92 protein-coding genes and 7 tRNA genes (1 of these 99 running past the window's edge) are annotated in these 115,343 nt (G+C 68.5%); 66 read left to right on the top strand and 33 right to left on the bottom strand.

Annotation, left to right across the window (positions count from 1 at the left end; genetic code table 11):
• Both J7520_RS12530 and J7520_RS12525 read right to left on the bottom strand, forming a co-directional pair.
• On the bottom strand, positions 1–57 hold the beginning of the coding sequence (locus tag J7520_RS12530) for a hypothetical protein (protein ID WP_291188732.1). Its footprint begins 1,419 nt before the window's first position; 57 of the gene's 1,476 nt are visible here — the first part of the coding sequence; the start codon lies at positions 55–57; its stop codon lies beyond the left edge, outside the window.
• Between the two features lie 191 nt (positions 58–248).
• Positions 249–1,769 carry a delta-60 repeat domain-containing protein gene (locus J7520_RS12525; RefSeq protein WP_291188730.1) on the bottom strand — a complete coding sequence of 507 codons (1,521 nt, stop codon included), beginning with the start codon at positions 1,767–1,769 and terminating at the stop codon, positions 249–251.
• On the opposite strand from J7520_RS12525, the gene J7520_RS12520 reads away from it, so the two are divergent.
• Complete coding sequence (locus J7520_RS12520) at positions 1,768–3,711, top strand: hypothetical protein (RefSeq protein WP_291189076.1); 1,944 nt, start codon at positions 1,768–1,770, stop codon at positions 3,709–3,711. The genes J7520_RS12525 and J7520_RS12520 overlap by 2 nt on opposite strands.
• A gap of 130 nt (positions 3,712–3,841) precedes the next feature.
• Here the strand turns inward: J7520_RS12520 and J7520_RS12515 are convergent, their stop codons facing one another.
• Positions 3,842–4,750 (bottom strand): hypothetical protein, encoded by a 909-nt coding sequence (locus J7520_RS12515; RefSeq protein ID WP_291188728.1) that lies wholly within the window; start codon positions 4,748–4,750, stop codon positions 3,842–3,844.
• Between the two features lie 186 nt (positions 4,751–4,936).
• Between J7520_RS12515 and J7520_RS12510 the strand changes: the two genes are divergently transcribed.
• A complete protein-coding gene (locus J7520_RS12510) occupies positions 4,937–7,813 on the top strand; it encodes a serine/threonine-protein kinase (RefSeq protein WP_291188726.1) in 2,877 nt (958 codons plus the stop codon).
• A gap of 9 nt (positions 7,814–7,822) precedes the next feature.
• Here the strand turns inward: J7520_RS12510 and J7520_RS12505 are convergent, their stop codons facing one another.
• Complete coding sequence (locus J7520_RS12505) at positions 7,823–8,485, bottom strand: ECF-type sigma factor (protein WP_291188724.1); 663 nt, start codon at positions 8,483–8,485, stop codon at positions 7,823–7,825.
• Positions 8,486–8,743: 258 nt separating this feature from the next.
• On the opposite strand from J7520_RS12505, the gene J7520_RS12500 reads away from it, so the two are divergent.
• From J7520_RS12500 to J7520_RS12490, 3 genes are all read left to right on the top strand, one after another.
• A complete protein-coding gene (locus tag J7520_RS12500; protein WP_291188723.1) occupies positions 8,744–10,060 on the top strand; it encodes a LysM peptidoglycan-binding domain-containing protein in 1,317 nt (438 codons plus the stop codon).
• Positions 10,061–10,153: 93 nt separating this feature from the next.
• Positions 10,154–10,558: a LysM domain-containing protein gene (locus tag J7520_RS12495; RefSeq protein WP_291188721.1), complete on the top strand. Its 405-nt coding sequence runs from the start codon at positions 10,154–10,156 to the stop codon at positions 10,556–10,558.
• Positions 10,559–10,775: 217 nt separating this feature from the next.
• Complete coding sequence (locus J7520_RS12490; RefSeq protein WP_291188719.1) at positions 10,776–12,869, top strand: N-acetylmuramoyl-L-alanine amidase; 2,094 nt, start codon at positions 10,776–10,778, stop codon at positions 12,867–12,869.
• Between the two features lie 24 nt (positions 12,870–12,893).
• Here J7520_RS12490 and corA read toward each other — a convergent pair whose 3' ends face one another.
• The 8 genes from corA to miaB form a co-directional block, all read right to left on the bottom strand.
• Positions 12,894–13,862, bottom strand: coding sequence for a magnesium/cobalt transporter CorA (gene corA, locus J7520_RS12485; RefSeq protein WP_291189073.1), 969 nt, complete (start codon positions 13,860–13,862; stop codon positions 12,894–12,896).
• A 238-nt stretch (positions 13,863–14,100) separates the two neighbouring features.
• The gene (locus J7520_RS12480; protein WP_291188717.1) at positions 14,101–15,351 is read right to left on the bottom strand and encodes a DUF4105 domain-containing protein; all 1,251 of its coding nucleotides are present in this window, start codon (positions 15,349–15,351) and stop codon (positions 14,101–14,103) included.
• A 61-nt stretch (positions 15,352–15,412) separates the two neighbouring features.
• Positions 15,413–16,255, bottom strand: coding sequence for a transporter associated domain-containing protein (locus tag J7520_RS12475; protein WP_291188714.1), 843 nt, complete (start codon positions 16,253–16,255; stop codon positions 15,413–15,415).
• A gap of 105 nt (positions 16,256–16,360) precedes the next feature.
• Positions 16,361–16,891 (bottom strand): rRNA maturation RNase YbeY, encoded by a 531-nt coding sequence (gene ybeY, locus J7520_RS12470; RefSeq protein WP_291188712.1) that lies wholly within the window; start codon positions 16,889–16,891, stop codon positions 16,361–16,363.
• An 8-nt stretch (positions 16,892–16,899) separates the two neighbouring features.
• The gene (locus J7520_RS12465; protein ID WP_291188710.1) at positions 16,900–17,748 is read right to left on the bottom strand and encodes an SMP-30/gluconolactonase/LRE family protein; all 849 of its coding nucleotides are present in this window, start codon (positions 17,746–17,748) and stop codon (positions 16,900–16,902) included.
• Complete coding sequence (locus tag J7520_RS12460; RefSeq protein ID WP_291188708.1) at positions 17,745–18,719, bottom strand: PhoH family protein; 975 nt, start codon at positions 18,717–18,719, stop codon at positions 17,745–17,747. Before J7520_RS12460 ends, J7520_RS12465 begins: the two co-directional genes overlap by 4 nt.
• Positions 18,720–18,801: 82 nt before the next feature.
• Positions 18,802–19,296, bottom strand: coding sequence for a GNAT family N-acetyltransferase (locus J7520_RS12455; protein ID WP_291188706.1), 495 nt, complete (start codon positions 19,294–19,296; stop codon positions 18,802–18,804).
• Positions 19,293–20,636: a tRNA (N6-isopentenyl adenosine(37)-C2)-methylthiotransferase MiaB gene (miaB, locus tag J7520_RS12450; RefSeq protein ID WP_291188704.1), complete on the bottom strand. Its 1,344-nt coding sequence runs from the start codon at positions 20,634–20,636 to the stop codon at positions 19,293–19,295. The genes J7520_RS12455 and miaB overlap by 4 nt, the downstream gene beginning before the upstream one ends.
• Positions 20,637–20,773: 137 nt before the next feature.
• On the opposite strand from miaB, the gene J7520_RS12445 reads away from it, so the two are divergent.
• Entirely contained in the window at positions 20,774–21,877 is a 1,104-nt protein-coding gene (locus J7520_RS12445; RefSeq protein WP_291188702.1) for a lytic transglycosylase domain-containing protein, read from the top strand.
• A gap of 126 nt (positions 21,878–22,003) precedes the next feature.
• On the opposite strand, the gene J7520_RS12440 is transcribed toward J7520_RS12445, so the two are convergent.
• Positions 22,004–23,197, bottom strand: coding sequence for a trypsin-like peptidase domain-containing protein (locus J7520_RS12440; RefSeq protein WP_291188700.1), 1,194 nt, complete (start codon positions 23,195–23,197; stop codon positions 22,004–22,006).
• Positions 23,198–23,496: 299 nt separating this feature from the next.
• Between J7520_RS12440 and petA the strand changes: the two genes are divergently transcribed.
• The 6 genes from petA to J7520_RS12410 all read left to right on the top strand — a co-directional run bounded on the left by petA (position 23,497) and on the right by J7520_RS12410 (position 27,929).
• The gene (gene petA, locus J7520_RS12435) at positions 23,497–24,102 is read left to right on the top strand and encodes a ubiquinol-cytochrome c reductase iron-sulfur subunit (RefSeq protein WP_291188698.1); all 606 of its coding nucleotides are present in this window, start codon (positions 23,497–23,499) and stop codon (positions 24,100–24,102) included.
• The gene (locus J7520_RS12430; RefSeq protein ID WP_291188697.1) at positions 24,102–25,430 is read left to right on the top strand and encodes a cytochrome bc complex cytochrome b subunit; all 1,329 of its coding nucleotides are present in this window, start codon (positions 24,102–24,104) and stop codon (positions 25,428–25,430) included. Before petA ends, J7520_RS12430 begins: the two co-directional genes overlap by 1 nt.
• 19 nt (positions 25,431–25,449) lie before the next feature.
• Positions 25,450–26,196: a cytochrome c1 gene (locus tag J7520_RS12425; RefSeq protein ID WP_291188695.1), complete on the top strand. Its 747-nt coding sequence runs from the start codon at positions 25,450–25,452 to the stop codon at positions 26,194–26,196.
• Positions 26,197–26,540: 344 nt separating this feature from the next.
• On the top strand, positions 26,541–27,164 hold the full coding sequence (locus J7520_RS12420) for a glutathione S-transferase N-terminal domain-containing protein (RefSeq protein ID WP_291188693.1): 624 nt from the start codon (positions 26,541–26,543) through the stop codon (positions 27,162–27,164).
• 46 nt (positions 27,165–27,210) lie between these two features.
• Positions 27,211–27,612 (top strand): ClpXP protease specificity-enhancing factor, encoded by a 402-nt coding sequence (locus J7520_RS12415; RefSeq protein WP_291188691.1) that lies wholly within the window; start codon positions 27,211–27,213, stop codon positions 27,610–27,612.
• Positions 27,613–27,620: 8 nt separating this feature from the next.
• Positions 27,621–27,929, top strand: a complete 309-nt coding sequence (locus J7520_RS12410) for a hypothetical protein (RefSeq protein ID WP_291188689.1) — start codon at positions 27,621–27,623, stop codon at positions 27,927–27,929.
• A gap of 22 nt (positions 27,930–27,951) precedes the next feature.
• Here the strand turns inward: J7520_RS12410 and J7520_RS12405 are convergent, their stop codons facing one another.
• Positions 27,952–28,302 (bottom strand): DUF3301 domain-containing protein, encoded by a 351-nt coding sequence (locus J7520_RS12405; protein WP_291188687.1) that lies wholly within the window; start codon positions 28,300–28,302, stop codon positions 27,952–27,954.
• A 174-nt stretch (positions 28,303–28,476) separates the two neighbouring features.
• Here J7520_RS12405 and J7520_RS12400 point away from each other — a divergent pair, with 174 nt between their 5' ends.
• The 4 genes from J7520_RS12400 (at position 28,477) to J7520_RS12385 (ending at position 37,552) form a co-directional block, all read left to right on the top strand.
• A complete protein-coding gene (locus J7520_RS12400; protein ID WP_291188685.1) occupies positions 28,477–30,810 on the top strand; it encodes a winged helix-turn-helix domain-containing protein in 2,334 nt (777 codons plus the stop codon).
• Between the two features lie 353 nt (positions 30,811–31,163).
• Positions 31,164–34,103: a choice-of-anchor J domain-containing protein gene (locus J7520_RS12395; RefSeq protein ID WP_291188683.1), complete on the top strand. Its 2,940-nt coding sequence runs from the start codon at positions 31,164–31,166 to the stop codon at positions 34,101–34,103.
• 118 nt (positions 34,104–34,221) lie between these two features.
• Positions 34,222–36,387, top strand: a complete 2,166-nt coding sequence (locus J7520_RS12390; protein ID WP_291188681.1) for a choice-of-anchor Q domain-containing protein — start codon at positions 34,222–34,224, stop codon at positions 36,385–36,387.
• A 166-nt stretch (positions 36,388–36,553) separates the two neighbouring features.
• Entirely contained in the window at positions 36,554–37,552 is a 999-nt protein-coding gene (locus J7520_RS12385; protein WP_291188679.1) for a hypothetical protein, read from the top strand.
• Between the two features lie 69 nt (positions 37,553–37,621).
• Here the strand turns inward: J7520_RS12385 and nadC are convergent, their stop codons facing one another.
• From nadC to J7520_RS12370, 3 genes are all read right to left on the bottom strand, one after another.
• Positions 37,622–38,479 carry a carboxylating nicotinate-nucleotide diphosphorylase gene (gene nadC, locus J7520_RS12380; RefSeq protein WP_291188677.1) on the bottom strand — a complete coding sequence of 286 codons (858 nt, stop codon included), beginning with the start codon at positions 38,477–38,479 and terminating at the stop codon, positions 37,622–37,624.
• A gap of 91 nt (positions 38,480–38,570) precedes the next feature.
• Positions 38,571–40,952 carry a DUF1631 domain-containing protein gene (locus J7520_RS12375; RefSeq protein ID WP_291188675.1) on the bottom strand — a complete coding sequence of 794 codons (2,382 nt, stop codon included), beginning with the start codon at positions 40,950–40,952 and terminating at the stop codon, positions 38,571–38,573.
• 106 nt (positions 40,953–41,058) lie between these two features.
• On the bottom strand, positions 41,059–41,328 hold the full coding sequence (locus tag J7520_RS12370) for a Trm112 family protein (protein ID WP_291188673.1): 270 nt from the start codon (positions 41,326–41,328) through the stop codon (positions 41,059–41,061).
• A 104-nt stretch (positions 41,329–41,432) separates the two neighbouring features.
• Between J7520_RS12370 and purE the strand changes: the two genes are divergently transcribed.
• Both purE and J7520_RS12360 read left to right on the top strand, forming a co-directional pair.
• Positions 41,433–41,903, top strand: a complete 471-nt coding sequence (gene purE, locus J7520_RS12365; RefSeq protein ID WP_291188671.1) for a 5-(carboxyamino)imidazole ribonucleotide mutase — start codon at positions 41,433–41,435, stop codon at positions 41,901–41,903.
• On the top strand, positions 41,900–43,033 hold the full coding sequence (locus J7520_RS12360) for a 5-(carboxyamino)imidazole ribonucleotide synthase (RefSeq protein WP_291188669.1): 1,134 nt from the start codon (positions 41,900–41,902) through the stop codon (positions 43,031–43,033). The genes purE and J7520_RS12360 overlap by 4 nt, the downstream gene beginning before the upstream one ends.
• A gap of 119 nt (positions 43,034–43,152) precedes the next feature.
• On the opposite strand, the gene J7520_RS12355 is transcribed toward J7520_RS12360, so the two are convergent.
• Positions 43,153–43,731 (bottom strand): Fe-Mn family superoxide dismutase, encoded by a 579-nt coding sequence (locus J7520_RS12355; RefSeq protein WP_291188668.1) that lies wholly within the window; start codon positions 43,729–43,731, stop codon positions 43,153–43,155.
• Between the two features lie 155 nt (positions 43,732–43,886).
• Here J7520_RS12355 and grxD point away from each other — a divergent pair, with 155 nt between their 5' ends.
• The 6 genes from grxD to ppnN all read left to right on the top strand — a co-directional run bounded on the left by grxD (position 43,887) and on the right by ppnN (position 52,534).
• On the top strand, positions 43,887–44,204 hold the full coding sequence (gene grxD, locus J7520_RS12350; RefSeq protein ID WP_291188667.1) for a Grx4 family monothiol glutaredoxin: 318 nt from the start codon (positions 43,887–43,889) through the stop codon (positions 44,202–44,204).
• A gap of 2 nt (positions 44,205–44,206) precedes the next feature.
• The gene (locus J7520_RS12345; protein WP_345776915.1) at positions 44,207–44,977 is read left to right on the top strand and encodes an SDR family NAD(P)-dependent oxidoreductase; all 771 of its coding nucleotides are present in this window, start codon (positions 44,207–44,209) and stop codon (positions 44,975–44,977) included.
• 126 nt (positions 44,978–45,103) lie between these two features.
• Entirely contained in the window at positions 45,104–45,703 is a 600-nt protein-coding gene (locus J7520_RS12340; RefSeq protein WP_291188666.1) for a MarC family protein, read from the top strand.
• Between the two features lie 144 nt (positions 45,704–45,847).
• The gene (locus J7520_RS12335) at positions 45,848–47,599 is read left to right on the top strand and encodes a lysophospholipid acyltransferase family protein (RefSeq protein ID WP_291188664.1); all 1,752 of its coding nucleotides are present in this window, start codon (positions 45,848–45,850) and stop codon (positions 47,597–47,599) included.
• A gap of 175 nt (positions 47,600–47,774) precedes the next feature.
• Positions 47,775–50,984: a TonB-dependent receptor gene (locus J7520_RS12330; protein WP_291188662.1), complete on the top strand. Its 3,210-nt coding sequence runs from the start codon at positions 47,775–47,777 to the stop codon at positions 50,982–50,984.
• A 143-nt stretch (positions 50,985–51,127) separates the two neighbouring features.
• On the top strand, positions 51,128–52,534 hold the full coding sequence (gene ppnN / locus J7520_RS12325) for a nucleotide 5'-monophosphate nucleosidase PpnN (RefSeq protein ID WP_291188660.1): 1,407 nt from the start codon (positions 51,128–51,130) through the stop codon (positions 52,532–52,534).
• 598 nt (positions 52,535–53,132) lie between these two features.
• Here the strand turns inward: ppnN and J7520_RS12320 are convergent.
• A tRNA-Asn gene (locus J7520_RS12320) sits at positions 53,133–53,209 on the bottom strand.
• 61 nt (positions 53,210–53,270) lie between these two features.
• Positions 53,271–53,828 (bottom strand): GspH/FimT family pseudopilin, encoded by a 558-nt coding sequence (locus J7520_RS12315; protein WP_291188658.1) that lies wholly within the window; start codon positions 53,826–53,828, stop codon positions 53,271–53,273.
• A 146-nt stretch (positions 53,829–53,974) separates the two neighbouring features.
• On the opposite strand from J7520_RS12315, the gene uvrB reads away from it, so the two are divergent.
• The 3 genes from uvrB (at position 53,975) to J7520_RS12300 (ending at position 58,393) form a co-directional block, all read left to right on the top strand.
• Positions 53,975–56,002, top strand: coding sequence for an excinuclease ABC subunit UvrB (gene uvrB / locus J7520_RS12310; RefSeq protein WP_291188656.1), 2,028 nt, complete (start codon positions 53,975–53,977; stop codon positions 56,000–56,002).
• Positions 56,003–56,129: 127 nt separating this feature from the next.
• Entirely contained in the window at positions 56,130–57,464 is a 1,335-nt protein-coding gene (locus tag J7520_RS12305) for an ATP-binding protein (RefSeq protein WP_291188654.1), read from the top strand.
• Positions 57,461–58,393 (top strand): response regulator, encoded by a 933-nt coding sequence (locus J7520_RS12300; RefSeq protein WP_291188653.1) that lies wholly within the window; start codon positions 57,461–57,463, stop codon positions 58,391–58,393. The genes J7520_RS12305 and J7520_RS12300 overlap by 4 nt, the downstream gene beginning before the upstream one ends.
• A gap of 4 nt (positions 58,394–58,397) precedes the next feature.
• On the opposite strand, the gene J7520_RS12295 is transcribed toward J7520_RS12300, so the two are convergent.
• Positions 58,398–59,432, bottom strand: a complete 1,035-nt coding sequence (locus J7520_RS12295) for a hypothetical protein (RefSeq protein ID WP_291188652.1) — start codon at positions 59,430–59,432, stop codon at positions 58,398–58,400.
• The gene (locus J7520_RS12290) at positions 59,407–60,828 is read right to left on the bottom strand and encodes an MBOAT family protein (protein WP_291188650.1); all 1,422 of its coding nucleotides are present in this window, start codon (positions 60,826–60,828) and stop codon (positions 59,407–59,409) included. Before J7520_RS12290 ends, J7520_RS12295 begins: the two co-directional genes overlap by 26 nt.
• 171 nt (positions 60,829–60,999) lie before the next feature.
• Between J7520_RS12290 and J7520_RS12285 the strand changes: the two genes are divergently transcribed.
• The 13 genes from J7520_RS12285 (at position 61,000) to J7520_RS12225 (ending at position 72,827) form a co-directional block, all read left to right on the top strand.
• Positions 61,000–61,074: transfer RNA gene (locus J7520_RS12285), tRNA-Val, on the top strand.
• A gap of 214 nt (positions 61,075–61,288) precedes the next feature.
• On the top strand, positions 61,289–63,400 hold the full coding sequence (locus tag J7520_RS12280) for a TonB-dependent receptor (protein WP_291188648.1): 2,112 nt from the start codon (positions 61,289–61,291) through the stop codon (positions 63,398–63,400).
• Positions 63,401–63,674: 274 nt separating this feature from the next.
• Positions 63,675–65,585 carry a threonine--tRNA ligase gene (gene thrS / locus J7520_RS12275; protein WP_291188646.1) on the top strand — a complete coding sequence of 637 codons (1,911 nt, stop codon included), beginning with the start codon at positions 63,675–63,677 and terminating at the stop codon, positions 65,583–65,585.
• Positions 65,586–65,619: 34 nt separating this feature from the next.
• A complete protein-coding gene (infC, locus tag J7520_RS12270; RefSeq protein ID WP_291188644.1) occupies positions 65,620–66,156 on the top strand; it encodes a translation initiation factor IF-3 in 537 nt (178 codons plus the stop codon).
• Between the two features lie 146 nt (positions 66,157–66,302).
• Positions 66,303–66,500: a 50S ribosomal protein L35 gene (gene rpmI, locus J7520_RS12265; protein ID WP_291188642.1), complete on the top strand. Its 198-nt coding sequence runs from the start codon at positions 66,303–66,305 to the stop codon at positions 66,498–66,500.
• A 12-nt stretch (positions 66,501–66,512) separates the two neighbouring features.
• Positions 66,513–66,869 (top strand): 50S ribosomal protein L20, encoded by a 357-nt coding sequence (gene rplT, locus J7520_RS12260; protein WP_291188640.1) that lies wholly within the window; start codon positions 66,513–66,515, stop codon positions 66,867–66,869.
• 262 nt (positions 66,870–67,131) lie between these two features.
• Positions 67,132–68,139 (top strand): phenylalanine--tRNA ligase subunit alpha, encoded by a 1,008-nt coding sequence (gene pheS, locus J7520_RS12255; RefSeq protein WP_291188638.1) that lies wholly within the window; start codon positions 67,132–67,134, stop codon positions 68,137–68,139.
• Between the two features lie 119 nt (positions 68,140–68,258).
• Positions 68,259–70,631, top strand: coding sequence for a phenylalanine--tRNA ligase subunit beta (pheT, locus tag J7520_RS12250; protein WP_291188636.1), 2,373 nt, complete (start codon positions 68,259–68,261; stop codon positions 70,629–70,631).
• A gap of 1 nt (position 70,632) precedes the next feature.
• Positions 70,633–70,932 carry an integration host factor subunit alpha gene (gene ihfA, locus J7520_RS12245; RefSeq protein WP_291188634.1) on the top strand — a complete coding sequence of 100 codons (300 nt, stop codon included), beginning with the start codon at positions 70,633–70,635 and terminating at the stop codon, positions 70,930–70,932.
• Entirely contained in the window at positions 70,913–71,269 is a 357-nt protein-coding gene (locus tag J7520_RS12240) for a MerR family transcriptional regulator (protein WP_291188632.1), read from the top strand. Before ihfA ends, J7520_RS12240 begins: the two co-directional genes overlap by 20 nt.
• Before the next feature lie 108 nt (positions 71,270–71,377).
• Positions 71,378–71,454: transfer RNA gene (locus J7520_RS12235), tRNA-Pro, on the top strand.
• Between the two features lie 163 nt (positions 71,455–71,617).
• On the top strand, positions 71,618–72,580 hold the full coding sequence (gene pip / locus J7520_RS12230) for a prolyl aminopeptidase (RefSeq protein ID WP_291188631.1): 963 nt from the start codon (positions 71,618–71,620) through the stop codon (positions 72,578–72,580).
• Between the two features lie 34 nt (positions 72,581–72,614).
• On the top strand, positions 72,615–72,827 hold the full coding sequence (locus J7520_RS12225) for a GDCCVxC domain-containing (seleno)protein (protein WP_291188630.1): 213 nt from the start codon (positions 72,615–72,617) through the stop codon (positions 72,825–72,827).
• Between the two features lie 61 nt (positions 72,828–72,888).
• On the opposite strand, the gene J7520_RS12220 is transcribed toward J7520_RS12225, so the two are convergent.
• Together J7520_RS12220 and J7520_RS12215 are read right to left on the bottom strand one after the other, a co-directional pair.
• Positions 72,889–73,242, bottom strand: a complete 354-nt coding sequence (locus tag J7520_RS12220) for a PsiF family protein (protein ID WP_345776914.1) — start codon at positions 73,240–73,242, stop codon at positions 72,889–72,891.
• Positions 73,243–73,523: 281 nt separating this feature from the next.
• Positions 73,524–75,023, bottom strand: coding sequence for an aminotransferase class III-fold pyridoxal phosphate-dependent enzyme (locus J7520_RS12215; RefSeq protein WP_291189067.1), 1,500 nt, complete (start codon positions 75,021–75,023; stop codon positions 73,524–73,526).
• 261 nt (positions 75,024–75,284) lie between these two features.
• On the opposite strand from J7520_RS12215, the gene J7520_RS12210 reads away from it, so the two are divergent.
• The 3 genes from J7520_RS12210 (at position 75,285) to J7520_RS12200 (ending at position 78,316) form a co-directional block, all read left to right on the top strand.
• Positions 75,285–76,184 (top strand): ABC transporter ATP-binding protein, encoded by a 900-nt coding sequence (locus J7520_RS12210; protein ID WP_291188628.1) that lies wholly within the window; start codon positions 75,285–75,287, stop codon positions 76,182–76,184.
• 43 nt (positions 76,185–76,227) lie between these two features.
• Entirely contained in the window at positions 76,228–77,019 is a 792-nt protein-coding gene (locus tag J7520_RS12205; RefSeq protein ID WP_291188627.1) for an ABC transporter permease, read from the top strand.
• A 136-nt stretch (positions 77,020–77,155) separates the two neighbouring features.
• Complete coding sequence (locus J7520_RS12200) at positions 77,156–78,316, top strand: sensor histidine kinase (protein ID WP_291188625.1); 1,161 nt, start codon at positions 77,156–77,158, stop codon at positions 78,314–78,316.
• A gap of 241 nt (positions 78,317–78,557) precedes the next feature.
• On the opposite strand, the gene J7520_RS12195 is transcribed toward J7520_RS12200, so the two are convergent.
• Entirely contained in the window at positions 78,558–79,616 is a 1,059-nt protein-coding gene (locus J7520_RS12195) for a glycosyltransferase (RefSeq protein ID WP_291188623.1), read from the bottom strand.
• Here J7520_RS12195 and J7520_RS12190 point away from each other — a divergent pair.
• The 7 genes from J7520_RS12190 (at position 79,606) to secF (ending at position 86,629) form a co-directional block, all read left to right on the top strand.
• Positions 79,606–80,127 carry a hypothetical protein gene (locus J7520_RS12190; RefSeq protein ID WP_291188622.1) on the top strand — a complete coding sequence of 174 codons (522 nt, stop codon included), beginning with the start codon at positions 79,606–79,608 and terminating at the stop codon, positions 80,125–80,127. The genes J7520_RS12195 and J7520_RS12190 overlap by 11 nt on opposite strands.
• A 141-nt stretch (positions 80,128–80,268) precedes the next feature.
• Positions 80,269–80,871, top strand: coding sequence for a response regulator transcription factor (locus tag J7520_RS12185; RefSeq protein ID WP_291188620.1), 603 nt, complete (start codon positions 80,269–80,271; stop codon positions 80,869–80,871).
• A 163-nt stretch (positions 80,872–81,034) separates the two neighbouring features.
• Positions 81,035–82,093, top strand: a complete 1,059-nt coding sequence (queA, locus tag J7520_RS12180) for a tRNA preQ1(34) S-adenosylmethionine ribosyltransferase-isomerase QueA (RefSeq protein WP_291188618.1) — start codon at positions 81,035–81,037, stop codon at positions 82,091–82,093.
• Positions 82,094–82,150: 57 nt separating this feature from the next.
• Positions 82,151–83,263: a tRNA guanosine(34) transglycosylase Tgt gene (gene tgt, locus J7520_RS12175; RefSeq protein ID WP_291188616.1), complete on the top strand. Its 1,113-nt coding sequence runs from the start codon at positions 82,151–82,153 to the stop codon at positions 83,261–83,263.
• A gap of 114 nt (positions 83,264–83,377) precedes the next feature.
• Positions 83,378–83,710, top strand: coding sequence for a preprotein translocase subunit YajC (yajC, locus tag J7520_RS12170; protein WP_291188614.1), 333 nt, complete (start codon positions 83,378–83,380; stop codon positions 83,708–83,710).
• A 64-nt stretch (positions 83,711–83,774) separates the two neighbouring features.
• Positions 83,775–85,688 carry a protein translocase subunit SecD gene (secD, locus tag J7520_RS12165; RefSeq protein WP_291188612.1) on the top strand — a complete coding sequence of 638 codons (1,914 nt, stop codon included), beginning with the start codon at positions 83,775–83,777 and terminating at the stop codon, positions 85,686–85,688.
• The gene (gene secF, locus J7520_RS12160; RefSeq protein WP_291188610.1) at positions 85,688–86,629 is read left to right on the top strand and encodes a protein translocase subunit SecF; all 942 of its coding nucleotides are present in this window, start codon (positions 85,688–85,690) and stop codon (positions 86,627–86,629) included. Before secD ends, secF begins: the two co-directional genes overlap by 1 nt.
• A gap of 7 nt (positions 86,630–86,636) precedes the next feature.
• Here secF and J7520_RS12155 read toward each other — a convergent pair whose 3' ends face one another.
• The 4 genes from J7520_RS12155 to J7520_RS12140 all read right to left on the bottom strand — a co-directional run bounded on the left by J7520_RS12155 (position 86,637) and on the right by J7520_RS12140 (position 91,419).
• Complete coding sequence (locus J7520_RS12155) at positions 86,637–87,557, bottom strand: DUF1295 domain-containing protein (protein WP_291188608.1); 921 nt, start codon at positions 87,555–87,557, stop codon at positions 86,637–86,639.
• Positions 87,558–87,787: 230 nt separating this feature from the next.
• Positions 87,788–88,576 (bottom strand): polyphosphate kinase 2, encoded by a 789-nt coding sequence (gene ppk2, locus J7520_RS12150; protein ID WP_291188606.1) that lies wholly within the window; start codon positions 88,574–88,576, stop codon positions 87,788–87,790.
• Between the two features lie 35 nt (positions 88,577–88,611).
• On the bottom strand, positions 88,612–89,133 hold the full coding sequence (gene moaB, locus J7520_RS12145) for a molybdenum cofactor biosynthesis protein B (RefSeq protein WP_291188604.1): 522 nt from the start codon (positions 89,131–89,133) through the stop codon (positions 88,612–88,614).
• 171 nt (positions 89,134–89,304) lie between these two features.
• Positions 89,305–91,419 carry a tetratricopeptide repeat protein gene (locus tag J7520_RS12140; RefSeq protein WP_291188602.1) on the bottom strand — a complete coding sequence of 705 codons (2,115 nt, stop codon included), beginning with the start codon at positions 91,417–91,419 and terminating at the stop codon, positions 89,305–89,307.
• Between the two features lie 130 nt (positions 91,420–91,549).
• On the opposite strand from J7520_RS12140, the gene J7520_RS12135 reads away from it, so the two are divergent.
• Positions 91,550–92,284: a hypothetical protein gene (locus J7520_RS12135; RefSeq protein WP_291188600.1), complete on the top strand. Its 735-nt coding sequence runs from the start codon at positions 91,550–91,552 to the stop codon at positions 92,282–92,284.
• A 100-nt stretch (positions 92,285–92,384) separates the two neighbouring features.
• Positions 92,385–93,128: an energy transducer TonB gene (locus tag J7520_RS12130; RefSeq protein WP_291188598.1), complete on the top strand. Its 744-nt coding sequence runs from the start codon at positions 92,385–92,387 to the stop codon at positions 93,126–93,128.
• A gap of 4 nt (positions 93,129–93,132) precedes the next feature.
• On the opposite strand, the gene prfA is transcribed toward J7520_RS12130, so the two are convergent.
• Positions 93,133–94,215, bottom strand: a complete 1,083-nt coding sequence (prfA, locus tag J7520_RS12125) for a peptide chain release factor 1 (protein ID WP_291188596.1) — start codon at positions 94,213–94,215, stop codon at positions 93,133–93,135.
• Between the two features lie 137 nt (positions 94,216–94,352).
• Entirely contained in the window at positions 94,353–95,630 is a 1,278-nt protein-coding gene (gene hemA, locus J7520_RS12120) for a glutamyl-tRNA reductase (RefSeq protein WP_291188594.1), read from the bottom strand.
• Between the two features lie 279 nt (positions 95,631–95,909).
• Between hemA and J7520_RS12115 the strand changes: the two genes are divergently transcribed.
• The 9 genes from J7520_RS12115 to J7520_RS12075 all read left to right on the top strand — a co-directional run bounded on the left by J7520_RS12115 (position 95,910) and on the right by J7520_RS12075 (position 103,873).
• Positions 95,910–97,541: a tetratricopeptide repeat protein gene (locus J7520_RS12115; RefSeq protein WP_291188592.1), complete on the top strand. Its 1,632-nt coding sequence runs from the start codon at positions 95,910–95,912 to the stop codon at positions 97,539–97,541.
• On the top strand, positions 97,538–98,152 hold the full coding sequence (gene lolB / locus J7520_RS12110) for a lipoprotein insertase outer membrane protein LolB (RefSeq protein WP_291188590.1): 615 nt from the start codon (positions 97,538–97,540) through the stop codon (positions 98,150–98,152). The genes J7520_RS12115 and lolB overlap by 4 nt, the downstream gene beginning before the upstream one ends.
• Complete coding sequence (gene ispE, locus J7520_RS12105) at positions 98,149–99,024, top strand: 4-(cytidine 5'-diphospho)-2-C-methyl-D-erythritol kinase (protein ID WP_291188587.1); 876 nt, start codon at positions 98,149–98,151, stop codon at positions 99,022–99,024. The genes lolB and ispE overlap by 4 nt, the downstream gene beginning before the upstream one ends.
• A gap of 197 nt (positions 99,025–99,221) precedes the next feature.
• Positions 99,222–99,296: transfer RNA gene (locus tag J7520_RS12100), tRNA-Gln, on the top strand.
• Positions 99,297–99,411: 115 nt separating this feature from the next.
• Positions 99,412–100,380 carry a ribose-phosphate diphosphokinase gene (locus J7520_RS12095; RefSeq protein WP_291188586.1) on the top strand — a complete coding sequence of 323 codons (969 nt, stop codon included), beginning with the start codon at positions 99,412–99,414 and terminating at the stop codon, positions 100,378–100,380.
• Positions 100,381–100,533: 153 nt separating this feature from the next.
• Positions 100,534–101,193, top strand: coding sequence for a 50S ribosomal protein L25/general stress protein Ctc (locus J7520_RS12090; RefSeq protein WP_291188584.1), 660 nt, complete (start codon positions 100,534–100,536; stop codon positions 101,191–101,193).
• Positions 101,194–101,475: 282 nt separating this feature from the next.
• Positions 101,476–102,057, top strand: coding sequence for an aminoacyl-tRNA hydrolase (pth, locus tag J7520_RS12085; protein WP_291188582.1), 582 nt, complete (start codon positions 101,476–101,478; stop codon positions 102,055–102,057).
• Positions 102,058–102,132: 75 nt separating this feature from the next.
• Positions 102,133–103,224 carry a redox-regulated ATPase YchF gene (ychF, locus tag J7520_RS12080; protein ID WP_291188579.1) on the top strand — a complete coding sequence of 364 codons (1,092 nt, stop codon included), beginning with the start codon at positions 102,133–102,135 and terminating at the stop codon, positions 103,222–103,224.
• Between the two features lie 112 nt (positions 103,225–103,336).
• Positions 103,337–103,873, top strand: a complete 537-nt coding sequence (locus J7520_RS12075; protein WP_291188577.1) for a DUF1579 family protein — start codon at positions 103,337–103,339, stop codon at positions 103,871–103,873.
• Between the two features lie 253 nt (positions 103,874–104,126).
• Here J7520_RS12075 and J7520_RS12070 read toward each other — a convergent pair whose 3' ends face one another.
• Positions 104,127–111,059, bottom strand: coding sequence for a S8 family serine peptidase (locus J7520_RS12070; protein WP_291188575.1), 6,933 nt, complete (start codon positions 111,057–111,059; stop codon positions 104,127–104,129).
• A 272-nt stretch (positions 111,060–111,331) separates the two neighbouring features.
• On the bottom strand, positions 111,332–113,767 hold the full coding sequence (locus J7520_RS12065; RefSeq protein ID WP_291188573.1) for a winged helix-turn-helix domain-containing protein: 2,436 nt from the start codon (positions 113,765–113,767) through the stop codon (positions 111,332–111,334).
• A gap of 333 nt (positions 113,768–114,100) precedes the next feature.
• On the opposite strand from J7520_RS12065, the gene J7520_RS12060 reads away from it, so the two are divergent.
• The 5 genes from J7520_RS12060 to J7520_RS12040 all read left to right on the top strand — a co-directional run.
• A complete protein-coding gene (locus tag J7520_RS12060) occupies positions 114,101–114,592 on the top strand; it encodes an acyl-CoA thioesterase (protein WP_291188571.1) in 492 nt (163 codons plus the stop codon).
• Positions 114,593–114,730: 138 nt separating this feature from the next.
• A tRNA-Tyr gene (locus J7520_RS12055) sits at positions 114,731–114,816 on the top strand.
• Between the two features lie 62 nt (positions 114,817–114,878).
• Positions 114,879–114,952, top strand: a tRNA-Gly gene (locus tag J7520_RS12050).
• A 101-nt stretch (positions 114,953–115,053) separates the two neighbouring features.
• Positions 115,054–115,129 (top strand) — tRNA-Thr (locus J7520_RS12045).
• A 95-nt stretch (positions 115,130–115,224) separates the two neighbouring features.
• Positions 115,225–115,343: GTP-binding protein (locus J7520_RS12040; RefSeq protein ID WP_291189065.1), on the top strand; the 119-nt coding region annotated here is incomplete at its 3' end.

The raw sequence follows: 115,343 nt of genomic DNA, 5'->3' as shown, positions 1-115,343 counted from the left end.
ATCGAGCGCCAACGCGAGCAGAGCGCCGAAGGCGGTGCGGCGGATCGTGGTGTTCATGCGGTTCTCTCAGCGGTGAGGACGAGGCCGACGCGGAGTCGCGCCGGTCTCGTCCTCGTGCTACGCCGTGCGATGCGCAAATCCGCCAATCGCACCGCTTCTGCAGGAGCGCGGGCAGGCGCGACTGCCGACCGCTTCGGCAAACGGACGGCACGCGGCGGTCGTCGCGTCGTACGTAGCACCGTGTTCTCTCACTGCGGAGAGTCGAAGCCGTCCTTGAAGATCGCGTCGAGCCGCAGCTTGGCGACGCCGAAGTAGCTGGCGTCGCTGGCGCCTTTGTCGTAGGCGCGGCCGACGAGGATCAGGCCGCCATGGGCGATGATGGCACCGCGCGCATCGTTGAGCGTCGTCATGGACGGTCCTTGCGGCGGGCTGTAGCCGCCGTAGGCGCCGGTGCTGAAGCTCGGGTCGGAATTGCCGCTCGGCAGCAGACGGCTCATCGTCCAGACGGACGTGTTCGGCGTCGCGTGGCTGGTCAGCGTCGAACCGTACACGAGGATCTTCTCGTCACCCTGCAGGATGAGGCCGAGGCCCGTCGATGTTTGCGGATTTGCGGGAAGTTCTCCCAAATCGACGAACAAGATGCCGTTCTCGCCGTTGTCATTGCTGAAGCTGTTGTCGAGCATGCCCGCGGAAGTGAAGCGCGCGACGAACTGGTAGGAGAAACCCCAAGTCGAGAAGACGGTTCCGGTGACGAGGATGCGGCCGCGACGGTCGATCGCGACGGCATAGACCTCGCTGATGGTCTTGATGTCTCCGCGCGAAACCCATGGGGGGACGGCTGCGTTGCCGCGGATCTGCAGCCCCGGTGAGATGACGACCTTGCCGCCGTCGCCGAAACTGGCGTCCAGGCCGCCGTCCGGGTTCAAGCGTGCGAGCACGCCGGAGCTGGTGGCAGGATCCATGACGGCGGTGCGCGCGGTGCCGGCCACGACGATCTTGCCGTCCCTTTGCACGGCCACGGCGCGGGCCGTGTCGTAGTTGGCACCGCCCAAGTCGACGTAGATGGTTTGCGCGCCGTCGCTGCCGAAACCGGTATCGGGCGTCATGTCCGCATTGAATCTGGCGACGCCGATGTCGCTGTCGGTGCTCATGCAGGCCGTCGTGCTGCGGCAACTGGTGGAGCCGGCCACGACGATCTTGCCGTCCGGTGCGATCACCACCTCGCCGACCAGATCGCTCATGACGGCGGGATCGATTCCGGGTTGGAACAGCACGCGGCGGTAGTACGCGCCGTCGGCCAGCGCCTCGAACTCGCCGGCCCGTTTCAGGCGCACCACGCGGCTTTCGATGAGTCCGCCGTTGAACTCGGCGCTGGCGAGCACGAGGCGGTCGTCGCGCTGCACGGCGAGGCCGTGGACGGCGATCTGCGGATTGCCGGGAAAATGGTCCTGGTAGTCGGCGAGCACGGTTTTCCGATAGCCGCCGAACCCGTTGCCGAGCGGGACGCCGTTCGGATGCAGCCATCGGAGGCAGATTCCGGCGTCCAGGTCAGGGTCGTTGCGCTGGCAGTTGCCGCCGAGGACGACCGTCCCATCGGACCTCACGGCGACGGAAGTTCCCTCATCGATGGCGCTGGCGTCGGAGGTGTACATGTTGCGGCCTTCGACCGGCCAGGCCGGATCGAACGTGCCGTCCTGAGCCTGCGCGGCTTGGCTCGAGATCAGCCCGAGCGCGCCGGTCAGCGCGGCGCGGCGGATCGTGAAACGCATGGTGTTCTCCCCGTCATCGGTTCGATGGGCGACAGCCGCGCGGTGGACGATCGGTGGTCCACCTTGCGGTAAACGCCGCATCGGAACGGGCGTTCGTGTTCCGACTACGCCGTGCGAAGCGCGATCCCGCCACGACGGGTTCGCGGGCGCCCGGAATCTGCAACGGGCGCTCGCGTTCGCGGGAGCGATGTCGACGAGGTGGCTCGAGCGGCTGACGGAACATTCGATGGCGGGGTTGGCCGCCGGACGGCGTAAGGGAACGTCGAAGCCGTCCCTCGGCTTTGTTCCGGCTCACGCGGGAACGGGGTGTTTCCGGAGATTTCCGCGGTTTTGGACGACTCCGCGTTCGGCGAGCAGAGGAGAGAAGGTCATGCGATGGATTGGCGTGGTGGACGCATTCGTGCGGGTCGTCGGTTTCGGTACGGCCGACGCAGGCGCAGCGCGACGCGCACGGCGTTCACCGCAGGGCGATGTTCGATGTCGCACGCGCGGCGGGAAATGGCCGATCGTCGCGTGCGCCCGCTTCGCGCTCGCGGCGGGAATGGCTTTGTCGGTCGCCGCCCCGGCGCAGGCCGCCGACTCCGACGGCTATCCCGACCCCAGCTTCAACGGCAATGGATTGCTGCGGATCTTGTTCTATTCGGGAGTGAACGCCAGTGCGTACGGTGTCGTCGTGCAGCCGGACGGCAAGATCGTCCTGAGCGGCACTTGCTTGATCGGAGACGCAACCTCCGATTCGCGCGTGTGCATGGCGCGCGTGCTGCCGGACGGCACGATCGACCACAGTTTCGGCCCGAACGGGAGCGGCGCCTTCCTGTTCAGCGATTTCGCCGGATTTCCCGCTGCGACATCCAACGATTTCATCCGCCAACCGGACGGACGCTTCGTCGTCGTGGGCACTAGTTACGATCCCGCACACTTGGGTGCCTGGATCGCGCGTCTGAGCGCTTCGGGCGAACTCGAGCGTGCGCCGAACGGAGAACCGGTGCGCTGGCTGAATCTGTCGGCGAATCCGACGTCGCCGGGTTTCGTGACCTACGGCGTGGCGTTCGCGCCCGGCGGCAAGATCGTCGTCGCCGGTACCGCGAACAGCGCATCGGATCCGGGCAACTGGGATATGGCGGTGGCGCGATTGAACCCGGACTTGAGCCTGGACACGACGTTCAACGCAAGCGGCGCGGGCGGCATGCCCGGCGTGCGTCTGTTCGCGTTCGATTTGGGCGGCGGCAATAGCGACCGCGCGTACAAGGTAGCCGTGCAACCCGACGGCAAGATCGTCGCCGCGGGTGCCGCGAATGTCGCGCTCGGACCGGTGAACACGGCCGCGGTGGCGCGTGTGAACGCCGACGGCACGCCGGACGCGACCTTCGGCAGCAACGGCCGAGTCTGGTTCGGAGTCGGCCCACCCGAGTTGAACACGAGGGCGTGGGCAGTCGCGCTCGACTCGCGACAGAACGTCGTGCTGGCCGGTATCACGCGCCCCTATGTAAGTGCATACGACAGCGGCTACGTCGCACGCCTGCGCGCCACCGATGGTGCGCTCGACACGGGTTTCGGAGACCAGGGAACGGGCTGGACGCTGTTCGGCAGCAACGCAGCGGCGATCTACTTCAACGCGGTTCTGGTGCAGCCCGACGGCAAGATCGTCGCTGCCGGCACGATGTCCGACCCGGTCGGCTCGTCGTTCGCGTATCCGTACGTCAGCCGCCTTCTGCCTACCGGCACGGATGATGCGACGTTCGCGGACACGCTCTACGGCTATGTCGGCCCGACTCAGCACGGCAACGACGGCGCCGCGGCGGTGGCCTACGATCCGCGCGGTTATCTCGTGCTGGCCGGCCACAGCCAGTTGATCGGGGAAACCTACGGCGACATGGGCGTGGCGCGCTTGACGTCGCAGATCGTCTTCGGCGGCACCGGCGCCGGATTCGACGCGCAGTAGCCGACGGCGGCGATGCCGCGTGGCGATGCCGCGCTCGCGGCGTAGCGACGCAGGCGCCTAGGACACGCACCCGTCCGCGAACAACGCGAAGCGCCGCCAGGGCGCTTCGCGTTGCCGGTGTCGCGCGATCTCAGATCGTGATCGGCAGGAAGCGCAGGAACCCGGTGAACGTGTTGTACAGGTTCTGCAGCGGCTGCTCGAAGATCTTCGGCTGTTCCGATCCGTGGCGGATCGGCTGGCCCTGGTCGAACGCCGCGACGATCGGTCCCATGTTGTGCGCGTTGACCAGGTTGGAGATGCCTTCCGGGTTGCCGATGCGCAGGTCCGAGCCGAGCGCGTTCGGCAGGGCGTTGGTGAACGGAATGTCGTTCTGCAGATGCGTCGCCCAATCGCCGTCCACGCCGTAGGCGCGGCTGCGCTCGGCCATCACGGTGCGCGTGGCGTTCGGGTCCAGTCCGAGGCGGCTGAGCGTGTTGTCGTGCACGCCCTGCGAATTGAACACGACCGAGGTGCTGCCGGTGGCGGCGGCCGCGGCGCCGGCGAGCGAGCCGCCCATCGAGTGCCCGGTGAAGACCACATTGTCGCCGCCGAACGCGTTCTCGACCTGATTGGCGAGATCGACCGCGTTGTGCATCTGCTTGGTGTCCAGGCCGGCGCTCTGCGCGATCACGCTGGGAACGTCCTCGCCGGTGTTGCCGGCGTAGGCGACGGCATAGTGGCCGTTGCCGTCGGTGTAGACGCCGGCGAGCATGCCGTCGCGATACTGGACGCTCGGATCGACGCCGGCCGCGTGCAGCTCGCCGTCACCCATGCGACGCCAGCCGTCGACGTGCGTCTGCGAGGGATTGTAGGCCGCTTCGGCCAGCTTCGCCATGCTGCGGTCGAAGCCGGGCTTGGCGTCCTTGCCGCCGACGGAAGCGTCCCATCCGCCGTCGGCAGGGCGTGTCGCGCCCGTGCCCTGGCTGCCGCCGCCGAGAACCTTGTCCGCGAAGTCGCGGATGCCGTCGTTGATGCGTTGGCCAACTTGCTCGATACCCATCTTGAGGTTCCTTTGAAAGGATGAAGGTGGATTTGTCGAGTGCTGCCGGGTGCGATGCTAGCGAGCAGGATCGGCGGATGTGATCTAGGGTGAACCCCAGAGTGACCGCGCAGGTCCGCTGCGCGCGACAATCGCGCGCGTCGCGGCTCCAGCGCCGCGCGGCAGGCGAACAGGAGGCGGGAGAACGTGTCGTCACGGCAAGCGCGTGCGCTGCAATGGTTCGATGCGTACGCCGATCTCGCGGCGGACGAGCGGGCGAAGGCGCTCGCGGCCTTGCGCGCATCCGATCCGGATCTGCACGAGGCGGTGGCGGCCCTGTTCGCGGCGGACGCCTTGCAAGGTCCCTTGCTGCAATCGCCGCAGAAGATTCTTTCCGCCTACGAGAAGAGCGCGCGGCGGGGCGTCGCCGCGGTCGACGCGCGGATCGGATCGACGCTCGGCGCCTGGCGCATCGAGGGCGTCATCGGCGCCGGCGGCATGGGCAAGGTCTATCGCGCCAGCCGCGCCGACGGCCAGTACGCGCAGGTCGTCGCGCTGAAGTGCGTCGGCACCGAGGTGGATTCGCCGGTGCTGGCCGAGGCGGTGCGCAACGAGCGCGGCATGCTGGCGATGCTGGAGCATCCCAACATCGCCACGCTGCTCGACGGCGGCATCGACGCGGACGGCTATCCCTGGTTCGCCATGCAACTGGTGCAGGGCGAACCGATCGACCGCTGGTGCGACGACCGCCGGCTGGACGTCCGCGCGCGCGTGGAGCTGTTCATCCGTCTCTGCGACGGCTTGGCCTACGCGCACGCCAAGGGCACGCTGCATTCGGACATCAAGCCGTCCAACGTGCTGGTCGACGCGTCCGGCCGGCCGGTGCTGCTCGACTTCGGCTTGTCCTCGCTGGCCGCGCGCGGCCGCGGCGGAGAGCGGCGTCGTGTCGCGATGACGCTCGGCTACACCGCGCCGGAAGTGTCGGCGAACGGATACAGCGTCAAGACCGATCTCTATTCGCTCGGCGTCATGCTGTACGAGCTGCTGTGCGGCGCCTGGCCGTTGCACGGCACGCCGATCGACGCCGATACGCCGGCGCCGCCGCCGCCGAGCCGGCTCGCGCTGCAAGGCTCGGCGCAGATCGCGCAGGCGCGCGGACTGGGCAGCGCCGCGGCGTTGTCGCAGGTGCTCGCCGGCGACCTGGACCAGATCGCCGGCGCCTGCGTCGCGGCCGATCCCGCCGCGCGGCCAACTTCGGTCGAGCAGGTGCAGGCGGACTTGCGTGCCTGGTTGCAGTTCAAGCCGGTGTCGGCGCGCCGCGGCGAACGCGGCTATCGCCTGCGCCTGTTCCTGCGCCGCCATCGCAGCGTGGCCGTGGTCACGGCGTTCGGGCTCGCCTGCGCCGCGATCGGCCTCGGTGCGGGGCTGAAGCTGCGCGAGGCCGCCACGCACAACGCGCAGGCGGCGCACGCGATGCGCCGGCTGTTCGAGAACTCCTTCGACGTGCTCACCACCGGCGGCCTCGGCCAGTCGCCGCTGATGTCGGCGGCGATGTTGCGCGACGCCGAGGCCAACCTGCGCCGCAGCGACGCCGTCGAGGGCACGCCGCTCGCCGCCGTCGACGGGCTGGTGCTGATGGCGCTGGCGCGGAGCTACACCGTGCTCGGCGACTACCGCCATGCGCTCGCGCTGATCGACGAGGCGCAGGCGCTCGCCGCCGGGCATCCGGAGCAGAACGCGCCGATCCAGGCCGCACTGGCGCACCTGCTCAACATCGAGTCGCGCTACGCGCAGGCGCGCGGGGCGGTCGAGTCCGGACTGGCCGACATCGACGCGGTGCCGCCTCCCGATCGCGATTTCACGCGCCTGATGCTCGAGGTGGAACTGGCGCGCGCGCACTGGGGCATGGCCGACATCGGCGAGGCCAACGCGCTGCTGCAACAGGCGATGACGCGCGCCGAGGCGATGGCCGCGCGCGATCCGACGCCGCTGGCGGCGCTGCTGATCCAGCGCGGGCAGTGGCGGCGCCTGTTCTCGCGCTACGAGGACGCGATGCGCGATTTCGAGCGCGCCGCCGCGCTGACCTCCACGCGCGCGCCGATCGTCGCCGACGGCGCGTCGGCGGAGCTGGCGCGCACGCTCGATCAGCTCGGCCAGCACGCGCGCGCGGTGGAGGTGGCCGGCAAACTGCTGCAGAGCCGGCGCCGCATGCTCGGCGAGGAACATCCGGAAACCGGCAAGGCCTGGGTCGTGCTCGGCGACGCGCAGTTCTGGAACGGCCAGCTCGACGCGGCGCTGGAATCGGCGCAGCGCGGCGAGGCGATCCTTTCCGCCGCGCTCGGCGCGGAGCACCCGGAGACCGCGCAGGCGGCGATCGTGATCGGCTCGATCCAGGCGCAGACCGGCAAGCCCGACGAGGCGGTGGCGAGCGCACGGCGCGTGCTGGCGATCATGGAGAAGGCGCACGGCGCCGAGCACCAGGCGACGCTCAAGGCGGTCGGCCACCTGGCCGCCACGCTGGCGGTGCAGGCGTCCGCGCGGCCCGGCGAGACCGCGCCGTGGCAGGAAGTGATCGCCCTGTACGCGCGCAAGGTCGACGCGGGCACGAAGCAGGGCTTGCCGATGCTGTCGGAGCGGATGTTCCTGATCAAGGCGAAGCTGCGCGTCGGGCGCATCGATCCGGGTACCGAGCAGGAGCTGGAGCGGGTGATCGCCGCGCTCGGCGAAGCGCGCGGCCGCTACAGCGACGCCGCGCGCAGCGCGCGTTTCACGCAGATCGAGGTGGACTTGCAGCAGGAGCGGGTCGATCGCGCCGTGGAACGCCTGGAAACCTTGCTGCGCGAACTCGATCGCGCGCCGCCGAGCCTCAGCGCCGACGGCGATCGCTTCAACTGCCACGAGCGCCTGGGCGACATCGCGCAGCAGCGCGGCCAGCCGCTCGCGGCGCGGAACCATTGGGAGCAGTCGCTCGCGATCGGCCAGCGCATCGGCCCGCAGCAGGTGTCGACGCAGCGCGTGAAAGCGAAGTTGGCGGCGCTCGATCCGGACGCGCAGGCGCGGGCCGGCAAGTCCGCGACGCGCTGAGGCGAGGGCTCAGATCTCGATCTCGCGGCCGCCTTCGCCGAGCCGGTCGAGCAGGTAGGCGCGTGCGCGGCGCCAGTCGCGCGAAATCGTGCGCGCGTTGACGCCGAGCACGTCGGCGACTTCCTCCTCGCCGAGGCCGCCGAAGTAGCGCAGCTCGACCACGCGTGCCAGGCGCTCGTCGATCGCGGCGAGGCCGTCCAGCGCCTGGTGCAGCGAAAGCAGCTGCTCCAGCCGCGTTTCCGCCTTCGGGTCGGCGATGTCGTCCGGCAGCGTGGCGTGCGCGACGTCGGCGCGCGCATCGCTCAGCGCGCGGCGCGTCTCGTCGAGCAGCACGAAGCGCATCGCGCGCGCGATCAGCGAGGTGAGGTGCCGCCGGCTGGCGACCTGCAGCTTCGCGCCGGACAGCTTCAGCCACGTCTCGCTGATCAGCGAGGTCGGCGACAGCTGCAGTCCCGCCTGCCGGCGGATCTGCGAGCGCGCGATGCGATGCAGGTCCTGGTAGAGCAGGGCGTAGATGCGGTGCCAGGCCTCGGCGTGTCCGCCGTCGGCTTGCGCCAGCAGGCGCGTCAGTCGCCCGGCGTCCGCCTCGCCGTCGTCGCCCGGCGTCGCGGCAAGATCGTGATCGACTTCGCGGTTTCGCGCAGCGGGCTTTCGCGTCGTGTCGGGATCCATCGCTCGATCTCGAATAGGAGGGGCAGAAGCGCAGGGAAGGGGTTTGCAACTTCGTCGAGTGGCTGTCTCCCTTCTCTGCGCTTCGCCTCGATTCGTCGGATGGAGAGTCTACAGATCTTCGTCGGCGAACTTGCCGGACACCGTTCGCCGTCGGGCGTCGCTGCGGCGCGCGGCGGCGATGCGCAGACGCAGCGACGCGCATGTCGCTCGTCGCGGTCCGGCGGCCAATCCTTCGCACCCTGAGACAGGAGAACGCGCATGTCGGAAGTCAACGCCAACGGTAGCTACCGGGTTCAGGAAGGCGACACCTTGTGGAGGGTCGCCAACGAAACCGGCATCTCGATCGACGAGCTGGCCTCGGTCAACGGCGTCAATCCCGACGGCATCCAGGCCGGGATGACGCTGACGATTCCGGCGCGCCCGACCACGCACGACGCGAGCGACCCGTATGCGCGAGCCGGCGGCATCGGCGAAGGCCAGGGTTCCTCGCCGGGGCAGGCGAGCGAGACGCATCTGACGGGCTACCTGCAAAGCCTGACGCGCGACAGCACGCGCAGCGGCAAGGCCGAAGGCGGCGTCGACGGCGGTTCGCAGTGGGAGAGGGACGCCTTCCTCGGCTCGATCGGCGAGAAGTACCGCGGCCAGAGCGTCGAGCAGGCCAAGCAGGGCGGCCTGGACCGCTCGCGCACGCAGGCGCTCGAAGGCGCCACCAGCGAAGGCGAGAAGGTGCGCATCAACAAGGCCTTCGACGAAGCCGAGCAGCGGATTCGCGGCAACACCGAGAGCGAGCGGATCGGCGGCAAGGTCAAGGACGGCAGCCTGCTCGGCAAGACGCACGAGAAGACCATCGAGAACGTGCAGGCCGAGAAGACCGAGGCGCTCGACGGCATCAGCGATCCGCGCGAGCGGGCGCGCGTCGGAGCGGCCTACGACGAAGCGGTGAAGACGTTGAACGCCAACAACGACGCGCATCGGGCGTCGAAGACGACGGGCTCGGTCTCGCCGGTCATCTCCTCGACGAGTTCCGGCGCGAGGGCCTACCAGGACGGCGGCCCTGGCGGCACCTTCGACTACCTGCGCGTCGACGGCGATTTCGACGCCGGCATCGGCCGCACCGGCGTCCGCGTGGAGGGCAGCGTGCTCGAAGCGACGACCGATCCGAGCGACACCAGCGCCCTCGGCGACATCCGCTTCAAGGCCGGCACCGCCGGCGCGCAGCTCGGGCACAACACCAGCGGCGAGGGCGCCGCGACGCAGTCCTCCTACGGCGTCGGCTTCAACCTCGACGCCGTGTCGATCACCAAGGGCTTCGGCCGACTCCAGGACGGGCGCAACGACACGCGCGGCGAGGCCGGGCTCAGCGTCGGCGTGAAGTCCGGCGGCTTCAACGCGACCATCGGCGACAAGGACGGCGACGGTTCGCGCGAAGTCGGCTTGCAGGTCTCCATTCCGCTCGGTCCGGTCGGCGTCACGCTCGGCGGCGAGACGGAGAACACCGTCGTGGTCGGCGCCGTCGAGAAGGCCAGGGACGTCCTCGACAGCGTCAAGACCGGCTTCAAGCGCTTGTTCGGCTGATCGGGCCGGCACGCTCCGGTGCAGCAGGTCTGCGCACCACGCGGCGATCGGGGCGAGACGGCGGAGCCGTCCGCGCGAGGGAGCGGCGCGCGCGTGTGCGAAGACGCATCCGCTCGACGCGAGCCGGGCGGAGCTTCGCTCTACGTCGTGCAAGCCGGCGACACGCTCGCCGGCATCGCCGCCGCGCACGGCCTTTCCGTCCTGGACCTGCTCGAGGCGAATCCGGGCGTGGGCGGCAATCTCGCCTGCTTGCGTTCGCCGAATGCGCGAGCGAACGCGGCGACGACGGGGGCCGCCGCATGCAATCCGTTTCTGCAACGCTTTCTCCGCTCGCTGCGCTGGTGCTGGCATCTGCACGGATGCTTTCGACGGCGGCGCGGCGGCGAGCGCGAACGGGCGCTGATCGACACGGCGCAGGCGCAGCTCGACGCCGCGGGAAGAGGCCTGGTCGAGGACATCGTGCGCCGCGCCAGCGCGGCGCGCGAAGAGTGCAGGTGATCACGTCCGGAGCGACCGCCGGCGAGCCGATGGTCGGCGGCGTGGATGGCCGGTCGGATTCGCCGACGTTCGGCACGCGACGCACGGATGCTTCGCGCGGAAATCCGCCGCAGGAGTGGCGGATCTCCACGATGGGCGCGGTTCTGCCGCGTCCGTTCCCGCCGACGGGATCCGGAGTGGATCCCGTCGGCTTCATCGTCCGATCCGGGGAAGAACCATGCGTCTCGATCCGAAGTCTCTGTTGTCGTTGTCGCTGCTGGCCGCCGTATCGAGCCAGGGCTGGGCAAGCACCGCCGCATACGAACCGCCGTCCGCCACGTTCGAGGCCGAACGCAGCGCGGCGTTGAAACCGCTGATCGACGAGCGGCGCGGCTACGTCGAGTTCTTCCGGCGCGCCTACGCACGCTATCCGGCGTTGCCGGCCGGTTCGCTGGAATCGATCGCCTACACGCAGACCGGTTGGCGCAACGTGCAGCCGGCCGACGAGTCTCCGGCGGATCGGCACATGCCGGCGGCCTGGGGTCCGATGGGGCTCTACCACGGCGACGGATTCGCCGATCAGGTCGGCGAGGGCGCGCGACTCACCGGCTTCTCCGAGTCCGCCGTGATGAACGATGCGGAGACCAACATCCTCGCCGCCGCCGCGCTGCTCGACCAGGCGTTCAAGCAGGGCGGCAAGACGAGCGCGCGCGCGAGCGCGGAAGCCGCCTTCGCCGCCGCGTTGCAGCGCTACGCCGGTTTCGGCGCAGCGGGGAACCTGGGCGCCTACGCGCGCGAGAGCTTCGCCTACTCGGTGCTCGACCACCTCGGCAACGGCGTGCAGGAAGACGGCGTAGAGGTGCCCGCGCGCGGAATCGACCTGCGCAAGGCCTTTCCGGCGGAGCGGCTGCGCCTGTTGCAGGCGCCGGCGCTGACCGTCGACGCCGATCGGGGCACGGTGCGCATCGACGGCGACAGTGCGCCGTCGGTACAGCAGGTCGACGCGCCGCCGACGATCCAGGCGGCCGACTTCGGCGAGGCGATCTGGAATCCCGCCAGCTCGAGCAACTACAGCACGGCCGGCAACAGCGATACGGCGGTGATCCTGCACACGATGGAAGGCTCGTACGCGGGCGCGATCGCCTGGTTCCAGAATCCCGCGGCGGAGGTCTCCGCGCACTACCTGATCCGCAAGTCCGACGGGCAGATCACGCAGATGGTGCGCGAGTACCACCAGGCCTGGCACGCGGCGTACCACAACTACTATACCATCGGCATCGAGCACGAAGGCTACGCGAGCGACGCGGGCAACTGGTCGTCGGCGATGGTCAACGCCTCGGCGCGGGTCACGCGCAGCATCTGCACGCGGCGCGGCGTCAACTGCGCGTCCGCGTGGCAGGGACCCGGCTACGACACCTGGCACCTCGTTCCCGACAACGTGCGCGTCAAGGGCCACGGCATGCTCAGCAGCAACCAGAACCGCTACGACCCGGGCAAGTTCTTCCCGTGGAGCGGCTACTACAGCCTCATCAACGGCGGCGCGCCGCCGCCGGCGGACACGCGCTACTGGGTCGACACCTTCGCCGACGCGCCGGGCTTCGGCTCGCCGAGCAGCACCGCGCAGACCGGCACGCTGTACGCCGGCACCAACTACGTCTACTGCAAGACCTGGGGACGCGAGATCCGCAACGGTGTCTCCTTCAACCACTGGTGGCTGAAGACCGACCTCGACGTCGGGCCGGCCGCGCAATGGGTGTCGGCCTACTATCTCGATCGCTGGGGCAACGACGAGGCGCGCGACAACGACGGCTACGACCTGCCGCGCTGCGAGGTGCTGCCGTACGGCAAGATCGGCGAGAAGTACTACGCGATGGGCGGCGTGCGCAGCGTGCTCGGCGTACCGAAGCTGGCCGAGGCGGATTCGCAGCTCGGCGGACGTTTCCAGGAGTTCGCCAACGGCATCATCCTGTGGCACAGCCAGAGCGGCGCGTTCGCGATCTACGGCGCGATCCTGGCGCAGTTCCGCGCGACCGGCAGCGAAACCGTCTGGGGCTTCGCGCGGATGGACGAGAATGCCGCCGCGCGCTCGCCGGCCTCGGGCCAGACCGGCCGCTACCAGTACTTCCAGAACGGTCTGTTCCTGTGGACGGCGGCGACCGGCGCGCACGCGGTCCACGGCGCGATCCTGACCCACTTCGAGAACACCGGCCGCGAAGCGCAGTACGGCTATCCGACCGGCGAGGAACAGGCCTGGGGGGGCAGTGGACGTCAGCAGACGTTCGAGCGCGGAACGTTCCGCTGGACGCCGGAGCAGGGCGTTTCGGTGCAGTGACCTCGATCGCCCGTCACGGCGGACCTACAACCACTTCGCGCGCTTGAGCACCCAGTACAGCGTGGTGCAGATGCCGGCGGTGACCGTGATCATCGCCGGGTAGGCCCAGGGCTGGTCGAGTTCGGGCATGTGATGGAAGTTCATGCCGTACCAGCTCGCCAGCAGGGTCGGCGCGGCGAGCAGCGCGGCCCAGCCGGCGAGGCGCTTGACGACTTCGTTCTGCGCCACGCCGACCAGCGCCAGGTTGACGCTGATCGCCGCGGTCAGCATCTCGCGCATCGTGTCGGTCGATTCGTTGATGCGCGCGGCGTGGTCGTAGACGTCGCGGAAGTACGGCCGCACCTCGTCGCGGATCAGGCCCGGATACTGGCGCACCAGCTGGTTCAGGATGTCCTGGATCGGCGCGATCGCCAGGCGCAGCGTGACCAGCTCCTTCTTCAGTTCGTACAGGCGGCGGATCGTCTCGCGCTTGAAGGTGTCCTGGAACACCTCTTCCTCGAGTTCCTGCAGTTCCTCGCGGAACTCGCGCACGATCGGGAAGAAGTTGTCGACGATGAAGTCGAGCACGGCGTAGAGGCTGTAGCCCGGGCCCAGCGTCATCAGCTCCGGCGCCTGCTCGCAGCCGCGCCGCGCGGCGGCGTAGCTGAGGGAAGCGCCGTGCCGCACGGTCACGATGTAGCGCTTGCCCATGAACACGTGCGTTTCGCCGAATGCGATCTTGCCGTTCACCGTCTGCGCCGTGTGCGCGACGATGAACAGCGAATCGCCGTAGACCTCGATCTTCGCGCGCTGGTGCGCGGCGTGCGCGTCCTCGACGGCGAGCTCGTGCAGGCCGAACTCCTCCTGCAGCTTCTCCAGCAGCTCCTCGGTCGGCTCGCGCAGGCCGACCCAGACCCACTGGTCCGGCGTCTCCAGCACGTCGCTGATTTCCTCGATCGTGATGTCGCGCAGCTTGCGCCCGTCGGCCGAGTAGGCGACGCAGTTGACCACCATCGGATCGTTGCAGGTCGGATCGGTCGGCAAGTTGGTCGGATGGAAGCCCATGCGCGGATGATGCCGCTTCCATGATGACAACGGCAATCCGCGCCGTCGTCGGCGTTCAGTCGTCGGCGAAGTGGCGGTCGGATCGTCGATGCCGGGTGCGCCGAAGATCGGCCAGCGCATGGCACGCGGCCGAACCGGTCGCTTCCGCTGCGACGCTACTCGCTGCGATGAGGAATCGGCCGCGCGCTCAGCGAATCGAAGCCGTCGCCGCGACCCGACCTCGCGCCAACGCCAGCGCCAGGTGCAGCGACAGGAACAGCACGATCCAGTGCAGGTTCTCCTGCACGAACCACGGCAGGATCTTCGAGAACAGCGCGAACGCGGCGCCGAGCACGACCAGCCAGGCCACCGCATGCGCCCAGCGCCGCGCGGGCCGGCCGCGCAGGGCCGCGATCCAGGTCGGCAGCAACAGCAGGCATAGCGGACTCAGCAGCAGCAGGTTCTCGTTGCGCCACGCGGAAACGTGCTCGCTGCCGAACCACAGGAAGAGCAGGGCGAAGCCGCCGACGGCGCAGAACAGCTCGAACACGATCGCGAACAGCGCCAGCGGGACGCGCGCCGCCGCGCTGCGCCGGCCGGCCAGCCAGAACAGGGCCAGGCCGAGCGCGACGCCGCCGATCAGGAACGGCCAGCGCAGGTCCGGCGGCAAGGCCGGCGGCTCCTCGACTTCGCCGGCCGCGAGGGTCTGGCTGCCGGCGACCAGCGGCTTCGTCGTGCCGTCCGCTCCGGCGATCTGCGCGTTGCCGACCACGTGGCGCAGCGTTTCGGGCACGAAGCTTTCCTGCCAGTAGTCCAGGCGCTGGTCGGCGAACGGCCCCAGGCCGAGATCGATCAGCAGCATCAGCGCCGGCTGCGGCGCCATCAGGCGCAGCGCGTCGAGACGATAGGTGTAGCCGCGCGAGCGGCCTTCGCTCTGCGCGTGCAGTGCGCCGCCGAGCGCGCGATCGAGCGCGTCGCGCACGCGCGTGGAGCAGTTGGCGAGGAAATAGTCGTAGCGGTACAGCGCGTTCTCCGGTCGCGCGTTCCATTCGAGGAACTGCGCCAGTGCCGCGGCCTGCTCGGGCGACAGGTCCAGGCGCTGCTCGACGATCTCGCGGCGCTCGGCGCGGTACATGGCGAGATCGTCGGCGAGCTCGCCGGCGACGATGCGGTAGCGCATCTGCCCGCGCGCGAAGTTGGCGAGGAAATCGCCCTCGGCGAAATCGAAGATGCCGTAGTTGTAGGCGACCGCCTCGCCGTCGGCGTCGCGCACGACGATCGCGTTGTGGCCGAAGCGTTCGAAGAAGATCGGGCCGGGGCCTACCGTCAGCAGGCTGACGGAGAGCGGGGATGGGTGATGGGTGATGGGTGATTGGGTGGGGTCGGACTCGCCGGAGGATTGGGCGTTTGCGCCATGTGCGACCGCGAGTGCGCATAGCACGGCCAGACAGACGCGCATGAGCATCCCGCGAAAGCCGAGCTTTCGCCAATCACCCATCACCCATTCCGAATCGCCGCTCTCAGGCCTCATGCACCCGCACCGAGAACTGCAGCACGCGGCGCGCGTCGGCCTTCGTGACCTGGAAATGGAAACCGCCGAACACGGCTTCCTCGCCGACTTCCGGCAGGTAGCCGATCTCGGAGGTGACCATGCCGCCGACAGTGTCGAATTCCTCGTCGCTGAAGTCGGAGCCGAAGCGTTCGTTGAATTCCGCGATCGGCGTCAGCGCGTTGACCAGGAACTCGCCGTTGCCGCCGGACTGGATCAGCGTCTGCTGGTCGTCGTCGTCGTCGTGCTCGTCGTCGATGTCGCCGACGATCTGCTCGAGCACGTCCTCGATCGTGACCAGGCCGGCGACGCCGCCGTACTCGTCGACCACGATCGCCATGTGGTTGCGCGACAGGCGGAATTCCTTCAGCAGGATGTTCAGCCGCTTGGACTCGGGAATCATCGTCACCGGCCGCAGCACGCTACGGATGTCCTGCGAGGCGCCGTCGCGCAGGCAGCGCAACAGGTCCTTGGCGAGCAGGATGCCGTGGATCTCGTCCTTGTCGCCGGCGTGCACCGGAAAGCGCGAATGGCCCGACTCGATGACGATTTCGAGCACCTGCGGCAGCGACGCGTCGATCGGCAGCGAGACCATCTGCGCGCGCGGGATCATGACGTCGGAAACGGTCAGGTCGGCGACCTCGATCGCCCCCTCGACCATCGACAAGGTGTCGTTCGACAGCAGGCCGTTCGCCTGTGCGTGGCGCAGTTCCTCGATCAATTCCTCGCGGCTCTGCGGTTCCCCCGAGAGCGCCTGGGTGATGCGCTCGAACCACGATCGTGGCGGGGGACTACTGGGAGGGTCCTCGCTCATCTCTACCGGCAACAAGCCCTCGCGGGCGGGCCGGCAGTGTAGCAAAGGAGGAACGAGGGATCAGAATCGAGGAACGGGAGAAATTCCGCCCCCGTTTCTCACTCCTCATTTCTCGTTCCTGGGCGCGTACGGATCGGCGATGCCGAGCGAGCCGAGCACCGCGCGTTCCAGCGCCTCCATGCGCTCGGCGTCCGCGTCGGTCTCGTGGTCGTAGCCGAGCAGGTGCAGCACGCCGTGGACGGTCAGGTGCGCATAGTGGTCGCGCGGTGTCTTATGCTGCTCGCGCGCCTCGCGCGCGACCACCGGCGCGCAGACGACGAGGTCGCCGAGCAGGCCGGAATGTTCTCCGGGCGCGGCTTCGTAGGGGAAGCTCAGCACGTTGGTGGCGTAGTCGCGGCCGCGGAACTCGCGGTTGTAGCGGCGGCCGGCCGCGCTGCCGACGATCAGGATGTTCAGCTCGGTCCAATGGTGCGGATGGCGCAGGTCGGGAATCGCGGCGATCCAGCGCTCGAAGCTCGGCAGCAGCGGCACGCCCTTGCGGCCGGCCTCGTTCCTGACCCAGATGGAGAGCTTGAGCGGCAAGGCCGACCGGCGCGTCGGCTTCGCGGCAGATCCGGGCTTCGCACGTGCGCTCATGCCGGCGCTCAGCGCTCGAAGTCGTCGGCGAACACGGCTGCCTCGCAGCCGGTCGGGTGGAAGCTGACCTGGTTCGCGCCGGACTCGGGCACGGCGATCTCGCCGCTGAGCCGGTTGTAGTCGATGTCGGCCGGATTCGACAGGCCGTCGGCGAGCACCTGCGCCGGCGAATCGAGCGCGAACGGCGGATCGAAGCGACGCAGGCAGCCGCCGCTGCCGCAGGACCACGGCGCGACGACGATCGCTCCATGGCAGTCCAGCGTGATGCCGTCGATGTTGCCAAGCTGCGTCTGGATCAGCGTCGCCGGCGTCGGCGTCCCATCGAGCGGGATTTCGAGAATCTTCGCATTGCTGGTCCACGTGGCGACCAGCAGGCGGTTGCCGGCGCGGTCGTAGGCCAGGCCGTTCGGCGTCTGCGCGGTCGGCGTCAGCACGCTCTGCGTCGGCGCCGCGAGGTCGGCGACGTCGACGCGATGGATCTTCCTGGCGCCGAAGTCGCTGAGGTAGATCGTGTGCGCGCCGTCGGAGGTGATGCCGTTGAGGAAGGACGCGCCGGCGATGGCGAGATCGAGCACCGGTTCGACGCTGTCGACGTCGTAGCCTTTGAGGTGCCCCGAATCGAGCACGTACAACACGCCGCCGAGCAGCTCGATGCCGTACGGCGAAGTCGGCGCGTCGGTGAACAGGCTCAGCGTGCCGTCCGGCGCGCGCTGCTGGATGCCGCCGGCGGTGTTGCTGATGAAGTAGCGGCCGCTGCGCGGATGGAATTCGATGCTCTCGGGGCCGTTCAGGCTCTGCGCGGCGGCGCCGGCAGCCGTGCACGCGAGCAGCAGGGCGGTGACGGTGCGCAGGATCATCGCGCCTGCTCCTGTTCGCGCGCCTCGTACGCGTGCACGATCCGCTGCACCAGAGGATGGCGCACGACGTCCTTGGCGGTGAAGAAGGTGAAGCTGACGCCGTCGACGTCGCGCAGCACGTCGATCGCGTCGCGCAGTCCGGATTTCACGTGCTTGGGCAGGTCGGTCTGGCTGATGTCGCCGGTCACGACCGCGACCGAGCCGAAGCCGATGCGGGTCAGGAACATCTTCATCTGCTCCACGGTGGTGTTCTGCGCCTCGTCGAGGATCACGAAGGAATCGTTCAAGGTGCGCCCGCGCATGTAGGCGAGCGGCGCGATCTCGATCACGTTGCGCTCGATCAGCTTCATGACGCGCTCGATGCCGAGCATCTCGTACAGCGCGTCGTACAGCGGGCGCAGGTACGGATCGACCTTCTGCGTCAGGTCGCCGGGCAGGAAGCCGAGCTTCTCGCCGGCCTCGACCGCCGGGCGCACCAGGATCAGGCGCTGCACGCGGTTGTCGTTCAGCGCGTCGACCGCCATCGCGACGGCGAGATAGGTCTTGCCAGTGCCGGCCGGGCCGACGCCGAAGTTGATGTCGTGCGTGGCGATCGCCTGCAGATAGCGCGCCTGGTTCGCGCCGCGTCCGCGCACGGTGCCGCGCTTGGTCTTGATCGCGACGTCGTGCGCCCCTTCCGTCGCGCGCGCCTCGGCGGCGAGGATGCCGGATTCGGACAGGTGCAGGTTCACCTGCGGCCCGGTCAGGGTCTCGTGCTCGGTCGCCGCATACAGCTCGCGCAGCGCGCGCTCGCCGAGTCGTATCGCCTGCTCGCTGCCGCTGAGGCGGAACACGTTGCCGCGATTGGCGATCTCGACGCCGAGGCGCAGCTCGATCTGGCGCAGGTGCTCGTCGAACGGGCCGGCTAGATTGGCGAGGCGCTCGCCGTCGGCCGGTTCGAGCGTGAAGTCGTGGTGCAGGGTCGTCGTCATAGGCGCGCGAGGGTAGCGCGCGCGTGCGGTTTCAGCTACCGCGGGCGCTCGTGCGGAAGGCGCGGCCGCGGCGCCGTGGCGGCTACAGGAAACGATGCATCACGAACACGTCCGTCGGCCCGCGTGTCGCGTGGCGGAACGCACCCGGCACGCGACCGACGATCGCGAAGCCGTGGCGCTGCCACAGTCGCACCGCGCCCTCGTTGCTGCTGACGACGAAGTTGTACTGCATGGCGGTGAAGCCGGCGCGGCGCGCCTCGGCGAGCGAGTGCTCGCACATCGCCGAGGCGACGCCCTGGCCGCGCGCGTCCGGCGACACCATGTAGCCGCAGTTGGCAACGTGGTCGCCGAGGCCGGGCTGGTTCGGACGCAGCAGGTACAGGCCGAGCACCTCGCCGTCGCGCTCGGCGAAGAAGCAGCGGCTCGGCGGCGAGGTCCACATCGTGCGCGCCGCGTCCTCGTCCAGGTCGGGCGGATAGCTGTAGGTGTCGCCGCCCGCAATCACCGCGCGGAAGATCGGCCAGGCGCGGGAGAACTCGTTCGCGGCGATTTCGCGGATGAGCAGCCCGCCGCTCACGCGGCGTGCGCTTCGTCGAGCTGCACGCGTCCGCGCAGCGAGTTGGTCAGCGCCTCGGTGATGACGACGTCGACGAACTGTCCGACCAGCCGCGGCGGAGCGGGGAAGTTCACCGAGCGCATGTTCTCGGTCTTGCCGGTCAGCTCGTTCGGGTTCTTGCGGCTCGGGCCTTCGACCAGCACGCGCTGCACGGAACCGACCATCGCCTCGCTGATCTTCTTCGCGTTCGCGTTGACGGCGGCCTGCAGGCGTTCCAGGCGCGCGTGCTTGACCGCATCGGGCGTGTCGTCGGCGAGGTTGGCCGCCGGCGTGCCGGGGCGCTTGGAATAGATGAAGGAGAAGCTCTGGTCGAAACCGACGTCGTCGATCAGCTTCATCGTCTTGTCGAAGTCCGCGTCGGTCTCGCCGGGAAAGCCGACGATGAAGTCCGACGAGATGCAGATGTCCGGACGCACCGCGCGCAGCTTGCGGATCTTCTGCTTGAACTCGAGCGCGGTGTAGCCGCGCTTCATCGCGGCGAGGATGCGGTCCGAGCCGGACTGCACCGGCAGATGCAGGAAGTCGGCCAGCTGCGGCACGTTCGCGTAGGCCTCGACCAGCGAATCGGAGAACTCCAGCGGGTGCGAGGTGGTGAAGCGGATGCGGCCGATGCCGTCGATCTCGGCGATGGCGTGGATCAACAGGCCCAGGTCGGCGACCGAGCCGTCGTGCATCGGTCCGCGGTAGGCGTTGACGTTCTGGCCGAGCAGGTTGACCTCGCGCACGCCTTGCTCGGCGAGCATCGCGATCTCGGCGACGACGTCGTCGAACGGCCGGCTGATCTCCTCGCCGCGCGTGTACGGCACGACGCAGAACGAGCAGTACTTCGAGCAGCCTTCCATGATCGAGACGAACGCACTCGGGCCTTCGGCGCGCGGCTCGGGCAGCCGGTCGAACTTCTCGATCTCGGGGAAGGAGATGTCGACCTGCGGCTTGCCGCTGGCGCGGCGCGCTTCGATCATCTGCGGCAGGCGGTGCAGGGTCTGCGGGCCGAACACGAGGTCGACGAACGGCGCGCGCTTGACGATCGCGTCGCCCTCCTGGCTGGCGACGCAGCCGCCGACGCCGATCACGACGGCGCTGTTGGCCTGCTTCAGCTCGCGCCAGCGGCCGAGCTGGCTGAACACCTTCTCCTGCGCCTTCTCGCGGATCGAGCAGGTGTTGATCAGGATCACGTCGGCCTCGGCCTCGTTGGTCGTCAGCTCGAGGCCGTGCGCGGCGCCGAGCACGTCGGCCATCTTGGCCGAGTCGTACTCGTTCATCTGGCAACCGTGGGTCTTGATGTAGAGCTTGCCGGCCATTGCGATCGAAATCGTAGAAAGTCCAATAGTTTACGTGGTAAAACCGCGCCTCGCCAAGCGCCGCTTGGGCGGCCGCGTCATGGTTTCGCGATGCGGTCGATGGAAACTTCGTGCTCCGGGATCGTTCCATAGCGCTCATGTCGCGTTTCGCCGCCTCCATCGTCTGCCTCGCCTTGAGCGCGTACGCGCTGCCCGCCGGAGCCGGCGTGCTCTACCGCTGCGAGGCGAAGGGCGGCGTGATCGCCTACACGAACAAGCCGGACGGCTTCCCGAAGTGCAAGGTGCTGTCGCGCTACGCCGACACCGCGCCGAAGAAGGCCGCCTCGGCCGCGCCGGCGCCGGCGAAGACGGCGGCGCCGAAACCGCGCACCACGACGACGCAGCGCTGGGTCTACGAGGAGAATCCGGTGACGAAGCCGGATTTCTCCACGGTCGCCGCCGGCGCGACGGTCGATCCGCCCGAGGCGGCCCGCGCCTCGTTCGCGAAGATCAGCAGCGGCGTCGCCAGCACCGCGCGCCTCGTCGCGCAGGAAGATTTCTCCATCGTGCTCGCCGACGTGGCCAGCACGGCGCCGACGCTGGGGCCGCCGCTGTTCATCGCGGCGCCGTACCGGCCGCGCTCGAAGCCGGCCGCGCCCGCGGCGGCGACGTTCGTCGCGGCCGAGCCGGCGGTGAAGACCAGGATCGTGCGCGGCTCGGTCTACCGCGTGCAGCGCAAGGACGGCATCGTCGAATACACCAACATCCGTCCGCAGGGCGGCGCGTTCGCCGTGCTGTTCACCTACATCGCGACCTGCGTCGCCTGCGACCTGCACTCGAAGATCGATTTCGCGCGCACGGCGCTGAATCTCGACGCGTACCGGAACGAGATCGCCGCGGCGGCCTCCGACTTCGGCATCGACGCCTCGCTGCTGCGCGCGGTGATCCACGCCGAATCCGCGTTCAATCCGATGGCGCTGTCGAACAAGGGCGCGCAAGGCCTGATGCAGCTGATGCCCGGCACCGCCAACGACCTCGGCGTGACCGACGCGTTCGACGTCGCCCAGAACATCCGCGGCGGCGCACGTTATCTTTCGCAGCTGCTGCAGACCTTCAACGGCGACGCCCAGCTCGCCACCGCCGCATACAACGCCGGCCCCGGCGCGGTGCAGAGATATCGCGGCATCCCGCCCTACGACGAGACCCAGGTCTACGTGCAGCGCGTGTCGACCCTGCGCGACCGATATCAGAAAGCGTTGTAGGGGAGACGTGATTGGTGATTCGTGATTGGTGATTCGTAAGAGCAGATTCCTGCGACACGTTTGCCGGCAATCCGCGCGCGCTTCGCAAAGCGCTCTTTCCAATCACCAATCACGAATCACCGCCTTTCACGCCCCTGTCGTACTCGGCGCCGGCCGCTGCGCCAGCGTCACGTCGATGGCGAACGGCGCGTTGTTGCGCAGGCCTTCCAGGCGCACCTTGGTGCCCGGCGCGAGCATCGCCTCGCGGTTGCGCAGGTCGATCTGGTCGACGATCGGGGCGCCGTCGAGCTTGAGCAGCAGGTCGTAGGGCTGCAGGCCGGCCTGCGCGGCCGGGCTCTCCGGGATCACGCGCGTGACCAGCACGCCCTGCGGCCGCGAGGTCGCCCCGTTCGGCGGCGGCACGTCGATGTAGTCGGTGCCGATCCAGCCGCGGATCACGTGGCCGTGCTTGACGATCTGGTCGAGCACGGTCTTCGCCGTCGTCACCGGGATGGCGAAGCCGATGCCCTCGGCGACCTGCCGGTAGGCACCGCTGCCGTCGGAGGTCGGCGTGCGCGGGTAGACCGCGGTGTTGATGCCGATCAGCTCGCCGTCCGCGTTGACCAGGGCGCCGCCGGAGTTGCCGGCGTTGATCGCGGCGTCGGTCTGGATGAAGTCCTCGTAGGCCGACATCTTGAGCTGGCGGCCGGTCGCGCTGACGATGCCCATGGTGACGGTCTTGCCGAGGCCGACCGGATTGCCGATCGCCAGCACCACGTCGCCGACGTCGGCGGTCTTGTCGTCCGGCACGGCGATCTCGGGCAGGCTGCCGGCGTCGATCTTCAGCACGGCGAGGTCGGTCTCGACGTCGCTGCCGATGATCTGCGCCTTGGAGACGCGGCCGTCGTCGAGCAGCACCTGGATGTCGTCGGCGCCGTTGATGACGTGGTTGTTCGTCAGTACGTAACCGTCGGAGCTGAAGATCACGCCGGAGCCGAGGCTGCGGTCGAGGCGCTTCTCCCAGGGACCGGCGATGCCGCGCAGGCCGAGCAGGCGCTGGGTCAGCGGGTCGACCTGGACGATGCGGCGCTGCAGGGTGGTGCGGTTCGCATAGATGTTGACCACCGCCGGCGAGGCGCGCGCGACCGCGTCGGCATAGGAGAACGGGGCGTGGCGAGATGTCGCATCGGCCGCGTCGCGCGTGCGCTCGCCCTGCACGCTGCCGCGCAGGCGGCCGACCAGTCCCGGCGCGGCGAGATTCACCACGAACGCCGCCGCCAGCCCGACCACCACGCAGCGCGCGACGAAGGCGAGGGTATCGTGGAGGTTGCGGCTGCGCATGGGATCGGTCGGGCTGTCGCGATGGGGATGGAGTACGTCGCCGGAGGCCGCTCCGCGGTCGCGCGCGCTGGCCGACTCGGCGCGCGGCTTCGATTGTGCGGTGTTGGAGCGTTCGTTAAACTAACACGATTTTCCGGCTCGCCCCAGCGACGCGACTCGCCTCGCGAAGGTCGGTAGCAGCACGTTCAGGACGGCTCGTCTTGAGAGCTTGAGAGCTTTTGATCTTCACTTGAAAAGTGCGGCCAGGACGGTCGCTCTTCGTCGCGGTCAGGGATGGCCGCACAAGTACCGAGGTACTGATGGCAAACGATGCTGTGGTGGACCAGGGGCGCCGCCGATTCCTGACTGCGACGACTTCGGTCGTCGGTGGTGCAGGTGTCGTGCTCGCAGCGATTCCCTTCGTCAAGTCGTGGGAGCCGAGCGTGGCGGCGAAGACCGCCGGCGCACCGGTAGTGGCCGACATCAGCAAGATCGAGCCGGGGCAGAAGGTCACCTTCGCCTGGCGCGGTCTGCCGGTGTTCGTCGTCAACCGGACCAAGGCGCAGCTCGACGCGCTGCCCGGCGAGGACACGAAGCTGCGTGATCCGAAGTCGGAGAACGCCGCCCAGCAGCCGAAGTACGCGCAGAACGAGCATCGCTCGATCAAGCCGGAATGGCTGGTGGTGACGGGCCTGTGCACCCATCTCGGCTGCGTGCCGGACTTCTTCCCGGACCTCAAGCCCGAACCGTTCGACCCGAACTGGAAGGGCGGCTTCTACTGCCCCTGCCACAAGTCGCGCTACGACATGGCCGGACGCGTGTTCGACGGCGTGCCGGCGCCGGCCAACCTGGCCGTGCCGCCGTACCACTTCGTCGACGACACCCACATCCTGATCGGCGTCGATCCGGGCAAGGAGGCCGCGTAATGGGCACCACGATGACGCGGATCCAGTCCAAGAACGGCGTGGTGAACTGGATCGAGGATCGCCTGCCGATCTTCTCGTTCCTCAATTCGCACACCGCCGGCTACTACGCGCCGAAGAACTTCAACCTCTGGTACTACTTCGGCTCGCTGGCGCTGCTGGTGCTGGTCAACCAGATCCTGACCGGCATCTTCCTGACCATGAACTACAAGCCGAGCGCGGCCGAAGTCGCGCCCGGCGTGTCGGCGGCGTTCGCCTCGGTCGAGTACATCATGCGCGACGTCAGCTGGGGCTGGCTGATCCGCTACATGCACTCGACCGGCGCCTCGCTGTTCTTCGTGGTGGTCTACCTGCACATGTTCCGCGGCCTGATGTACGGCTCCTACAAGAAGCCGCGCGAGCTGGTCTGGATCCTCGGTATGCTGATCTTCCTCGCGCTGATGGCCGAGGCGTTCCTCGGCTACGTGCTGCCGTGGGGCAACATGTCGTTCTGGGGCGCGAAGGTGATCATCTCGCTGTTCGGCACGATCCCGTGGATCGGTCCGTCGCTGGTCGAGTGGATCATGGGCGACTACCTGCCGGCCGACGCGACGCTGAACCGCTTCTTCGCCCTGCACGTGATCGCGCTGCCGCTGGTGCTGCTGCTGCTGGTCGTGCTGCACCTCGCGGCGCTGCACGAAGTCGGCTCGAACAACCCGGACGGCGTCGAGATCAAGGAGAAGAAGAAGCCCGACGGCACGCCGCTCGACGGCATCGCGTTCCATCCGTACTACACGGTGAAGGACATCTTTGGCACCGGCTTCTTCCTGCTGATCGCCGCGTTCATCGTGTTCTATGCGCCGACCTTCGGCGGCTGGTTCCTGGAGCACGACAACTTCGTGCCGGCCAACAACCTCGCCACGCCCGAGCACATCAAGCCGGTGTGGTACTTCACGCCGTTCTACGCGATCTTGCGCATGGTGCCGTCGTTCTTCGAGACGGCGATCTGGGGCGTGATCGCGATGTTCGCCGCGATCGTGCTGCTGTTCCTGATGCCGTGGCTGGACCGCGGCAAGGTCAAGTCGGTGCGTTACCGCGGCACCGGCTACAAGGTCGCGCTCGGCTTCTTCGCGCTGTCGTTCGTGATGCTCGGCGCGGTCGGCGCCGGCGTCAGCGCCGAGATGATTCCGAAGCTGTTCGGCGCCGAGGCCGACTCGACCATGATCGAGAACCTGTTCGGCCGCTTCTGGACCTTCGTCTACTTCGGCTTCTTCGTGTTCCTGTGGGTATACACGCACTTCGGTTTCGAAAAGACCAAGCCGGTGCCTGACCGGGTGACGATGCATGACTAAGGCCAGGACCACCCCAGCCATGAAAACCTTCCTGTTCGCGAAGTTCGTCGCCGCCGCGGCCGCCTGCCTGTTGACGTTCGGCACGGCCCAGGCCTCGGGCGGCGCCGGCCTGCAAGCGGCCAACGTCAGCCTCGACAACGTCGCTTCGATGCAGCGCGGCGCGCGCCTGTTCTTCAACTACTGCTCGGGCTGCCATTCGCTGCAGTACCTGCGCTACTCGCGTATCGCCGAGGACCTGCACCTCGATCCCAAGGACGTCGAGAAGAACCTCGTCTTCACCGGCGTCAAGGTCGGCGAGCACGCCAACAGCCACATGCCGCCGGCCGACGGCACCAAGTGGTTCGGCAAGGCGCCGCCTGACCTGAGCCTGGAAGCCCGCTCGAAGGGTTCGGACTGGATCTACACGTATCTGAAGTCGTTCTACCTCGATCCGACCCGTCCGCTCGGCTGGAACAACACGCTGTTCGCCAACGCCTCGATGCCGAACCCGCTGTGGGAGCTGCAGGGCCTGCAGGTCGCGGTGCCGAAGGCGGCCGAGGGCGGTCACGAGGCCGGCATCGAGCGGCTCGACCTGCGCACGCCGGGCCGGCAGACGCCGGAACAGTTCGACCAGACCGTGCGCGACATCACCGCCTTCCTGCAGTACGCGGCGGAGCCGGCGGCGCTGCAGCGCGAGTCGATGGGCGTGTGGGTGCTCCTGTACCTGGCCCTGTTCACGTTCATCGCCTACCTGCTCAAGCACGAGTTCTGGAAGGACGTGCACTGAGCCCCGGGGCGGGCCTGGCCCGCCCCGAGCTTTCCCTTCCCCGCCAGGGGAAGGTGCGCAAGGCGGACGGGGAGCCCGGAGTGATCCCCTCACTCCATCCCCGCCCGCAGCCGCCGGAAGCGCGCGCGGCCGCCCGGGCTTGCCGCCGTGAACATCCTCCGGCTTCCGTCCCTCGCCGTACCGCCGCCGCCTTCGGCGCCGTGCAGCCGCCGTCCCGGGCCGCCCCGGCCGAAACCGCGTGCCGTATCGCTTTCCGGCCTTTCGCCGCCTAGGCGCCTGCGCGGCCACGTAGTACATTCCCGTGGACGGGGGTATGCTCGAACCGGGACGGAGGGGGAAGACGGATGGCCTTGAACCAGCGCTCGCGTACCATTTTGACCCTGTATTCGGCGCGCGACAGCGTGCATTGCCACCGCGTGCGCATGACCCTGGCGGCGAAGGGAGTCACCTACGACCACATCGTGGTCGACCTCGACAACCCGCCCGAAGACCTGATCGACCTCAATCCGTACAACTCGGTACCGACCCTGGTCGACCGCGACCTGGTGCTCTACGACACCAGCGTCATCTGCGAATACCTGGACGAGCGCTACCCGCATCCGCCGCTGATGCCGGTCGACCCGATGTCGCGCGCGCGCCTGCGCCTGGCGATGGTGCGCGTCGAGAACGACTGGCTGACCCTGGTCGAGCAGATCGAGGCCGGCGGCAAGAGCGCCGACGCGGCGCGCAAGGCGTTGCGCGACGACCTGATCCGCAACGCGTCCGCCTTCAAGGCCTCGAAATTCTTCCTGAGCCCCGAGATCAGCCTCGCCGACTGCGCGCTCGCGCCGTTGATCTGGCGGCTGGACTCGCTCGGCGTGCAGCTGCCGCGCGAAGCGCAGGCGATCGTCGACTACGGCGAGCGCATCTTCCGCAGCCAGGGCTTCGCCCGCAGCATGACCGCCGAAGAAAAGGCGTTGCGCGCCTGAGCCGAGTCCGCGACACTCGGCGGCCCCTGTCCGCGAATCGAACGCCATGTCCTCGACCAGCATGACGTCCAACCGCCCGTACCTGCTGCGCGCGTTGTACGAATGGATCAGCGACAACGGCCTGACGCCGTACCTGCTGGTCGACGCCACCGGCGAAGGCGTTCGCGTGCCGCCCGGCGCCGCCAAGGACGGGCGCGTCGTGTTGAACGTCGCCGCGCGCGCGGTCACCCAGTTCGAGATCGCCAACGACCACGTCGCCTTCCTCGCGCGCTTCGGCGGCGTCAGCCAGTCGGTCTACGTGCCGATGGCCGCGGTGCTGGCGATCTACGCGCAGGAAAACGGGCAGGGCATGATGTTCTCGGCCGACAACGCCCCCACCGACCCGCCACCGCCCGCGCCGCAGCCGGACGAGGCGCCGAAGCGGCCGCACCTGAGAGTCATCAAGTAGGCCGGGTCGTGCGCAGCGACATGGCTGCGCCGATATTGCTGTTTCTCGCTGCGACCATGGCGGTCGCCAACCTCGGATGCGTCGTCCAGAGCTGCCGCCTGAGGCGAAGCGGCGAGGCCCGCCATGTATCCACGATCCCGCTGATCGGAGGGGGTTGGGTGCTGCTCGCCGTCGCGGCGCAATGGCTTTCGGATGCGCCGCCGTTGCCCGGGTGGATGTTTCTCGTCGTCGGCCTCGCCGACGTTTCGACGCTTTCGTTGCTCTACTTGCCGATCCACCGGTTTCGTCAGCGGCTGAAGGCGGAGCGCTCGCGGTAAAGCGGGTGGTGAAGCTCGCAGATCACTCCACCAGCCGCAGATGATTCGGCCGCGCCGCCGCAGCGGCCGCCGTCTCGCCGAGCGGCAGGCTCCAGGTTTCCAGGCGGTGGCCGTTGAGTTCGAGATGGCCGCGATGGCGGTCGCTGCCGTCGAGGCTGACCTCGAACTGGTAGCGGCGGATCAGGCTCGGCAGCCCGTCGCGGCGCGCCACGCGCAGGCGCTTCAGCGAGACGCTCTGGTCGAGCAACTGCACGCCGGCTTCGCGGCACAGTTCGCGGCCGTGGCGGATGGCGAATTCGCGCGCGCGCAGCGCATCCATCCAGGCCCAGATGGCGAGGGCGACGGCCAGCAGGAGTATCCAGGTTCCGAGCATCGGGACAGTGTGGGGACAACCGTCGCGGCAGACAAGCCGTCGCCGGTGCGGCGGCCAATGCACGGCCGTACCGGCCGACGGCGCGAACGCGCTCCGCCCGGTGGCGAACCTGCCATACGCCGCGCTACGCTCGGCGGGATGCAGCGGCCGATCTTTCGCTTCCGCAATCTGCGCTTGGATCCGGCGACGCGGCAGCTCTGGCGCGACGGGGAGCGCGTCGCGCTGCCGCTGAAATCCTTCGACTGCCTCACCTATCTGATCGAGCACCGCGATCGCGCGGTCGGCAGGGACGAACTGGTCGCCGCCGTCTGGGGGCGGGTCGAAGTCAGCGACAAGCTGCTCGGCCAGACCTTGCTGCGCGCGCGCCGCGCGATCGGCGACGCCGGTGGCGAGCACGCGAGCATTCGCACGCTGCCGCGCTTCGGTTACCACTGGGAGGAGCCGGTCGAGATCGAGATGCCGATCGTCGAGCCGGCGACGCGGACGCCGGCGCCCGAGGCGAACGGCCTCGAGCCGCCGGTCGCGGCAGCGCCGCCCGGGCCGATCGCCGTCGAAGCGCCATCCCCGGCCGCGCCGCCGCATTCGCGAACGCGGATATCGAGACGGGTGAAGTTCGCCGTGGCGGCTCTGCTGCTGCTCGCCCTCGGCGCGGCGGCGCTCGTGCATCGCTGGCCGGCGCGACCGGCCGACGCCCCGGCCTCGCAGGAGGGACATCTCGTGCTCGTCCTGCCCGTCTCCGGCGCCGGTTCCGGAGAGGAAAGCTGGATCCGGCTCGGCGCGATGGACTACCTCGCCTCGCGCCTGCGCAAGGCGAACGGACTGCACGTGCTGCCGAGCGAGCAGACCGTCGCGCTGCTCGGCCACGACAGCACCGCCGATCAGCGCGGCGAAAGCGACCTGCACCGTTTCGAGCAGATGACCGGCGCCTCCTACATCCTCGCGCCGCGGATCGCGCACTCCGGCGACAGTTGGAACGCGACCCTCGACGTCTACCATGATCGCGGCACGCAGAGCTTCGAGGCGCAGGCGGCCGCGCCGTTGCAGGCGATGGCGCAGGTGGCGAACCGCTTCGTCGAGAAGATCGGCCTGTCGCCGGGCGAAGCGCCCGAGCCGCCGTCCTCGCCGACCGAAACCTTGCAGCGCATCGACGCCGCGCTGCTCGCCGGCGATCTGGAGCAGGCGCGCGCGCTCACCGAGGCGGCGCCGGCCGAATCCAGGCGCGATCCGGCCTTCGTCATTCGCGCCGCGCGCATCGCGTTCCGCAGCGGCGAGATCGACCAGGCCGAGCGATCGCTGCAGCCGCTCGATCGCGAGGACGCCGCCGTGCCGGCGGAAGTCCGCGCGCAGGCGGCGCTCGGGCTCGGCGGGATCGCGGTCTACCGGCAGGATTTCGCCGCCGCCGAGCGTCGCTACGGCGAAGCGATCACGGCACTCGGCGAGGCCGGAGCGCCGATGCTGCTCGGCAAGGCGTACATGGAACGCGGCGTCGTGCGCGGCGTCTCGCAGCGCTTCGACGAAGCCATGGCCGACTTCGGACGCGCCCGCGTGCAGCTCGAACTCGCCGGCGACCGGCTCGGCGGCGCCAACCTCGACACCAACCTCGGCCTCGTCGAAACGCTGCGCAACCGCTATTCGGAAGCCGCCGCCGCCTACGAGCGCGCCGTCGCCGCGTTCGCCCGCTTCGGCGTCAACGACAACCTCGCCATCGCCTTGCAGGGCCAGGCCTACGTGCAGCGGATGCTGGTCAACCTCGACGCCGCCCAGGCCAGCAGCGAACGCATGGCCGGTCTCGCCGAACATCTGCGCAATCCGCTGCTGCTGCGGCGGATGGCGCTTTCGCGCGCGCAGGTCATGCTCGATCGCGGCCAGCTCGGCGAAGCGTCGAGCCTGGTGCAGCGCCATCTCTCCGGCGCGGACGGCTCGGGCGAGGACCCGGTGTTCGCGGTCCTGCGCGCGCGCGTGCTGATCGAGCAGGGGCGGTCGGCCGAGGCCCTGGCGGATGCGGACCGCGAGCTCGACGCGATGGAGCGGCAAGACAGCCCGAATTCCGAGATGTACTTGTCCGAAGCGGCCGGCATCTACGTCGATGCGGCGCTGCGCAGCGACGACAGCGCGCGGGCCGAGCGATTCCTGCAGCGCCTGAAGCACTCGCGCCAGGTTCCGCAGGACGACGCCCGCGCCTTCATCGAGGAGCTGGCCACCGCACGCATCGCCGCCGCGCGCGGCGACGCCGACGCGGCGGCGCATTTCGCCAAGGCGATGGCGCTGGCGGAGAACCGCGCTCCGCGCGACCGGGTCACGGCCGGGTGCGCGTTCGCCGATTTCCTGCTCGCGCGCAAGGCGACGCAGGATGCCACCGCCGTGCTCGGCCGCCTGGTGCCCTATGCCGATCGCGACTACGACGCCGCGCGCACGGTCGCGCGGCTCTACGCGGCGCTCGGCAACGACGAGCTGGCCGGGCGGGCGCAGGCCGACGCCCGCCGCCTGGCGGGCGAACGCTCGCGGTAGCGGACGTTCGCGCCGGCGCCCGACCCGCAAGCCCTTCGACGGCCGCGTGCCGACATTCCCTCCGGCCATGACGGAGATCCGGTGGCCTCGACGCTGCCGTCTCGCGGCCCGGCCACGATCGCCGCGCGTGGCGCCGTGCGATGCCGTCGTTCCGCTCCGCGTCGAATCCGGTCAAAGGCTTGCGCGCGATGTAATCGTCGTGTGGAACTTTGTTGGAACAGCGCAGGCGGTCGTTTGAACCCCGGGGAATGCCGCATCCGCGCCGATGTCACATGCTGCGGCCATCACGCCACAGCGTGACGCGCCGCGACGCTACGCGGCACCGGACCGGAACAGGCAAGGGGAACCACGACGTGAAGCGCATCGCGGCAACAGTCATCTTCTTCGTGGCGGGACAGCTGCCCGCCGCCGGCGCGAGTGCCGGATCTCCCGCTCCTCAGCGACTCGGGCGTCCATCGACCACCGCCCCGGACGTGCGCGGGCCGCAGGCGGATCGGGCGGCCGGGGCCGGCGAGGCCATTGCGCTGAACGAAGGCTTCGAACAGGTCGACCGGTTCGGTGCCGACGGGGCCGGCGGTGGAATCTTCTCCAACGGCTGGATCCGCCGGAACAACAGCGACAAGGCCAATGGTTACTGGATGCAATGCCTCCCCACCAGCCAGAACGGCGTATGGAACGCGGCCGACGGTCCGGACAATTCCTGCGCGCTGAGCAGCTACGGGGCCACAATGCAGGACCACGGCACGATCAGCGACTGGATCGTCTCGCCCCTGGTGAATTTCGGCGCCGGCTCCACCGTGTCGTTCCACACGCGCACGAAACCCGGCAGTCAATTCCCCGATCGCCTGCAGGTGCGTGCCTGCGTCAGCGGCCCATGCACGAATTTCGGTACGGGCGCCGAGGACGTCGGCGACTTCACGACCGTGCTGTTCGACCTCAATCCGGGCGAGGCGCAGAGCGTCTATCCGGAAGACTGGACCCAGTACACCCTGGCTTTCGCGGACGGCGTGCCGACCTCCGGCAGCGGGCGCATCGCGTTCCGCTACTACGTGCACGACGGCGGAGTGAACGGCACCCGCGGCAACCTCGTCGGTCTCGACCGCGTCGTCGTGGACAGCGGCCAGGGCAGCACCAGCCTGCTCGGTCTGGACGTGACGGTGGCACCCGCCGATGCGGCCCATCCGGACGCCTGCGCAACCACCACGTCGATCGACGTCGCCGTCGGCGATCAGGTCAACTACTGCTACAAGGTGACCAACCATTCGTCCGAGACGCTGAACTATCAGTTCCTGCGCGACGATCGACTGGGCCCGCTGATCACGCAGCAGCCAACGGTGCTGGCACCCGGCGCGAGCTATCAGTACAACCGCATCGTCACGGTCGGCGAAGCGCAGTCTCCGTCTTCGACCTGGACGGGGCAGGTCGGTCCTTGGGGATATACCTACGCGGTCTCGCCGCCGCCATCCCATTTCATCGACATCACGGACGGCACGTTGATCGCAGCCGACTCCGGAGCATCGGCCGTCCTGACGTTTCCGGCCGACTTCGACTTCCTCCTGTACGGCCAGCGAATCCGCCAGTTCTGCGTGCTGACCCAGGGGATCTTCGAGTCCGTCACGCAGTCCTGCGCGAGCAATTTCATGTTCGGCAACCTGCCGAACGACCATTTCCTGGGCAATCCTTCGATCATTCCGTTCTGGATCAACGTGGTCGAGTCGCCTGGTGGCGGCAATCTGCTCTATTGGAAGACGCTCGGTACGGCGCCGAACCGCCAGTTCATCGTCGAGTGGAAGGACGTCGAGACGATGTTCGACGGGCCGGTGACGATGGAGGTGATTCTCAACGAAGGCAGCAACGTCATCGAAATGCGCTATGCGGGGGACTACTCCAATACGGCGCAGTACTACAGGACCGGGCTGCAGAACCAGTGGATCGCCAATGTGTATCCCGACAACGGGAACCTGCTGAACGTCGGCAGCATCGTCTGGACGCCGGCCGATCCTAATGCACATACGGCGACACGCAAGGTGACGGTCAATGCCGGCCTACCGGCGCTGGATCTGAATCCGACCGCGGTGACCGCGACGGCGCCATCCCAGGGGACCGCCAGCGCCGTCGTGACCGTGGCCAATCCGGGCAACGGCCGTCTCGACTGGTCGGTGCAGACCGCCGCGCGGCCGAGCAACATGCCGTCGACTCCGCATTTCGTGGTGCCGCTCGGTGCGCGTGAGCAGGTGTCGTTCGGTCGCCTGCCTGCCTGGCTGCGCTCCACCGCCGTGGCACCGGCATCGCCTACGCCGGCCGCGCCGGCTGGCAATGGCCAGTACGCCTACGCCGTGGACCTCAACGAAGGCCCATATCTATGGAAGTTCGATCCGAACCACACCGATGACAAGTCCATCGCCGGCTATCTGCCGTCCTATTCCTCGGTGACCGGGGCGACCTTCCTCGACGACGATTTCACCAAGCTCTACGCCTTCGACACCTTCAACAACCAGCTGTTCTGGTTCGACGTGACGAGCCAGTACGCCGCCATGCACGTAGTCGGCACCGCTGCCGTTCCGACCGATGCGGTGATGGGCCTGAAGCAGGATCCGACCAGCGGCGCCGTCTACTTGTCGACCGCCGACGGGCGATCCAGTGGTCTATGGACGATCGATCCGGACACTGCCGTCGTGCAGCAGATCGGCAGCACCAGCGATGCGCCGGGCATCATCGACATCGCGTTCGATGCTCAGGGCAATCTCTACGGCGTCGACATCCTGCTCGATGCGCTGGTGGCGATCGACAAGACGAGCGGAACGGCGCAGCCGATCGGCTCGCTCGGCTTCGACGCGAACTACGCGTCGGGCCTGGCCTTCGACTACGCGACGGGACAGCTCTACTTCTCCTCGGTCGACATCTCCGGCGGCTTCCTTGCTCCGGGAATCTGGACGATCGATACGATCACCGGGCAGGCGACCCTGGCCAGTCCGATCAACGGCATCGACGGCGCCACGGCGGTGTGGGATGCGTTCGCGATCGCCCATCCGGCCGACAACGTCTGTGTCGATCCGGCAAACGTGCCTTGGCTCGTGCTGAGCCCGCAGCAGGGGACGATCGCCGCCGGAGCGGCACCGGCGACGGTCAGCCTCGCCTTCGACGGCACGGCCCTGGCGGACGGCACCTATTCGGCCAATCTCTGCCTCTACAGCAACGATCCGCTGCACCGCCACCAGAGCCTGCCGGTCACGTTCACGGTCGGCGTCAGCGACACGATCTTCGCCGACGGCTTCGACAGTACGGCGTTTTGATGGGACCGGATCGGCGGACGCGGCGCAATCGGCGCCGCGTCCGCCGGCCCGGACCCTTCGCTGGGCCGGCGCCGATGCGCGACCGGCCGATCCATCCATCGGTTTCCAGGGGATATCCATGACGCTTCCTGCTTCGCGCACTTCCGCACCGATCCGGCGTCGCCCGCTGGCCGCCGGCTTGGCCTTCGCCTTGGCGTTGCCGGCTGCGGGCCTGCTGACGGCCGGCCATGCGGCGTCGAGCCACGACACCCCGGTGCATCGCTCGCCGTCGGCGTCGGCGACGACCTGGCCGGTGACGAACTGCGCCGACGACGGTTCGGCCGGAACCTTGCGCAGTGCGGTGGCCGCTGCCGCCAGCGGCGACACGGTCGACCTGAGCCAGTTGACCTGCAGCACGATCACGTTGACGCAGGGCGAGATCGCGATCAGCCAGGACGACCTCACATTGGACGGCCCGGGCGCGGCGAACCTCACCGTCAGTAGCGGTGCGGCGTCGCGCGTGCTCGCGCACGGCGGAGCCGGCACCTTGTCCGTCAATGCGCTCGGCATCGCGCACGGGTATTCCCAGAATGCGCCGGGCGGCTGTCTGTTTTCTGCCGCGAGCATCAGCATCGACGCCGTGATCGTTTCCGATTGCGAAGCCAACAAGAACAGCTATCAGTTCGGTGGCGGCATCTATGCCGCCGGAGCGATAAGCGCGAACGCGTCGATCATCTCCGGAAACACGGCCTACAACGGCGGCGGAATCTTCGTCAGAGGCAATCTGACGCTGACCGGCTCCACGGTCTCCGCCAACTATGCCTATCTGGGTGGCGGCATCGTCGCCCGCGGCGGCACGGTCGACGTCGTCTCGTCGACCATCTCGGGCAATCACGTCGCATTCAACGTCGGCGGCCTGCTGGCATCTCCACAACCGCAAAACGTCTACGACGCCGCGCGAATCATCGACAGCACCATTTCCGGAAACGTTTCCGACTATTTCAGAGGAAACGCGGTCGGTGGTGCCTTCATCTACATGTCGACGACGATTTCCAACAGCACGATTGCTTTCAACAAGCAGACAACGGGGGCTTGCGGGCTCTTCGTAGGCAGCGGGAACGACGGTGTCGGATCGACCGTCGATCTGGAAAGCTCGATCCTGGCCGACAACGTACCTGGCGACGGAGCGGCCTGCGATTTCGCCGCGCATCCCGACGTCGGCGTGTCGGGTGCGAAAAATTTGATCATGGCGACCAGTGCCGTGACGCCCCCGGACACGATCACGGCGGATCCCTTGCTTCTGCCGTTGGCGGACAACGGCGGTCCGACCAACACCCATGGGTTGATGCCTGGCAGCCCTGCGATCGACGCCGGCAGCAATCTGCTCGGCCTGCCGTTCGACCAGCGCGGCAACGGGTACGCGCGCGCGTTCGGCACGGCGACCGACATCGGCGCATTCGAGGTGCAGCAGGCATCGTCGGCACCCGGCGTGATCAAGCGCTTCGATCCGGGCACGGTGATGGTCGACGGCCTCAGCACGCTGACGATCACGCTCAGCAACGGCAGTGCCTCGGCGTCGACCTTGACCGCGCCGTTGACCGACACGTTGCCGTTGCCGCTGGTGCTGGCCAACCCGCCGGCGGCCTCGACGACGTGTGCGCAAGGGACGGTCACGGCCGTCGCCGGAGCGGGCAGCGTGAGCCTGAACAGCGGCGCCCGGATTCCGGCGCAGAGCACGTGCACGATCACGGTGTCGGTGCGTTCGCACACGGCGGGGACCTACACCAACGTCATCCCGGCCGGCGCCTTGCAGGCCGACTCGGGCAGCAATGCGGATCCGGCATCGGCGGACCTGATCGTCACCGGCCAGCCGGTACCGCCAGGCGTGACCAAGGCGTTCGCGCCGAACGCGATCGCGGCCGGCGCGACGAGCACGCTGACGATCACGCTGGCTAACAGCCATCCGAATGCGGCGACGCTGACGGCGGACCTGACCGACGTTCTGCCGACACCGCTGGTGGTGGCGAATCCGGCGAATGCGTCGACGACCTGCCCGGGTGGAACGGTGACGGCCGTGGCCGGCAGCGGCTCGGTAACGCTGGGCAGTGGCGCGCAGATTTCGGGAGGCACTTGCGCGATCACGGTCAAGGTCACCGCGGGCGCGGCGGGGGCGTATCTGAACACGATCGCGGTGGGCGCGTTGCAGACCGACTTCGGCAACAACCCGGACGCGGCGCGCGCCGGCCTGACCATCACCCCGGCGGTGCCGGTCGATCGCATCTTCGCCGATGGTTTCGATGGCTAGGCTGCATCGAGGAGAGGCAGCGAGGCAAGTGTCGCGCGGTACGGCGGCGTGGCGTTCCGTTCGCGATGCGTGCGCCGCCGCCGCACCGCGCGCGGCGATGCTTTCGTGCGCGCTGGCGTGCTGTGCGTCCGTCCCCGCCTGGAGCGCCGGCTTCACGGCGCTCGACATGCCGGGCAGCCAACTGCTGGCCCTGTCGCGCGACGGGCGCGCCGGAGCGGGCAGCCTGATCGGGGCGAGCACGGGCGGTTTCCGTTGGAGCGAAGCGAAAGGCATCCAGCCGCTGCCCGGCGCGATGTCGGTGCGCGGCGTGTCGGCGTCAGGACGCTACGTCGCCGGCTCGTCGATCGACGCCGAGCAGCGCGAAGTGGCCAGCTACTGGACCGCCGAGGGCGAACTGGTGCGCATCGGCGCGCTGCCCGACACGGCCTGGCAGGGTGGCCTGATCAGCATCGCCTTCGGCATCTCCGACGAGCCGCGCGTGGTCGGCGTCGCCAGCAATCCGGAGCAGCGCTCGACCGCCTTCGAGTGGACCGCCGACGGCGGCATGCGCGCCTTGCCGCTGCCGGCCGAGGCGAAAGCCGCGCGCGCCGGCGGCGTCAGCGACGACGGACGTCACATCTACGGATGGGTCGAATCGGCTTCCGGCTCGCGCCGCGGCGTGCTCTGGCGCGACGGCGCGCCGCGACTGCTGGGCGCCGTCGGTGGCGTCGCGGCGGGCGAGGTGCTCGGCGGCAATCGCGATCTCAGCGTGCTGCTCGGCATCGACGTTCCGCATGGCAGAGGCGGCGACGTCGCGTACCGGTGGAGCACCGACGGCGGCGCGCAGGCGTTGAAGCCGGGCGAGGCACTGCCGTCGCCGCTGCGCCTGTTCGTCAGCAGCGACGACGGGCGCACGCTGGTCGGCAGCGCCGGCAACGGCGCGAACCGCGTGGCGGTGGCGTGGACGGCAGCGGCGGGCTTGCGGTCGCTGGACGCGCTGCTCGCCGCGCACGGCGTCGCCGTTCCCGCGGGCTGGACCTTGGCCGCGGCGACCGGCATCAGCGGCGACGGGCGTCGCATCGGCGGTTGGGGCCAGCACGACGGGCATGTCGATTCGTTCGTCGTCGAGCTGCCGGACGCGCGCGACGCCGCGTCGGCGGGAATCGAGGCGCCGCCGTCCGGCTGAGCGGTCGGCGCGTTCGCACATCCGCCTCGGTCGGCGCGTGTTCTCGCGCGATCGACCGGCAAGCGCGGCTCAGGCGTCGACGATCTCGATCCGCATCGAGAGATCGACCGCGCGCACGTGCTTGGTCAACGCGCCGATCGAGACGTAGTCGACGCCGGTCTCGGCGATCGCGCGCACGCGATCGAGCGCGACGGAGCCGGACACTTCCAGCGGCACGCGGCCGCCGACTTCGGCGACCGCCTGTGCGAGTTCGTGCAGCTCGAATTCGTCGAGCATGATGCGATCGGCGCCGGCGGCGAGCGCTTCGCGCAGTTCGGCGAAGTTCTCCACCTCGGTCTCGACCAGCAGGCCCGGATGCAGCGCGCGTGCGCGCAGCACCGCCGCCGCGATCGAGCCGGCGGCGGCGATGTGGTTCTCCTTGATCAGCACCGCGTCGAACAGGCCGATGCGGTGATTCTCGCCGCCGCCGACGCGCACCGCGTACTTCTGCGCGGCGCGCAGGCCGGGCAGGGTCTTGCGCGTGTCGAGCACGGTCGTGCGCGTGCCGCGCGCGGCGTCGACGTAGGCCGCGGTGGTGGTCGCGGTGCCGGACAGGGTCTGCAGGAAATTCAGCGCCGTGCGCTCGCCGGTGACCAGGGTGCGCGCGGTGCCCTCGATCTGGCACAGCACGCTGCCGGCGGCGACGCGCTCGCCGTCGGCGGCGCGCCACTCGATGCGCGTCGAGGCGTCGAGCTGGCGGAAGCACTCGTCGAACCAGGCGCTGCCGCAGAGGACGGCGGCTTCGCGCGTGATCACACGGGCGCGCGCTCGTGCGTGGGCGGGCAGCAGGTCGGCGGTGACGTCGCCGCTGCCGACGTCTTCGGTCAGGGCGCGACGGACGTCGCCCTCGATCGTGTCCCGCGCGGGAAGAACGCGCGGGGAAAGCATCGGCGAATCGGTGCTCAAGGCGTCACTCGCTCGGCGTTCCGGGGGCGCCGAGCATAGCAGCGTCGGCGCGGCGCGAAACCCTGCCGTAAGCTCAGCCGGCCGGCGGCGGCGTACCGGCGGCGGCAGCGGCCGGCGTCTCGTGCGCGTTGCGCAGGCGCGCGACGATCGCGTCGAGCGCGCGATCGAACAGCGGCACTTCCTCGAGCACGATCGCGCTGCCGCGGCGCAGTTCGATCGCCAGCGCGGCGACGGTCTTGTCGCACACTTTCAGTCCGCGCCGGTTGACGAACAGGTATTTCGAGCTGATCGGGCTGATCCAGGAAAGTTTCGCGCGCTCGCGCTGCTCGCCGTCGCCGACGAACTCGATCCAGGTGCCGACCTTCAGCTCGCGCACCGTGCGTACGAATTCGTCGTCCTGGGCCAGCGCCTCGGCGGGCGCTTCCGGTTCGGCGCTGCCGGAGCTCAGCACGATCTCCTCGACCGGGCTGTGCGCCGCCGCGGCGGGCGGCGCGCCTTCGGCGCTGGTCGCGGCCGCGGTCTCGTCCGCGGACGGAGCGACATTGCCGGCGATGACTTCCTTCGCGCTGCGCGTCTCGATGGTCTGGCCGTCCAGCACGCGGCGGTAGAACTGCGACAGCTCCTGCATCAGCTGGCGCACGTCGCTGTCGTGGTAGGCGACCGTGGCCAAGCCGTGGCGCAGTGCCTTCTCCAGCTGCGGCAGGAGCGCGCGCAGGCGCGTGTGCTCGCTCTCGGTCGTCTTCGGCTGCGCGCTCCAGACGAACTCGTCGGCGAAGCGCAGCGCGTTCTTCCATTCGTCCGATTCCTCGCCCTGGCGCAGCAGGATCAGCACGAGGTAGTTCGCCCACGGCCGCGACAGCACGCTGTGCACCACCGGCGGCAGGTCGCGGTCCTCGATGCGCTTGAGGATTTCGCGCGCCGAGATGCGGCGCGCTTCCTGCAGCTTCTCGCGTCCGCGCGTGGCTTCGGCGGCGCGCTGCTCGGCGAGGTCGGCGCGCTTGTGGTGCTGCTCGACGAAGTCGGTGAACGCGGCGAGTTCGCGCTCGAACACGCCGACGTCGTCGTCGAAGTCGCCGAGCACGGTTTCCACCGAGGCCTTGATGCGATCGAACAGACGATGATCGCGATCGGATTCCTCCGACCAGCTCTTGCCGGCGTCGGCGAGGCCGTCGAGCAGGCGCCGCGCGGGATGCGACTTCTGCGCGAACAGATGCTTGTCGAGGATCGCGACCTTCAGATACGGGATCTGCAGGCGGCCGAGCTGGGCCTGCACCTGCGCCGGCAGGTTGCGGTCCTGCAGGATGTACTCGAACAGCATGCCGACCAGGTCGATGGTGTCCTCGTCGGCGCTGGAGACGCGACGGTCCTTCGAGTCGTCGGAGATCTTGTGCACCTGGTCGATCAGCTCGCGCTTGAGCTGCTGCACGGCCTGGGCGGCATCGGTGACGCTGTCGGCCTGCGCGCGCGCGGCCAGCGACTGGTTCTGCAGGATCGTCAGCGCGCTGAGCAGGTCGGTCGGGCTGAGGCCCGGCATGCCCGCGCCCGTGGCGCCGGCATTGCCGGCGCCCGCGGCATAGTCCGCGTCGCCTCGCCGGCCGGCGAGCAGCGAGCGCAGCGTGTTGTAGATCTCGATCTGCAGTTCGCTCGCCGCGGTCGGCGCGTAGTAGGCTGTCGCGGCGACGTCGCCGATCTCGGCGCCGACCGGCGGCGCGCCCGGCGGCAGCGGCGCGCGCGTGCCGTGCGGCACCGCGTGCCGCACCTGCGGCAGCACGCCGGCGCGGATCAGCTCGACGTTGACCTCGTCGTAGACCGGTTCGAGTCCGGCCATCACGTAGCGGTCGAACAGCTTGTAGACGATCAGCTTGACCTGGACGTTGACCTCGAATTCGCGCACCGCCAGGCGGAACGCATGCCCGAGCGCGGCCGGGCCGATCGGATTGTTGGCGTCCTCGACCTTGCCGCCGCCGATGATCACCGACAGGCGCTGGTTGAGCTGGAACAGTGCGCGGGTGAGGCGGTTCTCGGCCTTCGCGACCATGCTGGTCACGGCCAGCGATTCTTCCAGTTCCTGGTCGTCGACCAGGGACAGGCCGGCGTTGGTCGGCTGCGGCGCGATTTCCGGACGCGCGGCGCGCAGCTTGCCTTCGGCGAATTCACCGAAGGCTTTGGTGGCGTGTTCCTGGAACAGGCGCTCGACCAGCTGGCGCTTCTTGCGCACTTCGCGCATGCCGTCGAAGTATTCGGTCTGCACCGCGTTGCTGCCGGCGCGCTCGGCGAGGTCGAACAGCGCGTCGTCGACGTTCTCGAACAGGGTGCCGACGAGGGCGTTGATGCGCTTGAGCGAAATGCTGCGCACCAGCTTCAGCAGGTCGCCGAGGCGATCGTTGCCGGCCGCCGCGCCGGACTGGCGCTGCTGCAGGTCGACGACGTTCGGCGGGTCGTTGGCGGGACTCATGGTGCGACTCCTACGTCGTTGCCGACGGGGCCCCTGACGCACTCCCCGCATGCTCCGACAGCTCGCCTCGGCGTGCTGTGACCGGGATCACGCATGCGGGCGGCCGTCATGGGCGCGGGAAGTCCGTCAGTTGCGCGGTCGCGATCGATTCGTCGGCGAGCATGACCGGGATGTCGTCGTCGAGGCGGTAGATCGTGTGGCCGTCGCGGGTGATCAGGGCGGCGGCGATCGGCTGCCCGACGCGCGCGCCGGCGTGGGTGTGCACCTCGCCGGCGGTGATCGTGTGGTTCAGCGCCGCCAGCTCCGGCTCGCTCAGGGTGCGCAGCGGCGCCTTCGTCAGCGGGCAGCAGAGAATGTCGAGCAAACGCTTGTCCATGGAAACCTGCGGTCTGCGCCCAGCGGAGGCCGGCGCGAATATGCGTACAATATCGGTTTGCACGTGCCACGGCCATGACAGAGCGTCCACGAATCGGTGTCGTGATGGGGTCCCGTTCCGACTGGGACACGATGCGCCATGCGGCGGAAACGTTGGAGCGCCTGGCCGTGGCGCACGAGGTGCGCGTGGTTTCGGCGCACCGCACGCCGGACCTGCTGTTCGACTACGCCGCCGGGGCGGTCGGCCGCGGTCTCGCCGCGATCGTCGCCGGCGCCGGCGGCGCCGCGCACCTGCCCGGCATGCTCGCCGCCAAGACGCGTCTGCCGGTGCTCGGCGTGCCGGTGCAGTCGCAGGCCTTGAACGGCATGGATTCGCTACTGTCGATCGTGCAGATGCCGGCCGGCATCCCGGTGGCGACCTTCGCCATCGGCCGCGCCGGCGCCGTCAACGCCGCGCTCTGCGCCGCGGCGATCCTGGCCAACTCCGACGCCGCGCTGGCCGAGCGGCTCGATGCGTTCCGCCGCGAGCAGACCGAGACCGTGCTGGCGAACCCGGACCCGCGCGAGCCGGCATGAGCACGATCGGGATTCTGGGTGGTGGGCAGCTGGCCCGCATGCTCGCCTTGGCCGGCGCGCCGCTCGGCCTGCGCTTCCTCGTCGTCGACAGCGCCGAGGACGCCTGCGCCGGCCAGGTCGCGCCGCTGCTGCGCGCGGACTGGCGCGATTTCGACAAGCTCGCCGACTTCGCCGCGCGCGTCGACGTCGCCACCTTCGATTTCGAGAACGTGCCGGCCGACACCGCGCAGTGGCTGACCGAGCACGTGCCGGTGTTTCCGAATCCGCGCGCGCTGGCGATCTCGCAGGATCGCCTGGCCGAGAAGACGCTGTTCCGCGAGATCGGCCTCGACACGCCGGAGTTCGCCACCGTCGACGGGCGCGACGATCTCGCGCGCGCGCTCGAGCGCATCGGCGCGCCGGCGATCCTGAAGACGCGCCGGCTCGGCTACGACGGCAAGGGACAGTTCCGCCTCAAGTCGCCCGCGGACGTCGACGCGGCCTGGAACGCGCTCGGCGGCGCGCCGTCGATCCTCGAAGCCTTCGTGCCGTTCGAGCGCGAGCTGTCGGTGATCGCCGTGCGCTCGCGCGAGGGCGAGTTCCGCGCCTATCCGCTGACGCAGAACTGGCATGCCGAGGGCATTCTCTCGGCCAGCCTCGCGCCGGCGCCGGACAGCGAGGCGCTGGCGCCGATCGCCTACGCGCATGCGCGGCGCATCGCCGAGGAACTCGACTACGTCGGGACCTTCGCCCTCGAACTGTTCGTGCGCGACGGCAAGCTGCTCGGCAACGAAATGGCGCCGCGCGTGCACAATTCCGGCCATTGGACGATCGAAGGCGCGCCGGCGAGCCAGTTCGAAAACCATCTGCGCGCGGTGCTCGGGCTGCCGCTCGGCGACACCGGCGCGCTGGACGTCCACGTCATGCTGAACTGGGTCGGCGAGCTGCCGGATGCGCTGCCGATCCTGGCCGAGCCGCGCGCGCACTGGCACGACTACGGCAAGAGCGCGCGTGCCGGGCGCAAGGTCGGACATGCGACGGTCTGCGCGCGGAGCGCGGCGGAAATGCGCGAGCGCCTGACGCGGATCGGCGCGGCGCTCGGGCGCGAGGCGCAGGTGGCGCCGGTGCTCGCGGCGCTGGGGCGGGAGTGAAGCTCTAATAGCGGGTTCTCGCAGAGGCGCAGAGATCGCAGAGTTCAAGAGCAGAAGATTGAGCTCTCAACTTTGCGATCTCTGCGTCTCCGCGAGAATTCTTCTTCGCAACGGTACCGTCAGGCCATCTGGCTCGAGACGAAGTCCCAGTTGACCAGATTCCAGAACGCCTCGACGTACTTCGGCCGCGCATTGCGGTAGTCGATGTAGTAGGCGTGTTCCCACACGTCGCAGGTCAGCAGCGGGCGGTCGGTGCCGGTGATCGGCGTGCCGGCGTTGGAGGTGCTGGCCAGCGCGAGGCCGCCGTCCGGACGCTGCACCAGCCAGCCCCAGCCGGAGCCGAAGGTGCCGACGCTGATCTTGGTGAACTCGTCCTTGAACTGGGTGAAGCCGCCGAATGCCTTGTTGATCGCGTCGGCGAGGCGTCCGCTCGGTTCGCCGCCGCCGTCGGGCTTGAGGCAGTTCCAGTAGAAGGTGTGGTTCCAGATCTGCGCGGCGTTGTTGAACATGCCGCCGGAGGACTTCTTGATGATCTCCTCGAGCGGGAGATTCTCGAACTCGGTGCCCTTGATCTGGTTGTTGAGGTTGGTGACGTAGGCCTGGTGGTGCTTGCCGTAGTGGTAGTCGATGGTTTCCGCGGAAATGTGCGGAGCCAGCGCATCGCGGGCCCAGGGAAGCGGGGGGAGTTCGATCGCCATGCGGGTTCTCCTTGCCGGTGGGTGAGGAAAAAAGAGCGGATGAAGCGGGTCTTCCAGTCTATGGAGTTGCGTCCGATCAAATCAACCGCATGTCGCGAGCTGGTAACATGCGCGCATCGGCGCGCGCCGCGCCCCAGGTCGATCCGAGAGCCAGCATGGACGTCATCGAACGCATCAAATCCACCGTCGAATCGCAGCCGATCGTGCTGTTCATGAAGGGAACGCCGCAGTTCCCGATGTGCGGCTTCTCCAGCCGCACGGCGCAGGCGCTGAAGGCGGTCGGCGCGAACTTCCATTCGGTCAACGTGCTGGAAGATCCGGAAATCCGGGCGAACCTGCCGCGCTACTCGAACTGGCCGACCTTCCCGCAGCTGTTCATCAACGGCGAGCTGATCGGCGGTTGCGACATCGCTCTGGAGCTGTACGAATCGGGCGAGCTGGAACGGCTGGTCCAGGACACGCAGAAGGCCTGATCGTGTTGCCCTTGATGCGACTCGCGGACGGCGCCGCGTCGCCCGCGCCGGATTCGCTGCGCGAGCGCGTCGTGCTGGTCACCGGCGCGACCGGCGGTCTCGGGCGCGCCGTCGCGCTGGCCGCGGCCGCGGCGGGGGCGACGATGGTCCTGCTCGGCCGCAAGGTGCGCCCGCTGGAGCGCCTCTACGACGAGATCGAGGCGCTCGGCGCGCCCAAGCCCGCGATCTACCCGATGGACCTGGCCGGCGCGACGCCGAAGGATTTCGCCGATCTCGCGGCCGGCATCGAACGCGGCTGCGGCCGGCTCGACGGAATCGTGCACGCGGCGGCCCATTTCGACACCCTGCAGCCGTTCGAACAGCAGACGGCGGAGGAGTGGACGCGCGCGCAGCAGGTCAACCTGCACGCGCCGGCGCTGCTGACCCAGGCCTGCCTGCCGCTGCTGCGCCGCGCCGGAGATGCGGCGATCGTGTTCGTGTTCGACGACGTCGAACGCGTCGGCAAGGCCTTCTGGGGCGGCTACGGCGTCGCCAAGCACGCGCTCGCCGGCCTCGCGTCGATCCTGCACCAGGAAACGGAAAGTTCGAGCGTGCGCACGCACGCGTTGCTGCCCGGACCGATGCGCACCGCGCTGCGGCGGGCGGCGTACTACGGCGAGAACACCCTGATCCATCCGGAGCCGGCCTACGCGGCGGCGGCGGCGGTCTGGCTGCTCGGCCGCGACGGAGCGGCGCTGCGCGGCAAGGCGCTCGATCTGCGCCAGCCGGCGTGACGCCGTTCACGCGGCGACGTCATTCGGCACGCTGGAGCGAAGGCTCCAAATCCGGCGCTTAGAATAGGCGCGACATATCGCGCGGTGCGACCGCCGCACCGAAACGGGGGCACGATGGAAAGTTCGATGAGCACGCTGTCCGCCGGCGTCCTGCTGTTTCTGATCATGGACCCGATGGGCAACATCCCGCTGTTCCTCAGCGTGCTGAAGACCGTGCCGGCGGAGCGGCGCATGTTCGTGATCGTGCGCGAGATGCTGATCGCGCTGATCACGTTGTTCGCATTCCTGTTCGGCGGCCAGTACCTGCTGGACCTGATGCACCTGAAGCAGGAGTCGGTCTCGATCGCCGGCGGCATCATCCTGTTCATCATCGGCGTGCGCATGATCTTCCCGCCGCAGCACGGCATCTTCGGCAACGACGAAGACGCCGAGCCGTTCATCGTGCCGCTGGCGATTCCCGCCGTGGCGGGCCCGTCGACGATCGCCGCGGTCATGCTGCTGGCCAACAGCGACCCGGGGCGGACGGTCGACTGGAGCGTGGCCCTGCTGGTCGCCTGGCTGCTGACCTCGCTGATCCTGTTGTCCTCGACCTTCCTGTTCCGCATCCTCGGTGCGCGCGTGCTGACCGCGATGGAGCGGCTGATGGGCATGCTGCTGGTCGCCTTGTCGGTGCAGATGTTCCTCGACGCCCTGGTCGCCTATGTCAAACTGGCGGGCGCGCATTGACGAATGCAGACCGTTCGGAACGCCGTTGCGCGTTCGAATGCGCGGTGCATCGCTTTTTCGGCCGACCGCGTCGTGCCAGGTCCACGCAAAGTTGCTGTAATACGGGAGCGCTAGCGTGCTCCCGGACGATCCGAGAGGTGTGCCTTGATCAGCGTTGAACGCACGTTCTACGAGAAATTTCCGCGCCTTTCGGAGGGGCGGGCGCGCACGTTCTCGCAGCCGGTGGTCGGGCTGCTGCGCAAGATCGCTTGCGAGGAACGCATCAACTCGTTGCTGGAGGCCGGCCAATCGCTGAGCGGCTTCGATTTCCTCGAGTTCGTGCTGAACGACCTGAAGATCAGCTACAGCGTGGCCAACACGGACCGCGAGAACATCCCGGTCGAAGGCCGCGTCGTGATCGTCGCGAACCATCCGCTCGGCGCGATGGACGCGCTGACCCTGATCCAGCTGGTCGGGTCGGTGCGCCGCGACGTCAAGGTGCTCGCCAACGACGTGCTGATGAGGCTCGAACCGCTGAAGCCCTTGTTCCTGCCTCTGCCGGTGTTCGGCAACGGCAGCGTCGTGGGCGGAATGCGCGAAGCGTATCGCGCGCTGGAGCGCGAAGAGGCGGTGATCGTGTTCCCGTCCGGCGAGGTTTCGCGCATGAGCTCGAAGGGCGTGCGCGATCTCGAATGGTCGTCGGGCTTCGCGCGGCTGGCGCTGAAGACCGGCGCGCCGGTGCTGCCGGTGCACATCGAGGCGCGCAATTCGCCGATGTTCTACGGCGTGTCGATGCTGGCCAAGCCGCTGGCGATGCTGCTGCTCGCGCGCGAGATGTTCGCGGCGGCGAATTCGCGCATCGATTTCCAGGTCGGCGAGATCGTGCCGACCACGGCGCTGGTGCGCTCCAACCTCGACGCCGCGCAGATCGCGCAGCACATGCGCCGCCACGTCTACCGGTTGGCGCATCGGCGTCCGACCGTGTTCCCGACTTCGGCCGCGGTCGCGCATCCGGAGTCGCCGCTGGAAGTCCGCCGTTCGTTGCGCGCGGCGGAGGTGCTCGGCCGGACCAACGACGGCAAGCAGATCCTCCTGCTCGACGCGCGTCCCGACGATCCGGCCCTGCGCGAAATCGGGCGCCTGCGCGAACTCGCGTTCCGCCGCGTCGGCGAAGGCACCGGCGCGCGCCGCGACCTCGATCGCTACGACGCCTGGTACCGCCACGTGGTGCTGTGGGACGAGCAGGCGCTGGCGATCGTCGGCGCCTACCGCCTTGGCGAGGCCGGCACGATCCTGCGCGAACGCGGCCTCGACGGACTCTACTCGGCCAGCCTGTTCGACTACGCGCCGGAATCGCAATCCTTCCTGTCGGACGCGGTCGAACTCGGCCGCAGCTTCGTGCAGCCGGCGTATTGGGGTTCCCGCAGTCTGGACTACCTGTGGCAGGGCATCGGCGCCTACCTGCGCACGCGGCCGCAGGTGCGCTATCTGTTCGGGCCGGTCAGCCTCAGCGCCTCGCTGCCGCCCGAAGCGCGCGAGTGGATCGTCCACTACCACGGTCACTATTTCCGCGACGGCGACCGGCTGGCGCGCGCGCGCAATCCATTCGTCATATCCAAGGCCATCGCCGAGGCCGCCCATGCGGACTGGGCCGGCCGTTCGCCGGGCGAGGGCTTGAGCATCCTCAAGCAGCGTCTGGCCGACATGAAGGCGCAGTTGCCGACGTTGTATCGCCAGTACGCGGACCTGTGCGAGCCCGCTGGGGTGCGGTTTCTGGACTTCGGAGTCGATCCGGCGTTCGGTGGCTGCGTCGACGGCCTGGTGCGGCTGGATCTGGCCCACCTGCGCCCGATCAAGCGCGCGCGCTACATCGACGGCGCCCGCGGGCCTGATGCGGCGCAGCAAAATCTGACCTGATGTTACAAATCCGTCATCAAACGCTGTTAAACTGCAGTTAAACAGCTCGACTGGGTTCAGTACCCGGCCGCATTGGGGTCAAAAATCCAGCGTTTCGCCACGAGAGGCTCCTGAGCGGGCAGCCTCCGGCGGCGATTTCGTGTTCGCCATTTCAGATGCTTTGAGGGATAGCACAATGAACAAGCCAATTCGCATGCGCCTTCTGCCGTGGGCCATCGCCTCGCTTTTCGCGGCGTCCAGCGTGTTCGCGCAGAACACCTCGTCGTCGATTTCCGGCCGCATCGTCGATGCCGCCGGCAAGCCGGTCGCCGGCGCCAGCGTCGAGATCGTCCACGTGCCGTCGGGCAGCTCGCGCACCGTGATGACGGATGCGGACGGCCGGTACTCCGCGCAGGGTCTGCGCGTCGGCGGTCCGTTCGAGGTCAAGGCCTCGGGCGATCACGGCGAGAAGGCGGATCAGGGCAACGTCTATCTGAAGCTGGCCGAAGAAACCACCTTGAACCTGACCGCGGCGGGCGGCAGCGACGCGACCGAACTGGCCGGCCTGACCGTCACCGCGGCGGCGCCGGGCGCCGTGTTCCAGGCCGACAACAAGGGCCTCGGCACCAACGTTTCGCAGCGCGAGCTGAAGCTGATCCCGAATCCGGGTCGCTCGATCCAGGACATCGCGCGCCTCGATCCGAACATCAACATCACCAACAAGGCCCGCGGCGAGATCTCGGCGCTGGGCCAGAACAGCCGCTACAACAACATCACGATCGACGGCGTGCCGACCAACGACTCCTTCGGTCTGGAGCCGAACGGCCTGCCGGCGTTGAACCAGCCGCTGTCGTTCGACGCGATCGAGGAATACAACATCTCGACCGCGAACTTCGACGTGACCAACAAGCGCGCGGTCGGCGCGAACATCAACATCGTCACGAAGTCGGGCACCAACGAATTCCACGGCGGCGCCTACTACGCGTACACGAACGCGAAGGACCTGACCAGCGACGAGCCGTCCGAATTTACCGGCTACGAGGCGCGGAAGACCTTCGGCGCGACGCTCGGCGGTCCGATCATCAAGGACACGCTGTTCTTCTTCCTGAGCTACGAGGAGTCCAAGGTCCTGGCGCCGGCGCCGAACTTCGGCCCGCTCGGTTCCGGCCGCAGCAACATCGTCAACATCAGCCAGCAGGACCTCGACCGCATCGTCAACATCGCCAAAGGCTACGGCATGACGCCGGGCGGCCTGACGTCGACCGGCGCCGACCAGGACGAGAAGCGCTACCTCGGCAAGCTGGACTGGAACATCGCCGACGGTCATCGTGCCAGCTTCCGCTACTCGAAGACGAAGGGCGCGCAGCCGATTCCGGGCACGTTCAACCTCACCACGCTGAACCTGTCGAGCTACTGGTACACGCAGAACCGCGAGCTCGAGAGCTACGTGGTGAACCTGTACGACGATTGGAGCGACACGTTCTCGACCGAGGCCTCGTTCTCCTACGGCACCTACGACTCCACGCCGTCGGTGCTCGCGCAGCAGCCGCAGGTGCAGGTGCGCACCGCGCCGAGCGGCGGCGTCTCCATCAACCTCGGCGAAGAGCAGTTCCGCCACTACAACGTGCTCGGCGTGAAGACCTACACCGGCTTCTTCGCCGGCAATTGGTTCCTCGGCGATCACACGGTCAAGGCCGGCGTCGACTTCCAGCGTGACAAGTTCTTCAACCTGTTCGGTCGCACCGAGTTCGGCGCCTACACGTTCAACTCGATCGACGACTTCGAGCAGGGCAAGTACGCCAGCTTCGCGCTGTATCGCCCGACCAACGGCGACATCAACAGCATTGCGGCGAAGTTCCGCCTCGACCAGTGGGGCGTGTTCGTGCAGGACACCTGGCAGGTCACGCCGCAGTTCTCGTTGCAGTACGGCCTGCGCTGGGACATCCCGCGCCTGCCGGATCGTCCGCTCTACAACCCGAACTTCCGCCAGGCGTTCGGCTACTCGAACCAGGGCACGGTCAACGGCAACGGCGTGCTCGAGCCGCGCATGTCGTTCAACTACGAGTTCGACACCGAGCGCAAGACGCAGCTGCGCGGCGGCATGGGCATCGTCGAGGGCGTGACGCCGGGCGTGTGGCAGGCCAATCCGTTCACCAACAACGGCCTGACCTTGCAGACCTTCTCGATTGGCCCGAGCTGCTCGACCGGACCGGACTGCCTGTTCAATCCGAACCCGCACACGCAGATGCCGCCGGGCGGCGCGAATGCCGGCGCGCAGCAGACCGTCGACACGGTCGATCGCAATCTGAAGCTGCCGACCGCGCTGAAGGTCAGCCTGGCGTTCGATCGTGAACTGCCATGGTGGGGAGTCGTGGGAACGGCCGAGTTCGCCCACATCGGCGTGCGCAACGCGATCAACTACGAGGCGATCAACCTCGGCCCCGGCAACGGCGTGCTGCCGGACGGTCGCATCAACTACTGGTCGGACACCAGCGAAGGCAACTGGATGGGCAGCCGCGGCCCGCTGGCGACCCCGGGCAACTACACGCGCATCCAGCGCGCCGGCAACAATCCCGCGTTCGGCGGCTCCTCGACGTATTTGACCAATACGCGCAAGGGCGAGGCGAACTACCTGACCCTGTCGCTGCAGAAGGCCTACAACGACACCTGGTTCGGTACGACCTCGATCACCTACGGTCGCGCGACCGACGTGAACCCGGGTACCTCGAGCCAGGCCTTCAGCAACTACACCAGCCGCGTCTCCTACAACCCGAACGAAGACGTCGCGCGCCGCTCGAACTACGACATCAAGCTGCGCTTCCTGTCCGCGCTGACCTGGCAGCACAAGTTCTTCGGCGACTACACGACCGCCGTCTCCGGCGTGTGGAACATCTACACCGGCCAGCCGTACTCGTGGACGTTCGCCAACGACGCCAACGGCGACGGCATCAGCGGCAACGACGTGTTCTACGTGCCGCGTCCGGGCGACGTGACCTTCACCCCGGGCACCACGCAGGCGCAGATCGACCAGTTCTACAACTTCATCAAGAACAACGACTACCTGAACAAGCACCAGGGCGGCGTCGTCTCGCGCAACGGTGCGACGGCTCCGTGGGTCAACCAGCTCGACCTGAGCTTCACGCAGGAAGTCCCGGGCTTCATGAAGGGCCACAAGGGCGAGATCCGCTTCGACATCTTCAACGTCGGCAACATGCTGAACAAGAAGTGGGGCCAGATCTACAACCCGAACTTCATCTACACCCGCTCGCTGGCCAACTTCGCCGGCATCAAGGACGGCAAGTACGTCTACAACCTGACCGATCCGAAGGGCAACGGCATTCCGAAGCAGGATGCCCAGGCGGAGTCGCGTTGGTCGGTGCTGGTCACGGCGCGCTACACGTTCTGACCTGCCCGCATCCGCGGTACGCAAACGGCCGACCTCGTGTCGGCCGTTTGCTTTTCATGGGGCCACTTGACCGCCGCGGCGGCGACTGGCATTGCTAGCAGTCTCGCGCGGCGCCCGCCGCCGCGATCGCCAAGGAAAACCGCATGAGCACGGAGCCGACTCCGATTCCCGATTCCCTTCCGCCCGCCACGTACAGCGCGCGCATCTCGCCGGCTGCCGGCGGGCTCGACGTGCTGTCGCGCCACGAGGTCGCGCGCCTGCGCGACGCCGGCGCCGGCGGTCTGCACGAGCTGCTGCGCCGTTGCGCGCTGGCGGTGCTGACGCAGGGCACCGCCAACGACGATGCGCGTGCCCTGCTCGAACGCTATCCGGATTTCGACATCCAGATCCTGCAGCAGGACCGCGGCGTCAAGCTCGAGCTGAAGAATGCGCCGGCCGAGGCCTTCGTCGACGGCCAGATCATCCGCGGCGTCAACGAGCTGCTGTTCGCGGTCGTGCGCGACATCGTCTACGTCGCGATGCAGATCGAGGCGGGCGGCTTCGATCTCGCCGATTCGCCCGGCATCACGCACGCGGTGTTCGAGATCCTGCGCAACGCGCGCGTGCTGCGGCCGAACGTCGATCCCAACCTCGTCGTCTGCTGGGGCGGTCACTCGATCAACCGCGAGGAGTACCTGTACACGAAGAAGGTCGGCTACGAGCTCGGCCTGCGCGCGTTCGACATCTGCACCGGCTGCGGCCCGGGCGCGATGAAGGGGCCGATGAAGGGGGCGACGATCGCGCACGCGAAACAGCGCCGCCGCACCAACCGCTACATCGGCATCACCGAGCCCGGCATCATCGCGGCCGAGTCGCCGAATCCGATCGTCAACAATCTGGTGATCATGCCGGACATCGAGAAGCGCCTCGAAGCGTTCGTGCGCATCGGTCACGCGATCATCGTGTTTCCCGGCGGCGTCGGCACGGCGGAGGAGATCCTCTACCTGCTCGGTATCCTGCTGCATCCGGACAACGAGCACCTGCCGTTCCCGCTGATCTTCACCGGGCCGCGCGAGTCGGCCGCCTATTTCGAGCAGATCGACCGCTTCCTGCGCCTCGCGCTCGGCGAGGGCGTGGCCAAGCACTACAAGATCGTCGTCGACGATCCTGGCGAGGTCGCGCGCCAGGTGCGCAAGGGCATCGAGCGGGTGCGGACGTACCGGCTCGACAACAAGGACGCGTTCTTCTTCAACTGGGCCTTGAACATCGAGCGCGAGTTCCAGCTGCCGTTCCAGCCGACACATGCGGCGATGGCGGCGTTGAACCTGCACCGCGACCAGGCGCCGCACCGGCTCGCCGCGAATCTGCGCCGGGCGTTCTCCGGCATCGTCGCCGGCAACGTCAAGGAAGAGGGCATGCGCGCGATCGAGAAGTACGGCGTGTTCGAGATCAACGGCGACCGCGACGTGATGCAGGCGCTCGACGCGCTGCTCGCCAGCTTCGTCGCGCAGCAGCGCATGAAGCTGCCGGGTTCGCGCTACGTGCCGTGCTATCGGGTCCACGCCGGCTGATCGCGCACGGCATCGCCGCGTTCATGCCCCGTGGATGAGCGCGGCGGGATCCGAGCGAACAGTTCGAAGAACGATGCCGGCTCCATGCCGGCGAGAATTGGCCATCCGTGGCGACCCCGCCTTCCCGCCTGGCTGCACTTCTCACGAAGGACGACCACGGCCGGCAAGCGTCAACGGGGAGGGAGATCGGCCTGCCGTGGTCGAGACCGATACTATGGGCCGCGGGCCGAGGTTCAATGGCCGCGTCACGACAATTCGATGAAGAAGAGTTTAGATGGTTGCGGCAGCAGCGATCCCCGATGCGTAGTCGCTTCGATCTGCTGCGACGCCCCGCGCTTTCCGCGATGGCTCGCTGTCGGTTGATCCTCCACATCTTCGCCGGCTGCGTCGCTCGCAAAGACGTCCGATCGAGTGCTTCTCGCCACGCACGTCCATTGCGTCGCCGGCTGGCGTTCGAGTGGCTGCCGCGACATTCCGTGTAGTGCGCCGAACCGCCGATTCCCGGGCCGCCCACAGGCACCATCGCACTCGGCGACGGAGACGCAGGCAAAAGAAAAGGGCCTGCATCGCTGCAAGCCCTTTTTCTTTTTTCTTTATCTGGCGCCCGAAGTTGGACTCGAACCAACGACCCCCTGATTAACAGTCAAGTGCTCTAACCAGCTGAGCTATTCGGGCGAGCCGCGTATTTTGTTGACTGCGGGGGTCCCCGTCAAGTTTTCGTTGCGGGTCGACCCGTTCAGCCTGCGACGCGCAGGCAGGCGGCGGCCTGCGCGGGAGTGGGCGCGCTCCGGCGCACGCGGCCGGCGTTGTTGACCGTGAGGCGGGTTGCGGCGGCCGGACCGCCGGCGCGATCGCAGACGGTCAGGCTGAGGTTGGTGCCTTCGGCGCTCCCGTCCGGCCGGTAGGCGACGCGCGGGCGTCCGCTCGAGGTGACGATCGCGACGCCGGCCGGCTGCGCCTGCGCGACGGCGATCAAGGGTTCGTCGTCCGAGCGGGTGCGGTCGCGGTCGACGTCGGCGAACACGATCCAGCCGCGCTGCCAGTGCGTGGTGCGGTCGCAGCTGCGCTGGTCCGCGCTGGGGCAGACGACGGCGTGGGCGCCGCGGCTGACCGCGGTGGTGCGCGCCAGGTTCAGCGCGCCGTGCAGGGTTTCGCCGGCGGCGTGGCTGCGCGTACGGCCGATCAGCTTGCCGTAAGACGGCGCGGCGAGGGCGAGCAGGACGGCCAGGATCGCGACCGCCATCAAAAGTTCGATCAGGGTGAAGCCGCACGGACGAAGCATGGATTTTTGCATGGCGAGCCTCCAAGTCACGACGCGGCCATGCTAGGTGTCGCCGGTACGCCGGACGATGGCAGGCCGCCGCCGGGTGACGTAGGAAATTCGCTCGCGAAGCCGCCTCCGACCCAGCCGCTATACTCGAAGACCGACGCGGAGTTCCCATGTCAGACCGCTTCCAGCTCGTCGCCCCGTTCAAGCCATCCGGCGACCAGCCGGGCGCGATCACGCGCCTCTACGACGGCTTCGAAGCCGGCCTCGCGCAGCAGACCCTGCTCGGCGTGACCGGCTCGGGCAAGACCTTCACGATCGCCAACCTGGTCGAGCGCATCCAGAAGCCGACCCTGGTGATGGCGCCGAACAAGACGCTCGCGGCGCAGCTCTACGGCGAGTTCAAGGAGTTCTTCCCGCACAACGCGGTCGAGTACTTCGTCAGCTACTACGACTACTACCAGCCGGAAGCCTACGTTCCGTCCAGCGACACCTACATCGAGAAGGACGCCTCGATCAACGACCACATCGAGCAGATGCGCCTGTCGGCGACGAAGGCGCTGCTGTCGCGGCCGGACGCGCTGATCGTCGCGACGGTGTCGGCGATCTACGGACTCGGCGATCCTGAGGATTACCTGTCGATGCGCCTGATTCTGGCGCGCGGCGAGCGCATCGACCAGCGCCAGCTGATCCGTCATCTGACCGAGCTGCAGTACACGCGCGGCGAGATGGAGCTGCGCCGCGGCACGTACCGCGTGCGCGGCGAAGTCGTCGACGTGTTCCCGGCCGAATCGGAGACCGAGGCGCTGCGCATCGAGCTGTTCGACGGCGAGGTCGAGAACCTCAGCCTGTTCGATCCTCTGACCGGTGGGATCGTGCGCCGGGTGCCGCGCTACGTCGTCTACCCGAAGACGCACTACGCGACCACGCGCGACCGCGTGCTGCACGCGATCGACACGATCAAGGCCGAGCTGAAGGACCGGCTGGAGTACTTGTACAAGGCGAACAAGCTGGTCGAGGCGCAGCGCCTGGAGCAGCGCACGCGCTTCGACGTCGAGATGATGGCCGAGGTCGGCTACTGCAACGGCATCGAGAACTACTCGCGCCACCTGACCGGGCGTGCGCCTGGCGAGCCGCCGCCGACCCTGTTCGACTACCTGCCGCCGGACGCGCTGCTGGTGGTCGACGAATCGCACGTGACCGTGCCGCAGATCGGCGCGATGTACAAGGGCGACCGCTCGCGCAAGGAGACGCTGGTCGAGTTCGGCTTCCGCCTGCCGTCGGCGCTCGACAACCGTCCGCTGCGCTTCGCCGAATGGGAGGAGCGCGCGCCGCGCACGGTGTTCGTCTCGGCCACGCCGAGGGCGTACGAGACCGAGAAGTCCGGCGGCAACATCGTCGAACTGGTCGTGCGCCCGACCGGCCTGATCGATCCGCGCGTGGAAGTGCGGCCGGCGCGCACCCAGGTCGACGACCTGCTCTCGGAAGCGAACCTGCGCATCGCGCAGGGCGATCGCGTGCTGGTCACGACGCTGACCAAGCGCATGGCCGAGAACCTGACCGAGTACCTCGAAGAACACGGCGTGCGCGTGCGCTATCTGCACTCGGACATCGAGACGGTCGAGCGCGTGGAGATCCTGCGCGACCTGCGCCTGGGCAAGTTCGACGTGCTGGTCGGCATCAACCTGCTGCGCGAAGGCCTGGACATGCCCGAGGTGTCGCTGGTGGCGATCCTCGACGCCGACAAGGAAGGCTTCCTGCGCTCGACCGACTCGCTGATCCAGACCATCGGCCGCGCCGCGCGCAACCTGCGCGGCACCGCGATCCTGTACGCCGACCAGGTCACGCGCTCGATGCAGGCGGCGATCGACGAGACCGACCGCCGCCGCGCCAAGCAGGTCGAATACAACCAGGCGCACGGCATCACGCCGAAATCGGTCGTGCGCAAGATCACCGACGTGATGGAGGGCGCGCGCGCCGAAGGCGCGTCCGAGCGCGGTCGTGGCCGCACCGCGGCCGGCGCGCGCAAGGTCGCCGAGCCGGTGGCCGACTACCGCACGCTGACGCCCGATCAGATCGCGTCGAAGATCAAGCAGCTCGAGGCGCGGATGTACAAGCACGCGCAGGATCTCGAGTTCGAGGACGCCGCGCGGCTGCGCGACGAGATCCACCAGATCCGCGAGCAGGGCCTGATCGGCTGAGGCCCGTACGGCGCTCTTCGCGACCGGCGGCCGTCACGGTTCTGTCGCGCTCGCCCGCTAGGCTTCTGCGCCGCCCCTGAAAGTTGCGCCGCCTCCGCATGGGCGGCGCGCCGCGAAGTCCAGCACGATGAAGCCAGCCCTGACGACGCGCGCGAGCGCGCCGGCCGTCGCCGCGTCCGCGGATCTGCAGCCGCTGCTGCTGCCGACCGCGCCGGTCGAGCCGGAGACCAGCGTGCTCGACGTCGCGCGGCTGTTCCTCGATCCGCGCCACGCCGGCTTGCTCAGCCTTCCCGTCGTCGACGCCGGACGCCCGGTCGGATCGATCAGCCGCTACGAACTGATGCGCGTGTTCCTGATGCCGTACGGCCGCGAGCTGTACGGTCGCCGGCCGATCACCGCGTTGATGAACGCGCGGCCGCTGGTGCTCGCTGCGGCGACGCCGCTGGACCAGGCCGCGCGCGCGATCGCGACGCACATCAAGAGCCCGATCACCGACGACTTCGTGCTGGTCGACGCCGAAGGCCGCTATCTCGGCACCGGCCTGGTGCTCGACGTGCTGCGCGCCGTCGAGAGCCGCCTGGCCGAACGCGGCGGCGAACTCGAGCGCGCCTACGCGCGATTGAAGTCCTCGCAGCTCCAGCTCGTGCAGTCCGAGAAGATGGCCTCGCTCGGCCAGATGGTCGCCGGCCTGGTGCACGAGATCAACACGCCGCTCGGCTACGTGCGCAACAACGTCGAGATGTCGCGCGAGCTGATCGGCGACGCCGCGCGGCTGGTCGCCGCGCAGCAATCCGTCATCGACGCCTTGACCGGCGCGAGCGAGCCGGGCGCCGACCTCGACGCGCGCTTAGTCGAGATCGAGGCGCTGCGGCCGCGCATCGACGCGGCGGCGCTGGAGGATCTCGGCGGCCTGCTCGAGGACACCCTGCACGGCGTCGGACAGATCGGCGACTTGGTACTGAACCTGAAGGACTTCAGCCGGCTCGACCAATCCGGCCTGCAGAAGGCCGACGTCAACAAGCTGGTCGACAGCGCCTTGAAGATCGTGCAGCACCTGCTGCGCAAACGCGATGTCGCGGTCATGCGCGAAGCCGGCGCGCTGCCGGAAATCGAGTGCGCGCCGGCGCAGATCAACCAGGTGCTGCTGAACCTGCTCGGCAACGCGATCCAGGCGATCGAACACGAGCGCGGCCGCATCGTCGTGCGCACGCAGGTGCTGGACGGTCGCGTGCTGATCCTGATCGAGGACAACGGCAAGGGCATCGCCGTCGAACACCTTTCGCGCATCTTCGATCCCTTCTTCACCACCAAGCCGGTCGGGCAGGGTACGGGCATGGGACTGGCGATCTCGCATCAGATTGTCGAGCAGCACGGCGGCGTGATCCGGGTCGCGTCCAAGCCGGGCGTCGGCACGCGCTTCCTGGTCGTGCTGCCGATCGCGGCGCGCGGGGAGGGCGCATGAGCGCGGCTCTGCCGAGCGTGCTGTTCGTCGACGACGAGGAGCGCATCCTGCGCTCGCTGCGCATGCTGTTCCGCGGCCGCTGCGAAATCCTCGCGACGACGTCGGGGCAGGAGGCGATCGAGTGGGTGCGGCAGCGGCCGATCCACGTCGTCGTCAGCGACCAGCGCATGCCCGGCGTCAGCGGCGTCGAGGTGCTGCGCGCGGTGGCCGAACATTCGCCGGCGACGATGCGCATTCTGTTGACCGGCTACGCCGACATGGATGCGGTCGCCGCCTCGGTCAACGAGGGCGAGATCTACCGCTTCGTCGAGAAGCCGTGGGAAGGCGCGTACCTGCTCGACGTCGTCGACCAGGCCGCACGGGTGGCGATGCGCGACTTCGCCGCGGCGGCGCAGCGGCCGGCGATCGCCACCAAGCCTGCCGTGCCGGTCGCCGCGCACGTCGTCGTGCTCGACGACGGCGACGCGATCGCCGCGCAGGTGCGCGAGCTGCTGCCGGCGGCGGTGCAGGTCGAGCACGCGCGCGATCTCGAGGCCGCGCTGACGCTGCTCGCCGATCACGACGTCGCGGTCGTCGTCGCGCGACTCTCCAGCGCGCACGGCGACGTCGCCGACGCGCTGAAGCGGCTCAAGCGCCTGCGCCCGGCGACCCTGGCGATCGTGATCTCGCCGCTGCGCGACAGCCGTCTGGTGATCGAGCTGATCAACCAGGGCCAGATCTTCCGTTTCCTGTTGCAGCCGCCGGTGCGCGAATTGCTGCGCCGCGGCCTGCTCGCCGCGCTCGAGCGGCACGTGGAATTGCGCGCGAACGCGAGCCTCGTGCAGCGCTACGACGTCGAGCCGGCGCGCGGCGAAACGGCGACGATCCCGGGGCGATTGCTGCAGATCTGGCGCCGCATCCGCGAGGCGGCCGTGGCGCGCGCCAGCTGAGACCTCAGCGCTTCAGCCAGCCGCGCTCGATCAGCGCCTCGGCCAGCGCGCGCGTGTAGGCGGGCTTGTCGCGATAGTCGATGTGCGAATCGTCCGGCAGCGGAGTCGACGCGAGCGACGGGACGTCGCGGGCGCTGAGCACCGGAGAGGGGCTCGCCGCCGTGAAACGATCCCAATACTGGTTGCGCGGGAATACGCGCTCGTCGATCTGCCGCGTGAGGCCCGAGGTCGGGCTCTCGTAGAAGATGACTTGGCCGCCGCGCGCCTGGATCGCCCGTACCCAGTCGAAGACGGGTTGCAGGTCGGCCAGCCACCGGTCCGGATCGGGCTTGGGCATGCGCGCGAGATTGCCTTCCACGGTGGCGGCGAAGTGGCGCTTGACGGCTTCGGGGTCTGCCTTCGTGTAGTCGATGTCGCCGCCGCGGCTGGCGTGGTATTCGACGTAGTTCCGGGTCGGCGCGCCGCCGTCGAACAGGCGACGCACGGTGGCGGTCGCGCCGAAGTCCGGATTGGCGATCAGCGCGAGGCGCTGCCACCAGGTCAGCAACACGCGATGCAGGTGCCAGCTCGGCGTCCAGCGTCGACGGTAGTAGTCGATGACCGGCTGCTGCATGTCCCAAAAAATCGGCGTGAAGGCGAAGCTTTCGAGGTCGCACAGCACCACGCCCGAAAAATCCGCATCGGCGGCGAGATCGCGCAGGGTCGCCAGCGGATAGGTGGCGTTTAGCGCCAGCATCACCGGCTTGTACTTCGGCAGTGCGTCGCGCAGCACCTTCGGGTCGATGCCGTATTCGGTGCGCGAAGCGCCGAGGAGGACCAGCGGGATCGGCTGCTTTCCGTACACGCGGCCGCGCTGGATCGACCACAGCTGCGGCGAGTCGATGACCGTCGGTTCGTAGCCGGCGCGACGCCAATGGATTTCCACGGTGAGCAGCGCCGCGACGGCGAGGATCGCCGCGCCGATCCAGACGGCGAGCCAGGCGCCGCGGCTGCGCACCGGGCCGGCGCTCGGCTCAGAACTGGAAATAGATGAAGGCATGGCTGTCGCCCGGAGAGAGAACGATCAGGACCAGCATCGCCGCGAGCAGCAGGCCCAGCAACAGCGCCGGCATGCGTGCGACCACCTCGTCGAGGTCGATGTTGCGCGTCGATGCCTGCGCGGCGACGACGAGTGCGAACACCGCGACGGCGATGCGGTCGGTGGTCGTCGTCGCGTGCCATCCGCTCCAGAGGGCCGGAAGATTGACCAGCTGCCGGGTCAGGATCCAGCCGGTGCCGAAGTCGGCGGCGCGGAACCACACCCAGGCGTACATCACGGCGAGCAGCGTGACTCCCGCGTAGGCGAAGCGCAGCAGCCGGTTCGCGGCGACGGCGTCGCCGATCCGCCCGCGGAAGAAGCGTTCGATCGACAGATACAGCCCGTGCAGGCCGCCCCAGGCGACGAAGGTCCAGGCGGCGCCGTGCCAGAGTCCGCCGATCAGCATCGTCAGCATCAGGTTGCGATACGTCAGCCAGGCGCCGTGGCGGTTGCCGCCGAGCGGGATGTAGAGATAGTCGCGCAGCCAGCTCGAAAGGGTGATGTGCCAGCGCCGCCAGAAGTCGGCGAATCCGCCGGCCGCGTACGGGCTGCGGAAATTGATCGGCAACCGGAAGCCGAGCATCGCGGCGACACCGAGCGCGCAGGTGGAATACCCGGCGAAATCGCAGAAGATCTGGCCCGAGAAGGCCAGCATGCCGACCCAGGCGTCGGCGGCGCCGACGTTCGCCGCGGTGTTGAAGACGCGGTCGGCGCTGCCCGCGAACACGGAATCGGCCAGGACGATCTTCTCGAACAGCCCGATGACCAGCAGCGTCAGCCCGAGGAAGAAGGTGTCGTCCGAAACGGATCGCGGCGTTTCGATCTGCTGGCGCATCTGCGTCCAGCGCACGATCGGGCCGGCGACGAGCTGCGGGAAGAACGCCACGTAGAGCGCGTAATCGCGCCAGTTCCGCGTCGGCTGGATCTTGCGCCGATAGACGTCCAGGCAATACGACAGCGAGTGGAAGGTGTAGAACGAAATGCCGATCGGCAGCACGATGCCGAGATCGGGCGGCGAGTAGACGATGCCGACGCGCGCCAGTAGCGCGCAGAGCGTGTCGAGGACGAAGCCCCAGTATTTGAAATAGCCGAGCACGGCGAGATTGACCAGCAGCGTCGCCGTGACCCAGGCCTTGCGCGCGCGCGCGTCCTCGGCCGCCTCGATGCGCATGGCGATCCACCAGTCCAGCGTGGCCGAGCCGAGCAGCAGCAGCAGGAACGGCGGGTTCCAAGCGGCGTAGAACACGCAGCTGGCGACCAGCAGGAAGTTCTTCCGCGCCGGCCACGCGCGCAGGGCGTTGTAGCCCGCCAGGACGGCGGCAAGGAAGACCAGAAAGGAAAGCGAGTCGAATTGCATCGCGCGACGCTGAAGCGATTCCCCGATCGGCTGGCCGCCCGCGAACGAAGGGCGCTCGCGGTGGCGGCAGGCGTGAGCGAAGGCGGGCCGCGAGTATAGGGATTCCGTTTCGCCGCAGCCCAGACTTGTGCCGCGGCGGCGACTCGGTTAGGCTTCGCGCCCCCGTTTCCGGGGCGGTTAGCTCAGCGGTAGAGCACTACCTTGACATGGTAGGGGTCACAGGTTCGATCCCTGTACCGCCCACCACTCCCAAGTGGATCAAGACGGCGCGACCTTCCAAGTCGCGCCGTTTTCTTTTTCGGCACCCGCCGGTCCGGCGCGATTCCCCAAGGTGGCGAGGCCTGCCTCGGCAGGGCGGGCCCCTATGTCTTTGGTTGGTCCTCTCATCCGCCTGACGGCCGAATTCTTCTCGTTCCCCGAAACGCATACTCCGCGGCGGGTTCGCCTTGGGAGAGAGTCGATGCGTCGTTCGTTGTTCGCTTGTCTGATGGCGGCCGCTGCCGCGCCGCTGGGAGCCGAAGAGGTCGCTTCCGGCGAATCGGCGGAAGCCGCGGCGACCGAGGCGGATTCGCGTCGCCGCGACGGCACCGGCGGCGAGGCGATCGCGCTCGAGCAGGTGCAGGTCACCGCGACGCGTCGTCCGGAAAGCGGCTTCGACGTGTCCAGCGGCGTGACCGTGGTCGGTCCGGACGAGGTCGCGATTCGCGCTCCGCAGACGATCGCGGACTACCTGCGCGGCCAGCCCGGCGCGTTCGTGCAGTCGACCACGCCGGGCCAGGCGATTCCGATCGTGCGCGGACTGAAGGGTTCGGAAGTGCTGCACATGGTCGACGGCTTCCGCCTCAACACGGCCTTCTTCCGCAATTCGCCGAACCAGTATTTCGCCCTGGTCGATGCGCAGAACGTCGAGCGCGTCGAGCTGGTGCGCGGCCCGTCGTCGACGCTGTACGGCTCGGACGCGATGGGCGGCGTGGTGCAGGTGATCACGCCCGAACAGCGCTTCGACGGCGGCGAGTGGGGCGCCCGCGGCCACTTCCGCACGCAGCTCGCCAGCGGCGACCTGTCCAAGCTCGCGCGCGTCGACGGCGCCGCCGGCCGGCAGGACCTGTCCATTTCCGGCGGCGTGACCTGGCAGGACGTCGGCGAGCGCCGGCGCGGCGACGGTCCGCGCCTGCCGCACACGCAGTTCCGCGCCTGGGCGGCCGACACCAAGCTGCTGTGGAATCCGGCGCCGGAACACGAGCTGATGTTCAACGTGCAGTACCTGAAGCAGCCGAAGACGCCGCGTTTCGACGAACTCGTCCCCGGCTTCCATCAGGAAACCGCCAATTCGGACGAGTTCTACTTCGAGCCGAACGACCGCCTGTTCGCGCATGCGCGCTACCGCTGGAACGCGATGAACGCGGCGTTCGACACCGCCGAGCTGCACCTCGGCTACCAGGAGATCAATGACGACCGCCGCAGCCGCGGCGCCGGCAGCGCGAACCGCGACCTGGAGAAGAACCGCGACCGCCTGCGCGGGTTCAGCGGCAGCTTCACCAAGCAGATCGGCGCACACTCGCTGGCTTACGGCGTCGAGGCGTATTGGGACACGGTCGACAGCAGCCGCATGCGCGTCAACGTCGACAGCGGCGCGATCTCGACCCGCGCGCCGCGCTTTCCGAACGGTTCGACGATGGACAGCTACGCGCTGTACCTCGACGACAGCATCGAACTCGGCTCGCGCTGGCAGCTCGACCTCGGCGCGCGCTACAGCCGTTTCGAGATCGAACTGCCGGCCAACGGCGGCATCGGCAGCAAGCTCGACCCGGACGACGTCACCGGCAATGCCGGCCTGACCTTCAAGGCGACCGACTCGCTGCACCTGGTCACCAATCTCGGCCGCGGCTTCCGTGCGCCGAACATCTTCGACCTCGGCGTGTTCGGCGACCGGCCCGGCGGCCGCTTCGCGATTCCGAACGCGGACCTCAAGCCCGAGACCGTCGTGACCTGGGACATCGGCGTCAAGTTCGACCAGCCGGGCTTCCAGGCCGAGGCGTTCCTGTGGCGCTCGAACTACAAGGACAAGATCACCTCGGTCGACATCGGCGAGGACCAGGAAGGCCGTATCCTGGTGCAGAACCGCAACGTGACCGAGCTGAAGCTGTGGGGCGCGGAAATCGGCGCGCGCTGGACGATGAACGAAGCGCTGACCGCCTACGGCGTGGTGAACCTCACGCGCGGCGAGGAGGAATACGCCGGCGACCGCTACGACGCCGACCGCATTCCGCCGCTGAACGGCCGGCTCGGCGCCGAGTGGCGATTCGCGCCGGCGTGGAATCTGGACGTCTGGGCGCTGTACGCCGCGCGCCAGGACCGCCTGAGTCCGCGCGATCTCGACGACCCGCGCGTGAACCCGGCCGGCACGGCGGGCTGGAACACCTGGAACGTCCGCGTCGGCTGGGATTTCGCGCCGGACGCGACGCTCGCATTGCGCCTGGAGAACCTGGCCGATCGGCGCTATCGCGAACACGGTTCGGGTCTGGACGAAGTCGGTCGCAATGCGGTGCTGACGCTGGATTGGCGGTTCTGATCGCGCCCCGGGTCGCGCGCGTTGACAGCCTGCGCCGGCTGCTCTAGTTTTGCCGGCGTTCTTCGGTTTTGCCTACGAGGTGGCCCGCGGGTAACCGCCGGCCGAGTGTGCGACATGTCGACGCGAACGTTCCCACGCTGAAACCCGATCGCCGGTGTCGCTCGAAAAAGGCGCCGCGGCGCCTTTTTTGTTGGGTTGTTTTCGCCGTCGTCGCCGACGGTGCGCCCTCAAGGGCGGCCATTCCCGGCCGCTGTCCTCACGAAAAGCCCTCTCCATGATCAACATCACGCTCCCCGACGGCAGCCAGCGTCAGTTCGACCATCCGGTTTCCATCGCCGACGTCGCCGCGTCGATCGGCGCCGGACTCGCCAAGGCCGCCCTCGCCGGCAAGGTCGACGGACGCATCGTCGACACCAGCTACGTCGTCGACTACGACGCCAATCTCGCGATCATCACCGACAAGAGCCCCGAGGCGCTGGACATCCTGCGCCACTCGACCGCGCACCTGCTCGCGCAGGCGACGCAGCGGCTGTTTCCGGACACGCAGGTCACGATCGGCCCGGTGATCGAGAACGGGTTCTACTACGACTTCGCGCGCAAGACGCCGTTCACGCCGGAGGACCTCGAGAAGATCGAGGCGGAGATGAAGAAGATCGTCGCCGAGAACCTGCCGGTGTCGCGCTCGGTGATGTCGCGCGACGAGGCGGTGAAGTTCTTCCGCGACAAGAACGAGGAATACAAGGCGCAGATCATCGAGTCGATTCCGGCTAACGAGGAGCTGTCTCTGTACTCGCAGGGCGACTTCATCGACCTGTGCCGCGGCCCGCACGTGCCGAACACGAACAAGCTGCGCGCGTTCAAGCTGATGAAGGTCGCCGGCGCCTACTGGCGCGGCGATTCGAACAACGAGATGCTGCAGCGCGTGTACGGCACGGCCTGGCTCAACGACAAGGATCTCAAGGGCTACCTGACCCAGCTCGAGGAGGCCGAGAAGCGCGACCACCGCAAGATCGGCAAGGCGCTCGACCTGTTCCACGTGCAGGAGGAGGGCCCGGGCCTGGTGTTCTGGCATCCGAAGGGCTGGTCGATCTGGCAGGTGGTCGAGCAGCACATGCGCCGCGTCTACCGCGAATCGGGCTACCGGGAAGTGCGCTGTCCGCAGGTGCTCGACGTGTCGCTGTGGCAGAAGTCGGGCCACTGGGACAACTACAAGGAAAACATGTTCTTCACCGAATCGGAGAAGCGCACGTACGCCTTGAAGCCGATGAACTGCCCGGGGCACGTGCAGATCTTCAACCACGGCCTGCACAGCTATCGCGACCTGCCGATCCGCTACGGCGAATTCGGCGCCTGCCATCGCAACGAGCCTTCGGGTGCGCTGCACGGCATCCTGCGCGTGCGCGGCTTCACCCAGGACGACGGCCACATCTTCTGCACCGAGGACCAGATCGAGGCCGAAGTGACGGCGTTCCACCAGCAGGCCCTCAAGGTCTACTCCGATTTCGGTTTCGAGGCCGAATCGATGCAGATCAAGATCGCGCTGCGCCCGGAGCCGCGGCTCGGCGACGACGCGACCTGGGACAAGGCCGAGAACGCGCTGCGGTCGGCCCTGCGCGCCTGCGGCGTCGAATGGCAGGAGCTGCCGGGCGAGGGCGCCTTCTACGGCCCGAAGATCGAGTACCACCTGAAGGACGCGATCGGCCGCACCTGGCAGCTCGGCACGATGCAGGTCGATTTCATGATGCCGGGGCGCCTGGGCGCCGAATACGTCGACGAGCACAGCCAGCGCCGCCATCCGGTGATGCTGCACCGGGCCATCGTCGGCTCGATGGAGCGTTTCATCGGCATCCTGATCGAGCATCACGCCGGCCAATTCCCGGCCTGGCTGGCGCCGGTGCAGGCGGTGGTGATGAACATCACCGATGCGCAGGCCGATTTCGTGAGCGACGTCGCGCAAACCCTTGTCACGCAAGGTTTCCGGGTCGAGGCCGATTTGCGCAACGAGAAAATCGGCTATAAAATCCGCCAACACACGCTGGACAAGGTCCCCTATCTGCTGGTCGTCGGCGACCGGGAGAAGGAATCGGGGACCGTCGCTGTGCGTACGCGCGCCGGCGAGGATCTGGGTTCGATGCCGATCGCCAGCTTCGTAGCGCGTCTGAAGTCCGAGGGCGGGCGGGCCTGATCCGCCGCTCCCGGGAACGTTTCTCCAAGAGGATTTGCATATCGCCACCGACAGCAAGCCGAATCGCCGGAACCTGGAAATCCGCGTTCCGCGAGTTCGCGTCATCGGAGCAGAGGGAGAGCAGGTCGGCATCCTGTCGCGCGACGAAGCGCTGGCCATGGCCCAGGAAGCCGGTCTGGATCTGGTCGAAATCCAGCCGAACGGCGACCCGCCGGTCTGCCGCATCATGGATTTCGGCAAGTTCAAGTTCGAAGCGCAGAAGAAGGCGCATGCGGCCAAGAAGAAGCAGAAGCAGCAGGAAATCAAGGAGCTGAAGTTCCGCCCGACCACGGACGTCGGCGATTACGCGATCAAGTTGCGCAATCTGCGGCGGTTCCTGGAAGAGGGCGACAAGGTCAAGATCACGATCCGCTTCCGCGGTCGCGAGATGGCCCATCAGGAGCTGGGACGGGCGATGGTCGACAAGATCTCCGCCGACATCGCCGAGGAAGCGGTGGTCGAGCAGTACCCGCGCATGGAAGGGCGCCTGATGGTCATGATGATCGCGCCGAAGAAGAAGCAGCCGCAGTAAACAGCAGTTTTTTTCGCAGCCGGGTTCGCCGGCGGCGATGAGGAGCCGGCCCGCACGCGGGCCTTACAAACCGGAACGAGCAGGACGGAAAGCGTGGCGAAGGCCACCGCTCGGACCAGTAACGAAAACCAACGAAGGAAGTAGTCATGCCCAAGATGAAGACCAACCGGGCCGCCGCCAAGCGGTTCCGCAAGACCGCGTCCGGCAAGTTCAAGTGCGGCCACGCGTTCAAGAGCCACATCCTCACCAAGAAGGCGACCAAGCGTAAGCGCGGTCTGCGTGCCACCAACCACGTGCGCAAGGAAGACGCCGGTCGCGTCGCCCGCATGCTGCCGTACGTGTAAGGAGACGCAGACATGGCACGAGTCAAGCGCGGCGTCATCGCCCACCGTCGTCACAAGAAGATCCTCGGCAAGGCCAAGGGTTACTACAACGCGCGTCGCAAGGTTTTCCGCGTCGCCAAGCAGGCCGTCACCAAGGCGCACCAGTACGCCTACATCGGCCGCAAGCAGAAGAAGCGCAATTTCCGCGCCCTGTGGATCGTCCGCATCAACGCCGGTGCGCGTCAGTTCGGACTGTCCTACAGCCGCCTGATGAACGGCCTGAAGAAGGCCGGCATCACGCTCGATCGCAAGGTGCTGGCCGACATCGCCGTGCACGACATCAAGGCGTTCGGCGCACTGGCGGAAAAGGCCAAGTCGGCTCTGGCGTGAGTCTTCGCCGGCCTGCGCGCCGGCGGGATCGCGAGCGGCCTTCGATGGCCGCACTGCTCGAGCCGGCCTCCGCTTCGCGGGGCGCCTGAACGAACCGCGGGGAGGAGGCCAGGCTTCCTCCCCGTTTTCGTTTGTGGATGCGATCCGTGCGGATTGCCGGGATCGGGATGGCCGTGTCGGCTCGTGGAAGGTTCGACTTCGCAACGTCCACCCGCGGCCGTCCCCGGCCGCACTCTTCAATTGATTCACCCGGAACTCGCCGATGGATGCATTGCAGGATCCTCAACAATCGATCGACCGGATCGCCGCCGCCGACTCGCTCGATGCGCTCGACGCGCTGCGCGTCGCCCTGCTCGGCAAGAACGGCGCGGTCACCGCGGCGCTGAAGGCGCTCGGCGCGCTGTCGCCGGACGAGCGCAAGGCGCGCGGCGCCGAGGTCAATCGCACGAAGGATCGCCTCGCCGAGGCGATCGCGTCGCGCAAGGCGGCGTTGGAGCAGATCGAGCTCGATCGCCGCCTCGCTTCCGAGCGCGTCGACGTGAGTCTGCCCGGCCGCCGCGGCGAGCGCGGCAGCCTGCACCCGCTGACGCGCGCGCTCGATCGCATCGTGTCGATCTTCGCGCGCCTCGGCTACGACGTCGCCGACGGCCCCGAGATCGAGGACGACTGGCACAACTTCGGTGCCCTGAACTTTCCGGAGGATCACCCGGCGCGCACGATGCACGACACGTTCTGGTTCGAACCGGACAAGAACGGCATCGCCCGCCTGCTGCGCACGCACACCTCGCCGGTGCAGATCCGTGCCGCCAAGGGCCGCACGCCGCCGGTGCGCATCATCGCGCCGGGGAAGGTGTACCGGTCCGATTCGGATCAGACCCACTCGCCGATGTTCCATCAGGTCGAGGGGCTCCTGATCGACGAGACGTCGACGATGGCCGATCTGAAGGGCACGTTGCGCGAATTCCTGCGTGCGTTCTTCGATCGCGACTTCACGATGATGTTCAAGCCGACGTTCTTCCCGTTCGTCGAACCCGGTGCCGACGTCGTCATCCGCTGGGAGCTGCCCGACGGCGGCTCGCGCTGGCTCGAAGTGCTCGGCTGCGGCATGGTGCATCCGGAAGTGCTGCGCAACTGCGGCATCGATCCCGAGCGCTACACCGGCTTCGCCTTCGGCATGGGCGTCGAGCGTCTGGCGATGCTGCGCTACGGCGTGACCGATCTGCGCGCGTTCTTCGAGAACGACGTGCGCTTCCTCAGACAGTTTGCATAACCCAGCGCCGTCGTTCCCGCGCAAGCGGGAATCCATTTCGCTTCCGGCGCACGTGGCGAGATGCAGGATGGATCTCCGCCTGCGCGGGAACGACGAGTAAAGAAGAAGACGACTCCTCGATGAAAATTTCAGAGAACTGGCTCCGCGAACGAGTGCCGCTCCAGGCCGACCGTGCCACGCTGGCCGAGCGCTTCGACATGATCGGTCACGAAGTCGAGAGCATCGAATCGCTCGGCGCGCAGCTCGACGGCGTCGTCGTCGCGCAGATCGCTTCTTGCGCCAAGCATCCCGAGGCGGATCGCCTGCAGGTCTGCGAGGTCGATGCCGGCGGCGAGAAGCTGCAGATCGTCTGCGGTGCGCCGAACGCGCGCGCCGGACTGAAGGCGCCGCTGGCGAAGGTCGGCGCGCAGGTCGGCACGCTGTCGATCAAGGCGGCCAAGCTGCGCGGCGTCGAATCGTTCGGCATGCTCTGCTCGGCCAAGGAACTCGGACTCGACGCCGATGCTTCCGGCCTGCTCGAACTGCCGGCGGATGCGCCGGTCGGCACGCCGCTCGCGCAATATTTCGGTCTGCCCGACGCGGTGTTCGACCTCGGCTTGACCCCGAATCGCGCCGACTGCCTGTCGCTCGAAGGCCTGGCCAAGGACGTAGCGGCGGCCTTCGACGTGCCGTTCGCGCCGCTCGCGATCGAGGCGGTGCCTGCGCAATCTGAACGTCGTATCGAGATTCGCCTCGATGCGCCCGCCGACTGTCCGCGCTACTGCGGTCGCTACATCAGCGGCATCGACGCCGCGGCGCCGACGCCGCCGTGGATGCGCGAGCGCCTGCGTCGCAGCGGGCTGCGCCCGATCAGCCTGCTGGTCGACGTGACCAACTACGTGATGCTCGAACTCGGCCAGCCGCTGCATGCCTTCGACGCCGATACTCTGCAGGGACCGATCGGCGTGCGCCGCGCGCGCGCCGGCGAGACGTTGCGCCTGCTCGACGAACGCGACGTCACCCTCGACGGGCATTTCCTGTTGATCACCGACGCCGACCGTCCGGTCGCGCTGGCCGGATTGATGGGCGGCTGGGACACGCGCATCGGCACGACGACGAAGAACCTGTTCCTCGAAGCGGCCCATTTCGCGCCCGCGGCGCTCGCCGGTCGCGCGCGCAAGCTCGGCATGCACACCGACGCGGCGCATCGTTTCGAGCGCGGCGTCGATCCGGAACTGCCGCGTCGCGCGCTCGAGCGCGCGACGCGATTGATCGTCGAGGCGGCAGGCGGCGAAGTCGGCCCGATCCTCGAAGCCGTTTCCTCCGCGCATCTGCCCGTGCGCGCGCCGGTGCGGCTGCGTCGCGCACGCATCGCCCGCGTGCTCGGCATCGAAGTGCCGGATGCGGCCGTCGAACGCATCCTGGGCGCGCTCGGCATGCAGGTCGAAGCCGATGCCGACGGCTGGATCGCGACGCCGCCGAGCGCGCGCTTCGACATCGCGATCGAGGAAGACCTGATCGAGGAAGTCGCGCGCATCCACGGCTACGAGCGCATTCCCGATCGCGCGCCGAGCGGCGAGCTGGTCGGTCCTGCGCTGCGCGAGGATCGCGTCGGCCTGGCCGCGCTGCGCGAACAGCTGGCCGCGCGCGGCTATCTGGAAGCGATCACCTACGCATTCGTCGCTCGCGAGCAGTTGGAGACCTGGACGCTCGCCGACGGCGCGATCGCGCTGGCGAACCCGCTCTCGGCCGAGCTGTCGGTCATGCGCACGAGCCTGCTGCCGGGCCTCGTCGCGGCGCTGGCGACCAATCGCAGCCGCCAGCAGACGCGCGTGCGCCTGTTCGAAGCGGGGCGGGCGTACTTCGCGGGCGACGACGCTCCGCGCGAAGTCGCGCGCATCGCCGGCGTCGCCTGCGGCCGTGCCGTCGCCGAGCAATGGGGCGAGGCCGCGCGCGCGCTGGACTTCTTCGACGCCAAAGGCGACGTCGAGTCGCTGTTCGCCCTGGCGAGCGCCGCGTCGGAATTCGACGTGGTGCCGGCGACGCAGCCCTGGCTGCATCCGGGCCAGAGCGCCGAGATCCGGCGCGGCGGGCGCCACGTCGGGTACGTCGGCGCGCTGCATCCGAACCTGACCAGGGCGCTCGATCTCGGCGAGGACGTCTACGCGTTCGAACTCGATCTCGACGTCCTGGTCGAGCGCGGCGTGCCGGTGGCCCAGCCGCTGTCCCGGTTCCCCTCGGTGCGCCGCGACCTGTCGTTCGAGCTGCCGGAGGAGGTGCCCTACGCCCAGGTCGAAGAGGCGATTCGCGGGGCTGTTGGCGAAACCTTGACGGACATCGTGCTATTCGACCGCTACGCCGGTCCCAATCTCGGATCGGATGTCAAAAGTCTCGCTATAGGCTTGATTTTGCAGGATCGTTACCGCACGCTTACGGACCCGGATGCAGACCGCTGCGTGGCACTCGCCGTCGCCGCGCTGGAATCCGGTTGCAAGGCCAAGTTGCGAGGATAGGATGGCGCTGACGAAGGCGGAGATGGCCGAACGTCTGTTTCTGGACGTCGGGCTGAACAAGCGCGAAGCCAAGGAGTTCGTCGACGCGTTCTTCGAAGTCGTGCGCGATGCGCTCGAGAAAGGGGAGCAGGTGAAGCTGTCGGGATTCGGCAACTTCGATCTGCGCTTCAAAAACCAGCGCCCCGGGCGCAACCCGAAGACCGGCGAGGAGATTCCGATCTCCGCCCGGCGCGTGGTGACGTTCCGTCCGGGGCAGAAACTCAAGGTCCGGGTCGAAGCCTATGCTGGATCAGGGCAGTAATAGCGAACTGCCGGTCATCCCGGCCAAACGCTATTTCACGATTGGCGAGGTCAGCGAACTCTGCGGCGTGAAGCCGCACGTGCTGCGTTACTGGGAGCAGGAGTTTCCCAACCTCAAGCCGGTCAAACGGCGCGGCAACCGCCGCTACTATCAGCGCCACGACGTGCTGATGATCCGGCAGATCCGTTCGCTGCTGTACGACCAGGGCTTCACCATCACCGGCGCGCGCCAGCGCCTGGAAGGCTCGCAGGCCAAGGCCGAGTCGACCATTTCGCACCAGATCGTGCGGCAGGTGCGGATGGAGCTGGAGGAAGTGCTGCAGATCCTCCGGCGGTGAACGCGGGCTTCCGCGATCGCAAGATGATCGCGAAGCGGTCGTCTCCGGCCGCACTTTGCAAGTGGCTCTGCTAAACTTCGCGGCTCTTCACGAGTTGCCGCAATATTTCGGGGCGTAGCGCAGCCTGGTAGCGCACCTGCCTGGGGGGCAGGTGGTCGTCGGTTCGAATCCGGCCGCCCCGACCATTGCTTTTGCTTGCGTCCTTGCAAGCTGCTTCGAAAGAGGCGGCTGAGTGCTCGGCCGCCCGCCCGCCTTCGTGTCGTCTACCGCGGCCATCCGTGGCCGCACTCTTCAATTCCAGCATGGCTCCGATGGAGCCTTGCTGTTTCCCCTGAAGCCGTCCGTCGCATGACCGATCGCCGCACGCTGTATCCCGACATCGAGCCCTTCGACACCGGATTCCTGCAGGTGTCGCCGCTGCATCGCATGTATTACGAGCAGTGCGGCAACCCGCAGGGCAAGCCGGTCGTGTTCCTGCACGGCGGACCCGGCGCGGGCTGCAACGCGAAGTCGCGGCGCTTCTTCGACCCGGCGCACTATCGCATCGTGCTGTTCGACCAGCGCGGCTGCGGACGTTCGACGCCGCACGCGGAACTGACCGACAACACGACCTGGCATCTGGTGCAGGACATCGAGGCCTTGCGCGAACATCTGGGCATCGGTTCCTGGCAGGTGTTCGGCGGCTCGTGGGGTTCGACGCTGGCGCTGGCTTATGCGCAGACGCATCCCGAGCGCGTGACCGAGCTGGTGTTGCGCGGCATCTTCATGCTGCGCCGCTGGGAGCTGGAGTGGTTCTACCAGAAGGGCTGCGACGCGATCTTCCCGGACGTGTGGGAGCAATATCTGCAGCCGATTCCGCCGGCCGAGCGCGGCGACCTGATGAGCGCCTACCACCGCCGCCTCACCAGCGCCGACGCGGCGGTGCGGCTCGCGGCGGCGCGCGCATGGTCGACCTGGGAGGGCGCGACCAGCTTCCTGTTCCAGGACAGCGCGCACATCGCGGCGACCGCCGAGGACGAGTTCGCGCTCGCCTTCGCGCGCATCGAGAACCACTATTTCGTCAACGGCGGTTTCCTCGACGCCGACGACCAGCTGCTGCGCGACGTGCACCGTCTGAAGCACATTCCGGCAGTGATCGTGCAGGGGCGCTACGACGTGGTCTGTCCGCTGCGCAGCGCGTGGGACCTGCACCGCGCCTGGCCGGAGGCGGATCTGCGCATCGTCGCCGATGCCGGTCATTCCGCGCTGGAGCCCGGCATCACGCACGAGCTGATCGCGGCGACCGATCGCTTTCGCGCGTCCGCTGCCTGAGAGCGGCGAGGAATTCGGGTCCACGGTACCCGCGATGGCCGCGACGGTCCTGTTCAGCACGCTGACCTGTCCGCATTGCGCTCATCAGGCGACCGAGACGATGTCGACGGATGCCTGCTGGTTCTTCTACGAATGCGGTGGATGCGGGCAGCTGCTGCGGCCCAAGCCGGGCGACTGCTGCGTGTTTTGCTCCTACGGCGACGTACCGTGTCCGCCGATCCAGCAGAGCCGGCCGTGTTGCGGCTGAGCTGATCGGCAAAGAAAACGGGCCCGCAAGCGGGCCCGTTCTTCTTCGGCGAACTCGGCGCTCAGTGCGCCGCCGCGGGGGCGGCGTCGCCCTTCAGGCACGTGCTCATGAACGACTTGCGGTCGGCACCTTTCAGCGACTTGGCCTTCGCCTCGGTGCTGCAGGTCTTCATCTTCTCCTGCTGCGTCTCCTTCGCGGCCGGCGCGGCGGCGACGGTTTCGCCCTTCAGGCAGGAGCTCATGAAGGTCTTGCGTTCGGCGCCGGCCAGCGCCTTGGTCTTGGCTTCCGCGTTGCAGTCCTTCATGCGCTGCTGCTGCGGGGTCAGCGCCTTGCCGGTTTCAGCCGCGAAAGCGCCGCAGGTACCAAAGGCCAGCGCGGAAGCCAGCGCCAGCGAGAACATCGTCTTGAGCTGCATGGTCGAACTCCTCTCCGAGTGAATCCGCTGCCGCCTGGCATCGGTGCGGCGCAGTCTACGCTCGCGTCTGCGGAGTGGAAGTGACGATCGCGGGAATTTTACGAAGGAGTTGCCGGCGATTCAGGCGTCGAAAATTCGCCCACCGCTGTAGGAAATCGGCGCACTGAATTGCCGCGGTCGAGTATGGCCGGGGATGGCCGCGAGACGCTCTCCGACGGCAGAGTCTGCTCGTCGGAGAGTCACATCAGATCGAAGAGGCGATCATGGACGATCGCCCAAGACTACGCCGCGGCCTGGACGGGCTGCGTCTTGCGCGGGCCTTCGACCAGCGCGAGCCGCACGCCTTCGACCAGCAGGTCCACTTCGTCGGAACGGATGTCGAAATGCGGCGTGAAGCGCAGCGAGTTGGCGCCGCCGTGGATCACGCCGTAACCGTGCTCGCGCATCCATTCCTCGGTGCTGCCGGCGCCGTAGCACTTGAACTCCGCAGAGAGCTCGCAGGAGAACAGAAGCCCGGTGCCCTGCACCTTGGTGATGTAGCCGGGCAGCTCGGCCTTGAGCTTTTCCAGCTTGACCAGGAATTCCTTGCCGCGCTCGCGGATGTTCTCGCGCAGCTCCGGGGTCAGCGACTTGAGCACGCTGATGCCGACGTCGAGCGCGCGCGGATTGGCGGTCATCGTGTTGCCGTAGATGCCCTTCTTGTACAGCCCCGCGGCGCGCTCGTTCACCGCCAGCACCGACAGCGGATACTGGCCGGCGTTGAGCGCCTTCGAATAGGTTTCCAGATCCGGCGCTTCCAGCGCCTCGAAGCCCGGGTAATCGACGACCGATAGCACGCCGTGCGCGCGCAGGCCGGCCTGGATCGAGTCGATCAGCAGCAGGCTGCCGTGCGCCTTGGTCAGTTCGCGCGCGGCGGCGTAGAACTCGGTCGTCACCGAACGGCCCGGGTCGCCTTCGCCCATCACCGGCTCGACGAAGACGGCTTCGATGAACCAGCCGTTCTTGTCGGCGTCGGCGAACGCCTGCTTGAGCTGCTCGACGCTGTACGGATCGACCGTGATCAGGCTGGTCTCGTCGCGGAAGCTGGCGAGGTTCTGCTGGTAGGCCTTGCGCGAGGAATCGGAATACAGCGCCGGGCGCTCGGTGCGGCCGTGGAAGGCGCCCTTCACCGCGAGACGCTTGATCGCGCGGCCGGCGTGGCGGCCGCCGGCGTCGGTCATCAGCTTGGCGTTGACGTCGACGATGCGCGCCGCCAGCGAGACCGACTCGGAGCCGGAGTTGAGGCAGAGGAACTTCGCGTACGGACAGCCGTCCGCGCGGTTCCGGCCGATCTCCTTCTTCAACGCCGTGCCGAACTTCAGCTGCGACAGGTTCGGCGTCATCACGTTCGCCATCACCTGCGGGCGCGCCATGACTTTCAGGATGTCCTTCGGCGCATGGCCGAGGCCGAGCATGCCGTAGCCGCCGGCGTCGTAGATCACCGCGCCCTTCAGCGTGATCAGCCAGGGACCGTGCGCGGCCAGCGCGACGTAGGGATTGACGCCGTCTTCCGGGTAGAAGTTGACGAAGTCGGCCTGCGCCGCCTGGATCTGCTCGGCTTCGTCCAGGTGCAGGAAGTCGGGCATGCACGAGCGCAGGGCGAGGTGCGCGGCGTAGGCCTCGTCGATCGCCTCGACCAGCGCGGGATCGGTCTGCACGAAGCGCTCGATCGCCGCGTCGGCGAGACCGCTGGTGCGCACGGCGCCGTCGAATTCGCGCATTTCCTTGAGTTTGGCCAGCATCGGATTCATTCGGAGCCTCCCGGAAAACGACCGTGCCTGCCCCGGACAGGTGCAGGCACAGTGGGTTTAAGCATTGATTGGAATGGAAAAATCAGACAGCCAATGTATCACAGCGGCCTTTGCGGCGGTACCCCGTCCGGGCGGTTCGGCCGGTTGGGGCGGCGCATGACATCCGTCAACCGCACGGCCTGACGCCTGCTTCTGCCGCATCGGCGCGGCGCTCTCTAGAGTGGCTCCATCGATCAACAGGAGAGTGGTTCCATGTCGGAGCCGGCGGCGGAACTTGTCGACGTGTGTAAACGGTACGGGGCGGTCGCGGCGCTGGACCGCGTCGATCTTTCCGCGCGACGCGGCGAGCTGCTCGCCCTGCTCGGGCCGAACGGTGCCGGCAAGAGCACGGCGATCGCGTTGTGGTTGGGGCTGGCGCGACCGGACTCCGGCGAAGCGCGGCTGTTCGGCACCGCGCCGGGCACGATGTCGGCGCGCCGCCGCGTCGGCGTGATGCTGCAGAGCGCCGGCATTCCGGAAACGCTGAAGGTCGCCGAGCTGCTCGCGCAGACGCGCGCCGCCTATCCCGCGCCGTATCCGACCGACGACTGCGTGCGCCTGGCCGGCCTCGACGGCCTGATGGACCGGCGCTACGGCCGGCTCTCCGGCGGCCAGCAGCGGCGCGTGCAATTCGCGCTGGCGATCTGCGGCCGGCCGCAGCTGCTGTTCCTCGACGAACCCACGGTTGGGCTCGACGTCGATGCGCGCACGGCCTTGTGGCAGACGATCCGCGCCCTCGTGGCGGAAGGTTGCGCAGTCGTGCTGACCACGCACTACCTGGAGGAAGCCGAAGCGCTGGCCGACCGTGTCGCCGTGCTGGCCCATGGGCACCTCGTCGCCGCAGGCAGTGTGGTCGAGGTCCGCGCGCGCGTCGCGCAGAAGCGCATCCGCTGCATCAGCGCGCTCGACGCGGACCTCGTCGGCGCCTGGCCGGAAGTGCGCAGCGCCTGCCGCGACGGCGAGCGCATCGAGATCGTCACCGACGCGGCCGAAGCCGTCGTGCGCCAGCTGCTGTTCGAGGACGGAGCGCTGAGCGAACTCGAAGTGCGGCGCGCCGGGCTGGCCGAAGCCTTCGTCGAAATCACCCGCACGGTCACCGCCGACACCGCCTAGGCGTCGCCTGGTCGGCCGGACTTTCCTTCCATCGAGAATCCTCATGCACGGTATCGCCGCCACGCCGTATCCCGCCGACCGCACGTTCAGCGCCTGGCGCTGCTACGTCCTCGAAGCCAAGCACGAATTCCTGCGCCTGCTGCGCACGCCGATGTTCTGCATACCGACGCTGGTGTTCCCGGCGATGTTCTACCTCCTGTTCGGCGTGATGCTGAATCGCGGCAACGCCGCCGGCGCGCTCACGCCGGCCGTCTATTTCCTGGCCAGCTACGGCGTGTTCGGCGTGATGGCGCCGGGTCTGTTCGGCTTCGGCGTCTCGGTCGCGCTGGACCGCGACCAGGGATGGCTCACGCTGCGGCGTGCGCTGCCGCTGCCGCCCGGTGCGTATCTCGTCGCCAAGCTGGCCATGGCGATGCTGTTCGCGGCGCTGGTGTTCGTGCTGCTCGCGACGATCGCCGTGACGGTGGCCGGCGTGCGTCTGCCGGCTCCGACCTGGGCCTTGCTGTTCGTCGTCGAGGTCTGCGGCGTGCTGCCGTTCTGCGCGATCGGACTGTTCGTCGGCAGCGTGGTGGGCGGGCAGGCCGCGCCGGCACTGATCAACCTGATCTACCTGCCGATGTCGTTCCTGTCCGGGCTGTGGATCCCGCTGTTGGTCCTGCCGGCGATCCTGCGCGACGCGGCGCCGCTGTGGCCGGCCTACCATCTCGGCCAGCTCGCGTACGCGGCAGTCGGCCAGCCCGCAGTCGGTTCGGTGGTCGTGCACGTCGCCGCGCTGGCGGCGGTCACGCTGTTCTTCCTGGCGCTGGCGCGGCGGCGCCTGGCGCGCGCGGCCTGAAGGAGGCAGGCATGCGAACGATCTATCGACGTCTTCTGCTCAGCGGATTGTCCTTCGCGCTGGTGCTGTTCGCCGTCACCTGGCACGCATGAGGCGCGCGCGTATGATGCTTCCGGCCTGGTCGAGCGGTGCGGCGATGACTTCGATCCATTCCTGGTTCGCGACTGTGCGCCGGCGCCTGCTGCCGTCGCATCTGGACGAGCAGGCGCCGCCGTTCTGGAGCCTGTTCTACCTGCTGTTCCTGTTCGTGAACTGGGCGGAGCAGCCGCTGCGGGTCTGGCTGGCTCCGACCCTGCTCAGCATCGCGATCTTCCTGCCGTTGTACTTCCGCGCGTTCCACCACAAGGGTGCGAGGCGCTTCGCGCACGTCGCCGCGATCGCGGCGCTCGGCTTCGCGATGGCGCCGATCAACAGCTGCGCGCACACCTACCTGATCTACGCCGCCTCCAGCCTGCCGTTCTGCGGCCTGCTGCTGCGCCAGTCGATCGCCACTATCTTCGGCGTCCTCGTGCTCTATTCGCTGGAGCTGTATTACGTCGGCTATCCGCCGAAGTACGCGCTGTTCGTCGCGATCATCACCGGCGTCATCGCGGTCGCGGTCTGCGCGGCGAACCACTACCACCGCGAGAAGCATCTGCGCCAGGCGGAGTTGAAGCTCAGCCACGATGAAGTGCGCCGTCTCGCGGCGCTGGCCGAACGCGAGCGCATCGGCCGCGACCTGCACGATCTGCTCGGCCACACGCTGTCGCTGATCACGCTGAAGTCCGAGCTCGCGATGAAGCTGTTCGAGCGCGACCCGCAGGCGGCGCGGCGCGAGATCGCCGAGGTCGAACGCGTCGCGCGCGACGCACTCGCGCAGGTCCGCCGCGCGGTCAGCGGCATCCGTGCGGCGGGCCTGGCGGCGGAACTCGCCTCGGCGCGGCTGCTGCTCGAGTCTTCCGACGTCCGTCTCGATTACCGGCTCGGCGAGGCCGCGCTGCCGCCGGAGGTCGAAACCGTGTTCGCGCTGACCGTGCGCGAAGCGGTGACCAACATCCAGCGCCATGCGCAGGCGATGAGCGTGCGCGTGGACCTCGCCGTGCACGGCGGCGAGGCGCGGCTGTCGATCGAAGACGACGGCCGCGGCGGCGCGATCGAACCCGGCAACGGCCTGACCGGCATGCGCGAACGCCTGCATGCGCTCGGCGGGCGGTTGGAAATCCAGTCCAGGGCCGGTCAGGGCACGCGTCTGGTCGCGGCGTTGCCGTTGCCCGAAGCGTGGCTGCCCGCCGTGCCGATCGGCGCCGCCTTGCGTTGAGATGCGGGGCGGCCTTGTCCGGTCGCTTCGTGGGAAGCGCAACAGATGCCCGTTCTTGCGGACATCACCTCGGAGAGATGGCGGCGACCCTGACAGCCGGGCAAAGGGTGCGATGTGACGCGAACGTCAGCGCGACTTGCCGAACGGTGCTGCCGGCGTCATTCCTGCGAAAGCGGGTATCCATCGAGAAGACCGCACGATTCCCGCATTCGCGGGAGGAGCGAGGCGCCGCTTGCCGCGCCTAGCAGAGCGCGAGATTCGCCTCGATGCGCGGCCGCTGCTCGGCCGGCAGATGCGGATCGGCCAGTAGTTCGCGGCACAGCGCGGCGCATTCTTCGCGGCGGTCGACGTAGAACGCGGCGACCGCGCGTTCGTCGCGCGCACGCCAGCGGTAGACGGAGGTGTCGATGAAGAGCAGGTCAGCTGGCGAGGCGATCTCGCTGGCGGCGTACGCGTGCAACCAGGCGCTGGCGTAGCGTCCGCGCAGGCGCAGGTAGCGGGCGAGTTCGCACAGCGGCTCGGCGCGCGTCGGTCGCGCCTCGTAGGCGATGAGGTAGGCGTCGACGATTTCGTTGGCCGGGCGCTGCAGGCGTTCGAGCAGCACGGCGATCTGGAATCGCGAGTACCATGCTTCCTCGGCCCAGCCGCCCATCGCGACGCGGCGTTCGTATGCCGCGATCGCGGCGGCGTTCTCGCCGGCGTCACGCAAGCTTTGGGCGAGATAGAAGGCATAGCGCGCGTTGCCGGGCTCCGCCGCCAGCGCGGCTTCGAGCACGCGTGCGTCGTCGAGGTACTTGTCGCGCAGCGGCCGCCGGCTGCGCGCACCGTCGGGGAAGCTGCGCACGCGCAGGCCGTCGAGACGCGCCAGCGTCGGTGTCGGGTCGGCCCCCGGGAATTCGTGCAGCACGCCCTGCCAGCGCCAGCCGGCATCGTGGCGCAGCAGCTTCGCGCTCTGGTATTCGAACTCGATGCCGTCGAGGCGCTGGCTGAGGTAGTAGCCGGGTGCGTCGAGGCGCGCGGGGAAGCGCGCGTCGGCGTCGCGTTCGAGGATCTCGTCGGCGTCGATGATCAACGCGTAGTCGCCGTGATCGCGCGCGAGCTCGAGCGCCTGGTTGCGGTTGGTGGCGAAGTCGACCCACGGCCGCTCGATCAGCGCGCCGGGCAGGTCGCGCAGGCGTTCGCGCACGCGCTGCTGGGTGCCGTCGGTGGAGCCGGTGTCGACGATCGCCCACGCGCCGACGTACGGCCGCACCGAGTCGAGACAGCGGTCGATCACGGCCGCCTCGTTCTTGACGATCATGCTCAGGCAAAGCTGCGGGGCGAAAGGCGGCGTCATACGTCTAATTGCAGCAGAGGTTGCCGACCAGGTGGGCGGTTCCCGTGTTGAAATTGGCCGTGCCTTCGAGCTGATCACGACGCTGTCGCCCGCGTTCAGAAAAACCGGGCTGGTGACATTGCACGAACGCGCACCGAACCAGCCATCCGCGTTGTCGCACCCGGCCTGGTTGGTCTGGTTGGACGCCAGCGCCTGGCCGGTTGCGTGCGCGTCGGAAATGCCGACGTCGGAGACGCTCTGCGCGCCGGACGGCAGCGGATTCAGGCCGGCGACCGAGCCCGGCTGGGGCACGTCGATATGGATCGGAGCGTTGGCGCCGAGGATTTCGAGTTGCGCGACCATCGAGATCGAAGCGCGCATCGGCCGGCACGTGGATGCCGGCGAGGGCAGCCGGTGGCGCGGCCAGTGCGAGCACGGCGCAGGCGAGAGATCGCATCGAGGCCCCCTGTGGCGCGATCGGGTCAAGCCATCGTAGTTCTCCCGCCTTTCCTGGTGCAATGCATTTTTCCACATTGCAATCCGGCGACGGCTCCTTGCGACGGCGGCGCCGAAGCGGTCCGAATGTCCTGCTACAGTCGGCCATGCCCGCCGCGGGCGCTGTCGGAGTGGAGCTGTCGTGATTCGCGTTCTCTTGGCCGAAGACCAGGCGATGGTGCGCGGCGCGCTGTCCGCGCTGCTCGGTCTCGAATCCGACCTCGACGTGGTCGGCACCGCCGCCGACGGCGAGGAAGCCTGGCGCCTGTTGCAGTCGCTGAAGCCGGACCTGCTGGTGACCGACATCGAGATGCCGGGGCTGACCGGACTCGAACTGGCGCAGCGCGTGCAGCGCCATGAGCTGGCCTGCAAGGTCGTCATCGTGACCACCTTCGCGCGTGCCGGCTTCCTGCGCCGCGCGCTCGACGCCGGCGTCGGCGGCTATCTGCTCAAGGACGCGCCGGCCGAGCAGCTCGCCGACGCGCTGCGCAAGGTGCATCGCGGCGGCCGTGCGATCGACCCGCAATTGGCGCTGGAAGCCTGGTCCGAAGCCGATCCTCTGAACGACCGCGAACGCCAGGTGCTGCGCTTCGCCGGCGAAGGACTGACGGCGGGCGACATCGCCGAGCGCCTGAATCTGTCACAGGGGACGGTGCGCAACTACCTGTCCGAGGCGATCGGCAAGCTCGGCGTCGGCAACCGCATCGAGGCGTATCGGTTGGCGCGGCAGAAGGGCTGGTTGTAGCGCACCGCGCTTACGCGATGCCTTCGAGCATCGCGTGCGGTGCGCTACAGGTGAGCCAGGGATGGCGAACGGCGACACTCCATGGACGGCTGCTTGCGAGCTTTCGCGCTGCAAGTATCGAGCGCTCTATCATTTGCAGCCCCCAAATCCCCAATTCCCGGCTTTGAAAAAATCCGACTTCCACTTCGACCTGCCCCCCGAGCTGATCGCCCAGGCCCCGCTGGCCGCGCGCTCGGCCAGCCGCCTGCTGGTCGTCGACGCCGACGCCGCGCGTCTCGAGGATCGCCGTTTCGCCGAACTGCCGGAACTCCTGCGCGCGGGCGACCTGCTCGTGTTCAACGATACGCGCGTGCTGCCGGCGCGCCTGTTCGGGCGCAAGGAAAGCGGCGGCGCGGTCGAGATCCTGATCGAGCGGGTGACCGGCGCGCACGAGGCGCGCGCGCAGCTCGGCGTCAGCAAGAAGCCGAAGGCCGGTGGACGCATCGTGCTCGCCGACGGCAGCGTGGCGACGGTGCTCGGCCGCGACGGCGAGTTCTTCCTGCTCCGCTTCGAGAGCGCCGAGCCGCTGGAGAAGCTGCTGTCGCGGCTCGGCCGCATGCCGCTGCCGCCGTACATCGAACGCGACGCCGAACGCGCCGACGACGAGCGCTACCAGACCGTCTACGCGCGCGAGGCCGGCGCGGTCGCGGCGCCGACCGCGGGCCTGCATTTCGACGAGGCATTGCTCGCCGCCTTGCGCGAGCGCGGCGTCGAATTCGGCTACGTGACGCTGCACGTCGGCGCCGGCACGTTCCAGCCGGTGCGCGCCGAGCGGCTCGAAGACCACACGATGCATCGCGAATGGCTCAACGTCGGCGCCGGCCTGGTCGAGCAGATCCGCCGTACGCGCGCGCGCGGCGGTCGCGTCATCGCGGTGGGCACGACCGTGGTGCGCGCGCTGGAATCCTCGCTGCAGCACGGCGAAGTCGCGCCGTTCGCCGGCGAGACGCAGATCTTCATCTTTCCCGGTTATCGCATCCGCAGCGTCGACGCGCTGGTGACGAACTTCCACCTGCCCGAGTCCACTCTGCTGATGCTGGTGTCGGCCTTCGCCGGGCGCGAGCGCGTGCTCGGGGCGTACCGGCACGCGGTCGAGCAGCGCTATCGATTCTTCTCCTACGGCGATGCGATGCTGGTGTGGCCGAAGGGCGGGAATCAGGGAGCGGAAAGGGCAGATTCGTAAAAAGCCGGCGGGTTTGCCATGCTTTTCCGAATCCCCAATCTCCAATCCCAGCCCTTCATGCACTTCGACCTTCTCGCCACCGACGGCATCGCGCGCCGCGGTCGCCTGGCCTTCCCGCGCGGCACGATCGAGACGCCCGCCTTCATGCCGGTGGGCACCTACGGCTCGGTCAAGGCGATGACGCCGCAGAACCTGCTCGACATCGGCGCCGAGATCATTCTCGGCAACACCTTTCATCTCTTCCTGCGCCCCGGCCTGGAGGTGATCGGCGATTTCGGGGGCCTGCACCGCTTCATCGGCTGGCAGCGACCGATCCTGACCGACTCCGGCGGCTTCCAGGTGTTCAGCCTGGCGCACAAGCGCAAGATCACCGAGGAGGGGGTGACCTTCGCCTCGCCGGTCGACGGTTCGCGCGTGTTCCTGTCGCCGGAAGTCTCGATGCAGATCCAGCGCACGCTCGATTCCGACATCGCGATGATCTTCGACGAATGCACGCCGTATCCGGCGACCGAGAAGCAGGCGCGCGACTCGATGGAACTGAGCCTGCGCTGGGCGCTGCGCTCGCGTCGCGCGTTCGACGAGCTCGGCAATCCGAATTCGCTGTTCGGCATCGTGCAGGGCGGCGTCCACGCGGATCTGCGCAAGCGCTCGGCGGAAGCGCTGATCGACATCGGCTTCGACGGTTACGCGATCGGCGGGCTCGCCGTCGGCGAGCCGGAGCAGGAGCGCAACGCGACGCTGGAGAAGGTGGAGCCGCTGCTGCCGCGGGAGCGGCCGCGCTATCTGATGGGCGTCGGCCGGCCGGAGGACATCGTCGAGGCCGTGCGCCGCGGCGTGGACATGTTCGACTGCGTGATGCCGACGCGCAACGCGCGCAACGCGCACCTGTTCACGCAGCACGGTACCTTGCGCATCCGCAACGCGAAGTACGAGCGCGACACGCGCCCGCTCGACGAGGCCTGCGCCTGCTACACCTGCCGTTCCGGCTTCAGCCGCGCCTACCTGCGCCATCTCGACCGCTGCGGCGAGATGCTCGGCCCGCAGCTCGCCACGATCCACAACCTGCACTACTACCAGGAACTGATGCAGGGCTTGCGCGAGGCCATCGCCGAGGCGCGGCTGGAGGCGTTCGTGGCGGACTTCTACGCACGGCGCGCGGCGGCGGAATAGCCGTTCGACCCGCGCCGAACGGGGACGGCACGGCCCGCCGGCCCTGTGGCATACTTCGAAACCTTTTTCTAACGGCCGGCCGTTCGTGCCCGCCGCGGAATCACTGGAGACATCATGGACTTCTTCATCGCCAACGCCTACGCCCAGGCGGCCGCGCCGGGCCCCGCGCCCAACCCGCTGCTCTCGTTCCTGCCGCTGCTGATCTTGTTCGGCGTGTTCTACTTCATGCTGATCCGTCCGCAAATGAAGCGCGCCAAGGAACAGCGCGCGATGATCGGCGCCCTGGCCAAGGGCGACGAGGTGCTGACCAACGGCGGTCTGCTCGGCCGCATCGAGGACATCGCCGAGCAGTTCGTCACGCTCGAGGTCGCCCCGAACGTGGTGGTCAAGCTGCAGAAGCAGGCGATTTCCGCCGTGTTGCCGAAAGGCACGCTGAAGTCCGCGTAATTTTCCGTTTGGGATGCGTAGCCCGGCCCGCAGTGGCCGGGGACGTGGCTGCCTGGAATCCAAGATGAACGATTTTCCCCGCTGGAAATCCGTGCTCGTCGTCGTCGTGCTCTTGCTCGGCGTGCTGTACGGCGTGCCGAACCTGTTCGTGCAGCAACCGGCCGTGCAGATCGTCGCCAACCGTGGCGCGACCGTCGACGCGGCGCTGAAGGAGAAGGTGCAGGGCGAGCTGGAGAAGCAGAAGATCGGCTTCCAGTCGATCGACCTCAGCGACACGCACCTGCTGGTGCGCCTGCCGGTCGGTGCCGCCGACGACCAGACCAAGGCGGTCGAGGACCTGAAGCAGTCGCTCGGTGACCAGTACACGGTGGCACCGAACCTGGCTTCGACCGTGCCGCGCTGGATGCGCGCGATCGGCGCGCGCGAAATGCCCAAGGGCCTGGACCTGCAGGGCGGCGTGCACTTCCTGATGGAAGTCGACGACAAGGAAGTGCTGGAGAAGCAGCTGCAGCGCTACGCCGACGACATCCGCACGACGCTGCGCGACAAGAACATCCGCTACCAGTCGGTCGGCCGCGGCCCGCAGGGCCTGGTCGTGCAGCTGCGCAGCGCGGAAGACCGCGACGCGGCGCTGAACGCGATCCGCATCGGCGTGCCGGACCTGACCATCGCCAACGGCGCGCAGGTCGGCGAGGCCTACACGCTGAACGGCAGCCTGAAGCCGGAAAAGATGCGCGAGATCGCGCTGAACACGATCCGCCAGAACCAGGCCACCTTGAGCAACCGCATCAACGCGCTCGGCGTGGCCGAGCCGCTGATCCAGCAGCAGGGCGAGTCGCGCATCGCGGTCGAGCTGCCCGGCGTGCAGGACACCGCCGAGGCGAAGAAGATCCTCGGCGCGACCGCGACGCTCGAGTACCACGCCGTCGACGAGAACGCGAACGCGCTGGATGCGGCCAACGGCGGCATCGTGCCGCCCGACGACAAGCTCTACTACCGCCGCGAACTCGGCCCGGGCGGCCAGAAGCAGCCGATCCTGCTGAAGAAGAAGATCATCGTCAGCGGCGACGAGATGGTCGACGCCTCCAGCGCGCCCGATCCGCAGAGCGGCACGCCCGCGGTGTCAGTGCGGTTGAACGCGGTCGGCGGCAAGAAGATGCTCGAATTCACCTCGCAGAACGTCGGCAAGCCGATGGCGGTGGTCTACATCGAGCGCACGCCGGAGACGAAGATCGTCGACGGCAAGGAAGTGCGCAGCACGAAGATCACCGAGGAAGTCATCAGCGTCGCCAACATCCGCGGCGTGTTCTCCAACCAGTTCTCCACCACCGGCCTGGAAAGCGGCAAGGTCGCCTCCGACCTCGCGCTGATGCTGCGCTCCGGTTCGCTCGCCGCGCCGGTCGACATCGTCGAGGAGCGCGTGATCGGCCCGAGCCTCGGCGCCGACAACATCAAGAAGGGCGTCTACGCGGTGCTGCTCGGCCTCACCGCCGTGCTCATCTTCATGGCGTTCTACTACTGGGTGTTCGGCCTGATCGCCGACGTCGCGCTGTTCTTCAACCTGGTGCTGCTGCTCGCGGTGATGAGCGCGATCGGCGTCACGCTGACCATGCCGGGCATCGCCGGCATCGTGCTGACGCTAGGCATGGCCATCGACGCGAACGTGCTGATCTGCGAACGCGTCCGCGAGGAACTGCGCAACGGCTCGACGCCGCTGGCGTCGATCCGCGCCGGCTACGACAAGGCCTGGGCGACCATTCTCGACGCCAACGTGACCCACCTGCTCGCCGCGCTGGCGCTGATGACGCTCGGCTCCGGCGCGATCCGGGGCTTCGGTGTGACACTGTTCATCGGCATCCTGACCTCGATGTTCACCTCGGTCACGGTCACGCATGCGATCACCAACTTCGTGCACGGCGGCCGCAAGCTGAAAGGCTTGTCGATCGGCAGCGGCTACTCCAGCGCGGGAGCGGCGTAATGGAACTTTTCAATCCCAACAGCAACATCGACTTCCTCGGCTGGCGCAAGATCAGCATCGCGATCTCCATCGTGCTGATGATCGCCTCGCTCGCCCTGCTCGCCACGCGCGGCCTCAACTACGCGCTCGACTTCACCGGTGGCGTCCTGGTCGAGGCGAAGTACGAGCAGCCGGTCGAAGTCGACCAGGTGCGCGCGGCGCTCGACGCCGGCGGCTTCCACGGCGCCCAGGTGCAGAGCGCCGGCAGCACGCGCGAGGTGTCGATCCGCCTGCAGCCGCGCGAGGACCAGAAGGACGCCTCGCGTGTCGGCGCCGACGTCATTGCCGCGCTGACCAAGCAGCGTGCGGACGCTTCGCTGAAGCGCCCGCCGGATCTGGTAGGTTCCTCGGTCGGCGCGGACCTGCGCAACGACGGCATCGTCGCCGCCGTGTTCGTCATGATCGGCATCATGATCTACATCGGCATCCGCTTCGAGAAGCGCTTCGCGATCGCGGCGATCGCCAGCGAAATCCACGACACGATCCTGACGCTCGGCTTCTTCTCGCTGACCCACATCGACTTCGATCTGACCGTGCTCGCCGCCTTGCTCGCGGTGATCGGCTACTCGATCAACGACAAGGTCGTCGTGTTCGACCGTGTGCGCGAGCTGTTCCGCCTGACGCGCAAGGCCGATTCGTACTCGATCCTCAACAAGTCGATCAACCAGACACTGTCGCGCACGATCATGACCTCGGTCACGACCTCGCTGTCGATGTTCGCGCTGTACTTCGTCGGTGGTCCGGCGGTCGAGGGCTTCGGCCTCACCATGTTGATCGGTATCGTGATCGGCACGCTGTCGTCGATCTTCTTCGCCAACCCGATCCTGTACTGGCTCGGCGTGTCGAAGAGCGACCTGATGCCGGTGAGCAAGGAAAGCCCGGAACTCGAGCGCCGCCCGTAGGCGTTCGCTAGACGTCCGGTGAGGCCGGGTCGCCGATCGGTGGCCTGGCTTCGCGCCGCACGTAGGCCTCCGGCGGTACCGGCGTCGCCGTGCGCACGCGGCGCGAAGGCGGCAGCGGCGTCTGCCAGGAAGAGGTGTCCGGCTGGTCGTTCGGCCAGCCGCGCGGAAACCACGGCAGCAGCATCGGCGTCGCGGCGCGGTAGTGGCGATAGTCGTCGCCGCGCGTGCGGATCGCCTGCGCTTCCGCCGCGGGGATCCAGATGATCCAACCGAGCATCGTCAGCAGCGGGCCGAGCAGGGTCAGCGACCATTGCGGCCACGGCATGCCGACCGCGAGCAGCGCATAGCTGCACCAGTGCACAGCGCTGAAGAAATAATTCGGATGGCGCGAGTAGCGCCACAGGCCGCGGCGGTAGGTGTGGCCGAGGTGGCGCGGATTGGTGCGGAAGGTCGACAGCTGCATGTCGGCGTAGGCTTCGCCGGACAGCCCGATCAGGTAGACGATCGCGGCCAGCCAGGTCCAGATTTCCGAGCCGGCCAGCGGGTTGCTGGCGGCGACGTAGAGCGGCAGCGAGTACAGCGTCGCCGACACGCCGCGGCGCAGGAACAGGGCGAGGAAGCGCAGATCGGGATTCGGCCGGGTTTCACGCAGGTAGCGGTAGCGTGCGTCCTCGCGCTCGACCAGCACGCGGTGCAGCAGATGCATGATGAGCCGGAATCCCCACAGGCCGCCCATCACCGCGACCAGCATCTGCGCGGTCTGGGAGCCGTGCGCCACGATGCCGTACAGCAGCGCGCTGACGCAGATGCAGCACGCCCACAGCAGATCGGCGATTCCGGCATTGTGCGTCCGGCGCTGCACCAGCCAGCCGAGCAGCAGTACGGTCAGGTTCGCCAGCAGCATCCACAGCGGCAGCCAAGGATTCATGACTTAGCGCAGCCGGATTCCACGCTGACCCCCTCGCGAGCGAACGCAATGCCCCTGCGCCGTCGCGGATTGCCGACGACACCCTTGTTCGTTACGTCCCTGAACGTCGGAGGTGGCGGTGCCCCCGCGGGCAACCCCGCCGACGCCAGGGAGCATCCGCCGCGTCCGGTGTACGGGGTGTGAAAAGCACGCCCGCCGAGCGGGCATCCCGTCACGAATCTGCAATCGAATCAAAACGCTTCGGGGATCCAGAAATGCGAGTCGGCCAGCCGCTCGCGGCCCGGCTTGCCCTTCAGCTTGGGCAGCTTCAGCGGCTTGTCCGGCGGCGCGCGCTCGGGCAGCTGCGAGAGCAGGTGCGCGATCAGGTTCAGGCGGCCGCGCTTCTGGTCGTTGAAATCGACCACGAACCACGGCGCCCGCTCGCTGTGCGTCGCCTTCAGCATCGCGTCGCGCGCCTTGCCGTACTCGGCGTACTGCTCGCGCGCCTTGATGTCGATCGGAGAGATCTTCCAGCGCTTGAGCGGGTCGGCGGCGCGCTCGCCGAAGCGCTCCTCCTGCTGCTCCTGATCGACCGCCAGCCAGTACTTCAGCAGGATCAAGCCGTCGTCGGTGAGGAGTTTCTCGAACGTCGGGCAGTCGGCCATGAAGCGCCGGTACTGCGCCTCGCTGCAGAAGCCCATGACGTGCTCGACGCCGGCGCGGTTGTACCAGCTGCGATCGAACAGCACGAGTTCGCCGGCGGCCGGCAGATGTTCGACGTAGCGCTGGAAATACCACTGCGTCGCTTCGCGTTCGCTCGGTTTCGGCAGCGCCACGACGTGCGTGTAGCGCGTGTTCAGCCGCTCGTCGATCGCCTTGATCACGCCGCCCTTGCCGGCGGCGTCGCGGCCTTCGAAGATCACCGCGACGCGCTTGCCGGTCGCGATGATCGAGCGCTGCAGTTCGACGAGTTGCTGCTGCAGATCTTCCAGTTCGCGCGCGTATTTCTTCTTCTTGTCCTTCTTGCTCTGCTTTTCCACGTCGCGTTCTCCTCGATGCGTGTCGAAGTCGTCGATCAGGTTTCCCGCAGGCGCGGAATCAGTCCGGCCAGATTGCACGGCTTGGTTCTCGCGTCGAGCTGCGCGCGGATGAGTTTTTCCCAGGCCGTGCGGCAGGCCGACGTCGAACCCGGCAGACAGAACACGAACGTGCGGTTGGAGAGCCCGGCGAACGCGCGCGACTGCATCGTCGAGGTGCCGATCTCCTCGTAGCTGAGCAGGCGGAAGGTCTCGCCGAAGCCGGGCATTTCCTTGTCGAGCAGGGGGAGGATCGCCTCCGGCGTCGAATCGCGGCCGGTGAAGCCGGTGCCGCCGCTGACGAGCACGCCGTGCACGTTCTCATCGGCGATCCAGCCGGCGACGATCGCGCGTACGAGGTAGCGATCGTCCTTGGCGATGCGCCGTTCGATCAACCGGTGCCCGGCTTGGCCGAGCGAGAGGACGAGGTAATCGCCTGAGGTGTCTTCGGCGGCGCTGCGCGTGTCCGAGACGGTCAGCACGCAGAGGTTGAGCGGGACGAATTCGGCTTGCGCGGTCATGCGCCGAGCGTAGCGCGTCGCGGGGGCGGGGTGCAAAGCCGGAAGCGGGACGCGGATCGACGCGGATAAGCGCCGATCAAGACGGGAAAAACAGGCGGGACATCGAAACCGACAGATATTTTCAGGCGCTCTATCCGCGTTCCTCCGCGTCGATCCGCGTCCAAATCCTCCTCAACCCGCGATCGCTGCGACCGGCAGACCCGCGCGCCAACGGCGCGAGATCTCACGCAGCACGGCAGCGAAGTCGGCAGCGAACGCGGTCATGTCGAACAGGCCGCTGTCGCCACGTCGCTCGGCCAGTTCGGCGCGCAGAGCCGCGCGCGCGTCGGCATCGCGGCCGAGGCGAATGGCGGTCTCGACGTAGGTCGCATCGTCGACCGCATTCAGCTGCGGCAGTCGCAGGTGATGGTTCAGACTCGCCGCAACGCGCGCGGCGAAAGTCGCGCCGGGAACGGTCAGCACCGGGCAGCCCGCCCAGATCGCGTCCGAGGCGGTCGTGTGCGCGCCGTACGGCGCGGTGTCGAGGAACAGGTCGGCGTGGCGGTAGCGCGCCAGATACTCCGCATGCGGGAGCTTGGGCATGAACACCAGCCGCGCGGCGTCGACCCCACGCCGCTGCGCCTCGGCGCGCAGGCGGTCGTCGGCGCGCTCCGGCCCGGACAGCAGCCACAGCACGGAGTCCGGTACCGCGCGCAGCACGGCGAGCATGCGTTCGAAGTCCACCGGGTTGATCTTGTAGCTGTTGTTGAAGCAGACGTAGACGACGCCGCGTTCCGGCAATCCGCACTCCGTACGCGAGGGTGGTTCGCCGACGAGGCGCGTCGGATCGGACGGCTGGAAGCAGCGCGGCAGCCAGGCGATCGATTCGGAGAACTGCGCGCACAGCGACGGCGGCAGCACGACCGGATCGGCGATCGCGTAGTCGATCCACGGCGCGCCGGAGGTGCCCGGATAGGCCAGCCAACCGACCTGCAACGGCGCCGGCCGCAGCGCCAGCGCATCGGCGACGTTGCCGCCGCCCCAGCCGCGCAGGTCGACGAGGATCTCGACGTCGCGCGCATGGATGCGTTGCGCCAATGCGACCGCGGGCACGTTCGCGCACTCGTGCAGCGCGTGCGTCGCCGCGTGCAGGCGCCGGCGGATCGCGCTGCCGTCGTCGGCGCTGGTCGCGAACAGCTCGACGTGCAAGTCCGGCTGGTGCGCGCGCAAGGCCTCGAACATCGCGACGGTCAAAAGGCCGGTCGGATGGTTGCCGAAGCCGTTGGAAACGAAGCCGACGCGCAACGGCGCTTCCGGCGCGCGCGGCGGGTGCGCGAACGCGAGCCGTGCGCGCAGCGGCGCCGCACTTCTCTCGACGTCGCGTGCCGCGTTGCGCGCGCAGCGCAATTGTTCGGCGGCGTCGGCCGGTTCGGACAGGAAACCGAACGGCGCGATACCGGTCGCGCCGGCGTCGACGCGCGCGCGCAAGTTCGCCGACAGCGCCTCGAGGTCGCGCCAGTCGCACAGTTGCCGGCGCAAGTAGACGAGCTGGCCCAGCGCGTGGTGCAGGTTCGGATCCAGCGCCAGTGCGCGCGCATGCGCATCGGCCGACTCGGCGAACTTCTTCTGCTCCTCGGCCATCAGGCCCGCCTGATACGGAAAGCGCGCGTCGCGCGGCGCCGAACGCGCACCGGCCGCGTAGGCGGCCTCCGCGTCGGCGTAACGCCGCTGCGCGCCGAACACGTGGCCGAGCAGGAGCAGACCTTCCGGATGACCCGGCGCCAGGCCGAGCGCATGGCGTGCGTCGCGCTCGGCCTGCTCGATCTCGCCGAGTGCCAGCTCGGTCGCGGCGAGATTGAACCAGGCGCCGACGTACTCCGGCATCGCGCGCGTGCCGGCGCGATACGCCTCGCGCGCGCCGGCGAGGTCGCCCGCCGCGCGCCGCGCATTGCCGAGTCCGTTCAGTACCGCCGGATGCGTCGGCGCCAGGGCACAGGCCTGTTCGAGCGTCGCGACCGCCGCCGCGGCGTCGCCCTCGGCCAGCAGCACGCTGCCGAGATTGCACAGTACTTCGATCGAGCGCGGCGCCGATCGCCGCGCTTCGCTCAACGCGGCGCGCGCATCGCCGAGGCGGCCGAGCTGCAGCAGGGCGATCGCGTGCAGGCGCGCGGCTTCCGCGTCGTCGGGAAAGCGGCGGCGCAGTTCGTTCGCGTGCGCTTCGGCTTCGGCGAAGCGTCCGCGCTCGAGCAGTTCGGCGACGGTGTGCAGCGCGCTCTGCGGCAGTGGGGCGGAAGGGGATTCGGTCATCCCGGAACGCTAACCGACATGACGGAATTCCGCCACGGCGAAGCGTTGCGCGGCCGCTGCGGCAGGTCGATACTGAGGCGGCAGGGGCGTTGGATTTCTCGATCGTCGAAGCAGACGCGGGGGAACGGAGATGAAGCGACTCGTGGTGGCGCTTGCGGCCTTGTCGATGTTCAGCGTGGTCAAGGCCGAGAAGGGCGCCGACAAGCCGATCCGGACCGGAGGCGAATGGGCGGTATCGCTCGACGCGCAGGGGCATGTCCTCGCGTTGAAGCAGACCAGCGAGCTCAAGCCGGTCCTGGCCGAACCGCTCGAGCGCGCGATACGCGGCTGGGCGTTCGAGCCGGGCAAACTCTCCGGTCAGCCGCAGCCGACCGAGACGAGCTTGAGCTTGTCGATCGTGATGGAGCCGATCGGCGGCGACGGCTATGCGATCCGCATCGAGGACGCGCAGACGGGCGGGCGGCCGCAGAAGATGGTGTCGCCGCGCCTCCCTTCCCGCGACGTGCGCGAGGGCAGCTATCTGTACGTCATGCGCGTGGCGTACGCGGCGGACGGCAAGGTCGTGTCGATCGCGCCGGAAGCCGGCACGCCCGAGGTTCCTTCCGGCGTGCGCAAGAACTTCGAAGCCGCCGTGAAGGAATGGACGTTCGAGCCGGAACGCATCGGCGGGAAGCCGCTTGCGGCGGAAGTCGTGGTTCCCTTGTGCGTTTCGATGTGGAGGAACTCCTTCCGGCAGCCTGCCGGCATGGAAGACGGCTGCGCGTGGAAGTCGCCGCAGAAGCATTCGCCTGTCGAGAGCGGCCAGTTCGTCGCGGTCGACCCTGCGGCGAGATTGTTGACCGACGTCGTCGGTCGGACGCTCTGATCGTCGACCCACCTCGATCGCCGTCGTTCGTGTCGTCGTGCGCGCAGGCCGATGGCGAACGATGGTCCACGCAGATCTCGAAAGAAGGACGCAGGCCCCTATGAAGAAGCTCCTCGCCGGTGCACTCGCCACCGCTGCCATTTTCGGCACGGCTTTCCTTCACGCCGCCCAAGCCCCGAAGATCCTGAACTTCTCCTGGAACATCACCGTCGATGCGGACGGGCGCGTCACGCGCCTGGACAGCGAAGGCAAACTGGTGCCGGACCTCAAGGATCGGTTGGAGCGCGAAATCCGCACCTGGCGCTTCAAGCCCGGCACGATCAACGGCCAGGCGGCCGCGACGGAGTCGCGGCTGTACGTCGCGTTGCAGGCGACGCCGATCGACGACGAGCGATCGGCCTTGCACGTGATTCGCGCCGCTACCGGCGGCGGCTACGGCAAGATGGTGCCGCCGAGATATCCCGCCGCATCGGTGAGCGCGCGCCGGCAAGGACTGGTTCTGCTCCAGGTGCACTACGACGAAAACGGGCAGGTGGTGGAGTCGGCGCTCTACGAAAAGGCTCCGCAAGCGGACAAGGCGCTGGTCGACGCCGCGATCGCGGCCGTGAAGCGGTGGACGTTCGCGCCTGAAGTGGTCGGCGGCCGTCCGCTGGCCAGCACCGCGCTGGTGCCGGTCTGCTTCAGCTTGCACGGAGCCGGCATCCGACCGCCGAAGTGCGACTGGGAGCGTCCCGGAGAGTCGGCCGCAAACGCCTCGCGCATCGCCGCCGCCGCCGACGATACGACGCCCGCCTTCGATTCCGCGTTGAAGTTCGAAACCGCCGTCGCCGGCCGCACGCCCTGAACGGTTACCCGGAGGCCGTCAACCGCTGCAACTGATCCGCCTGGTCCTCGCGCGTCAGCGTGTCGACCAGTTCATCGATATCGCCGGCGACGATTTCCGGCAGGCGGTACAGCGTCAGGTTGATGCGGTGGTCGGTGACGCGGCCCTGCGGGAAGTTGTAGGTGCGGATGCGCTGGCTGCGGTCGCCGGAGCCGACCTGGAGCTTGCGCGACTGCGCCTGCTCGGCAGCCTGCTTGGCCTGCGCGTCGTCGAGCAGCCGCGCCTTCAGCAGCGACAGCGCGCGCGCGCGATTCTTGTGCTGGCTGCGCTCGTCCTGGCATTCGACCACGATGCCGCTCGGCAGATGGGTGATGCGGATCGCCGAGTCGGTCTTGTTGACGTGCTGGCCGCCGGCGCCCGAGGCGCGGAAGGTGTCGACCTTGAGGTCGGCGTCCTTGATCTCGATCTCGTCGACCTCGTCCAGCTCCGGCAGGATCGCCACGGTCGCGGCCGAGGTGTGGATGCGGCCCTGCGCTTCGGTCTCCGGCACGCGCTGCACGCGATGCGTGCCCGATTCGTACTTCAGGCGCGAATACGCGCCCTGGCCTTCGACGCGCGCGATGACTTCCTTGTAGCCGCCGTGCTCGCCGACGCTCTCGGACAGGATCTCGACGCGGAAGCGGCGCCGCTCGGCGTAGCGCAGGTACATGCGCATCAGGTCGCCGGCGAAGATCGCCGCCTCGTCGCCGCCGGTGCCGGCGCGGATTTCGAGGAACAGATTACCTTCGTCGCGCGGATCCTTCGGGATCAGCAGGCGATTGAGTTCGTCTTCGAGCCGGCCGCGTTCGGCTTCGAGGGAGGCGACTTCCTCGACCGCCAGATCCTTCAGTTCCGGATCGCGCAGCATCGCCTGCGCCGACTCCAGCGCGCTGCCGGCTTCGTCGTAGGCGCGCAGGCCTTCCGCCAGTGGCGTCAGCTGCGCGTGCTCGCGCGAGACCTCGCGCAGGCGCTTGGCGTCGGCGAGCACCTCGGCGCTGGCGAGCAGGTGCTCGAGTTCTTCGTGGCGCTCGGCCAGTTGTTCGAGCTTGCGGCGGATCGTGGGTTGCATGGGGAGTCGAAACCTGGGATTTGAGAGAGCGGGGCCTGACGTCATCCCGGAAGGTCGGGTCCGTCGCGCGGTCGTTGCGAGAAATTGGGTTCCGGCGCTTGCCGGAACGACGGCGGATAGCGAGAGAGAAAGCGTCGCTAACGTTCGCGTTCGTCGCCGCCGACCGGTTCGGTGTCGAACAACCGCTCCGCCGCGCGCAGCAGTTCCTCGTCACCGCGCAGCGCGGCGGCACGCAGGTTCGCGCTCGGCGCGTGCAGCAGCTTGTTGGTCAGCGTGTTGGCGAGGAAGGCGAGCGCCTCCTCCGGCGAGCGGCCGCGCGCGAGCAGGGCCTGCGCCTTGGCCAGCGTCTCGTCGCGGCTGGCCTCGGCGACGCGGCGCAGGTCGACCAGCGGATTGTGCGCGTCGAGCGCGCGCCACCAGCCCATGAAGTGCTCGACCGAAAGCTCGATCATCGCCTCGGCCTCGCGCGCGGCTTCGCGGCGCGAACGCAGGTTGTCGTCGATGACCTGGCGCAGGTCGTCGATGGTGTAGAGATAGACGTCCTCGATCTCGGCCGTGGCCGGGTCGATGTCGCGCGGCACGGCGATGTCGACCAGGAACATCGGCCGGCGCCGGCGCGCGGCGATCGCGGCGGCGACCTGGTCGCGATGCAGCACCGGTTCGCGGCTGGCGGTCGAGGCGATCACGATGTCGGCTTCGGCCAGGTGCTTGCCGAGGTCCGCCAATGCGATCGCGTAGCCGCCGAAGCGCGTCGCCAGCGTCTGCGCGTGGTCGAGCGTGCGGTTGGCGACGATCAGCCGGCGCACCTTCGCCTCGGTCAGATGGCGCGCGGCGAGCTCGATCGTCTCGCCGGCGCCGATCAGCAGCACGCAGGCCTCGCGCAGGTCGGCGAACACGCGCTCGGCCAGGCGCACCGCGGTGAACGCGACCGAGACCGAGTTCGCGCCGATGCGCGTGTCGGTGCGCACGCGCTTGGCCACCGCGAAGGTGTTCTGGAACAGGCGCTCCAGCGGTGCCTTCAGCGCGTTGGCGTCGCGTGCGAACGCGTAGGCGTCCTTGACCTGGCCGAGGATCTGCGGCTCGCCGAGCACCATCGACTCGAGGCCGGTGGCGACGCGGAACAGATGCCGCACGGCGTCGGCGTCCTGGTGGCGGTAGAGGAACTCGTCGATGCGCGCGCGGGTCAGGTCCTGGTGCCGTTGCAACCAGGCCGCCGGAACGCCTTCGGCGCCGGCCTCGACGGTGCAGTACAGCTCGGTGCGATTGCAGGTCGACAGGATCGCGGCCTCGCGCACGCCTGGTTCGGCCAGCAGCCCGACCAGCGCCGGCGCGGTCGCTTCCGGCGGGAACGCGGCGCGCTCGCGCAGGGCGACCGGTGCAGTCAAATGATTGAGTCCGAGGGCGACCAGTGCCATATCGAGCGATGAAAGTGCGGCGCGGCGGATCTCGAAGAGGGAATCGGCGAGGACGGGATGGGCTAAGCTAGCTCGCGACCGGCGTCGAGCGCCGGCGCAGCGTCTGCTGCCAAGCGTCGCGAATTGTGCGGGTGCGACCCCGCGATATCAAGCAAGACAAGGCTTTGCATGCACGACGGAATGCCGCAGCGCGCTCGAATTTCCCTCCGACTCGGTGTCGTCTGTGCCGTCTTGGCGATCGCCACGTCGGCATGCGCGCCGTTGCCGCCGAAGACGCGGATGGCCGGCGTCGAGGCGAAGCCGGCCGCGGTCGCGGTCGCACCCGAAAACGATCTGATGCTGAAGCTGCTGGCGGCGCAGTTCGCCCTGCAGAACGACGATCTCGCCGCCGCGGCGCAGGGTTATGCCGAGGCGGCGGAGCTGTCCGCCGATCCCGCCGTCGCCGAGGAGGCGACGCGGCTCGCGCTCAGCGTCAAGCAATGGCCGCTCGCGCGCCGTGCGCTCACGCGCTGGCAGCAGCTCGCACCGAAGGAATCCGGCATCGTGCAGGCGCGCGCGGTGCTGGCCCTCGGCGAGCAGCGCATCGACGACGCCTACGCCGATCTCTCCGCGCTGGCCGCGCGTGCCGACGAGCAGGGTTGGCGCCTGGTCGCGCAGGTGCTGTTGAACGCGCCGGACAAGGCGGTCGCCACGCAATTGCTCGAACGCCTGGCGACGCCGGAACACCTGGCGGCGAAGGAGACCAACTGGGTCGCGATGAGCCAGCTCGCGTTCAAGCTCGGCGACAAGGCGCTGGCGCAGCGGCTGGTCGATCGCGCGGTGGCGAAGTTCCACGGTGCCGAGGGCTACGCCTGGAGCGCGCGCCTCGCGCTCGACCGCGGCGACAAGGCGGCCGCGCAGGGCCAGTACGCCGCGGCGCTGAAGCGCGATCCGGACAGCCTGCGCCTGCGTGGCGGCTACGCGGCCCTGCTCGCCGACAGCGGCGACAACGCGGCCGCGGCACGCGCGCTCGAGCGCGGTCCGCAGGACGACGTCACCTACGCCGCGCGGGCCGCGTACGCCGCGCGCGGCGAGGACAAGGCCGCGCTGGTCCGGCTCTACCGCGAGATGCAGGCCGACAAGGGCGAGCGGTCCGGCAAGCGCCTGTATCTGCTCGGCCAGGTCGGCGAACTGCTCGACAGGAGCGAGGAGGCGCTGAACTGGTATCGCGAGATCGGCGACGGCGACGAGCACTGGTTCGATGCGCAGATGCGCCAGGCGGTGCTGCTCGATCAGCTCGGCCGCAACGCCGAGGCGGTGGATTTCCTGCACCAGCTGCAGGCGCAGACGGGCGAGGACATCGAGCAGCTCGGCAGCGCCTACCTGCTCGAAGCGGAACTGCAGGTGCGCAGGCAGCGACCGCGCGACGCGCTCGCGGTCTACGGCCGCGCGCTCGGCGTGCTGCCGGACGATACGCGCCTGCTCTACGCGCGCGCGCTGCTCGAAGTGGATCAAGGCGATGCGGACGCCGCCGAGCGCGATCTGCGCCGCGTGGTCGAACTCAAACCCGACGACGCCGAGGCGATGAACGCGCTCGGCTACACCCTGGTCGACAGCAGCTCGCGCGGCGATCCCAAGCTCGCCGAGGCGCGCGAGTTGATCCGCCGCGCGATCGAGTTGAAGCCGAACGAGCCGGCCATCATCGACAGCCTCGGCTGGCTGCACTATCGCCTGGGTGATCTCGACGCTTCGCTGAAGCAGCTGCGCCGCGCCTACGAAAAGCAGACCGAGCCCGACATCGCCGCGCATCTGGGCGAGGTGCTGTGGGTCAAGGGCGAGCGCGACGAGGCACGCCGGATCTGGGAAGAAGGGCGCAAGAAGGATCCGAAGAACAAGGTGCTGCTCGAAACGATCAAGCGGCTGAACCCATGAGCCGTGCGTTGCGCGTCCTCGCCGCGTTCGCGTTGCCGTTCGCGCTGGCCGCCTGCGTCGGGCCGCGGGTGAAGCCGTCTGCGCGGCCGGCCGACGCCGAGCTGCTCGCGCGCCAGGCCGCACGCGAGCAGACGCTCGGCGCCGAGACCGGCTGGAGCCTGCGCGGCCGCCTCGGCGTTTCCGACGGTCGCGACAGCGGCAGCGGCTCGCTCGAATGGACCCAGCGCGCCGACGCTTTCCGGTTCAGCGTGCACGCGCCGGTCACCGGCAAGACCTGGACCCTGTCCGGCGACGCCGGGCACGCGACGCTGCAAGGCCTGCGCGAGCAGCCGGTCGAAGCCGGCGATGCGCAGAGCCTGCTCGAACGCGAACTCGGCTGGCACGTGCCGGTGGCCGAGCTGACGCGCTGGGCGCGCGGCCTGCGCGCCGCGCCGGACGCGGGGATCGCGTTCCGCGCCGACGGCCTGCCGGCCGAGATCGACGAGGCCGGCTGGAAAGTCGAGTATCTCGACTACGACACCACGCGCGATCCGCCGCTGCCGAGCAAGGTGTTCGCGGCCAAGGGCGAGTACAAGGTGCGTCTGGCGATCCGCGAGTGGAACTCGCCGTGACGGCCGACGCCGTCGCCTGGAGCGACTGGCCGGCACCGGCGAAGCTGAATCTGTTCCTGCACATCGTCGGCCGGCGCGCCGACGGCTATCACCTGCTGCAGACCGCGTTCCAGCTGCTCGATTGGGGCGACACGGTGCGCCTGCGGCTGCGCGAGGACGGCGTCATCCGCCGCATCGACCCCTTGCCGGGCGTCGCGGCGGACGACGACCTCGCCGTGCGGGCGGCGAGGATGCTGCAGGAGGCAGCCGGCGTCCGCCTCGGCGCGGACATCGCGATCGACAAGCGCATCCCGCTCGGCGGCGGTCTCGGCGGCGGCAGTTCCGACGCCGCCACGGCGCTGGTCGCCCTGAACGCGCTCTGGCGCGCCGGGCTGGACGAGGACCGGCTGGCCGCGCTCGGCCTGCGCCTCGGCGCCGACGTGCCGGTGTTCGTCCGCGGCCGCAGTGCCTGGGCCGAAGGCGTCGGCGAGCGGTTGTCCGCGCTGGCCCTGCCGGAGCGCTGGTACGCCGTGGTCGACCCCGGCGCCGTGGTGCCGACGGCGGCGCTCTTCGCGGCCCCGGAATTGACACGTGCTGCGCCGCAGCTGACAATTCCGCTCTTCCTTGCGGGCGTCCGGACGAGCAATGTGTTCGAGCCGGTCGTGCGCGAACGTTTTCCCGCGGTGGCGCAGGCGCTGGATTGGCTCGGCCGTCACGGCGAGGCGCGGCTCAGCGGCTCCGGCGGCTGCATTTTCGCGGCCGTCGACACGCGTGAAACGGCAATGAAGATCGTGGAGAGTTGTCCGCCGGGAATGCGCGGTTACGCCGCACGCGGCGTGGCGGTTTCGCCGTTGCTCGAGCGGATCGACGAGCGGCGGACCGAAGCGGGTTGATGGACTGGAGTTTTGCGGTGCGGAGCATCGCGGCATGGATCGAAGGCCGCCCCGAGGCGGCCTGAGAGGCGCGGTGCTGCCGCGACCGTTTTCATGCCTTGGCCTGCAGGAGCGGGCGCGAGTGGCGGAGCCGGGCCGAAGGCCGAGCCGCAGGATGCGGCGAGTCGAGCGGGCAGGAGCCCGCTTCGCTCAGACACTGGGGCGTCGCCAAGCGGTAAGGCACCGGGTTTTGATCCCGGCATTCGCAGGTTCGAATCCTGCCGCCCCAGCCAGAAGACTTCGTCGTGCCCGTTCCTTCGGGGGCGACGAGACGTCAGGTTTACGAGGTTCCTGCTCGGCGTAGGGCTCTTCCGGCGCCGAACGGTTTGCGTATCGGAGTTTTGCAGCGTGGACACCAACGTGAACAGCCCCGGCATCCTGGTCTTCACCGGCAACGCGAACCGCCCGCTCGCTTCGGCGATCTGCGCGGAGTTGAACGTGCCGCTCGGCAAGGCCCTGGTCGGTCGCTTCAGCGACGGCGAGGTGCAGGTCGAGATCGAAGAGAACGTGCGCCGCCAGGAAGTCTTCGTCGTGCAGCCGACCTGCGCGCCGACGGCGGACAATTTCATGGACATGCTGGCCCTGATCGACGCGCTCAAGCGCGCCTCGGCCGCCAGCGTGACGGCGGTGATGCCGTACTTCGGCTACGCACGCCAGGATCGCCGCCCGCGTTCGGCGCGCGTGCCGATCACGGCCAAGGTCGCCGCCGAGATGATCGGCGTGGTCGGCACCGATCGCGTGCTGACGGTCGATCTGCACGCCGACCAGATCCAGGGCTTCTTCGACATCCCGCTCGACAACGTGTACGCCTCGCCGGTGCTGCTGGCCGACATCTGGCGCTACTACGCGAAGGACAACCTGATCGTCGTGTCGCCGGACGTCGGCGGCGTGGTGCGCGCGCGCGCGATCGCCAAGCGCCTCGACGACGCCGACCTCGCGATCATCGACAAGCGCCGCCCGCGCGCGAACGAGGCGACGGTGATGAACATCATCGGCGAGGTCGAGGACAAGGTGTGCGTGCTGGTCGACGACATCGTCGACACCGCCGGCACGCTGTGCGCGGCGGCGGTGGCGCTGAAGAAGCGCGGCGCGCGCAAGGTCGTCGCCTACTGCACCCATCCGGTGCTGTCGGGACCGGCGATCCAGAACATCAGCGGCTCGGCATTGGACGAGCTGGTCGTCACCGACACGATTCCGTTGACGGACGCGGCCAAGGCCTGCGGCCGTATCCGCCAGTTGTCGGTGGCGGAGCTGCTGGCGGAGACGATCCGCCGCATCGCCTACGGCGAGTCGGTGAGTTCGCTGTACGTGGATTAGTGAGCGGTCAGCGGCCGAGCCGTGAGCGGAAAGAGCCATGCGCTTTCCCCGCTCACCGCTCACCGCTGACCGCTCACAAAACAGCTCCCCTGGTCGCGGGGGAGTTGCATCGCCGCCGCGAGGCGGCTCAACCGCAGTAAAGGCAACAAGAAAATGGCAACGACACATCAAATCAACGTGCAGAAGCGCGACGACCAGGGCAAGGGTGCGAGCCGCCGCCTTCGTCGCGACGGCTTCGTTCCGGCGATCGTCTACGGCGGCGAGCTGCAGCCGGTCAGCATCCAGCTCCTGCAGAAGGACGTCTGGCACGCCAGCCAGAACGAGTGGTTCTATTCCTCGATCCTCGACCTCAGCCTCAACGGCGACGTGCAGAAGGTGCTGCTGCGCGACATGCAGCGTCATCCGTTCAAGCAGCTCGTGCTGCACCTGGACTTCCAGCGCATCAACGAGAACGAAGCGATCCGCGTGCGCGTGCCGCTGCACTTCCTGAACCAGGAAGGCTCGCCGGCCGGCAAGACCTCGGGCGTGGTCATCACACACGAACTCAACGAGATCGAAGTCTCCTGCCTGCCAAAGGACCTGCCGGAGTACGTCGAGGTCGACCTGGGCGCGCTGAACGTCGGCGACATCATGCACCTGTCCGAGATCAAGCTGCCGAAGGGCGTGGAGATTCCGGAACTGCGTCTGGGCAAGGAGCACGACCACGCCGTCGTCGTCGCCAAGGAAGTCCGCGAGGAAGCCGAAGCGGCTCCGGAAGCGGCCGAAGGCGAAGCCGCCGCTCCGGCTGCGGCGAAGAAGGACGAGAAGAAGTAAGAGTCGCCCGGCAAGAGGTCGCGCGCCGACGCGTACGTCGTCGGCGCGGGCCGCTCGTGAAAGCCAGCGGAGCCCGGCTCCGCTGGCTTTCTCGCTACCGACGGTTCGCAAAGCCGTGCATTCCGATGCGGCTCGCGATCACGGATGGCGACCGAGCCGCACCACATTCGCGACGTCGCGCACGTGTTCGAGTTGCGGCGCGTTCCGATCCGAAAACGTTTTTCGGGCCGCTTCCACGAGGCCGTGCAGCGGCCGATCTCACCAGCGAGCGTCCTCATCGCAATGGCGGGTCTTCGTCTCATCGTCGGCCTCGGCAATCCCGGCGCCGAACATCTGCGAACGCGGCACAACGCCGGGTTCTGGTTCGTCGACGCCCTGGCGCAGCGCGAGGGCGCGCGTTTCGGCATCGAATCGAAGCTGCGCGGCGAAACGGCGAAGGTGTCGCTGGCCGGCACGCCGCTCTGGCTGCTGAAGCCGATCACCTATATGAACGCGAGCGGTGCCTCGGTCGGAGCCGCGCTGCGCTACTGGAAGATCGCGCCGGAAGAGATGCTGGTCGTGCACGACGACCTCGATCTGCCGGCCGGTACGGCGCGGCTGAAATTCGACGGCGGCCACGGCGGTCAGAACGGTCTGCGCGACCTGTTCGCGCACGTCGGCCACGGCAAGTTCCATCGTCTGCGCATCGGCATCGGCCACCCCGGCCACCGCGATCGCGTGCACGGCTGGGTGCTGGGACGGCCGTCCGCGGCCGACGAGGAAGCGATGCTCGTCGCCATCGCGCGTGCGTTGGACGTGCTGCCGCTGGCCGTGAACGGGGATTTCAACGACGCGATGAAGAAACTGCACACGGGCGAGGAGTGAGCCGTGAGCGGTGAGCGGTGAGCGGAAAACGCTCCTACCGCTCACCGCTGACTGCTTACCGCTCACAGGACTGTCATGGGTATCAAATGCGGCATCGTCGGCCTGCCGAACGTCGGCAAGTCGACTCTCTTCAACGCGCTGACCAAGGCCGGCATCGCGGCGGCGAACTTTCCGTTCTGCACGATCGACCCGAACGTCGGCGTGGTGCCGGTGCCCGATCCGCGCCTGGAGGCGCTGTCGGGCATCGCCAAGCCGTTGAAGATCATTCCGACCTCGATCGAGTTCGTCGACATCGCCGGTCTCGTCGCCGGCGCGTCGAAGGGCGAGGGCCTGGGCAACAAGTTCCTCGCCCACATCCGCGAGGTCGACGCGATCGCGCACGTGGTGCGCTGCTTCGAGAACACCGACATCGTGCACGTCGCCGGCCGCATCGATCCGATCTCCGACATCGAGACGATCGAAACCGAGCTGGCGCTCGCCGACCTGGAATCGGTGGAGAAGGCGCTGAACCGCGTCGAGCGTGCGGCGAAGGCGAACGACAAGGACGCGTTGGCGCGCCGGCCGATGCTGCAGAAGGTGCAGGCCGTGCTCAACGAAGGCCGCGCCGCGCGTTCGGCCGACCTCGACGACGACGAGAAGGCGCTGCTGCGCGACCTTTTCCTGCTGACGCTGAAGCCGCTGATGTACATCGCCAACGTCAAGGAAGACGGCTTCGAGAACAATCCGTTCCTCGACCAGGTGCGCGAGCGCGCGGCGAAGGAGGGCGCCGAGGTGGTGCCGGTCTGCGCGGCGATCGAGGAGGAGATGGCGCAGCTCGAGGACGCCGACCGCGACGAGTTCCTGAAGGATCTCGGCCTCGACGAGCCGGGCCTGAACCGCGTGATCCGCGCCGGCTACAAGCTGCTCGGCCTGCAGACCTATTTCACCGCCGGCGAGAAGGAAGTGCGCGCCTGGCAGGTGAAGAAGGGCTCGACCGCGCCGCAGGCCGCCGGCGTGATCCACACCGACTTCGAGCGCGGCTTCATCCGCGCCGAGACGATCGCCTACGACGACTACATCAAGTACCGGGGCGAGGCCGGCGCGCGCGACGCGGGAAAGCTGCGCCTGGAAGGCAAGGAGTACATCGTCAAGGAAGGCGACGTGCTGCATTTCCGCTTCAACGTCTGACCGGCATGTTGCCCGGCTTGCGGATTGCGCGCCGGGCTGACAGGTTTCGCGGTCCGGCTGCGTCTTCCTGTGGCGAACCGCCGTTTTTCGGCGGCGCCTACCGGAGGAAACCATGCGTTCCGCTTTCGCCATTGCCCTGCTGCTCGCCGCTGCCTGTGCGCGCGCGGCCGAAACCCCTGCTGCCCGCCCCGAACTCGACGTCCTGACGATGGAAGAGGGCGTCTGGGACGCGGCGATCGAATTCCCGCCCGCGGCCCCGGACCAGGCGCCGACGCGCGCGACCGGCGTGCAGACGAACACGTTCGTGACGGGCAAGCGCTGGATCCGCAACGATTTCGAGGTCGACGCGAAGTACGGCGGCCACGGCACCTGGGGCTACGATCCGAAGAAGCAGCGCTACGTCGGCATCTGGGTCGACAGCAACCAGGACTACATCCGTCTCGACGAAGGCACCTGGGACGCGGCCTCGAAGACGATGACGTGGACCTCGGAACTGCGCCAGCCCGATCCGCATCCGCCGGCGAAGTACCGCATGACCGAGGAATTCCGCGGCGACACGCGCGTGCTGACGATGACTGCGATCGGTCCGAAGAGCGGCAAGGAAATACCGCTCGGCAAGATCACCTTCACCCGCCGCGCGCAGCACTAGCGCGACGGGCAGCCCGTCGCGTCAGCCCTGGCAGTGCAGCACGTCCAGGCGAGCCGTCGCGGAGGGGATGGAGTGCGAGGCCGCGACGGCGCGCGATCCCGGATCCGCGATCGGGCCGGCCGCGACGGGCTGCGTGATCTGACGCCGATGGAAAGCCGCGTCCCACGCCGCCGTGGCATCGATGCCCCTCTCGACTGAGCGAGCAAAAAAAGCCCCCCGTCTCGCGACGGGGGGCGGAAGGCGCAGCTTTACGTCAGTTGGCCTTGGGGAGGCTGCGCATGGGAGAGGCGGACCGCACCATGTAACCCGTTGCGCGATCGGTGAGCGGTATCGTGACTATGCCGGCGTCGGTGCGCAGTTCGAGCACGCGCCGTGCGCCGTCCGTCCCTTCGCTGCCGAGCAGGCGAACTTCCAGTTCGCTCGCCGGGCCGACGCGCATCCACGCACTCGCATAGGCCTGGCCGTTCTCGTCGCGCGCGACCACGCGCAGCCAGGTTGCCTCGGCGCCGTTGAGGCGTTCGATGCGGAACACCTCGGTCGAACCGGCCGCGGTCGCGATCAGCACGCGGTCGACGAGATCCTGCGTCGGAGCGAGGAGAGCGATCGCGATCGCGTGATCCTCGTCGAGCCGTTCGGTCGCCGCCGGCAGCGCTGCCGGCGAGCCGCGGCCGTCGAAGCCGTCGCGGTGGATGACGATCGGCGCGCCGGCCGACTGCTCGTCGTTGGCCGGGTTCGCGTCGTCGGCATGCGCGGTCTGCCCGGTCAGCGTGGCCGAGCCGTCGGCATCCCAACGCACCGGTGCGGTGACCAGGTAGCTGACGCTGCCGCCGCCGGACAAGCTGAGGCCGCTGTCCTGCAGCTCGCCTTGGCCGCTGCCGCTGCATTGGCTGCTGCTCGGTCCGAGGCAGGTCCAGCTCGCGAACGCCGTGTCGAGCTGTGTCGACAGCCGGCCGGTCACGCTGGCGCCGCTGGCGGCATCCTGGCCGAGGTTGCGCACGGTGACCAGATAGTCGAGCAGGTCGCCGCGTCGCACGTAGCCGCGCAGGCTGCGCACTTCGACCGCGAGATCGGTGCTGGCGGCGAGATTGGTCAGCGCGAACTGGGCGGTGGGCAGTCCGCCGACGGTCGCCGTCACCGCGTAGGCGCCGGCGCTGGCGTTGGCGACGGCGTTGACGGCGGCGTAGCCGTTGGTATCGGTGGTGACGCGTGTCTGCGACAGCAGGGCGGAGGCGCCGCTGGCCGGTGCGGCGAAGTCGACGTCCACGCCGGCCAGCGGTTGACCCTGGCCGCTCAGCACCTGCACGGCCAGCGGTGCCGGGAAGGCCGTGTTCAGCGCAGCGCTCTGGCCCGAACCGCCGAGCACGTTCAGTGCAGCGGGATCGTTCGCGCCCGCCTCGACCGTCAGCGTGACTGGCACGACGAAGCGCGGATGCTCCGGATCGTTGCTGTCCAGACACAGGCTGGCGTGATGCTCGCCGGCGGCCAGGCCGCTGCTGTCAATCTGCACCGCGACGTCGGCGCTGCCGCCGGGCGCGACGCTGCCGCCGGACGGCGTCAGCGTCAGCCACGGCACGTCGTTCGCGGCCTCGCAGCCGGACACGTCGTGCGTCGCCGCGCGGATGAACAGCGAGCGGTAGGCCGGGAAGGCGACTACCAGCGAGTCCCACGAGCCTTGGTCGAACTTCTTGTAGCCGTTGCCGGCGTTGGCCGGACGGTTGGCCGAGGTATCGGCGCCGAGCGTCACCGGCGGATCGGTCGCGAACCAGCGCACGCCGATGTAGACGCCGCCCGACTGGATGCGCAGGTTCAGGCTCGACAGGTCGAAGCTCTTCCACGGCAACGCCGGCGGCAGCGGCGGGATCGGCAGATCGGTCGCGTTGAGCGCCAGCGAACCGAGTTCGGTGCCGGGCGAGCCGCCCGGGCCGTCGTCGTCGTACACGACCAGGTCGAAGTCGAGCGAGCTCGGTCCGATGCTGACGAACACGATGCAGGCGGCGTCGAGCATGGTCGGATAGGTGCGCGGCACGAAGTAGTCGACCATCGTGATGCGCTGCACGAGGCTGGGATCGGCGCCGTAGCCGCTCTCGACGCTGCCGTCGTCGTGGGAGATCAGGCCGGGCGCGCTGTTGCAGTTGAGTTCGCCGGCCGGGCCGGTCGCGGCCAGGCCGGGCAGCGGCTGACCGAAGTGGCTGGCGAGATCGAAACTGCCGGCGTCGGCGCCGCCCGCGGGAGCGAGCACGTCGGGCGTGACCGGCGCGCCGCTCGGCGTCGCGCTGCGCAGGCTCCAGTTCAAAGTGCCCGCACCGTCGGTGTTGCGCAGCGTGAAGGTCCGTGCGGCGCTTTCGCCGGCCTCGAGCGCGACCGCGAAGGCATCCGGCGCCGCCTCGAGACAGGGCGCGTCGAGCTTGACCTGCAGGTCCACCGTGGTGGTCTGCGTCGACGCCAGCTCGATGCCGCCCTGCGACACGTCGACGTGCCCGGCCTTATGCACGAGCACCGACAGCGGACTCTCCTCGAGGCTGATCTCCTTGCTGAAGCGGCCGTTGGCGTCGGTGGTCACCGTGAAGCTGTTGTGCTGGCCGGTGATCGTGACCTGCGCGTTCGAGGCGGCGGTGGTCTGACGGCCGCAGTAGCCGAGTGCGGAGACGTTGCCGGCCAGCGTGCCGGCGGTGGAGTCGGCGACGTTCAGCTGCACCGGCACGCGGATCAGGTCGGCGTTCGGATCGTTGGTGCGGAAGCACAGCTGGGCGCGGTACTGGCCGAGCGCGAGCCCGTTCGAATCGGCGCTCACGGTGACGGCGGTACTCGCGCCGGGCGCGGTCGTGCTGCCAGTGGGGCTGAGGCTCAGCCAAGGGATGTCGTGCGGGCTCATGCAGGCGCGCGCTTCGCCGCCGAGGCTGGTCTCGAAGGTGCCGCCGCCGTTGCTGGCGGCGAGCAGGCTGGAGGAACCCTTGAAGGCGAAGTCCTGCGGGACCGGTCCGGCGACCGGAATGCCGGTGTCGAAACGCTGGAAGCTGGCGCCGGCGTCGCCCGAGCGCAGCACGCGGATCGTGCCGGCGAGGGTCGAGGCCTGTCCGGCGTAGATCACGTTCTCGTCGACCGGATCGCAGGCCAGCGAGGCCAGCAGGGTCTGGAAGGTCGCTCCGGTCGCCTGCCAATTGGCGCCACCGTCGTCGCTGCGGTACAGGGCGCCCGGATTGCCCTTCGCCACGAATAGGCGCTGCGGCGTGGTCGGATGCGAGCAGATCCGCGCGGTGGCCCAGTAGCCGACCGGCGGGATGCCGGTCGAGGACGGCTGCCAGGTGACGCCGCCGTCGCTCGAGCGCAGCACGCCGCCGAGCGAGGCGGAGCCGGCGCTGGCGATCATGTTGAGGTCGGTGCCGTCCCGGATGATCTCGATCGCGGTGACCTTGTAGCCGACGGTGGCCTCGTACACCTTGGTCCAGGTCTGGCCGCGGTTGGTCGAGCGCCAGATCGTGGCCTCGTCGCCGGCGACGCCGTTGTCCCTGCCGCCGACGAGGATCAGGTCCGGATCGTTCGTGCTGAACGCGATCGCTTCCAGATCGACCAGCAGGTTCGGACCCTGGTTCGGACCGAGGTGCGTCCAGGTGCCATTGGTTTCGCGGCGGTACACCGCTTCCTTGGCGATCGTGGTCGGGCCGGTGGAGATGCCGTACAGGGTGCCGTCGGGCGCGAAGCGTACGGTGACGTAGCGCGTCGGCGGCGCCGACTCGACGGTCCAGTGCGCGCCGCCGTCGGTGGTCGAGTAGATGCCGCCGGCATTGGCGGCCTGGAACGCGACCGCGATTTCCTGCGGGTTGTGCGGATTGGTCGTCACCGAGTACAGGCGCGCCTCGGCGATGCCGGTGCCGTACGCGGCGAAGCCGTCGCCCCCGTCGAGGCTGCGGAACAGGCCTTGCGACATCGCTCCGGCGAGGATCTCGCCCGGGCTGCCGGGCACCAGGGCGAGGTCCATCATGCCTACGCGCGAGGTGCCGCCGAGCCCGGTTTCCCAGCTGGCGCCGCCGTCGCGGCTGCGATGGATGCCGCTGTTGCTGGTGGCGAGGTAGATCGTGTGCGAATCCTGCGGATCGACGGCGATGGCTTCCACGTGCGGCACCGGCGTGGAGGTGTGCAGCGCGCTCCAGGTGGCGCCGAGATCGAGCGACTGGTACAGGCCGAAATACTGGTTGTTGTAGGCCTGTCCGCCGCCGACCAGCAGCCGCGTGCCGTCGAAGTGCACGGAGCGCGGCGGATTGCCGGGCAGGCCGGCGGAGCGGTTGGTCCAGCTCGCGCCGCCGTTCGTGCTGACCCAGACCTGGCCGCCGCCGAAGCCGCCGTCGAACAGCGCGACGACCGTGTTCGGATTGGTCGGATGCACCGCGATCGCGCGGCCGTTCAGATTGGCGCCGAGGGTCGGCGTCACGTTCTGCCAGGTCACGCCGGCATCCGTGCTGCGCAGCAGGTTCTTGGTCTGCTGGCCGTTGGCCGAAGCGATGGCCGCCCAGACGATCGAGGAGTTGCTCGGCGCGACGGTGACGCCGAAGGCCTGGCGGTTGGTGCCGATGTTGAGGTTCGGCGTGGACCAGGTGGCGCCGTCGTCGGTGCTCTTGCGTATGCCGGTCATGGTCGCGGCGTAGGCGGTACCGTCGCCGGCGTAGACGATGTGGTAGACGTTGACGCCGCCGATGACCTGGTTCCAGGTCGCGCCGCCGTCGGTGGACCGGTACAGGTTGCCGGCGCCGACGGCGGGCGCGGTGCCGAGCAGGACCAGGTCGGGGTTGATCGGCGAGATCGCGATCGCGTCGACGTCGCCGCCGAGCGGGCCGATCGGCTGCCAGGCGGCGTCCGCGGTCGGATCGGCCGCGTTGACGCCGGCTTCGGCCGCGGTCCAGACCAGGTCGGCCGAGCCGGTGTTGGCGACGCTGAGGCCGCGGCTGTCGCTGGCGTCGGCCGCCAGCGTGAAGGCGAGCGAGCCGGGCGCGATGCCGGCGACCGGATCGAAGCGGGTGCTGAACTGGTAGGTCGCCGACCAGGCGCCGCCGCCGCAGCTGTTCTCGCCGCGCACGCGCCAGTAGTAGGTCTTGCCGGTGGCGAGCAGGCTGGACGGACGGAAGGCGCCGGCGGTGACGACCTGGTCGATCGCCGGCGCGGTGAACGCGGTGTCGGTGGCGACCTGCAGGCGGTAGCTCTCGCCGGGGGTGCCGCTCCATTCGAAGCTCGGCCGCACGACGACGTTCGTTTCGCCGTTCGACGGCGCGGTCGGGATCGGTGCCGCGAGCGCGGCCGCGTCGATGCGCAGGTCGACGGTCACGCTGCGCTCGAGGGCCGCGAAGGCCGGTCCCGAGGACTGCGCCTTGATCGTCAGCCGATGGCTGGCGCTGGGCTGGCCGGCGGTGTTGCCGATGCTCAGCGTCGAAGTCGAGGCCGGATCGGTCGGCACCAGCGGATTCTGCGAGAAGCTCGCGCTGGCACCGGCGGGCAGGCCCGCGGCGACCGACAGCGTGACCGGATCGCTGAACCCGCCGCGGCTGTGCAGCTTGAGCGCGTAGCTGGCCGGGCTGGCCGCGCAGACGCGCAGTTCGCTCGGCGTGCCGGCGATGGTGAAGCCGCCGCACTTCTGCATCGCCGCGTTGACCGCGGCGAGCGCGTCGATCTCGCCCCAGCCGGTGGCGTAGTTCGGCACGTTGCCTGGACCCGGGGCGGGCGTTCCGCCGGAGGCGTACGGCACCGGTCGCGCGGTCTTCATGATGATCGTGCCGGTGCCGGCGTAGTCGCCGACCAGGCACGGCGCCGCTTCCCACATCAGTGCGACCAGGCCGGCCACGTGCGGCGCCGACATCGAGGTGCCGTTGCTGAGGTAGTAGTGGTCGTCGGAGTCCTTGCCGGCCGAGAGAATCGACACGCCGGGCGCGACGATGTTCGGCTTGATGCTCGGGAAGCCCTGATGGTCCGGATAGTTGGGCAGTCCGGCCGAGGGATAGTCGGTCGGTCCCCAGTTCGAATGGGCCGCGTAGAGGCCGTTGTCGGTGCCGGTCGAGCCGACCGAGAGCACCTTGCCGTAGCGCGCCGGGTTGCCGACCGTGTTCAGGCCCGGCGGGCGCGGATAGCTGCAGTTGCTCGAGTTGCCGTTGGAGAAGACCGGCACGATGCCGGCGGCGATCCAGGCGTCGACGACGCCTTCGTACCAGGTGTCGACCTCGCGGTTGCAGTCGGTCCAGGAGTTGTTGATGACGTGCGGACGGCGATTCGGATCGGGGTTCTGCTGCGCCAGGTTCCACGGCGCGAGCATGAACTGGCCGCATTCGAGCAGGGCCGATGCGGTCGAGGACGGGTTGAAGCCCTGGCAGGCCATCCACTTCGCGCCCGGCGCCATGCCGACGCGGCGGTCCGCGCCGCCGTCGCCGACCATCGTGCCGATGGTGTGCGAGCCGTGGTTGTGCGGGTCGGTCGGGGCGGCGGAGTGGTCGTACGGGCTCCACCAGTTGTAGTTGTGGTCGTACTGGCCGGAGCCGGTCGTGCCGCGGTACTGGTGCACCAGGGCCTGGTGGCTGTAGCGCGCGCCGGTGTCGATGTTGGCGACGGTGATGCCGCGTCCGGTGAAGCCGAGGTCCCAGACGCCGGGCGCGTTGACGTGTTCGATGTTGCTGATCGCAGCGGCCAGGCGCGGCAGCCGGTCTTCCTCGACGTGCTCGGGCTCGATCAGACGCACGTCCGGCTCGCCCTTGATCTCGCGCACGCCGGTGAACGCCGTGCGGCTGGCCAGCGTGTCGAGCAATGCGCGGCTGCCGTTGCGGATCTGCACCACGTTGTCGACCCAGAACGCCTGATAGTCGACGCCTTGCCGGTCGAGATAGGCGCGCAGCTCGCTCTGCGACTCCTCCGCCACCGCCTGCAGCTGCTGCTGCACGTAGTGGCCGCGTTCCTGCCAGTCCATGCCGAAGGCGGCCGAAAGGTCGGCGCGGCGATCGAAATAGACCAGCATGTTGGCGCCGGACGAACCAGTGAGGTGGGTCAGCAGGGCCGGATCGACCTGCACCGGGGCGCCTGGCGCCGGATCGGGCACGGCGGATGCGGTCGGCGCGCCGGCCATGATCGGCAAGGACGCGCTGCTGGCGAAACACATCGCCAGCGACAACAGCAGCGGGCGCGGATTGAGCCGGCTGCGACTTCGAGCAACGGACATCGGAAGGGTCTCCTTCGGGCAACGGCAACGAGGGCAGCCGCGGCCGCGCGGCGAAGCGCCGGGCAGGCTGCGGATGGCGTCGTCCAGTCTCGCCGCTGCGTCGGCGTTCGGCTTTGTGAAAGCCCTTGCGAAGGTTTCCAAAACCTTCTCATTGGAGCCACTAAACCGCTCATGCGCGGGGTTTTTTTGCCGCGGCTCCGGTGCGCGTCCGATGCTGCGGCGCAGCGTCCGGCACCCGCGGCCGGCAGGCCCGGCGAGGGGGCCGCGCCGGCTCAGGGCGTGCGCGGCGAGTCGAGGATTTCGGGCGGCAGGGCGCGCTCGCCGGCGAGCTGGCGGGCGCGATCGAGCGCCCGCCGCCAGGCGCTGGTCTGGCCCAGTGCATGGTGCAGCCGGACTTGCAGCAGGGTGGCGTCGTAATTGCTCTGCGCCCAGCGCGAGACGTGGCCGACGATTCGCGTTGCGTCCTGCAACCGGCCAGTGCCGATCAGGAAGTTGCAGTAGGACTTGGCCACCTCGAGCATCTCGCGCGGCACCGCCCTGGCCAGCGCCTGCGACCAGGCCGATTCGTACAGCCGCTTGGCCTCGTCCGCAGCACCCTGTGCGGCGCTCTCGGCGCGCATCAGCGCGATCCACTGGACCACCAGCGGCTGGTCGGTGTGCGACTCGGCCCAGGTGCCCGCGGAGGACAGTGTCGCGGCGGCGGCTTCGGCTTGGCCGAGCGCGCGCTGCGCGCGATACAGCGTGGTCCAGGTGCGGGCGAGATTCCACGGCGCGCCGGTCGGCGCGTCGGCACGGCGATCCAGCGCCTCGCGCGCGAACTGCGCCGCCGCCGCCGCGTCGCCCGCTTCCAGGGCCAGCCAGGCGGCCATGTAGTGCGGCCACAGCCCTTTGTTCGCGCCGTCCTCGCCCGCCGCCGCGGGCTGTTCGATCAGGCGGCGCAGCTGTTCGCGCGCCTCGGTGAACAAGCCGGCGTCGGCCGCCATGTACGCCTGGTTCATGCGCGCAAGCTCGACCAGCGCCGGGTTGTTCACCTGGCCGGCGAGACGGTCGAACTGGCGCGCTTCGGCCAAGGCAGTGGCGGTTTCGAGCTGGTCGCTGTACAGCTCGGCCTGCGCGACGCGCAGGCGCAGTTCCGATTGCACGTCGCCGAACAGCGCCAGCCGGTCAAGCGCAGTGCGGCCGAGCGACAAGGCCTCGGCGACGCGGTTGGTGTCGCCGAGCAGCATCGACAGATTGGCGTCGAGGCGCGCCAAGGCGAGCTGGTCGCCGCTGCTTTCGAACAGCATGCGCGCGCGGCTGTAGTCGGCTTCGGCACCGGCGGAGTCGTTGTCGATCACCCGGCGCAGGAAGGCGCGCGCGGAGAGGGCGGAGCCCAGTGCGTCGTGTGCGTTGCGGAACGGCTCGCGCTGTTCCAGCAAGGCGATCGCTTCGTCGACGTAGGGACGCGCCTGCGGATGGCGAATCTGTCGGACCAGTGAATAAGCCAGGCCCTGCAGCGCCTGCGCGCGCAGCAGCGGGTCGCGTTCGGCCGGCACCTGGTCGAGCAGGGCCTGGAAGACCTGCTGCGATCGCGCGTAGTTGCCGGCGCGCAGCTCGATGTCGCCCCTCTGGTAGAGGATGCGCGGATCGTTGCCTCGATCGGTGGTGTCGAGCAGGGCACGCGCTTCGTCGAGGCGGTCCACCAGCACCGCCGCCTTCACCTGCTGCAGGACGTAGTCGAGCGGATCGCTCGGCGCCGTGCCGACGTCGGGTTCGACCACGCCGAAGCCGAGCAGGATCGCCATGCGGTCGGCGGCGATGCGCGCCGCATCGATGACGGTGTCGCCGTCGCCGTGCGCCGCCAGCGCATGGTCGCGGCCGTGCACGATCTCCAGCTCCACCCGCCAGCGGCTGCCCTGTGGCTCGGCGGTGGCGTGCATGACGATGTTCGCAGTGGCGGCGCGGGCGAGGTCGTCGATGTCCGACCGGGTCGGCTCCGCCGGCAGGCTGCGCGCCAGCGCGACGACGTTGTCGCTCGGCACCACCGTCTGGCCGGCCGCGCGCAGGCGCTCGCCGATCAGATCCATCACGCCGAGGCGGATCCAGGCGTGGGCCGGTTCGCGCGGCGCGCTGACCGGCAGGATCACGGCGGTGTCGGCGGCCGCGTCCGCGGGCGGTGCGGGACGGTTCGACAGGACGGTGCGCAAGCCGAAGAACGACACGGCCGCGAGGACGAGGAGGCCGAGCGCCCAGGCGAACGGGCGCCGGCGGGTGCCCGGCGCCGCGGTTCCGGGGAGGGACGTCGCGACCTCGTCGCCGGTTTCCGTGCCGGCGTGCGTGCGCAGGGCGGCGGATTCCTGCGGTGCGCGATCGACGTCGGCCAGCGGCGACCCCTCCGGCTCCAGTGGCAGCACGCGCACCGGCATCACCCAGCTGTAGCCGACCCGCGTGATCGTGCGGATCGTGACCTGCTTGTTCGCGTTGTCGTTGAGCACGCCGCGGATGCGGCTGATGATCTGGCCGAGCACGCTGTCGCCGATCTCGACCTTGCCCCAGACGGTGGCGATGAGTTCGTCGTGGCCGACCACGCGGTCGCGATGCTCGAGCAGGTAGACCAGGCAGTCGAATGCCTTCGGCTGCAGCGGGACCAGCTTGCCTTCGCACCAGAGTTCGCGCTTGGCCGGGTCGATGCGGTAGCTGTCGAACTGGTAGATCGAGTTGCCGCTCACGCCGCGCATCCCGGCCCGGGGCCGCGCCGGGCGCGGGAGGGGGACGTCGGCAGATCGGCGAAGGCGGATCGGCGAAGCGGAAACGGCGATGGCATGACGGATATTGCGAAAGTGCGGCGGCTGACCTGATCGAGGCGGCGCCTCGACTTCCCCGGGGCGTGAGCAGCGCGCCCAGCCGACCGGGGAGCATGCCTTGTCCGTTCCGATCATTCCAGTTTTGGCAATGCCGGTTGCCACGTGGCGGCAGGGGAAGTTCCCGAAGAGGGGCCGGCCATCTCGCGCCGATCGCGGCCAGCGTTTAGGCTACGCGGCCGATCGTTTCCGGAGGTGCCGATGCCCGGCGAGCAGCGCGAAGTCGAGTTTCGTTTCCTGGCCGAGCCGACCGATGTGAACTTCGGCGGCAAGGTGCACGGCGGCATGGTGATGAAATGGATCGACCAGGCCGGCTATGCCGCGGCTGTGGGCTGGAGCGGCAAGTACGCCGTGACGGTCGCGGTCGGCGGCATCCAGTTCGTCGCGCCGATCCTGATCGGCGACCTGGTCACGGTGCGCTGCAAACTGATCCAGACTGGCACCTCGAGCATGCATTTCGCCGTCGACGTGACGGCGCGCGACCTCAAGTCCACGATGCAGCGGGTCGCGACGAGCTGCGTGATCTCCTTCGTCGCGCTCGACGCCCCGGACGGCCGGCCGTCGCCGGTGCCCGCCTGGCAGCCGCTGAACGACGAGGACCGGCGCCTGGCCGACTACGCCAAGCGCCTGATCGAGCTGTCGAAGACGATGGAAGCCGAGGTCGCCCGGTTCCGTCCGGTCCTGCCGGGCTGATTTTGCCGCGGCGGTCGCCGCGACGGTGAAATTTCTGCGCTCTCCGGCCTTGACAGTGTCGTGCGCGAGACAGGACAATGCGCGGCTCCCTGCCCGCGGATTCATCGCGACGCAGGTCGGCCAAAGATTTCGATGTTCGGAGGGATACCCAAGCGGCCAACGGGGGCAGACTGTAAATCTGCTGGCTTACGCCTTCGGTGGTTCGAATCCACCTCCCTCCACCAATAGTTTTCAGGATCGAGGAGTCGATGTCTCTTCGGTGCAGCACCCAAGCAGGTTCTCCGGCGCGGGAGTAGTTCAATGGTAGAACCTCAGCCTTCCAAGCTGATTGTGCGGGTTCGATTCCCGTCTCCCGCTCCATCGAACTGCTGAAAGGTTTCAGGATTTTTGGCTGTATTGAAAAGTGCTGCACGGATGCAGCTTTGTTCTTCGCAGTCACGGAGGACTGCACAAGTACACCTGCTCACGTAGCTCAGTCGGTAGAGCACCTCCTTGGTAAGGAGGAGGTCGATGGTTCGATTCCATTCGTGAGCACCATTTTTGGTTCCGGCTCGATCCGGCAATTGGATCGAGTTGGATTTTGCAGCTTCGTCTCCACCTAGTCCGTTTTCATCTAGATCGAGGTTTTCGTCATGTCCAAGGAAAAATTCGAGCGCAAGAAGCCGCACGTGAACGTGGGCACGATCGGTCACGTGGACCACGGCAAGACGACGCTGACGGCGGCGCTGACGAAGATCGGTGCGGAGCGTTT

This window comes from Dokdonella sp., assembly GCF_017744955.1.
In the GTDB taxonomy this organism is placed as follows: Bacteria; Pseudomonadota; Gammaproteobacteria; order Xanthomonadales; family Rhodanobacteraceae; genus Dokdonella_A.
Note: the sequence above shows the minus strand (reverse complement) of the source record. Positions and strands in the feature narration are given on the sequence as shown.

Bases quoted from the DNA above. Each gene is read 5' to 3' on its own strand.
- J7520_RS12280 (WP_291188648.1), top strand. From the start codon at position 61,289: ATGCGTCGTTCGTTGTTCGCTTGTCTGATGGCGGCCGCTGCCGCGCCG.
- ychF (WP_291188579.1), top strand. From the start codon at position 102,133: ATGGGTATCAAATGCGGCATCGTCGGCCTGCCGAACGTCGGCAAGTCG.
- uvrB (WP_291188656.1), top strand. From the start codon at position 53,975: ATGTCAGACCGCTTCCAGCTCGTCGCCCCGTTCAAGCCATCCGGCGAC.
- J7520_RS12220 (WP_345776914.1), bottom strand. From the start codon at position 73,242: ATGCAGCTCAAGACGATGTTCTCGCTGGCGCTGGCTTCCGCGCTGGCC.
- J7520_RS12330 (WP_291188662.1), top strand. From the start codon at position 47,775: ATGAACAAGCCAATTCGCATGCGCCTTCTGCCGTGGGCCATCGCCTCG.
- J7520_RS12305 (WP_291188654.1), top strand. From the start codon at position 56,130: ATGAAGCCAGCCCTGACGACGCGCGCGAGCGCGCCGGCCGTCGCCGCG.
- J7520_RS12075 (WP_291188577.1), top strand. From the start codon at position 103,337: ATGCGTTCCGCTTTCGCCATTGCCCTGCTGCTCGCCGCTGCCTGTGCG.
- J7520_RS12505 (WP_291188724.1), bottom strand. From the start codon at position 8,485: ATGGATCCCGACACGACGCGAAAGCCCGCTGCGCGAAACCGCGAAGTC.
- J7520_RS12520 (WP_291189076.1), top strand. From the start codon at position 1,768: ATGGTGTTCTCCCCGTCATCGGTTCGATGGGCGACAGCCGCGCGGTGG.
- J7520_RS12465 (WP_291188710.1), bottom strand. From the start codon at position 17,748: ATGATCCTGCGCACCGTCACCGCCCTGCTGCTCGCGTGCACGGCTGCC.
- J7520_RS12090 (WP_291188584.1), top strand. From the start codon at position 100,534: ATGGCAACGACACATCAAATCAACGTGCAGAAGCGCGACGACCAGGGC.
- petA (WP_291188698.1), top strand. From the start codon at position 23,497: ATGGCAAACGATGCTGTGGTGGACCAGGGGCGCCGCCGATTCCTGACT.
- ybeY (WP_291188712.1), bottom strand. From the start codon at position 16,891: ATGAGCGCACGTGCGAAGCCCGGATCTGCCGCGAAGCCGACGCGCCGG.
- pheT (WP_291188636.1), top strand. From the start codon at position 68,259: ATGAAAATTTCAGAGAACTGGCTCCGCGAACGAGTGCCGCTCCAGGCC.
- J7520_RS12155 (WP_291188608.1), bottom strand. From the start codon at position 87,557: ATGAATCCTTGGCTGCCGCTGTGGATGCTGCTGGCGAACCTGACCGTA.
- J7520_RS12475 (WP_291188714.1), bottom strand. From the start codon at position 16,255: ATGAGCGAGGACCCTCCCAGTAGTCCCCCGCCACGATCGTGGTTCGAG.
- pth (WP_291188582.1), top strand. From the start codon at position 101,476: ATGGCGGGTCTTCGTCTCATCGTCGGCCTCGGCAATCCCGGCGCCGAA.
- J7520_RS12060 (WP_291188571.1), top strand. From the start codon at position 114,101: ATGCCCGGCGAGCAGCGCGAAGTCGAGTTTCGTTTCCTGGCCGAGCCG.
- J7520_RS12195 (WP_291188623.1), bottom strand. From the start codon at position 79,616: ATGATCGTCAAGAACGAGGCGGCCGTGATCGACCGCTGTCTCGACTCG.
- pheS (WP_291188638.1), top strand. From the start codon at position 67,132: ATGGATGCATTGCAGGATCCTCAACAATCGATCGACCGGATCGCCGCC.
- J7520_RS12300 (WP_291188653.1), top strand. From the start codon at position 57,461: ATGAGCGCGGCTCTGCCGAGCGTGCTGTTCGTCGACGACGAGGAGCGC.
- J7520_RS12115 (WP_291188592.1), top strand. From the start codon at position 95,910: ATGGCCGGCGTCGAGGCGAAGCCGGCCGCGGTCGCGGTCGCACCCGAA.
- J7520_RS12225 (WP_291188630.1), top strand. From the start codon at position 72,615: ATGGCCGCGACGGTCCTGTTCAGCACGCTGACCTGTCCGCATTGCGCT.
- lolB (WP_291188590.1), top strand. From the start codon at position 97,538: ATGAGCCGTGCGTTGCGCGTCCTCGCCGCGTTCGCGTTGCCGTTCGCG.
- J7520_RS12390 (WP_291188681.1), top strand. From the start codon at position 34,222: ATGACGCTTCCTGCTTCGCGCACTTCCGCACCGATCCGGCGTCGCCCG.
- J7520_RS12420 (WP_291188693.1), top strand. From the start codon at position 26,541: ATGGCCTTGAACCAGCGCTCGCGTACCATTTTGACCCTGTATTCGGCG.
- J7520_RS12290 (WP_291188650.1), bottom strand. From the start codon at position 60,828: ATGCAATTCGACTCGCTTTCCTTTCTGGTCTTCCTTGCCGCCGTCCTG.
- J7520_RS12070 (WP_291188575.1), bottom strand. From the start codon at position 111,059: ATGTCCGTTGCTCGAAGTCGCAGCCGGCTCAATCCGCGCCCGCTGCTG.
- J7520_RS12405 (WP_291188687.1), bottom strand. From the start codon at position 28,302: ATGCTCGGAACCTGGATACTCCTGCTGGCCGTCGCCCTCGCCATCTGG.
- moaB (WP_291188604.1), bottom strand. From the start codon at position 89,133: ATGACCGCGCAAGCCGAATTCGTCCCGCTCAACCTCTGCGTGCTGACC.
- rplT (WP_291188640.1), top strand. From the start codon at position 66,513: ATGGCACGAGTCAAGCGCGGCGTCATCGCCCACCGTCGTCACAAGAAG.
- J7520_RS12130 (WP_291188598.1), top strand. From the start codon at position 92,385: ATGAAGAAGCTCCTCGCCGGTGCACTCGCCACCGCTGCCATTTTCGGC.
- nadC (WP_291188677.1), bottom strand. From the start codon at position 38,479: ATGCTTTCCCCGCGCGTTCTTCCCGCGCGGGACACGATCGAGGGCGAC.
- J7520_RS12340 (WP_291188666.1), top strand. From the start codon at position 45,104: ATGAGCACGCTGTCCGCCGGCGTCCTGCTGTTTCTGATCATGGACCCG.
- J7520_RS12205 (WP_291188627.1), top strand. From the start codon at position 76,228: ATGCACGGTATCGCCGCCACGCCGTATCCCGCCGACCGCACGTTCAGC.
- ppnN (WP_291188660.1), top strand. From the start codon at position 51,128: ATGAGCACGGAGCCGACTCCGATTCCCGATTCCCTTCCGCCCGCCACG.
- J7520_RS12315 (WP_291188658.1), bottom strand. From the start codon at position 53,828: ATGCAAAAATCCATGCTTCGTCCGTGCGGCTTCACCCTGATCGAACTT.
- J7520_RS12445 (WP_291188702.1), top strand. From the start codon at position 20,774: ATGTCGCGTTTCGCCGCCTCCATCGTCTGCCTCGCCTTGAGCGCGTAC.
- purE (WP_291188671.1), top strand. From the start codon at position 41,433: ATGGGGTCCCGTTCCGACTGGGACACGATGCGCCATGCGGCGGAAACG.
- J7520_RS12370 (WP_291188673.1), bottom strand. From the start codon at position 41,328: ATGGACAAGCGTTTGCTCGACATTCTCTGCTGCCCGCTGACGAAGGCG.
- pip (WP_291188631.1), top strand. From the start codon at position 71,618: ATGACCGATCGCCGCACGCTGTATCCCGACATCGAGCCCTTCGACACC.
- hemA (WP_291188594.1), bottom strand. From the start codon at position 95,630: ATGGCACTGGTCGCCCTCGGACTCAATCATTTGACTGCACCGGTCGCC.
- grxD (WP_291188667.1), top strand. From the start codon at position 43,887: ATGGACGTCATCGAACGCATCAAATCCACCGTCGAATCGCAGCCGATC.
- J7520_RS12425 (WP_291188695.1), top strand. From the start codon at position 25,450: ATGAAAACCTTCCTGTTCGCGAAGTTCGTCGCCGCCGCGGCCGCCTGC.
- rpmI (WP_291188642.1), top strand. From the start codon at position 66,303: ATGCCCAAGATGAAGACCAACCGGGCCGCCGCCAAGCGGTTCCGCAAG.
- J7520_RS12360 (WP_291188669.1), top strand. From the start codon at position 41,900: ATGAGCACGATCGGGATTCTGGGTGGTGGGCAGCTGGCCCGCATGCTC.
- corA (WP_291189073.1), bottom strand. From the start codon at position 13,862: ATGGTGGTCAACTGCGTCGCCTACTCGGCCGACGGGCGCAAGCTGCGC.
- J7520_RS12490 (WP_291188719.1), top strand. From the start codon at position 10,776: ATGCGTCTCGATCCGAAGTCTCTGTTGTCGTTGTCGCTGCTGGCCGCC.
- thrS (WP_291188646.1), top strand. From the start codon at position 63,675: ATGATCAACATCACGCTCCCCGACGGCAGCCAGCGTCAGTTCGACCAT.
- J7520_RS12430 (WP_291188697.1), top strand. From the start codon at position 24,102: ATGGGCACCACGATGACGCGGATCCAGTCCAAGAACGGCGTGGTGAAC.
- J7520_RS12200 (WP_291188625.1), top strand. From the start codon at position 77,156: ATGACTTCGATCCATTCCTGGTTCGCGACTGTGCGCCGGCGCCTGCTG.
- miaB (WP_291188704.1), bottom strand. From the start codon at position 20,636: ATGGCCGGCAAGCTCTACATCAAGACCCACGGTTGCCAGATGAACGAG.
- secF (WP_291188610.1), top strand. From the start codon at position 85,688: ATGGAACTTTTCAATCCCAACAGCAACATCGACTTCCTCGGCTGGCGC.
- J7520_RS12295 (WP_291188652.1), bottom strand. From the start codon at position 59,432: ATGCCTTCATCTATTTCCAGTTCTGAGCCGAGCGCCGGCCCGGTGCGC.
- tgt (WP_291188616.1), top strand. From the start codon at position 82,151: ATGCACTTCGACCTTCTCGCCACCGACGGCATCGCGCGCCGCGGTCGC.
- J7520_RS12355 (WP_291188668.1), bottom strand. From the start codon at position 43,731: ATGGCGATCGAACTCCCCCCGCTTCCCTGGGCCCGCGATGCGCTGGCT.
- J7520_RS12375 (WP_291188675.1), bottom strand. From the start codon at position 40,952: ATGAGTCCCGCCAACGACCCGCCGAACGTCGTCGACCTGCAGCAGCGC.
- J7520_RS12415 (WP_291188691.1), top strand. From the start codon at position 27,211: ATGTCCTCGACCAGCATGACGTCCAACCGCCCGTACCTGCTGCGCGCG.
- prfA (WP_291188596.1), bottom strand. From the start codon at position 94,215: ATGCAACCCACGATCCGCCGCAAGCTCGAACAACTGGCCGAGCGCCAC.
- J7520_RS12515 (WP_291188728.1), bottom strand. From the start codon at position 4,750: ATGGGTATCGAGCAAGTTGGCCAACGCATCAACGACGGCATCCGCGAC.
- J7520_RS12385 (WP_291188679.1), top strand. From the start codon at position 36,554: ATGCCGGGCAGCCAACTGCTGGCCCTGTCGCGCGACGGGCGCGCCGGA.
- J7520_RS12480 (WP_291188717.1), bottom strand. From the start codon at position 15,351: ATGCGCGTCTGTCTGGCCGTGCTATGCGCACTCGCGGTCGCACATGGC.
- J7520_RS12525 (WP_291188730.1), bottom strand. From the start codon at position 1,769: ATGCGTTTCACGATCCGCCGCGCCGCGCTGACCGGCGCGCTCGGGCTG.
- J7520_RS12240 (WP_291188632.1), top strand. From the start codon at position 70,913: ATGCTGGATCAGGGCAGTAATAGCGAACTGCCGGTCATCCCGGCCAAA.
- J7520_RS12135 (WP_291188600.1), top strand. From the start codon at position 91,550: ATGAAGCGACTCGTGGTGGCGCTTGCGGCCTTGTCGATGTTCAGCGTG.
- J7520_RS12500 (WP_291188723.1), top strand. From the start codon at position 8,744: ATGTCGGAAGTCAACGCCAACGGTAGCTACCGGGTTCAGGAAGGCGAC.
- ihfA (WP_291188634.1), top strand. From the start codon at position 70,633: ATGGCGCTGACGAAGGCGGAGATGGCCGAACGTCTGTTTCTGGACGTC.
- J7520_RS12215 (WP_291189067.1), bottom strand. From the start codon at position 75,023: ATGCTGGCCAAACTCAAGGAAATGCGCGAATTCGACGGCGCCGTGCGC.
- J7520_RS12140 (WP_291188602.1), bottom strand. From the start codon at position 91,419: ATGACCGAATCCCCTTCCGCCCCACTGCCGCAGAGCGCGCTGCACACC.
- yajC (WP_291188614.1), top strand. From the start codon at position 83,378: ATGGACTTCTTCATCGCCAACGCCTACGCCCAGGCGGCCGCGCCGGGC.
- J7520_RS12440 (WP_291188700.1), bottom strand. From the start codon at position 23,197: ATGCGCAGCCGCAACCTCCACGATACCCTCGCCTTCGTCGCGCGCTGC.
- J7520_RS12210 (WP_291188628.1), top strand. From the start codon at position 75,285: ATGTCGGAGCCGGCGGCGGAACTTGTCGACGTGTGTAAACGGTACGGG.
- secD (WP_291188612.1), top strand. From the start codon at position 83,775: ATGAACGATTTTCCCCGCTGGAAATCCGTGCTCGTCGTCGTCGTGCTC.
- J7520_RS12460 (WP_291188708.1), bottom strand. From the start codon at position 18,719: ATGACGACGACCCTGCACCACGACTTCACGCTCGAACCGGCCGACGGC.